Here is an 81277-nt window from a genome sequence, read left to right as displayed (position 1 = left end):
TCACCGGGCCCTCCGGGCGCTTCCCTTCGGTCTTGCGTTTCCGACTCTATCAGATCCTCGCGGTCCTGATTTCCGCCGGTGCGTTTCGGCCTTTCGGCTCCTGCGCGGTTCCAACCTTACCAGATCCGTTCGGCGTTTCCGCTTTCCGTTTCCGGCTCCCCGTTGGAGGGATTTACGCCTTTCGGCGTGATCACTACGTTAGTCGAATTCCCGGGCGACTCATAATCGGGCCGTTGGCGTCGAATTTCGGCAAGCGAAACAGGACCCCGCCCCGGGGTGATCGTTCGTAGGTAGTGGGTTCGCGTCGCTCGGCGGCCACGCGCAGACAGCGCTGCCCGTCTCAAGCGGCTCGGGCTACGTTAGGCGGTCGTCGGGGCGGAGTCAAGCAGCCCTGCTCCGGCGCTTGCGCGGCACGTGGGCGCGGTACGGGCTGACGGTGGGATCGCCGTCGATCCAGAAGCGCCACGGGTGCACGGCGCCCTCGCCGCTGATGCCCGTACGCGGCCCGTTCAGCACCTCGCCGGCGTCCGCCGGGTGCCCGTACAGCACGGTGAGCGGCTGGTCCGGGTCGGTGGAACAGATGTCCGTACCGTCCAGGGAGCGGTCGATGTCGAGGGCGGTGGCGAGCCGGGCCGGGCCCTTGGCCAGCTCGCGCGTGTTGCGCGCCTTGGGGCGGCGCGCGGCGGCCTGCTCCGTACCGGTGAGCACCTCCCCCGCCCGCAGCAGCACACCGCTGGCGGTGTCCTCCTTGTTGCAGACCAGGTTGAGGCTGAACCACATGCCGTAGATGAAGTACACGTACGCGTGACCGGGCGGGCCGAACATCGAGGCGTTGCGCGCGGTGCGGCCCCGGTAGGCGTGCGAACCCGGGTCGGACGACCCGTTGTAAGCCTCCACCTCCGTGATGCGCAGCTCGATCGGCCCCTGCGGGGTACGGCGTACGAGGGTGCGGCCGAGCAGCTCAGGCGCGACGTCCAGGACGGGACGGTCGAAGAAGTCCCGCGTGAGCGGTCGGCGGTCCGGTGCGACGATCATGCGGATCAAGGGTAACGGAGAGCGACGCGAACCATCGGGCGCGCGACTGGCCACCGGGGTGTTCCGGTCGGCAAGGTGTGGCACACGGAACCGGAGCGCGCCGACCGGCGTGGGACCGGTCGGGCCGGTTCACGGCCCATGGCACGAGCTACAGGCGTCTGCCTGGGAGGGATGAGCATGGGGTTCAAGAAGCTGCTGGCCAGTCTGGGGGCCGGCGGGGCATCGGTGGAGACGGTGCTCTTCGAGGAGAACGTCGTGCCGGGCGGGGTCGTGCAGGGCGAGGTGCGGATCGAGGGCGGTTCGGTCGCCCAGCAGATCGAGGGCCTGTCGGTGGGCCTCCAGGCGCGCGTCGAGGTGGAGGGCGGCGATCAGGAGTACAAGCGGGACGTGGAGTTCACCAAGCTGCGACTCGGCGGGGCCTTCGAGGTGCAGGCCGGTGCGGTGCACACGGTGCCGTTCGGGCTGGAGATCCCGTGGGAGACGCCGGTGACGACGTTCCTGGGGCAGCAGCTGCACGGTATGCACGTCGGGGTGACGACGGAGCTGGCGATCGCGCGTGCGGTGGACTCCGGTGACCTCGATCCGGTCCATGTCCACCCGCTGCCGGCGCAGCAGGCCATCCTGGACGCCTTCGGCCGGCTCGGGTTCCGGTTCAAGAGCGCGGACCTGGAGCAGGGGCACATCCGGGACACCCGGCAGCGGCTGCCGTTCTACCAGGAGATCGAGTTCTACGCGCCGCAGCAGTACCGGGGCCTGAACCAGGTCGAGCTGTCCTTCGTCGCGGACGACCGCGAGATGGACGTGGTGCTGGAGATGGACAAGAAGCCGGGGCTCTTCAGCGAGGGCAGCGACACCTACCGTTCGTTCGTGGTGCCGCTGGACGGCTATCAGGCCACCGACTGGGCGGCGTACCTCAACCAGTGGCTGGCCGAGGTCGGCGGCAAGCGGAACTGGTTCTGAAGGGCTGCGCCGTCCCCGGCCGGGCGCCCGGCCGGAGCTTCGGCACAGGCTCTAACCTGGCCCGACAGCTGTCCATTCGCGACTCAGGAGGTGCCCAGGTGTCCGAGCTCAAGCGCCGGCCGCTCCCGCACGATTTCCATCCGCCGGTGGCCGGGTTCACCGTGGTGAGCGACGAGCTGACCGACGGCGGCCCGCTTCCGTCGGCGCAGGTGCAGGCGGAGGGCAACACCTCGCCGCACCTGCGGTGGGAGGGCGCGCCCGAGGGGACCCGCAGTTACGCCGTCACCTGCTTCGACCCGGACGCGCCGACCGGCAGCGGCTTCTGGCACTGGTCGGTCTTCGACATCCCCGCCTCCGTCACCGAGCTGCCCGCGGGCGCCGGTACGGGTGACATGAAGGGGCTGCCGGAGGGGGCCGTCCACGTACGCAACGACGCGGGGTCGCGGGACTTCACGGGCGCGGCGCCGCCGCCCGGTGACGGCCCGCACCGCTATGTCTTCACCGTGTACGCGGTGGACCAGGAGAAGCTCGGTCCGGACGCGGACGCGACGCCGGCCGTGGTCGGCTTCAACCTCCGCTTCCACGCGATCGGGCGGGCGCAGCTGATCGGCGAGTACGAGGTGCCGGCCGGAAGCTGAGCAGGGGCCGGTGTCCGTGCGGCGGCCGTGTGCGGCCGCGCGGGCACCGGCCTAATTCCGTTGCGCCCCGGCGCCCGTGCTCGCACAGTGGTGCATGGACCGGCGAACGGCTCGCGGTACGGCCGTCGGGCAGCCGGCACCGCAGTGGCGGGGGCGGCGGGGCGCAGGTGTGTCGCCGGCCGCCTGTCGGAGTCCGTTTCGTGTCGGACGTCCGCGCCGGCTGCCATACGCTCCGGGGTCCCGGTGTACGCACGGGGGCGGGGCCCCGGGGCGTGCCGCCGGGCGCTCCCTCGCGCCGTCGAGCGCTTCTTCGCACCCTCTCGTACGCACCCGTACCTTCACCTCCCCGTCACCTCCCATCTCCCTTGTGGCGTGCGGAAATTGCGTTGTCCAGGGGATCACTGGAGCTGCACAGTGGATCCACTTCGCCGAGCGGCGAACGGGGACCGGGAGGTGGACGGGATGCGCGAGACACTTGTACTGAATGCCAGCTTCGAGCCGCTGGCAACGGTGTCGCTGCGGCGTGCGGTGGTGCTGGTGATGCAGGACAAGGCCGTGGTCGAGCAGGCGCATCCGGGGCTGCGGATCCGGGCCGCCGCGGTGGAGGTGCCGGTGCCACGGGTGATCCGGCTCAGCAGGTACGTACGGGTGCCGTTCCGAAGACAGGCGGCGTGGTCGCGGCGGGGCGTCCTCGTACGGGACCAGCACCGGTGCGCGTACTGCGGCCGGCGGGCGACGACCGTGGACCACATCGTGCCGCGCTCGCGCGGCGGCGGCGACAGCTGGCTGAACACGGTCGCGTCCTGTGCGGAGGACAATCACCGCAAGGCGGACCGGACGCCGGAGCAGGCGGGGATGCGGCTGTTGACCCGGCCGTTCGAGCCGACGCCGGCGGACGCGCTGGTGGCGGCGCTGGCCGGGACCGTACGGGAAGAGCTGCCGGACTGGCTGGGGCTGCCCGCGTAACGCTCGTACGGGTCAGTCGAGCAGCAGCTGGGTGATCGCCGCGATGCCGACGGCGACGATCACCCCGCGCAGTACGGCCGGCCGCAGCCGACGGCCGATCCTGGCGCCGATCAGGCCGCCGAGGGCCGAGCCGGTGGCGATGAGGACGACGGCGAGCCAGTCGATGGGCGCGGCGAAGAGGAAGAAGAGCGCGGCGACGCCGTTGACGAGCAGGGACAGGACGTTCTTGACGGCGTTGAGGCGTTGCAGTTCCTCGCTGAGCAGCAGGCCCATCAGGGAGAGGTAGATGACTCCCTGGGCGGCGCCGAAGTAGCCGCCGTACATGCTCGCGAAGCAGATCCCGGTCAGCAGCAGGGCACCACCGTCCGTACGGGCGGTGGTGCCGTTGCGTGCGCGGCGGGCGCGCAGCGCGGCGGCGAGCCGGGGCTGTACGACGACGAGGACGAGGGCGACGGCGATCAGGACGGGCACGATCGCGTCGAAGGCGTCGGACGGCAGCAGGAGGAGCAGGGCCGCGCCGATCAGTCCGCCGGCCAGGGCCGCGGCGCCGAAGCGGCGTATGCGGCGGCCCTGTCCGGCCAGTTCGCGGCGGTAGCCGATGGCGCCGCTGAGCGAACCGGGCACCAGGCCGAGGGTGTTGGAGACGTTGGCGGTGACCGGTGGCAGGCCGGTGGCCAGCAGGACCGGGAAGGTGATCAGGGTTCCGGAGCCGACCACGACGTTGATCGCCCCGGCGGCGCCGCCCGCGGCGAAGACGGCGAGCGCTTCCCACATGGTCATGCGATCTCCCTCGTACATGATCGGTACGGTCCGATCATGCATCAGGGCCCGCCCGCGGAACAGCGGTTCCGCCGGGAACGGGCCCTGAGGGGAGCCGGGTCAGTCGATGGGCGGCTGCTCGCGGTGCGGGGCGGACTTGGTCATGCCGGGGCCGGCGGCCGGGGCGCCGCCGCCCGCGGGGTTGAAGCTGTTGATGGCGCCGCCGAGGCCCTTGAGTGCGTCGCCGATCTCGCTGGGCACGATCCAGAGCTTGTTGGCATCGCCCTCGGCGATCTTCGGCAGCATCTGGAGGTACTGGTACGACAGCAGCTTCTGGTCCGGGTCGCCGGCGTGGATCGACTCGAAGACCACCCGGATCGCCTGGGCCTCGCCCTCGGCGCGCAGCGCGGCGGCCTTGGCCTCACCCTCGGCGCGCAGGATCGAGGACTGCTTCTCACCCTCGGCGGTGAGGATCTGGGACTGCCGGACACCTTCGGCCTGGAGGATCGCCGCGCGCTTGTCACGGTCGGCGCGCATCTGCTTCTCCATCGAGTCCTGGATGGAGGTGGGCGGCTCGATCGCCTTCAGCTCGACGCGGTTGACGCGGATGCCCCACTTGCCGGTGGCCTCGTCCAGGACGCCGCGCAGCGCCGCGTTGATCTCCTCGCGGGAGGTCAGGGTGCGCTCCAGGTCCATGCCGCCGATGATGTTGCGCAGGGTGGTGACGGTCAGCTGCTCGATGGCCTGGATGTAGCTGGCGACCTCGTAGGTCGCGGCGCGCGCATCGGTGACCTGGTAGTAGATGACGGTGTCGATGTTCACGACCAGGTTGTCCTGGGTGATCACCGGCTGCGGGGGGAACGGCACGACCTGTTCGCGCAGGTCGATGCGGTTGCGGATGGAGTCGATGAACGGCACGACGATGTTCAGGCCCGCGTTGAGGGTGCGGGTGTAGCGGCCGAAGCGCTCCACGATGGCGGCGCTGGCCTGTGGGATGACCTGGATCGTCTTGATGAGTGCGATGAACACGAGCACCACCAGGATGATCAGGACGATGATGATCGGTTCCACTGCGGCTCCCGGTACCCCTCGGTGACTGGCTGCGGCGGCCTCGGCCGGCCTTCCGCTTGATCGAGTCTTTCAGAGCGAACGGCCGTCACGCAGGCGGTTCGGCTCATCGGTGCGCTCGTACGACGACTGGCTCGGCCTCTTACATGACGACCGCGGTGGCGCCTTCGATCTCCACCACGTCCACCTTCTGGCCCGGCTCGTAGACCTGGTCGGCGTCCAGTGCGCGGGCCGACCAGACCTCGCCGCCCAGCTTGACCCGGCCGCCGGCGGCGTCGACCCGTTCCAGGACGGTCGCGGAGCGGCCCTTGAGGGCGTCGATGCCCGAGGCCAGCTGCGGGCGTTGGCTGCGGTGCCGGTTGGCGATGGGGCGGACCACCGCGATGAGCGCGACCGAGACGGCGGCGAAGACGATGAACTGCATGACCGTGCCGCCGCCGAGCCCCGCGGTCACGGCGCCGGCGACGGCGCCGACCGCGAGCATCCCGAATTCGGGCATCGCGGTCACGACGAGCGGAATGCCCAGTCCCACGGCGGCGACGAGCCACCACACCCATGGATCCACGCCTTCATGGTAGATCCGCCGGACGGCCCGGGACAGGGGCCGTCCGGTCAAGGAGTGACCCGAAAGGTCAGGAAAGCGGCAGGCCCTGGGCGGTCCAGCGGTCGCCGTTGCGCTCGACGACCAGCGAGCGGCAGGCCGAAGCAGTGCGAGAGGTTGCTGGAGGTCAGCTCCAGGTCGAGCGGCCCGGCGGTCAGGACCTTGCCCTGGCGGATCATCAGGACGTGGGTGAAGCCCGGCGGGATCTCCTCGACGTGGTGGGTGACCATGATCATGGAGGGGGCGTACGGGTCGCGGGCGAGCCGGCCGAGGCGGCGTACGAGGTCCTCGCGGCCGCCGAGGTCGAGGCCGGCCGCGGGCTCGTCCAGCAGGAGCAGCTCGGGGTCGGTCATCATCGCGCGGGCGATGAGGGTGCGCTTGCGCTCGCCCTCGGAGAGCGTGCCGAACTTCCGGTCGAGGTACTCGTTCATGCCGAGGCGGTCGAGGAAGGCGCGGGCGCGCCGCTCGTCGATGTCCTCGTACTTCTCGCGCCAGCCGGCGGTCATGCCGTATGCGGCGGTGAGCACGGTCTGCAGGACGGTCTGGCTGCGCGGCAGCTTGTCGGCGAGCGCGATGCCGGCCACGCCGATGCGCGGGCGCAGGTCGAAGACGTCGACCTTGCCGAGCGTCTCGCCGAGGATCGTGGTGGTCCCGGTGCTCGGGTAGAGGTAGCTGGAGGCGACGTTGAGCAGGGTGGTCTTGCCGGCGCCGTTGGGGCCGAGGATGACCCAGCGCTCGCCTTCCTTGACCGACCAGGAGACCTGGTCCACCAGAGCCCGTCCGTCGCGGACCACGGATACGTCCACCAGCTCCAGCACATCGCTCATGAGCGCGTTGTCTCCCATTGCATCTCGGTCGTCTCGTGCGCCTGTGGGCGCCTCCCCCCTGCAAACCTACGCCACTCGCTGTCAGTGCCTGTCCTTAGGCTGGGGAGCATGCTCGATGAACCTCGTTCGGGACGCCTGGCCGCGTGGGGAAATGCCCTTTTGGCCGGTCTTGTCTCACCTGATGAAGCCGTGCAGCACATCGCGGACGACGACGCGGTGCACCGCGTGCGCGGCCTGCCCGGGGAGCCGGGCCCGGTCGGGCTGACGCTCGCGCTGGGGCGGCTGCGGGCGCTGGGCGCGACCGGCCTGCGGGTGGCGCTGCCGGTGCCGGGGCACCCGCTGGGGCTGAGCGGCCCGCCGGAGTTCAACGCGCGGGCGATGGAGGCCGAGGAAGCGGTGCTGGCGACCGGGGCCGCGCTGGGCCTCGTCCCGGAGGTGTTCGAGTCCGGGCCGGAGGGCGCCGGGGTGCCGCGCGCCGACGTGCACATCGAGGTGGTCTGGCACTGCCTCCCCATACGGGACGCGCCGCCCGCCGACGTCCCCTCGCTCGGCGAGGCGGAGCGGGAGCTGGCGGAGGCGCTGCGGGAGGCGACGGAGGTGCTCTCCCGGCTGGACGTGGCCGGTTCGGGACCGGTCTCCCAGGCGGCCCTGGAGGCGTACCGCGCGCGGGCCGAGGCGGGCCGGCAGGTGCTGGCGCCCGGCTATCCGCCGCGGGCGGTGCGGGTGCTGGAGCTGGCGCAGCGGGTCGGCGCGCTCATCGACATCGCGCAGGGCGCGGGCCGTGACGGACAGGAGCACGGCGCCGCGGTGAGCGCCTCCGAGATGGCGGCGCGGGCCGCCGCGCTGCGCCCCGTGGAGCGCACGGCCCGGCGCGCGCAGGTCGCGGCGTACAACGCGTCCGTGGAGGAGGCCGAGCGGCGCCGGGGGTGACGGCCCGGCTTCCCCGTACGGCGAAAGCCCCGGCGTACGGAAGGGCGGCCGCATCCGCCGTACGCGGAAGGCCCCGCCGGACCGGGGGCGGTCGGGCGGGGCCTTCGCGCGGACGCGGCGTGGCCGCGGTCCGGAGCGCCGTGGCTCAGTGGTTGGCGGCGGCGTTGTGGTGGGTCGGGTTCAGCACGCCCACGACGTTGATGCTGTTGCCGGTGACGTTCACGGGCACGTCCACGGGGATCTGGACGAGGTTGCCCGACAGGACGCCGGGGGACTTGGTGGCCGCGCCGTTGGCGTGCGCGTGACCGGTCGCTGCGGCCGAGCCGGCGGCGGCGCCGGCGGCCAGTCCGGCGGTGGCGAGGATGAGAGCGGCCTTCTTGGCGGTGTTCATGTAGGTGTTCCTCACGTGTCGGTGCGGGGCCGGGATGGTGGTGGGGTGCTCGCTGCGGCCGGGCCGCCGGGCGGTGGGTGCCGGGCGGCCGGGCGCGCCGGCGGCCGTCAGGAGTTGTGGCTGCGGTTCGCGAACGCCGGGTTCAGGGCGCCGATGACGGTGACGGTGTTGCCGGTGACGTTCACCGGGACGTGCACCGGGACCTGGAGCAGATTGCCGGAGGCGACACCGGGGGAGTTGACGGCGTGGCCCTGGGCGATGCCTTGCGCGCAGGCGACGCCGGCACCGGCGAAGGCGAGCCCACCCGTGGCGATCGTGACGGCCACGGCCTTCTTGATGTTCTTCACTTCTTCTGACCTCTCCTGACGACGGCCGCGGTCGGGTCCCGCGGCACGCCATGGAGAACGGCCTCGCACAGATCGGGTTGCGCCACATGGGTGACGTCCACCCGACGGTATGAATCTCGGATGGGATGCGGGCAGAGCGGCCCGCGCCCTGATAGTCGGACCGGAATCCGGCCCGTCAGGCGCCGATGCCGTGCCGGACCGCCCAGAGGGCCGCCTGGGTCCGGTCCGCGAGATCCAGCTTCATCAGGATGTTCGACACATGGGTCTTGACGGTCTTCTCGGACAGCACCAGCGTCCGGGCGATCTCGCGGTTGGAGCGGCCGTCCGCGATCAGGGCCAGCACCTCGCGCTCCCGGTCGGTCAGCGAAGTGCCGCGCCCCTGGCCGTTGTTGCCCTCCTCCTGGGCGAGCAGCGCGCCGGCCACCTCGGGCTGGAGCAGGACGTGCCCGGCGTGTACGGAGCGGATGGCGCCGGCCAGCGCCTCCGGGTCCACGTCCTTGTAGACGTAGCCGGCCGCGCCCGCGCGGAGCGCGGGGACGACGGTGCGCTGCTCGGTGAAGCTGGTGACGACCAGCACGCGCGCCGGGTTGTCCAGTTCGCGCAGCTTGCGCAGCGCCTCGATGCCGTCCGTGCCCGGCATCTTGACGTCCATCAGGACGACGTCCGGGCGCAGTTGCTCGGCGGCGGCGATGCCCTCGTCGCCGTCGGACGCCTCCCCCACCACCTCGATGTCGTCCTGGACCTCCAGGAACGTGCGCAGGCCGCGCCGTACGACCTGGTGGTCGTCGACCAGCAGCACCCGGATCGTCCGCCCGTCGTCCGCCATCGCGCCGCCCCTGTCCTTGTCACCCACCGGGTACCTCCATCTCCACAGCGGTGCCCTTGCCGGGCTCCGATTCCACGGTGAGCCGGCCGCCGACGCCGCTCGCCCGGTCGCGCATCGACACCAGGCCCAGGTGCCGTCCGGCGCGGCGCACCGCGCGGGTGTCGAAGCCGCGGCCGTCGTCGGCGACGCGCAGCAGGGCGCCCTGGCCGCGCCGTACGAGGGTCACCTCGACCCGGCCGGCGCGGGCGTGCCGCAGGGCGTTGTGCAGGGCTTCCTGGGCGACGCGCAGCAGCGCCTCTTCCTGGGAGGCCGGCAGGGCCCGTACGCCGCGGGCCTCGAAGGTGACGCGGGCGTGGTGGGCGCGGTCCAGGACCTGGGTCTGGGAGCGCAGGGTGGCGACGAGGCCGTCCTCGTCCAGGGCGGCGGGCCGCAACTCGACGACGGCGGCGCGCAGTTCGTCGGCGGCCTCCGCGGCGAGGGCGGCGACCTGCTGCAACTCGCCCTTGGCGCGCGCCGGGTCGCGGTCGACGAGGGCGGTGGCGGCCTGCGCGGTCAGCCGCAGCGAGAAGAGTTTCTGGGCGACGGCGTCGTGCAGTTCGTGGGCGAGGCGGGCGCGCTCCCCCGCGATGGTCAGCTCGCGGCTGCGTTCGTACAGCCGGGCGTTGGTCAGGGCGATGGCGGCGTGCTGGGCGAGTATGCCGAGCAGCCGCTCGTCCTCGGCGGTGAAGCCGCAGCCGCCCGCGGGCTTGGGGCAGCGCTTGTTGGCGAGGAAGAGCGCGCCGAGGATCTCGTCGCCGTCGGCGACCGGCATGCCGATGAAGTCGGACATGTCGGGGTGGGCCGCGGGCCAGCCGCCGAAGCGCGGGTCAGCGCGGACGTCGGCGAGCCGCTCCGGGGTGGCGTTGTGCAGCATGGCCGCGAGGACGCCGTGCTGGCGGGGCAGCGGGCCGATGGCCTTCCACTGCTCCTCGCTGACGCCGTCGACGACGAACTGTGCGAAGCCGCCGTGATCGTCGGGGACGCCGAGCGCGGCGTATTCGGCGTCGAGGAGTTCGCGGGCGGAGGCGACGATCGTCTTGAGGACGTCGCGCACCTCCAGGTGCCGGCTCATGGCGAGGATCGCGCTGCTCACGGCGGGAATTCCGGCGCCCGGCCCGTCTGCGTCCCGCGGTCCGTTGGTCATGGCATCACCGTACCGGCGGGCACTGACAGCCGTATCGGACCACCGTCGCCCTCCGCTTAGGCCGTCGGGACTAGGCCGAAGTGCCCTGGCCCGGCCCGCCCGCTGCCCGAGGCGGCCCGGTCCGTCCCGTTCTTAGCGTGACGGTACGAACGCACGTCGAGGCGGAGAGGCGGGACGGGGCCATGCCGGTGGCGATCATTACGGGGGCATCGAAGGGGCTGGGGCGCGCGCTGGGCGCGGCGCTGGCCGCGCGTGGCTGGGATCTGGTGGTGGACGCCAGGTCGGCCGGACCGCTGGAGGAGGCGGCGCGGGAACTGCGCAAGGGGGGCACACGGGTGGTGGCGCTGCCCGGGGATGTGGCGGACGCCGCGCACCGGGCGGCGCTGGTGGCGGCGGCGCGGGAGCTGGGCGGGCTGGACCTGCTGGTGAACAACGCGAGCGTGCTGGGCGCCGAGCCGCTGGTGCGGCTGGAGGAGCATGCGCTCGACGGGCTGCGGGCGGCGCTGGAGGTCAACGCGGTGGCGCCGCTGGGGCTCGTACAGGAGGCGCTGCCGCTGCTGCGGGCGTCGTCGCTCTATGGGACGTCCACGCCTTCTCCCTATATAGGGGACAACGGCTATCAGATAGGGATAGAGGACCACAAGAGTACGGGCGGGGCCGTGCTGAACATCAGCTCCGACGCGGCGGCCGAGGCGTACGAGACCTGGGGCGGTTACGGGGCGGCGAAGGCGGCGCTCGACCAGCTCTCGGCGGTGCTGGCGGTCGAGGAGCCGGGTCTGCGGGTGTGGTGGGTGGACCCGGGCGACATGCGGACGGACCTGTACGCGGCGGCCGTGCCCACCGATGACGGCGCCGGCCGCCCGCTGCCCGGGACGGTCGTCCCGGCGCTGCTGCGGCTGCTGGACGCGGGCGCGGCCAGCGGGCGGTACGCGGCGCCCGGCCTGCTGGACGGTGCCCGGTGACCGCCGAGGTGCTGCGGGTGCCGCCGGAGCTGTCGGCGCGGGAGCCGGCCGAGCAGCGGGCGCCCGGCCGGGGCAGGGACGCGGTGCGCCTGCTGGTCAGCCGGGGTACGGCGGAGCCGTCGCACCACGCGTTCAAGGAGCTGCCGCGGCTGCTGTCGGCCGGGGACGTCCTGGTGGTGAACACCTCGCGGACCCTGCCGGCGGCGCTGGACGGCCGGCTCGGGGACGGGCGGGGCCGCGGCGAGCCGGTGGTGGTGCACTTCTCGACGCGCGCCGACCGGCAGCATCCGCGGCCGGAGGCGGCGGCCGGGGACTGGGCGGTGGAGCTGCGGACGCCGGACGGCTGCGGCAGCACCCGGCAGCGGGCGGGCGGCCCGGCCGGGACGGTGGTGCGGCTGCCGGGCGGGGCGCGGCTGGAGCTGCGCGCGCCGGTGGAGCGCGGGGGCGTACGGCTGTGGTGGGCGCGGGTGTCCGGGGCGCCGGTCGCGGAGCTGCTGCGCCGGTACGGGCGGCCGATCCGCTACGGCTATACGGACCGGGACCAGCCGCTGGACGCCTACCAGACGGTGTTCGCGGTGGGCTCGCCGGACGGCGGCGGCAGCGCGGAGATGCCGAGTGCGGCGCGGCCGTTCACCGCGTCCCTGGTGGCGCGGCTGGTCAGCAGGGGCGTGCAGATCGCGCCGGTGACGCTGCACACGGGGGTGGCGTCGGCGGAGGCGTACGAGCCGCCGTACCCGGAGCGCTTCGCGGTGCCGCCGTCGACGGCTTGGCAGATCAACGCGGCGAGGGCGGGCGGCGGCCGTGTTGTGGCGGTGGGGACGACGGCCGTACGGGCGCTGGAGACCGCCGCCGACGCGAACGGGCGGATTCGCGCGGCGTCCGGGTGGACGGAGCTGGTCGTCACCCCGGAGCGCGGGGTGCGGGCGGTGGACGGGCTGCTGACCGGGCTGCACGAGCCGCAGGCGTCGCACCTGCTCATGCTGGAGGCCGTCGGGCAGGTGGCGGCGGGCGCGGATTTCGGGGACGCGCTGTGCCGGGCGTACGCGGAGGCCGTCCGCCGCCGCTACCTGTGGCACGAGTTCGGGGATCTCCACCTCATCCTGCCGTCCTGAACCCCAGACTCGGAGCATGTCGACACCAACGAGGAACTGGGCACCGACCCACGGCGATCCCTACCGGTCGGTGCCGTACCACCCCGAGCGGATGCCGGCCGGCGAATCCCTGGCCCGCGCCGCCGAGCTGCGGGAGCGGATGGACCGGCGCCGCACCGTACGGCAGTTCTCCCCCGACCCGGTGCCGGAGCAGGCGGTGAAGGACGCCATCGCCTGTGCGGCCACCGCGCCCTCCGGCGCGCACCAGCAGCCCTGGACGTTCGTGCTGGTCAAGGACCCGGAGGTGCGGCGGCGCATCCGGGAGGCGGCGGAGGCGGAGGAACGTCTCTCCTACGCGGGACGGCTCGGCGAGGAGTGGCTGGCGGCGCTGCGTCCGCTGGGTACGGACGAGGTCAAGCCGCACCTGACCGAGGCGCCCCACCTGATCGTGGTCTTCCAGCAGCGGTACTGGCTGGGCGCGGACGGCACGAAGCACAAGCACTACTACGTGGACGAGTCGGTGGGCATCGCGGTCGGCATGCTGCTGTCCGCGCTGCACCTGTCGGGCCTGGCCGCCCTGGTGCACACACCGAGCCCGATGCGCTTCCTCCAGGAGGTGCTGGGGCGGCCCGCGAACGAGAAGGCGTTCGCGGTGATTCCGGTGGGATATCCGGCCGAGGACTGTCGGGTACCGGATCTGGTCCGTAAGACCCTGGACCAGGTGCTGGTGGAGATCTAATTCACTGACACAGTGTGCGAGTGCAATCACACCGGGCGACTAAACCCCTCGCCCGGTGTGACGCCGCGCATAGGACCTACGTCACTTACGAATGGCATTAGTGGCTTTGCCGGCCACGTACGACTTTTGGACGATGCGGGGCATACCTGGGGTGGACCCGGCCCGGAGGCTGGGATGAGCCGACGCTGACGCGAGATCCGCATCCCGGGTTCCACTAAGCGGGATCGTATTTCGGCTCTTTGCTCAGCTAATTTCCGGCCGCTAACAATGACTGCCGTCGCTCGGCGCCGTGGACAGAACTCGGCGTTCACCGCCTTTCCCGGCCACAGCGGCGCACCCCATTGGAAGAGGTCTGACTCCGCATGCCCAAGCACGCCATTCCCGGCTACGCCCGCCTGAACCGGACGCACAAGCTCTCGGCCGCCGGCGTCGCCGCGGCCGGTGCCGCCGCACTGGTCTTCGCCCTCGTCCCGGGTTCGGCGGACGCCGGGCAGAACGACCGGGCCGCGGGCCAGAACGTCAAGCCGGTCGCCTTCAGCACGGTCGACAACGCCGCCAAGACCCAGCGGGAGACCCTCGGCAAGCAGGCGGACGCCTCCGCCCAGCAGGCCGAGAAGGACGCCGCCGAGGCCAAGAAGAAGGCCGAGGATGAGGCCAAGGCCAAGCAGGAGGCCGACGCCAAGGCCAAGGCCGAGCAGGAGCGCAAGGACAAGGAGGCCGCGAGCCGGTCCGCCGACCGCGCCGCCGCCCCGGCCCCGGAGCCGGCCAAGTCGTACAGCAACGACCTGGACGGCTGGATCCGCGAGTCGCTGGACATCATGCAGAAGCACGGCATCCCCGGCTCCTACGACGGTCTGTACCGCAACATCATGCGCGAGTCGACCGGCAACCCGCAGGCCGTCAACGGCTACGACTCCAACGCGCAGCAGGGCACCCCGTCCAAGGGCCTGCTCCAGGTGATCGACCCGACCTTCCAGGCGTACCACGTCGAGGGCACCTCCTGGGACATCTTCGACCCGGTCGCCAACATCGTCGCCGCCTGCAACTACGCGGCCGCGACCTACGGCTCCATGGACAACGTGAACTCCGCGTACTGAGCCGGACGCGCAGACGCCGAGGGGCGGCACCCACTTCCGGGTGCCGCCCCTCGGCGTTCGTCGTGCCACGCGTTACTTGCGCATGACCTCCGGCTCGTGGCGGCGCAGCAGCCGGGCCACCGCGAAGGCCAGGGCGACGCCGAGCGCGAGCAGGATGATCAGGTCCATCGCGTAGACGCTCGCCTCGTGCTTCCACAGCGGGTCGGGGTTGCCCGCCTCCCACGGCAGCAGCGTGTTCATGTCGGCGGTCGCGCCCATCGCGGCCACCGCCCAGCGCGACGGCATCAGCCAGGCCACCTGGGCGACGCCGACCGTGTCGAAGAGCTGGAAGAGCACGCCGGTGAAGACGACCTGGACGATGGCGAACATGACCAGCAGCGGCATGGTCTTCTCGGCGGTCTTGACCAGCGACGAGATGATCAGGCCGAACATCATCGAGGTGAAGCCCAGCGCGATGATCGCCAGCGCCATCTCGACGGCGGGCAGGTCCTTGAACAGCACACCCTCGGTGGGCATCTTGCGCGGGGTGAAGCCGATCGCCGCGATGATCACGCCCTGGATGGCGGTGACCACCCCGAGCACGATCACCTTGGACATCAGGTACGCGGACCGGGACAGGCCGGTGGCCCGTTCCCGCTCGTAGATCACCCGCTCCTTGATCAGCTCACGGACCGAGTTGGCGGCGCCCGAGAAGCACATGCCGACCGCGAGGATCAGCATGATGGTGCTGGCGTCGCGGTTGGGGCCCTTGGGGCCGTAGCCCAGGCCGTGCTGGCTGGGGATGAGGATGGAGACCACGCCGAGCACGGCCGGCAGGATCAGCATCAGACCGAGGAAGCCGCGGTCGGAGGCGAGCACGGAGACATAGCGCCGCATCAGGGTCCACAGCTGCGAGCCCCAGCTCTGTGACTTCTGCATCCGGGCCGGGGGCGCCTGGACCGACACCGACTGCGGGGCGACGGCGTCGATGTCCGCGGCGTACATCTGGTAGTGCGGGGAGCCGCGCCAGCGGCCCATCCAGTCGTAGTCGCGGTAGTTCTCGAAGGCGGAGAAGACATCCGCCCAGGAGTCGTACTGGAAGAAGTTCAGCGCCTCTTCCGGCGGCCCGAAGTAGGCCACACCGCCGCCCGGCGCCATCACCAGCAGCTTGTCGCACAGGGCCAGCTCGGCGACGGAGTGGGTGACCACCAGGACCGTACGGCCGTCGTCGGCCAGGCCGCGCAGCAGCTGCATGACGTCGCGGTCCATGCCCGGGTCCAGGCCGGAGGTCGGCTCGTCCAGGAATATCAGGGACGGCTTGGTCAGCAGCTCCAGGGCGACCGAGACGCGCTTGCGCTGGCCGCCGGACAGCGAGGTGACCTTCTTGTCCTTGTGGACGTCGAGCTTGAGCTCACGCAGCACCTCGTCGATCCGCGCGGTGCGCTCGGCCTCGGCGGTGTCACCGGGGAAGCGCAGCTTGGCCGCGTACTTCAGGGCCTTCTGGACGGTCAGCTCCTTGTGGAGGATGTCGTCCTGCGGGACCAGGCCGATGCGCTGGCGCAGCTCGGCGAACTGCTTGTAGAGGTTGCGGTTGTCGTAGAGGACGTCGCCCTGGTCGGCGGGCCGGTAGCCGGTCAGCGCCTTGAGCAGGGTGGACTTGCCGGACCCGGACGGGCCGATGACCGCCACCAGGGACTTCTCCGGGACGCCGAAGGAGACGTCCTTGAGGATCTGCTTGCCGCCGTCGACCGTGACGGTCAGGTGGCGGGCCGAGAAGGAGACCTCGCCGGTGTCGACGAACTCCTCCAGCCGGTCGCCGACCAGCCGGAAGGTGGAGTGGCCGACGCCGATGATGTCGTTCGGGCCGACCGGCGCCTTGCCCGACTTCGGTACCGGCTGGCCGTTGATGTACGTGCCGTTGTGGCTGCCGAGGTCGTGGATCTCGAAGCGGCCGTCGGGCGTGGCCCGGAACTCGGCGTGGTGCCGGGAGACCTGGAGGTCGGAGACGACCAGCTCGTTCTCCAGCGCGCGGCCGATGCGCATGACGCGGCCGAGGTCGAGGCGGTGGAACGTGGTCGGGCTGCGGTCGCCGTAGACCGGCGGGGCGGCGGCGGACCGGTCGGCCGGAGGCTGCTGGGCCACGGGGGGCTGCTGCGCCACAGGGGGCCGGCCCTGGGGCGGCTGCTGCGGGGTGTACGGGGCCTGCGGCTGCTGGTTCCAGCCCTGCTGCTGCGGGACCTGGTGGGCCGGGGCCTGGTGGTGGGCGGGCGCCTGGTGGACCGGCGGCTGCTGGGCCTGCGGCGGCGCGGCCCATCCAGGCCCGGCCTGGACCTGCGGCTGGGCCATCGCGGTCTGCGCGCTGTGCACACCGGCGGCCGGGGCGGCGCGGCCCGACAGGGTCAGCCGCGGGCCGTCCGTGGCGTTGCCGAGGTGCACCGCGGAGCCGGGGCCGATCTCCAGCTGGTGGATGCGCTGCCCCTGCACGTACGTGCCGTTGGTGCTGCCCTGATCTTCGATGACCCAACTGTGCCCGCCCCAGCGCACGATGGCGTGCCGCCAGGAGACCCTGGCGTCGTCCAGCACCATGTCGCCCTGGGGATCACGCCCCAGGCTGTAGGACCGGGACGGGTCGAGCGTCCAGGTCCGTCCGTTCAATTCGAGTACGAGTTCAGGCACTCCATGCCCCATTACATAGTCCCCCGAGTGACGCCCTGTATGGGAAGTCTAGGGATGGCGAACATCGTGAGGAACTATTTCAGGCACGGTGCCCGGAGCCAAAAAACGGGTCCGGCAAGGTCATCGGCCGGGTGCGTTGACGACGGCGAAACGCCCACGGACAGTGGTAAGCGACCACGGAAGCGTACGGATCATGGCATCGTGCGCGTTCGGGGCGACTCGACCCGGATCGGGGGCTTCGATGACCGCCGGCACCACCGCACGGATCCGCTGGGGCGACGTTCTGCTGTCCGCCGTCGCCGCCGTCAGCTGGGCGTTCCTGGCGATGGCCGGGGTGGCGGCGCTGGGGCTGCATCTGCTGGGCGCCGACTCCGCGGCGTCGCTGGGGCCGCTGACCGCCGCGGCGGTGGTGCTGGCCGTGGGCGGCTCGGTGACGCCGTCGGGCGATGTGAGCGCCTTCGGGCTGGAGGGGCAGGCGGCCGAATCCGCCGTTGACATCGCGCCGTTGGGTGTGGGCCTGGTGGGTGCCCTGGTGCTGGGGTGGGTGTTCGCCCGGTCGCTGCGCCGGGTCGGCGCGACCGTCGGCTGGGGCGAACTGGCCGTCCGCGCCGGGGTGTTGGCGGGTCTGTTCGTCGCGCTGCTGGCCTTCCTGGCCTGGGCCGGACACGACTCCGTAACGATCGACGGCAAGACGCTGGCCGGGCTGGGCGGGCTCGTCGGCGGCGGGGGCTCCGGAGGCGGGGGCGGGGGCGGTGACGGCGGACTGCTGGACCGGCTGCGGGACGGCCTGGGCGGCCTCGGGATCGGGGACGGCGACGACGGCGGGCTGCCGGAGCGGATCGCCGACCTGATCGGCGCCAAGGCGTCGGTCGGATTCGCGGTGGATACGGGTGCCTCCCTGGCGGGCGGCCTGGTGTGGGTGCTCGGGGTGCTGGTGATCACGGTGCTGGCGGCCCGGTGGGCCCCGCTGCCCCGCGCGCTCACCGCGGCCCACCGCTTCGTGCGGCCCGCGGCGTCGGCGCTGGTCACGGTGGCGCTGGTGGCGGTGGCGGCGGGGCTGGCGGCGGCCGGGTACGCGGCGATCGGCGACGATCATCCGCGGCGGGTGCTGGGCGCGGCGCTGCTCGCCGCCCCGAACGGCGTGTGGCTCGGCATCCCGCTCGGCCTCTTCGTCCCCTGGCACGGCAGCGCCTCCGGTGTGCTCACCCGCTTCCTGCCCGACCCCGTGGACCGGCTGCTCGACGGCGGGAACGGGGCGCGGCTGACCATCGGGCGGCTCGCCGAGCTGGACGGGCGGGTGTGGCTGCTGCCGGTGGCCGCCGTGCTGATGATGCTGCTCGCGGGCGTGCTCACGGCCGTCCGTACGCCGCGGGAGGGCGCCCGTACGCTGCCGTTCGTGCTGCGCTGCGCGGCCGGGCTGGGCGCGCTGACGGCGCTCGCGCTGCCGCTGATGGTGCACCTGACCGGCGTCTCGGCGAACGCGAGCCTGTCCGTCTTCGGGTTCGACGCCTTCGGCGCGGGCCTGGAGCTGCGCGGGAGCGTACCCGCGGCGTTCGCGCTGGGGGCGGTGTGGGGTGTGGTGGCGGGGCTGGTGGGCGGCCTGCTGGCGTGCGCCACCGGGGCGGCCGGGCGGCGTGCCGTACGGCTGCCGGAGCGCGCGGGGCCGGAGCCGGAGGACGTACGGGGGTATGGGCAGGACGCCGACGCCCGTACTCAGAGGCAAGGCCACCGGCACGCGGCCCCCACGCAGGGGTACGGCGCCGCGGGCTACCCCGACACCGCCTACGAGCCCGGCCCGTACACGCCCTCCCCCGTGTACCGGCCCCCGAACGCCGACACGAACCCGTACATGCGCCCGCCGGAAAGCCGGGAGCCGTACCCGCGCCGGCCGGAAGGCGGCCGGACTCCCCCACCGCCCCCACCCGGGCAGCCGCCGCGCCGGCAGAGTTGGCCGTCGCCACCGGCGGGACCGCCGCCGGAGACCCAGACCTGGCCGCCGCCCCCGGAGCAGCCCCCGCACACACGCGACTGGGGCCCGCCGCCCGCCGGGCACGCGGCACCCACGGCGCGCCGCCCAGGGAGCAGGCCGCCCGAGGCTCCCCCGCCGCCGGAGTCCCACCCCACCGTGGGCGGCGGCTACCAGCCGCCCCCTCCCCCGCGTCCCCCGGTGCCGCCCAAGCCGCACGGCGCGCCCCGGAAACGCCGCGAGGACCCGCCCGACGGTCCGCCGCCGCCCGGACGGCCCGGACGAGGCCGCTGACGGCCCGCGCCCGAACTCCGGGAGAACGCCACTGAACAGCGGGGCGTCCGGACCACGGACACCTGTACGGGAGCCGGCGGTGTCCGGTTACCGTAAGAGCACCATGAGCGCATCGCAGATCCCGCCTGCCACCGCCGTACCGGGCGACGACGTACCAACCCTCCTCGTCAAGATCTTCGGGAAGGACCGGCCGGGCATCACCGCCGGACTCTTCGACACCCTCGCCGCCTACTCCGTCGACGTCGTCGACATCGAACAGGTGGTGACCCGGGGCCGCATCGTGCTGTGCGTCCTGGTCACCTCGCCCGTCCCGGCCGGCGGCTCGTCCGGCGTCACCGAGGGCGACCTGCGCGCCACCGTGCACAGCTGGGCCGAGTCGCTGAACCTCCAGGCCGAGATCATCTCCGGCACCGGCGACAACCGGCCGCGCGGCACCGGCCGCTCGCACGTCACCGTGCTCGGCCACCCGCTCACCGCCGAGTCCACCGCCGCCATCGCCGCCGCGATCACCGGCACCGGCGCCAACATCGACCGCATCTTCCGGCTCGCCAAGTACCCCGTCACCGCCGTGGAGTTCGCGGTCTCCGGCACCGCGACGGACACCCTGCGCACCACCTTGGCCATAGAGGCCGCCGCCCTCGAAGTGGACATCGCGGTGGTCTCCTCCGGCCTCCAGCGCCGCGCCCAGCGGCTGGTCGTCATGGACGTCGACTCCACCCTCATCCAGGACGAGGTCATCGAACTGTTCGCGGCCCACGCGGGCTGCGAGGAGGAGGTCGCCGCGGTCACCACGGCGGCGATGCGCGGCGAGCTGGACTTCGAGGAGTCGCTGCACGCCCGCGTCGCGCTTCTGAAGGGGCTCGACGCTTCCGTGGTGGACCTGGTGCGCAAGGAGGTACGGCTGACGCCCGGCGCCCGGACGCTGGTCCGCACCCTCAAGCACCTCGGCTACCAAGTCGGCGTCGTCTCGGGCGGATTCACCCAGGTCACCGACGCGCTCCAGGAGGAGCTGGGCCTGGACTTCGCGTCCGCCAACACGCTGGAGATCGTCGACGGCAAGCTCACCGGCAAGGTCACCGGCGAGATCGTCGACCGCGCGGGCAAGGCGCGGCTGCTGCGCCGCTTCGCTCAGGAGGCGGGCGTGCCGCTCGCGCAGACCGTGGCCATCGGCGACGGCGCGAACGACCTGGACATGCTCAACGCCGCGGGCCTGGGCGTGGCGTTCAACGCCAAGCCGCTGGTCCGGCAGGCCGCGCACACGGCGGTGAACGTACCGTTCCTGGACACCGTGCTGTACCTGCTCGGCATCACCCGCGAAGAGGTCGAGGCGGCGGACACGCACGACGACTGAGGCGTACGGAACAGCCGAGACCGTACGGCACAGTGAAGGGCTCCGACGCGCGCGGCGTCGGAGCCCTCGTCCGTCCTGCGGTGCCGGTCAGGCGTGCGGCGCCCAGAACGCGGCCAGGCGGCCGACGCCGTGCTCGACCGTCTTCCAGGAGCCGGTGAAGGTCAGCACGGCGATCGAGGAGGTGGGGAAGCCGCTGCGGTTCATCCGGGGCAGCAGGTCGCCCTCCGCCTCGCCCGCCAGCGCGTCGGCGAGCGCGTGCATGCCCGGGTTGTGGCCGACCAGCATCAGGTCGTCCACATCGTCGGAGGTCTCGTTCAGCAGCGCGATCAGTTCGCCGAGGGAGGCTTCGTACAGCCGCTCCTCGTAGACGGTCCGGGGCCGCTGCGGCAGCTCGCCCACGACGAGCTTCCAGGTCTCGCGGGTGCGCGCGGCGGTCGAGCACAGGGTCAGGTCGGGGGTGATCCCGGCTCCGGCCAGCCAGTGGCCGGCGGCCGGGGCGTCCTTGCGGCCGCGCTCCGCGAGGGGGCGCTCATGGTCGCTCTCCTGCGACCAGTCGGCCTTGGCATGGCGAAGAAGGACAATCCGGCGAGGTGTTTCGGCGCTCATGTGTCCCAGCTTCGCATGAAACCCGGCGCGGGGCGCGAGGTGTTGGAGCGCTCCCCCCGCAGGGTGAACGCGCCGTGGACGGGCACCGGCCACCGGCCCTCAGGCGCCGATGCCGACGACCCGGGCGAGGAACTCCAGCAGCGGCGCCAGGCCCTGGGACGCGCTCACCGCGTGGGCCGGGGACGGCGCGGTCATGACGATGAGCAGCGTGACGAAGGAGACGACGGCCAGCGCCACGGCCCACCACGGCAGGCCGGTGCGGGCACCCGGGCTGCGGGGGTCGGACGGCCGGCTGGACACGGCGGACATCGGTGGCCTCCGGGGACGTTGGCGGGGACGACGCGGCCGCGTGGTGCGGCCGCGCCCACCGCAGCGGCACGGTGTGCAACGAACCTACGGTCCGGCGACGGCCGTTCCCATCCGGTACGCCACCCACTTACCCCTGACCCTGGCCCCCTAGGGGACGGTGGGGTTACCCCCACCACCTCCCGGCCGGGCCGCCCGGCGCGTCAGGGTGAGGCGATGCTCGCGATGACGCCGATGACGACGGTCACCGCCAGCATCGCCCCCAGCACGATGAGCAGCTTCTTCTGTCCGCCCTGCGGATTCGGTTCGAGCACTGGCATGGCTTCAGTGTCGCACCCGGGCCTCGTCCTCCATCCGGCGGTCCCGGCCCGCCAGCATCCCGACCGCCATCTGGGGCACCATCAGCCCGGCCATCAGCGCGAGCGGCAGCCCCCAGCCGCCGCTGTGCTGGTAGAGCGTGGCCACCAGGAAGGGGCCCGGCAGGGAGATCAGATAGCCGACGCTCTGGGCGAAGGCGGACAGCCGGACGACGCCGTCGGCGGACCGCGCCCGCATTCCGATCATGGTCAGGGCCAGCGGGAAGGCGCAGTTCGAGATGCCCATCAGCAGCGTCCAGGCCCAGGCCCCGCCGGCCGGGGCCAGCCACAGGCCGGCGTAGGCGGCCAGCCCGCACAGGCCGAGGCCGGCGGCGAGCAGGCCCTGGTTGCGCATCCGGGCGGCCACCCGGGGCAGCACGAAGGACAGCGGTACGCCGATCGCCATGGTGAAGGCGAGCAGCACGCCCGCGGTACCGGCCGGGACCCCGGCGTCGCGGAAGATCTGCGCCATCCAGCCCATGGTGACGTAGGCGGCGGTGGCCTGGAGGCCGAAGTAGACGGCCAGCGCCCAGGCGGTCGGCGAGGTGGCGACCCGCAGGGCGGGCGGCACCGCGGGCTCCGCGGCGGCGGCCCCGCGCTCGGCCTTCCGGCCGCGTACGACGGTCAGCCAGGGCAGGACGGCGAGCGCGGCGATCAGCGCCCACACCGCGAGACCGGCCTGCCAGCTGCCGCTGAGCACGGCCGTGACGGGGACGGTCAGCGCCGCGGCGATGGCGCTGCCGAGCGCCAGCGCCATGGAGTACAGGCCGGTCAGCGGGCCGACGCGGTCCGGGTACCAGGTCTTGATGACGACCGGCAGCAGCACGTTGCTGACCGCGATGCCCGCGAGGGCCAGTGCGGTGGCGGCGAGGAAGCCGGCGGTGCTGCCCGTGTAGGGCCGTACGACGATGCCCGCGGCGATCGCGGCCATGCCCGCGCAGACGACCGCGCCCGGGCCGAAGCGCCGGGCCAGCCGCGGCGCCGCGATGCCGAAGACCGCGAAGCACGCGGCCGGTACGGAGGTGAGCAGGCCGGCGACGGTCGCGCTCATGCCAAGGCCGGACCGTACCTCTTCCATGAGCGGGCCGAGGCTGGTGATGGCCGGGCGGAGGTTGAGGGCGGCCAGGAACAGGCCGAGGATCATGACGATCGGCACCGCGCGGCCGGGGACCGGGGGGTGGTGGTGCGGTCCCGGTGCGGCTTCCGGCCGGGCCGGTGCGCCCGTGGGCTGTTCCGGCGACGGGCCGGAGGACCCGGCGCCGGGGCCGAGCGTCGCGAGGGAGTCGTCTGCCATGGGGCTCATCATAGAATCATGGGATGAATAGGTGTCCAGGGATTTCCGGGAGCACCCGTCGTGCGTCCGGGCGCACCCCGCAGGCGTACGGCCGGACCCCGCGGGCAACCGGCTCGCTATCCTCTCGCGGTGCCGACCGCCGGGCCCCCGGCCCCCGTCCCACTGGAGCGCTGACATGCCACTGACCTCGCCCCGGCGCTCCGCGCTGGCGGACCAGGTGATCACACAGCTGCGGGCGCAGATCACCTCCGGCGAATGGCCGGTGGGCTCCCGCATCCCGACCGAGCCGGAACTGGTCGAACAGCTCGGGGTGGCCCGCAACACCGTCCGCGAGGCCGTACGGGCGCTGGCGCACAACGGCCTGCTGGACATCCGCCAGGGCTCGGGCACGTACGTGGCGGCGACCAGCGAGCTGGCCGGGGTGATGAACCGCCGCTTCGCGGACGCCGACCCGGAGCATGTGGCCGAACTGCGCAGCGCGCTGGAGGCGGCAGCGGCCCGGCTGGCCGCGCGCCGCCGTACCGACCACGATCTGCGGCAGCTCGACACCGCACTGGAGCGGCGCGAACGGGCCTGGGAGTCCGGCGCGGCGACCGCGTTCGTGGAGGCCGACGCGACCCTGCACATGGCGGTCGTCGCCGCCTCCCACAACGAGGTACTGGCCGAGCTGTACGCCGATCTCGGTGGCGTGCTGCGGGAGTTCCTGCGCGCCGACGTGGGCGACGTGCTGCGGCCCGAGGCGCACGTGGACCACGCGCGGCTGGTGGAGGCGATCCGCGCGGGCGACGACGAGCGTGCCGCGGCGGAGGCGAGCACGCATCCGTTCGGGTGCCGGCTCGACGCGCAGAGCGCCGGCTGAGCCGCACGGCGCGCGAAGCCCGTACAACGCGCGCTGCCCGCCCCGGCGGACCGGGACGGGCAGTGGTGCGGGCGCTTACGGGGGCGTCAGGCGCCCATCATGTGCACGCCGCCGTCGACGTGGACGACCTCGCCGGTGGTCTTCGGGAAGAAGTCCGAGAGCAGACCGACGACACCGCGGCCGGCCGGCTCGGGGTCGGTGAGGTCCCAGCCGATGGGGGCGCGGTGGTTCCACACGTCCGCCAGCTCCTCGAAGCCCGGGATGGACTTCGCGGCCATCGACTTGATGGGGCCGGCCGAGACCATGTTGCAGCGGATGTTCTTCTCGCCCAGGTCACGGGCGAGGTACCGGCTGGTGGACTCCAGGGCGGCCTTGGCCACACCCATCCAGTCGTACTTCGGCCAGGCGATGGACCCGTCGAAGGTGATGCCCACGACCGAACCGCCCTGCGTCATCAGCGGCAGGCAGGCCATGGTCAGCGACTTCAGCGAGTACGCGGAGACGTGCAGCGCGGTGGACACGTCCTCCCAGCTCGCCTCCAGGAAGTCGAAGGCGCCCTGCGGGCCGAAGGCGATGGAGTGCACCACGCCGTCGAGCCGGCCGTCGTCACCGGTGTACTCGCGGATCTTGTCGGCGAGGCCGTCCAGGTGCTCCTGGTTGGTGACGTCCAGCTCGATGACCGGGGCTTCCTTGGGCAGCCGCTTGGCGATCCGCTGCACGAGCGAGAGCCGGCCGAAGCCGGTGAGGATGACCTCGGCGCCCTCGTTCTGCGCGACCTTGGCCGCATGGAAGGCGATCGAGCCGTCGGTGATGACGCCCGTGACGAGGATGCGCTTGCCTGCGAGGATTCCACTCATGCTGATCAGTGACCCATGCCCAATCCGCCGTCGACGGGAATGACGGCTCCGGTGATGTACGCGGCCTCGTCGGAGGCCAGGAAGCGGACCGAGGCGGCGATCTCCTCGGGCTGCGCGTAGCGCGCGAGCGGCACCTGCTTCACGATGCCCTCCCGCTGCTCGTCGGTGAGCGCACGGGTCATGTCGGTGTCGACGAAACCGGGCGCGACGACGTTGACGGTGATGTTACGGCTGCCCAGCTCGCGGGCGAGGGAGCGGGCGAAGCCCACCAGGCCCGCCTTGGAGGCGGCGTAGTTCGCCTGGCCCGCGGAGCCCAGCAGGCCCACGACGGACGAGATCAGCACGACGCGGCCCTTGCGCGCCCGCAGCATCCCGCGGTTGGCGCGCTTGACCACCCGGAACGTACCGGTGAGGTTGGTGTCGAGCACCGAGGCGAAGTCCTCCTCGGACATCCGCATCAGCAGCTGGTCGCGGGTGACGCCGGCGTTGGCCACCAGCACCTCGACCGCGCCCTGCTTCTCCTCGATCTCCTTGTACGCCCGCTCGACCTGCTCGGCGTCCGTGATGTCGCACTTCACGGCCAAAAATCCCTCGGGCGGCTCCCCCGAGCGGTAGGTGATGGCGACCTTGTCGCCTGCCTCGGCGAAGGCCCGGGCGATGGCGAGGCCAATGCCGCGGTTGCCTCCGGTGACCAGAACCGAGCGGCTCAAGAGATCACCCTTTCCGTGTCCTGTCCGACCTGCGTTCGCTACGAAACTATCGGTCACCGGCCTCGTACGGAGAATCGAGCCCGGACAGGCGCGCACGCCGGTCACTGTCGGGTCCCTACAGAAGACGCCGCCGTCCGGGTCCCCCACGGGGTGGGCCGCACGCCCCGGGCAGGGCATGATTCATGGCGCCGACCACGGGAGGACACCTTGCCTGCCACACCTCGTTCGATCGACGAGACGTTCCTCGCGCTGCCCCTGCGCGCGCTGGCCGACGCCGCGCTGGCACGGGCCCGCGCGCTGGGCGCCGAGCACGCGGACTTCCGCCTGGAGCGGCTGCGCAGCGCGTCCTGGCGGCTGCGGGACGCCCGCCCTTCGGAGGCTTCCGACACCACGGACCTGGGCTACGCGGTGCGCGTGGTGCACAACGGCACCTGGGGATTCGCCTCCGGCGTGGACCTCACGATGGACGCCGCGGCGCGTGTCGCCGGCCAGGCGGTGGCCATGGCGAAGCTCTCCGCCAAGGTGACCGAGGCGGCCGGCTCCACGGAACGCGTGGAACTGGCGGACGAACCGGCCTACCCCGACCGCACCTGGATCTCCTCCTACGAGATCAACCCGTTCGACGTACCGGACGCCGACAAGACCAGCCTGCTGGCCGAGTGGAGCGCGCGGCTGCTGGCCGCACCGGGCGTGGCGCACGCGGACGCCTCACTGATGACCGTCCAGGAGAACAAGTTCTACGCCGACACGGCGGGCACCAGCACCACCCAGCAACGCATACGCCTCCACCCCCAGCTGACCGCGGTCGCCGTGGACCCGACGAGCGGCGAGTTCGACTCCATGCGCACCCTCGCCCCGCCGGTGGGCCGAGGCTGGGAATACCTCACCGGCGACCACTGGGACTGGGACACGGAACTGGCGGAGATCCCGGCCCACCTCGCCGAGAAACTCCGCGCCCCCAGCGTCACCCCCGGCCGCTACGACCTGGTCGTGGACCCTTCCAACCTCTGGCTGACCATCCACGAATCGATCGGCCACGCCACCGAACTGGACCGCGCCCTGGGCTACGAAGCCGCCTACGCCGGCACCTCCTTCGCCACCTACGACCAACTCGGCAAACTCGCCTACGGCTCCGAAATCATGAACGTCACCGGCGACCGCACCGCCGAACACGGCCTGGCGACCATCGGCTGGGACGACGAGGGCGTAGCAGCCCAATCCTGGAACCTCATCCAGAACGGCACCCTGGTCGGCTACCAACTCGACCGCCGCATGGCCAAACTCACCGGCTCCCCCCGCTCCAACGGCTGCGCGTTCGCCGACTCACCCGCGCACGTGCCGGTCCAGCGGATGGCGAATGTGTCGCTGCAGCCCGCGCCGCAGGGGCCGAGTACGGAGGAGCTGATTTCCGGGGTGGAGAGGGGGGTTTATGTGGTGGGGGATCGGTCTTGGTCCATTGATATGCAGCGGTACAACTTTCAGTTCACACAGCAGAGGGCATATCTCATCCGGGACGGCCGCCTTTGCGGACAGCTCCGGGACGTTGCCTATCAGGGAAGCACCACGGAGTTCTGGGGGTCGATGGAGGCCGTCGGAGGACCGGAGACGTACGTCCTCGGAGGGGCCTTCAACTGCGGGAAAGCGCAGCCGGGGCAGATCGCTGCTGTGTCGCACGGGTGCCCGACGGCCCTGTTCCGGAGTGTGAACATCTTGAACACCTCCAGCGAGTCCGGGCGGCCGTAGCAAGATCGCTTGGGAAAGCCGAAACCAGCACCAGGTCGACACGGCTCCACGGGAAACCGCCTTCGGGAAACCGCCTGCGACCGCCTACGCGACGTCGTCCCAGTCGTCGCCCATGTCGCCCTCCTCCGGTGCCAGCCGGGGCGGCGCGATGAGCCCCTTGAAGGGGGCCAGGTTCAGCCCCAAGCGGTTGTGCATGGTCCGGGCACCTCGTTCCATCGCCCTGCGGACGAGGTGCCCGTAGACCAGCTCCGTCGTCCGCGTGGTTCGGTGCCCCACCCAGGCCGCGACCTCGAAGAGCGGGATGTCCGCGTGGATAGCCTCCGAGACGAAGAAGTGCCGAAAGCTCTTGGGCGTGTACCGGGGAGTCCCCGCAGCCCTGGCCGCCGCCTTGAACTGGTCGAGGAACCAGTCGTACGAGGGATGGCGATCGTTCAGCCGAGGCGACTCGAAGAACCATCCCCGCTCCCCTGACGTCCCGAACAGCCCTCACCACCGCCGGACACAAACTCACATGGACCAAGACCGTACGAGCCCGCATACCTCTGGCTGACGAACGCTCAGCCCTCGAACTCCCCGACGCCACCCCGGTAGCGCACCTCCTGGCCGTCACCCACGGCACCGACCTGAAGCCCCTGCTTCTCGCAGGACTCCGCACCAACGGCCGCCAGGCCCAGTTCGCCTTCCGCATCACCGCCGACAGCCCCCGCGACCTGCGCTCCGTCCCGGAATGACCCAGCAGCACAACGCGTCGAAAACTATCTTTACTTCCTCAAGGCGGCTCGCTCCGCTCCCCGCGCGCGGCCCGGCACCCGGCCGGGCCCGCGCTCGTGTCTCCGCCCCGCTGCAGCCCGGCCGGTGCCCGCCCGCGCACACAGCGACCAGCCGCCTGATCTCACAGAAAGGGCACGTCGTTGGCTGGGGCGGTCGACTCCACGGCTTTAGGCAGCCACTTTGGCGCGAGCCTCCAAGATCATGGCCTCAACGTCGTGCTTCACCGAGCAGGTCCACAGACCGCCCGACGCGCCATCAACTTACGGGGCCATGATCACTCGCCCCAAACCAGCTCCCACCCAAAGCCGCTCCACCGACCTCCAAGAACGTCCCCCGCAGCATGGGAAATGTGTCGTAAGATCCCTGTCACTCGAAGTCGCACCTTGCGCACCGGAGGCATGGCCATGCGAAGCAATTCTGCACCTCGCGTTTTCGTGTCCTATTCTCATGATTCGAACGAGCATCGACAACGCGTACTCGGGCTCATTCAAGCACTTCGTCGCAACGGGATCGACGCATGGGCTGACTTCTTTGAGGAGAGCAAGCCTCCCGCGATGTGGCCTGCGTGGATGCGCACACAGGTAGGTGAAGCTGACTACGTCCTCACCGTGATCACAGAAACGTATGCCAGGCGATACAATCAGCAAGAAGAACCTGGCATCGGAGCCGGAGTCCGCTGGGAAGCAACCCTGATCACAGCCGACATCTATTTCAGCACCAGCAAGCAAATTAAGTACATTCCCGTCGTTTTCTCTGCAGAAGACACTAGACACATCCCGCCACCTCTCAACCTCACAAACAAGTATCTAGTCGTCCCGGACGATGATTCCAGCCTGCTTCCCTTGCTGCGACATCTGCTACAGGCACCCGAGTTCGTTCCCGCTCAGCTTGGAGAAGCACCGGACCTCCCCAGCAGCGACGGCGTGCCCACTGCAGATCCGGCGATAGAACCGCGTATTGCTTCAGCCCTCCAGTTGAGCAAGCAAAACCCCACCAAGGCCATTGACACCCTAACCGCTCTTCTCGACTCTCTGCGCGGATCACAGCGAGCCGCCGCGTATTGCGCCATCGGGGAGATTAATCAGCGGATGGGATTCTGGGCTCCTGCATTGACTGCTTATCAAAGGGCCCTAGAAAGCAACCCAGACAAAACAACCGCGGAGGTCTCTGCCCGCAATCTCAGGGCCGCCCTCGCAGGCATGGAAACACACTTTCGAGATGGGGGGCCAGTCGACACCGCAAACAAGTTCGTACAGGCCGTGAAGAAGAACAAGATGGACCGCGCCTGGAACCTTCTTACACCAACGCTACGCCTGGTTTTGGCGCAGGCTTGGGTGTGGGCAAACAAGGATCACCCGAATCTGGCGCCGTACAACCGGGAGGAGCTGGCGAAGTCACTATCCACGATTAAACCGACCCACAAACTGACCAAAGACTTCATGGCAACCCAGCTGGGAGAATTCAAAAGCTCATTCTCATCTATTGATGAGACATGGGGCGCCGCCAGCAACCCTCGCCCTATCGGCATCGATTACGAACTCGTAGTGCTATCTCCAACCGGCGGCGACATAGTCATTTTTGACGAGCGCACAGGACCTATCCAAACTAGCCCTTTTCTAATGAAACAGACCATGGGGCAGTGGAGAGTGCATAGCTTCAGCCCCGCCTACCCCATCCCTGGGTGGCCTCCGTCCCGAGAAGAAATCCCAGCGGAGCTGAGTAACTACGTCATCGCCAAACCTACCGGGGCGAGAGGCGCCAAAGATGACTGAAGCAAACTCCGACGACAAAGTCAAACACCTTGAGTTCTTAAACTTAACCGTAACCCGCCTTGCCAATAATTCATTTCTGATTCGCGGCTGGGCCATAACCCTGGTGGGCGCACTGGCTGGGGTCACCATAAGCAGCGAGCGCCCGGCCCTGTCACTTATTTCCTTTATCCCAACCTTAGGGTTCTGGCTTCTCGACTTCTTCTATCTGCATCAAGAGCGTCTTTTTCGCCAACTGTACGCGGACGTCGCACGCAACAGCCCCGAGATCCCGTCTTTTTCGATGGATGTATCGCCCTATCGACATCAAGTGCCGAGGCGAAAGGTGTTGCTTTCACCCACCCTATGCCTCTTTTATTCGCCACTTTTCTTAGTAAGTTTAGCAGTGCTTATATTGGGTTGACTTCTAGCACCTGCAGGCGCCGCACCGATGGCACATAAGCTTCGGTAATAAGCCGCCAGGAACAGAGGAGTCATGGATGCTGTTCCACGAAATGGGATCTCACGGGAGTCAGCTTCCAGGCAGGTAACAGGGGCGGGGACAGCGAAACCCTGGACACCATCGCCCTCGTCGCGCCGCTCGGGTTGTACCGGGCGAAAATTGCCGCCAACCTTCGACCGAGGCGGTATTCAGAAAGCTCACGAGCTTCACCACGATACCCCGCTGTCCCGACCGGCCATCTGAAGCTAGGCCCCTCAGCTCGCCCTCCCCCACCGCAGTGCAGCCTGCAACAGCTCCTTTGTCTGCCGAGCCGTCGCCGTTGGCAGTCGCAGAGTTACCTCCCCAGAACCGTCCGGTCGAATGAGCTTGCGCCTTGAGGCTTGTCACGTCGATCCCCGCCGCCGCCAATGCCTCCACCAGGGCGGCGCCAGCGTCGCGTGCCTCGCGCCAGCCTGCCACGTAGTCCACACCTCGGACCCACACCGTCTCGTCAGGGTCGAACCCGTGGTCCGCCAGTCGCTCGCCGCTGAAGGCGTCCATCTGGCTCAAGTCCCTTCCATGCTCACCGGATCACTGATCAAGCAGGGCAACCGCACATGCGCATCACGGCAACCCCACCCGGGCCGCCCCGGATGCTGTCCAGGCGAGGGGTGGTCCGGTCTTGCATCTTGGGTTGTCGATCGCGGTCCGACCCTGAAGGGGAGCCGACAGAGCCGAACCGCCGCCCCCAGTGACGCGACCGTTCGCGTCCACGACCCTGCGGAGCGGACAGAGTCGGAAGTCGTACGGCCTGTGATCACCAAGGGAGTTCGGGGAGAGGCGCTGGCCGGGATCGGCCAGCAGCCCCCAGCACGGTTACGTCAACGGCCAGCCCCGCTCCTTCTTGGCTAGGACCGTCCCTGGGGCCGGGCACTGCTGCGCGCAGCGACGGCAACCGCGTGGGCTCCTTGCGGTCAGCCGGGCGCGCTCTCGGTCGAAGAGGCGGAAGAGCGTCCGGTCGGTCACGTGTCGCCACCACTGCTCTTGCGCTCGGAGGGCCACTTCGTCAACCATCCCCGCGGCCCATCGGAGCCCCCGGCGCGCGTTCCTCCAGCCCCGGCGCATCACCGGGTCTTCCCTACCGCCGTCGCTCGGAAGTACGAGAGGTTCACGGCCTGGAAGAGGGTGTGACCCTCGCGGCCCGCGTGCTTGAGTGCCCAGTTCTGCGCCGGCGCCGGGTCCTCGAAGGCACCGGAGACCGCGTCACACTTCATGCACTTCATTTCGAAGATCGGCGGGCTGCCCGACGTGTCGAGCTGCAACACCCAGTCCACGAACCGGTAAATCGCCTTGACCACCATCAGCGCGACCTCTTCCGGTCGCGGCCCCAGAGCCAGGTGTCGGCGGTGAAGCGCTCTGAGGGGTGCCCCTTGAAGACCAAGACCACCGTGGGGCGCCTGGACGATGCCCGGTCGGGGCGGACCGCCTTCACCTCCTGCAACCGGCCCCGCAGCCGTACTTGGTCTCCCCGCCGTACCTGAGAGGCCATCAGTCGGTCATCCATCACGCTCAGCTTTCCTCAGGGGCCGTCACCACGGCCCATACGGACTTCCCGGCCCCGTCGCGTTCGTCCACGCCCCAGCGGGCGGACAGTTCGCCGACGAGGCACAGGCCCCAACCGCCCGTATCGCTCGATACGCGGATCACCGGGCGTTCGTCCGCCCAGTCGCGCACCTCGATCCGGACGCCATCCGGTTCACGGAGATACCGCGTTTCGATCTCGCGCTCGGCAGTCGCGCGCCCATGCCTGACCGCATTGGTGACCAACTCGGAGAGCACCAGCAGCGCTTCGTCAACCACCGTGCTCAGGTCCCATTTGATCAACAGGTCACTCAACTCGGCGCGAGCCAGGCCGACGCTGCGAGCGCTGTGGGGCCATCGGCTCACTGCCGAGTCCCCATTGCTCACCGCCGCATCGGACTTCATACGCAGCAGGATCAGGGCCAGTTGTTCCGGAATCGACACCAGCGTGATTACCCACGGTGGGTAACATCGCGAGGGAAGCGTCACAGCGATCCAGGCTGAGTCCATCGGAGCATCGCTCATGCCCAAGTCCGAACCGCCGCAAGATCTCCCCGCGCGCATCTTGAACGACGCCGAAATGATCAAAGCGTGCTACGAACGCGACTTCTCTCGTATTTTTAAGATCGTTAAGCGGGCAGGTCTCTACCCCGCTCTCATCGCGCGGCGCTGTGACCTGACACCGAGCCGGGTCGGCGAGGTCATCCAGGGGCAGCGGATCATCAAGGACATGGCCGTTGTCGAGCGTGTGGCCGATGGGCTCCGCATCCCCGGACACATGCTTGGCCTCATGCGCCGGGACTGGGAGGAGGGCGCGGAGGTGCCGACGGGGGCCGTTCTGCTGACGCCGCTCGAGCCAGCCATGGGCTCCGAGCCGCCTGATGATCTGTGGGTTGCGACGTCCGGCGAGGAGCTGGCCGATCCGGAATTCACTGCGGCTCTCATCGAGAGTCAGCTACCCCAGCGCTACAAGAGTGCGAATTACTTCGGGGCGAGACAACCGCTGGCCACGGTCAATCATGACGCAAAGACCATCGCCCGTCTTCTGGACACTGCCAATGGTCCGGAGCGGCGCAGGCTGTTGCATGTGGGCAGTCAGACCGCCGAATTCCTCGGGTGGCTGTATCAAGATCTGGGTGACTTCACGGCAGCGGCGTACTGGTCTGACCGTTCGATGGAATGGGCGCAGGAAGCCGCCGACCATCACATGCAGTCGTACCTGCTGTTCCGCAAGAGCCACCAGGCCGCCGCGCAGGGCAGCCCGGCGCGTGCCGTCGGCCTGGCCCAGGCAGCACAGTACGTACCGGACAGGACGCCTCAGCTATCCGCGCTCGCGGCGCTGCAAGAGGCCGCTGGCCATGCGCTTCAAGGAGATCCGCGCGCCGCACTGTCCAAGTTCGACGAGGCTCACGAACTGGCGTCACGGACGTGCGAAGCCGATCCTGAGGCCATCCTCGATACGTCCTACTGCACTCCGACCTATGTGGAGATCCAGCGCGCCAACTGTTGGATCGATCTCGGTGATCCCTCACGTGCCATTCGGCTCTTCGAGGAGGAGATCGCCGCCCTCCCCCAGGTCTTCCGGAACGACCGCAGCGTCTACCTCGCGCGCCTCGCCCGTGCCTATGCCAAGGCCGGTGAGCCGGAGCCATGCGCGGAGGCCGCCGGCAAGGCTCTGGCGATCGTTGCGCAGACCGGTTCGGCCCGGACCCTCGCGGAGCTGACGGCCGTGGCCCGCGCCGTCCCGCCACGTCAAAAGGTTCCTGCCATAGCTGCCTTCACCGAGCGCCTTCAGATCGTTCGCGACCGACTTACGACCTAGTTCGGCCGGAAACCATGAGGGATGCTAAGGACATGGACGATCTGATCACCCAGGCCACGTCCGAGGACGAGCGCCGCAAGGGTCCGACCATCGCCGTACTGCCTGTGGGGAGCTTCGAGCAGCATGGCGCCCACCTGCCCCTGACGACGGACACCGCCATTGCGTGCATGATCGCCAAGCGGATCGCGGACGATCACGGTCTCTTCCTCCTGCCGCCCATCACCGTCTCCTGCTCCCACGAGCACGCAGGCGTGGCGGGCATGGCGGGCACCGTGAGCATCAGCGCGGCGACCCTGTACGCCGTCGTCAACGACATCTGGCGCTCGCTGAAGGCGTCGGGCGTGCCAGGGTTGCTGATCGTCAACGGTCATGGCGGCAACTACGTGCTGTCCAACGTCGCCCAGGAGGCCAACGTAGACGGCCCCCGCGTAGCCCTCTTCCCCGTCAGCGAGGACCGGGCCCGCGCCCGCCAGGAAGCCGGTCTGGAAAGCAGCAGTCCCGGCGACATGCACGGCGGAGAGTTCGAAGTCTCGCTGCTCCTGCACGGCGCCCCGCACCTCGTACGCGACGGCATCGAGCAGGATGATCATTCAGCTCCCCGCCGTCCACATCTGCTGACACTGGGCATGGCCGGGTACACCACCAACGGCATCATCGGGCAGCCTTCCCTCGCTACAGCAGCCAAGGGGAAGGCTCTGCTGGACAGCCTCTCCCAGTCCGCTCGTGCTCATCTCGCCGTTCTGGCCGGGGACCACCCTGCCCCGTAGGCCCGGCGTCTACGATCAGCATCGAAGATCCGCAGCACCCCGCCAAAAGTCGGCACCAAGCCGTCACCACACCCCGTACAGTCCGGTTTCAACCGGTATCAACACGGATCGAGGGTGGACCGTGAAACAACGTCTGACCTGCACAGACGCTGATCGGAGAGGTATGCCCTCCGCTCCCCCGGTGAACTTTCAGTTCACCGCCCAACGCTTCTTCCGAATCGAGAACGGCCGACTCGCCGGACAACTCCGCGACGTCGCCTACCAAGCCACCACCACCGACTTCTGGGGATCGATGGCCGCGGTCGGCGGGCCGGATACGTACGTCCTGGGCGGGGCCTTCAATTGTGGGAAGGCGCAGCCGGGGCAGATCGCGGCCGTTTCGCACGGGTGTCCGGCGGCGCTGTTCACCGATGTCAGCATTCTGAATACGGCACAGGAGGCGGGTCGATGAGCCGTTCCGCGCGGGTGGGTGCGCCCCACGAGATGGTCGAGCGGGCCCTTGAATTGTCCCGGGCCGACGGGTGTGTGGTCATCGCGAGTGAGCGGTCCAGTGCCAATCTGCGGTGGGCCGGTAATGCGCTGACCACCAATGGGGTCACTCGCGGGCGGTCGCTGACGGTGATCGCGACGGTGGACGGTGCGCAGGGCACGGCGTCGGGTGTGGTGTCCCGGTCGGCGGTGACCGTGGCCGATCTGGAGCCGCTGGTGCGGGAGGCGGAGGCAGCCGCGCGGGCGGCGGGGCCCGCCGAGGATGCCGGGCCGCTGGTTTCCGGGGCCGCGCCGTCGCCGGACTTTGCCGATGCCCCGGCCGAGACCTCTTCGGCGGTGTTCGACTCCTTCGCGCCCGCGCTGGGCGAATCGTTCAAGCGGGCCAGGGACGGGGGCCGTGAGCTGTATGGGTTCGCGTTTCACGAGGTGGTCTCGTCCTACCTCGGCTCTTCCACGGGGCTGCGGCTGCGGCACGACCAGCCCACCGGGACGCTGGAGCTGAACGCCAAGTCCCCGGACCGCACCCGGTCCGCGTGGGCGGGGCTGTCCACCCGGGACTTCCGGGACGCGGACCCGCTGGCCATGGACGCGGAGCTGGCCACCCGGCTCGGCTGGGCGGAGCGGCGCGTCGAGCTGCCGGCCGGGCGGTACGAGACGCTGCTGCCGCCGACGGCCGTCGCCGACCTGCTCGTGTACCAGCAGTGGTCGGCGGTGGCCCGGGACGCCGCCGAGGGCCGTACGGTCTTCTCCCGGCCCGGTGGCGGCACCCTCGTCGGGAGCAAGATCGCCGGGCTGCCGCTGACGCTGCGCAGCGATCCGGGCGCCCCCGGTCTGGAGTGCGCGCCGTTCGTCCTGGCCCATGCTTCCGGCGACGATGCCTCCGTGTTCGACAACGGGCTGCCGCTGGAGCCGACCGACTGGATACGCGACGGCGAGCTGCGGCGGCTGGTGACCACCCGGTACGGCGCCGGGCTGACCGGGCTGCCGGTGGCGCCGGGCATCGACAACCTGATCCTGGACGGCGGTGGCTCCCGGTCGCTGGAGGAGATGGTGGCGGGCACCGAGCGGGGGCTGCTGCTGACCTGCCTGTGGTACATCCGCGAGGTGGACCCGGCGACGCTGCTGCTCACGGGGCTGACCAGGGACGGCGTCTATCTGGTCGAGAACGGCGAGGTGACCGGCGAGGTGAACAACTTCCGGTTCAACGAGTCGCCGGTGGACCTGCTGGCGCGGGCCGCGGAGGCGGGCCGTACGGAGCGCACGCTGCCGCGGGAATGGAGCGACTACTTCACCCGGGCCGCGATGCCGCCCCTGCGGATTCCGGACTTCAACATGAGTTCGGTGAGCCCCGGGGTGTGACCTCGACGGATATCCGGCCGGGCCCGGGCGGGCGTGCGCCCGGGCCCGGCCACCGCCTCTAATAGACTCTCCCTTCGTCCTCCCGTACGGGAAAACCGACCGATCAGGAACGCCATGACACGCCTCGGCGAATCCGTCGCCCGCGCCAGCTCGCTGCTCTCCGCAGATCTCTCCGCCGACTCCACCGTCGCGGAGCTGCTCCAGGAGACGGGTGCGCGGCGCTATCTGGACCTGACGGACCTGCCCGCCAAGGAGCAGGCCGAGCTGATCGCCTCCCGTACCGTCGAGGTGCTGCCGGGCGTGGACCGGCTGGCCGAGCGGATCGAGGAGCGCCGGGCGGCGGGCAAGGGCCTGCACATCAAGCTGGGCATCGACCCGACCGCCACCGATGTCCACCTCGGGCACGCGGTGCCGCTGATCATCCTGAGCCGGTTCCAGCGGCTCGGGCACGATGTGACGCTGATCATCGGCGACTTCACCGCCAAGATCGGCGACCCGTCGGGCCGTACGGCCGAGCGCCCGCCGCTGACCGACGAGGACATCGCCGCCAACCTGGCCAGCTACCGCGACCAGGTCCGGCCGTTCTTCGACTTCGAGAAGGTCAGCTTCCGCCAGAACAGCGAGTGGCTGGCCCCGTACACCTTCCCCGAGCTGCTGGGGCTGCTCTCCCAGGTGCCGGTCTCGCAGCTGCTCCAGCGCGAGGACTTCCGCAACCGGCTCGCCGCGGGCTCCGGCCTGACGATGACCGAGCTGCTGTACCCGATCGCGCAGGGCCTGGACTCGGTGGCGCTGGAGTGCGACGTGGAGCTGGGCGGCGCCGACCAGCTGCTCAACCTCCAGATGGGCCGCAAGCTGATGGAGCTGCGCGGGCAGCGGCCGCAGCTGGTCGTCACCATGCCGCTGATCGAGGGCACGGACGGCACCGGCGCCAAGATGTCCAAGTCCAAGGGCAACTACGTGGGGCTGAGCGCACCCGCCGACGATGTCTTCGGCAAGATCATGTCGGTGCCGGACCGGCTGATGGAGCCGTACCTGAAGGCATGGACGGAGTGGACCGACGAGGAGATCGCGGTCGTCCTGGCCCGGGTCGCGGACAAGAGCCTGCACCCGATGGACCTGAAGAAGGTCCTGGCGGGCGAGGTCGTGACGGCGCTGTACGGCCTGGAGGCGGCGATGGCCGCGCGCGCCGGGTTCGTGGCGCAGTTCTCCAAGAAGTCGTTCGCCGATGTGAGCACGCTGCCGGTGGTGGACGTCGCCGAGCACGGCGCGGAGACGGTGGCAACCGTCCTGACCAAGGTCCTGGAGTTCACGCCGAGCGCCTCGGCGGCCCGGCGGCTGGCCAAGCAGAACGCGCTGCGCCTGGTCGTGGAGGCCCCGGAGGGGCAGCAGGCGCTGGTGCTGGCCGAGGCCGAGGCGATCCGGCCGCTGGGCGAGGTGCTGGCCGAGAAGCTGGCCGGGGTGTCCGGTACGGCGTACCTGAAGGCGGGCCGCAAGCTGGCTCAGCTCGACGGCCGCTGAGGCCGCCGGGGCCGTCGCAGGCAGGACCGGCCGGTGCGCGTCGTTCGCGCACCGGCCGGTGTGTCTTCGTCGTGCTTGTCGTTCTCAGGTCGTTTCTCTGTGCCGGCCGCGTACGGCCGCCCAGAGCCGGTCACCGACAGCGACCACGATGACCGCGCCGACCAGCTGCAGCACGTGCCGTGTCCAGTCGACGCCCTTGGTGTCGTTGACCCCGATACCGGTGGCGAGCCAGTTGCCCAGGACGCTGCCGAGCATGCCGCAGATCACGGTCAGCCAGAGCGGGATCGCCTGCTTGCCGGGAAGAATCGCCTTGGCGATCAGGCCCAGGACCAGGCCCACGATGATTGCCCACAACCAAGTCATGTCGCCTCCTCAAGCGGCGCGCGCACGCAATCGTGCACCGTCAGTTTCCCTCCGGACGGGCTACGCCGCACGTCGGAGCGGTCCGTACGCGCGGGAGCGGTACGGACCCGGCCCGCCCGTATCGCGCCCCGGTCTCGAAGGCTGCGCAGGCGCGGCGTAACGTGGAACCGGTGCGGAACCGGGGAGAATCCGGCACGACAAGCAGGTGGTGGAACGTGATGCGGAAGCAGACCGGCGCCCAGCCCTTCCGGATCACGGGAGCGCGACGGGGCCTGACCGAGGATGTGCGGGGCCGGCAGCGCCGGTATGTGATCTCGATGTCGGTGCGGACCGTGGCCGTGGTGCTCACGGCCGTGCTCTGGAACATCGAGCGTCACGTGGCCATCGCCACCCTGGTGCTGGGAGTGGTCCTGCCGTACGTCGCGGTGGTCGTCGCCAACGCCGGGCGGGAGAACGTACGTTCACTGCCGTCCACCTTCATACCGGCGCCCACCCGGCCGATGCTGGGCCCCGGGGGCACCGACGGCCCGGCGGAACCCGTCCCGGAAGCGGCCGGGCCGGATGCGGACGGCCCGCGGCGGGAGCGGAGTTGACCCGTCCGCGATGTGCAAAGCTCAGAAAAAGCTCAGATCAATCATGCGGTTCCGGTGCACCGGGCCCACTCTCGCGTGACATACTGCGTACGCGCTCCGCATCCCCCGTCGGAGCGACGGACCGACGCCGGGCGGCTCCCCCCGTGGCTGCCCGGCGTCGCCATGTCCGCCTCCTGGGCGACGTAGGGTTGAGGCCGTGAACTCCCCTGACGCCCCGCTCCCCGACCCCTCCGGCTCCGCCGGAAATCCCGCATCGCCGCAGGTCCCGGGCCTGCCAGGGCTGCCGGGCCTGCCCGGCCCGGCTCCACGGCCGGCCGCGGAGACGCCCGTCTGCTCGGCCAAGGGCTGCCGCGCCGACGCCGTGTGGGTCCTCGCCTGGAACAACCCGAAGCTGCATACGCCGGAGCGCCGCAAGACCTGGCTCGCGTGCGACGAGCACCGCGAACACCTGTCCAACTTCCTTAACTTGCGCGGGTTCTTGAAGGACGTCGTGACGCTGGCGGAGTGGGAGAAGGGCGCGGCCGACCGCCCGGCCGACGACCGCCCGGCAAGCGGCTGACCTCACCGGGGATCGCCGCACACCGGCCTCACCAGCGCCCGGCCCGCCATCGGCCGCCCGCCGCCATTGGTCCGGCCACTGAAGGCGGGACGACCGGTCGGTCGCGGCCCCGCCCTAGCCGCCGATCGCCGACATCGGCCGCTCCGGCTGGAGGAACGACGGGTCGTCCAGACCCGACCCGGCCTTCTTGCCCCACATCGCCTGCTTCCAGATGCGGGCTATCTCCGCGTCCGGCGCGGTGGAGCGCAGCGCGGCGCGCAAGTCCGTTTCCTCGGTGGCGAACAGGCACGTACGGACCTGGCCGTCGGCGGTCAGACGCGTACGGTCGCAGGCGCGGCAGAAGGGGCGGGTGACCGAGGCGATGACGCCGACGCGGTGCGGGCCGCCGTCGACGAGCCAGCGCTCGGCCGGCGCGGAGCCGCGCTCCTCCCGGCCCTCGGGGGTGAGGGTGAAGCGGGTGCGCAGCGAAGCCAGGATGTCACCGGCGGTGATCATGCCCTCGCGCTTCCAGCCGTGCTGGGCGTCGAGCGGCATCTGCTCGATGAACCGCAGCTCGTAGTCGTGGGCCATGGCCCAGGCCAGCAGGTCGGGGGCCTCGTCGTCGTTGAGCCCCGGCATCAGGACGCTGTTGACCTTGACCGGGGTGAGGCCGGCGGCGCGGGCCGCCTCCAGGCCGCGCAGCACGTCCTCGTGGCGCTTGCGGCGGGTCAGGGCGCGGAAGACGTCCGGGCGCAGCGTGTCGAGGGAGACGTTGACGCGGTCCAGGCCGGCGGCGCGCAGGGCGGTGGCGGTGCGCTCCAGGCCGATGCCGTTGGTGGTCAGGGACATCTGCGGGCGGGGCTCCAGGGCGGCGACGCGCTCGACGATGCCGACCAGGCCGGGCCGCAGCAGGGGCTCCCCGCCGGTGAAGCGGACCTCCTCGATGCCGAGGCCGGTGACCGCGATGCGGATCAGGCGGACGATCTCGTCGTCGGTGAGCAGGTCCGGTTTGGCGAGCCACTGCAGGCCCTCCTCGGGCATGCAGTAGGTGCAGCGCAGGTTGCACCGGTCGGTCAGCGAGACGCGCAGGTCGGTGGCCACGCGACCGTATGTGTCGATGAGCACTGCTGCCCCCTGCCCGAGAGCACTTTTGCCCCCATGCCCGAGTCCGATCAGTTCGTCTTCGAGCCTACGCGATGGGAGGGGGGGGGGGGGGGGGGTGGGCTCCTGCGGTCCCCCCGCCCCCCCCCCCCCCGCCGGTGTGCGGCCCTGCGGCGGTTCCGGGTCAGTGCGCCCCGGTGCCGGTCAGCGAGCGGACCTCCAGTTCGGCGTACTTCTTCACGTCCGGCTCCTCCTTGGACAGCAGCGAGCCCAGCCAGCCCAGCAGGAAGCCCAGCGGGATGGAGATCAGGCCCGGGTTCTCCAGCGGGAAGAAGTGGAAGTCCACGCCGGGGAACATCGAGGTCGGCTTGCCGGAGACGACCGGTGAGAAGAGCACGAGCAGGACGGAGGAGGCCAGGCCGCCGTAGATGGACCACAGCGCGCCCTGGGTGGTGAACCGCTTCCAGAACAGGCTGTAGAGGATCGTCGGCAGGTTGGCGGAGGCGGCGACGGCGAAGGCGAGGGCGACCAGGCCCGCGACGTTCAGGCCGCGGGCGAAGACGCCGAGGACGATGGCGACGGCGCCGATGCCCACGGTCGCCCAGCGGGCCGCGGCCACCTCCTCCTTCTCGGTGGCCCTGCCCTTGCGGAAGACGTTCACGTACAGGTCGTGCGCGAAGGACGAGGACGAGGCGAGGGTGAGCCCGGCGACGACCGCGAGGATGGTCGCGAAGGCCACCGCGGAGATCACCGCGAGCAGGATCGCGCCGCCGGCGGAATCGGCGCCGCCGCCGATCTCCTGGGCGAGCAGCGGTGCCGCGGTGTTGCCCGCCTTGTTGGACGCGATGATCGTGGCGGGCTTTATCAGGGCGGCGGCGCCGAAGCCGAGCGCGATGGTCATCAGGTAGAAGACGCCGATGATGCCGATCGCCCAGTTCACGGACTTCCGGGCGGCCTTGGCCGTGGGCACGGTGTAGAAGCGGATGAGGATGTGCGGCAGACCCGCGGTGCCCAGGACCAGCGCGATGCCCAGCGAGATGAAGTCGATCTTCGAGGTGGCGGTCACGCCGTACTTCAGACCGGGCTCCAGGAAGGCCGCGCCCTTGCCGCTCTGTTCGGCGGCCCTGCCCAGCAGGGTGGAGATGTTGAAGTTGAACTTGAGCATCACCAGGAACGTGATCAGCAGGGTGCCCGCGATCAGCAGCACGGCCTTGACCATCTGGACCCAGGTGGTGCCCTTCATGCCGCCGATGGACACGTAGAGGATCATCACGATGCCGACCAGGACGACGACCAGGATCTTGCCGGCCTCGCTGGTGATGCCGAGCAGCAGCGTGACCAGGGCACCCGCGCCCGCCATCTGGGCGAGCAGATAGAAGATCGAGACGATGATCGTGGAGACGCCGGCGGCGGTGCGCACCGGGCGCTGGCGCATCCGGTACGCGAGCACGTCGCCCATGGTGAACCGCCCGGAGTTGCGCAGCGGTTCGGCCACCAGCAGGAGGGCCACGAGCCAGGCGACGAGGAAGCCGATGGAGTACAGGAAGCCGTCGTACCCGAAGAGGGCGATGGCGCCGGCGATGCCCAGGAAGGACGCGGCGGACATGTAGTCGCCGGAGATCGCCAGGCCGTTCTGGAAGCCGCTGAACTGGCGGCCGCCCGCGTAGAAGTCCTCCGCGCCCCGGGTCTGCCGGCCGGCCCAGACGGTGATGCCCAGGGTCGCGGCGACGAAGACCGCGAACAGCGTGATGATCAGGGCCCGGTGCTCGCCGGCGTCGCTCGCGGCGAGCTGTCCGGCGCCGTCGGCGAGCTGCCGCGCGCCGGCGGTGATCCGTTCGGTCGGGCTCATGCGTCACCCTCCAGGCGGGTCTTGATCGACTCGGCCTTCGGGTCGAGCTTGGCGGCGGCGTGCCGGGAGTACCACCAGGCGATGAGGAAGGTGGTCACGAACTGCGCGATACCGAGGACGAAGGCGACGTTGACGTTGCCGAAGACCTTGGTGCCCATGAAGCCGCCCGCATAGCTGGAGAGCAGCACGTACAGCAGGTACCAGAGGATGAAGGCGACGGTGAGCGGAAAGGCGAACGAGCGGTACGAGCGGCGCAGTTCGCCGAATTCCGGGCCTGCCTGGACCGCGGTGAAGTCCGGCGGCCGGGGCGGCCCCGGGTCGGTGGGCGGCGGTGCGGTGCTCACGGCACCTCCTGGGTGCGTAGGGGCGAACGACAAAACCCGGCGATAAAGCGTGCGTAAGTGATCCGGATCACGCATCGTAGAGGTGCGGCATGCGTTGCGACAGAGGCTGGTTGGTTGAATTCGGCAGGAAGCGGGAACACCGGCCGCCACCGCGGCGGGACCCGTTCGTTGGGCCGGGTGTGATGTCCACACCGCACACCGGGCCCGCGGGGCCGGGCCGCCGTCCGTACGGGACCGTGCGGCTGGCAGCCCCGGTCGTGGCCGCGCCGCCCTCGCGGCGGCCCGTGCGGGTGGCGCCGGGGCGCTGGTACGGCCCCCGCCCCCCGCTGCCGCCGCTGAGCCTGGCGGCGCTGCGGCGGGAGCCCTGAGGCCGCGTCCCGGCCCGGCCGTGACGCTTCCGTGACCGTGGCGGCGCCTGACGGCACGTCAATCCGCGGCTTGTGGCAGGTTTTCTCCGTGATCCATTGATGTTCCGTGGTCGACACGGATAACTTCTCGGGGACTTGCCGCGCACGGGGGCCGTTCCCCCGTTCGGCGGTATCCACCTGCCCGTACGCGACCCGTGTACGGGCGGTCTCACGGATGATGTGGAGTACCCATGGCGCATCCCCGATCCAGACGGGTGCGGGCGCTGGCCGTACCGCTCGGACTGGCCCTGACGGCATCCCTCGGCTTCCTGCCGGGCGCGGCCACCGCCGCCCCGCAGGCCACGGCCCCCGCGGCCGCCGTCAAGACCGACGGCCCGCTGCTGTCGTACGTCGTGAACGCCACCCCGGGCCATGCCTCGGTCAAGCGCGTCACGAAGGCGATATCCGAGGCCGGCGGGAAGGTGATCATCGCCCACGAGAAGATAGGCGTGATCGTCGTCCACTCGGCCAACCCCCAGTTCGCCGCGACCATACGCAAGACGCCCGGCGTGCAGTCCGCCGGCGCCACCCGTACGGCTCCGCTGAAGGCGTCCGGCACCACGGATGTCGGCAAGCCCCAGAAGGTCGAGCGGCTGACCGCCGACAAGGCCGCCAAGGCGGCCCGCGCGGCCAACGCGGCGGGCGACGACAAGGAGCCGCTGGAGCCGCTCCAGTGGGACATCCCCGCGATCAAGGCCGACAAGGCCGCGAAGATCGACGAGGGCAGCAAGAAGGTCACCGTCGCCGTCATCGACACCGGTGTGGACGACACCCACCCGGACCTGAAGGCCAACTTCGCCCCGAAGCAGTCGGCGAACTGCGTGGGCGGCGTGGCGGACACCTCCCCCGGCGCCTGGCGTCCGTACGACCCGGCCGAGGACTACCACGGCACGCACGTCGCGGGCACCATCGCCGCCGCGCGCAACGGTGTCGGCGTGGCCGGTGTGGCCCCGGGCGTGAAGCTCTCCGCCATCAAGGTCAGCGAGCCGAAGACCAGCCTGTTCTACGCCGAGAGCGTGGTGTGCGCGTTCGTCTTCGCCGCCGACCACGGCGCGAAGGTCACGAACAACAGCTACTACGTCGACCCGTGGATGTTCAACTGCAAGGACGACCTGGACCAGGGCGCCATCGTGGACGCCGTCGGCCGGGCCGCCAAGTACGCCGAGGGCAAGGGCGTGGTGAACGTCGCCGCGGCCGGCAACTCCAACATGGACCTGGCGGCGGCGCAGCTGACCGACACCTCCAGCCCGAACGACTCCACGCCGGTGACGCGCACCATCGACCCGAAGAAGTGCTGGGACGTCCCGACCCAGCTGCCGGGCACCGTCACGGTGGCCTCGACGGGCGTGAAGGGCCTGAAGTCGTACTTCTCGAACTACGGCAACGGCGTGATCGACGTGGCGGCGCCGGGCGGCGACTCCCGCCAGGTCCCGGAGCTGCCCGCCAAGAACGGCGGCATCCTGTCGACCATGCCCGGCGGTGACTACGGCTACCTCCAGGGCACCTCGATGGCCAGCCCGCACGTCGCCGGTGTCGTGGCGCTCCTGAAGAGCACCCACCCGAAGTCCAGCCCGCAGGAGATCCAGTGGCTCCTGAAGATGCAGGCGGACAACCCGGGCTGCCCGACCGCCGACAAGACGTGCACCGGTACTCAGCACGTCAACGGCCACTACGGCTACGGCATCGTGGACGCGCTGGACGCGGTCCAGGACTGATGCCGCCGAGGGACCGGTGACGGTTCCGAGGCAGGGGCCGGGCGGCCTGCCGCCCGGCCCCACCGCCGTTTCACCTGCCTGCCCGAGCAGGCGGCCGGTTCACCTGCCCAGGTAGGCGGCCAGCCGGTCCGCTCCCCCAGCCGCCGCCGGCGCGGTCCGCTCCGGCGCGAAGGAGCCGCCCTCGGTGCGCGGCGCGGCCCCGTAGATGCCGCGCGCCGCTTCCAGTACCTCGTCGGCGACCTCAGGCGCCAGGTCCGTGCTCGTACCGAGCGCGCGGGCCAGGTCCCAGCCGTGCGCGAGGAGTTCGACGGCGGCCTGCTGCGCGAACAGGGCACCAGGGGCCCCGTACGGGCCGTACGTGCGCTCCAGCAGCCCGGTGCCGGTGAACGCCGCGAGCAGGCCGTCCACCGATGCCCGGAAGGCGGCCGCGTGGTCGTCGCCCAGGTGGTCGGCGTCCGGGTCGGTGCGCGGCGCGTCCCGGGCGATCGAGGTGATCATGAGGTTTTCCCACGTCATGTGGTCGATGAGCTGCCGTACGGTCCAGTCGTCGCACGGCGTGGGCCGCTCCAGGGCTTCCCCCGGTACGGCATCGACCAGCGCGGCGACATGCGCGGCCACCCGCTCATACACGTACAGCGCGCGCTGCGCGTCCGGCGCGGGCGGCAGGACGAGACCGGGGCCGGGCTCCGGGTGAGCGCGCAGCGCGCTGGCGGTCCAGGTGCCCGCCACGCTCCAACTGGGCGGCTGCGGGCGGCCGGTGGCGGTACACATCAGCTGCCAGTAGCGCTCGATGTGCGGTTCGGCGGCGGCCTCCAGCTGTTCCAGCAGCCTGGCGCGCGCGTGGGCGTCGTCCCGCTGGGGCGGGTCGGCCGTACCCACCTGAGTGGGCAGCCAGGCGGCGACCAGTTCCGCCACGACGGGCTCCGCCGCCGGGGAGTCGGCGGCGACACCGGCCGCGAGGGCCGTCTCCGCGCGCTCACGCATCAGGCCGGCGACCCGCGCCGCGTCCTCGGCGGCCGTCGCGGACGGTTCGGCGGGGGTGGTGCGGGCGCTGTACTCGGCCAGGCGGCGCAGTGCGGCCCGTACTTCGGGGCGCTGTACGTGGTCGGCCAGGTCGAGCCAGGCGGCGAGCTGGTCGGGCGCGGGGTCCTCGGGCAGGTCCGGGGCGGCGGCCAGCAGTCCGGCGCGGTAGGCGGGGGCGGCCACGCCGTCCAGGGCGTCCGCGATGAACTCCTCGATGATGCGGCGTCGTTCGGCGGCGGTCAGGCGGGCGAGTCGGTGCACGTCCGGTAGCTCCTCGGCTGCGGTGCCCCGCGCGGCCACCGCCCGCAGCACGGCGCGCCGCAGCCGCAGCGTGCGGATCTGCGCGTCCAGGGCGTCCGCCCAGCACCCGGCCGTGTCGGCGACGGTGCGCTCGCTGCGCAGTACGGCCCGGATGTCCGCGACGCCGATGCCGAGGTCGCGCAGCGAGCGCACGATCTCCAGGCGGGCGGGCGCTTCCGGGCCGTACAGGCGGTAGCCCGCGGGGGTGCGGGCGGCGGGCGGCAGCAGGCCCTCGTCCGACCAGCGCCGTACCGTCTTCACCGGCACTCCGGTGCGCCGGGCCAGCGCGCCGATCGTCAGCAGGCCGCCGCCGTCCTCGTTCATGCCGTCCACTGTCGGGTCTCCCCCGGCGGGAGACTCAAGCCCGCGGCCGTGTTCGCCGGTCAGGGCTTGACCAGCACCTTCAGCGCGGTGCGCGCGTCCATGGCGCGGTAGCCGTCCGGGACGCCGTCGAGGTCCACGGTCAGGTCGAAGACCGGCGACGGGTCGAGAGTGCCGTCCAGGACGTCGGGCAGCAGTTCGGGGATGTACGTACGGACGGGGGCGACGCCGCCGCGTACCGCGATGTTGTTCTGGAACAGCGTCTCCATGTGCAGGCCGTTGCCGCTGCCGTGCGGGACGCCGACCCAGCCGACGGCGCCGCCGGGGCGGGCGATGCCGACGGCGGTGGCCATGGACTGCTGGGTGCCGACGGCCTCGATGACGGCGTGCGCGCCCTGGCCGCCGGTCAGCTCGCGTACCGCCGTCACGGCCGCTTCGCCGCGCTCGGCGACCACGTCCGTGGCGCCGAAGGTGCGGGCGAGGTCCGTACGGGCGGTGTGCCGGCCGAGCGCGATGATCCGCTCGGCGCCCAGCCGCCGGGCGGCGAGCACCCCGCACAGCCCGACCGCGCCGTCACCGACGACCGCGACCGTCGCGCCGGGCCGCACGCCCGCGCCGACCGCCGCGTGGTGGCCGGTGCCGAGCACGTCGGAGAGGGTAAGCAGCGCGGTCAGCAGCCGGTCGTCGCCGGCCGCGTCGGCGGGCAGCGTGACCAGGGTGCCGTCGGCGTACGGGACGCGGACGGCCTCGGCCTGGCCGCCGTCCGAGCCGGGCGTACCGCCCCAGAACCCGCCGTGCGCGCAGGAGGTCGTCAGGCCCTCGGCGCAGAACTCGCACACGCCGTCGGACCAGGTGAAGGGCGCGACGACGAGGTCGCCGGGCCGGACGCCGGACACCTCGGAGCCGGTCTCCTCGACCACGCCGAGGAACTCGTGGCCGATCCGCTGCCCGCGCTCGCGCGGGATCTCGCCCCGGTAGGCCCACAGGTCGCTGCCGCATATACAGGCCCGCAGCACCCGCACCACCGCGTCCCCCGGTTCCCGGACGGCGGCGTCCGGGACCTCTTCGACGCGGATGTCGCGGGGTGCGTGGAGGGTGGTGGCGCGCATGACGTACGTTCCTTGCGGTCAGACAGTTGTACTACGCACCTCACCGTACGCCCGGGTGGTCCCGGCGCCCCGGGTCCGTTCGCGCCCCGCGTACGCCCTCCGTACGCCGTCGGCCAGCGCGAACTGGGCCGCCGTATACGTCAGCATCACCCAGAACTGGGCGGCGGGCGGCTGCTGCCAGTGGGCGAGACCAGTGGCGAGCAGCGAGTCGGACAGCAGGAAGAGCAGGCCGCCGAGCGCCGCCCACGGGCCGGGCCGCAGAGCGGCGAACGCCGTCGCGGTGAGCAGCAGGCTGTACGCGGCGACCGGCAGCCGCAGGTCTGCGTCCAGATCCGGCCACAGCAGCGCGACGAAGCCGAGCCAGGCGGCCGCGTACACCGCCGCGAGCGGACCGGAGCGCCGCAGCCCTCCCGGGAAGGCGCCGCGCCGGGCGAAGAGGACCAGGTAGCAGGCGTGTCCGGCGGCGAAGGAGCCCATGCCGACCAGGAACAGCGCGTCGTCGCCGGTCTGGAGGAGGGTGTCGCCGCCGCAGCCGAAGAGCAGCGCGACGGCGAGCAGCCGGGGCGCGCCGGCGGCCAGCACGTACGCGGCCAGCACCGGCATCAGCGCGGGCTTGGTCAGGTGCGCGACGGTGGTCGTACCGGTGAGCAGGGCGGCGAGGTGGACGAGCGTCAGTACGGCGAAGGCACCGAGCAGGACCCGCACCGTGCGCGCGGCGGTCGTCACGCGACGCGCTCCTTGGCGGGGTCGGGGGTCTTGGGCCGCTCGGAGGCCGCGGGCTTCCCCACCGCCTTCTGCCCGGCCGACCGCGCCGGCTGCCACCCCGGCCCCCGGAACACCCGCCCCGCCCGCTCGCTCCAGCTCTGCGCCGCCCGTACGTCGCGGGCGATGGCCGCGTACTCGTGGGTGGCGACGCGCAGCGGGTTGAAGGTGTTGATGTTCTTGGTGAGCCCGTAGACCGGCCGCGCCGTCTCCGGGACGAACGAGCCGAACATCCGGTCCCAAATGATGAGGATGCCGCCGAAGTTGCGGTCCAGGTAGCCGCCCTGCGAGGCGTGGTGCACCCGGTGGTGCGAGGGCGTGTTCAGTACGAACTCGAAGGGCCTGGGGAGCTTGCCGACCCGCTCGGTGTGCACCCAGAACTGGTACACGAGGTTGGCCGACGAGCAGAACGCGACCGCGGCCGGGTGCACGCCGAGGGCGATCATCGGCACATAGAACGGCCAGACGGTCCAGGTGGTCCACGGCTGGCGCAGCGCGGTGGTGAAGTTGAACTTCTGGCTGGAGTGGTGCACCACGTGGCACGCCCACAAGATGCGGATGACGTGGTGGCCGCGGTGGGACCAGTAGTAGAAGAAGTCCTGCGCGAGCAGCATCAGCGGCAGCGTCCACCACAGGACGGGCACCCGCAGGGGCGTGAGCGTGTAGACCGCCGAGTAGATCGCCACGATCGGGATCTTCCACAGCGCGTCGAAGACCAGGCTGCCCAGCCCCATCCCCACGCTCGTCGCCGCGTCCTTGGCCTCGTACCCGGCGGCGTCCTCGTCGGGATGGAGGCGGTAGCTCACCATCTCCACGACGGTGAGCACGACGAAAGCGGGCACGGACCACAGCACGACATCGGGCAGGTGCGGCATGTCGGCACCATAAAGGCGCCGATGGGCGCCCCGCTAGGGGTTGTTACCGAGAAGTATGTAAGACGGGGTGTCAGCGGTGTGCGGGATACGGCGCGTCCCCATCGGTCACTATTCGGACGTTCGTTACGTAACGCCGCGGCCGGGTCCGGGGCGCGCACCCGACACGGGAGGGGGCCGGACACCGCCGCGTGACCCCGTCCCCCGATCGTGGCCCAACGGACGGCCGGCCGCGCTCCGTTCGCGCACGTCCGCGCCGGGCGGTGCGCCCGCGGGCCGGGCCGGGCCGCCGGCGGGTACGGGGAGGGCGGTGGCGCTGTCAGTGGCGGCCCGTATCCTCAGTGACCATGCTCGAAGACCGCATGGCAGCAGCCCACCCGATCACCCCGGCGATCGGGCGGCAGCCGTCCCCTCCGGAGGCGGCAGCCCCCTGGCCGGCCGCGTATCCGAAGGGGTACGCGGTCGTCGACGTGGAGACCACCGGCCTGGCCCGCGACGACCGCATAGTGTCCGCGGCCGTCTACCGCCTGGACACCCACGGCGAGGTCGAGGACCACTGGTACACCCTCGTCAACCCGCAGCGGGACCCGGGCCCGGTGTGGATCCACGGTCTGACGAGCGACATGCTGTCCACCGCGCCGCTCTTCCCCGAGATCGTCCCCGAGCTGTCCCGGCGGCTGGAGGGGCGCGTCCTGGTCGCGCACAACGCGATGTTCGACTGGTCGATGATCGCCCGGGAGTACGCCCGCGCCGAGGCCGAGGCGCCCGTACGGCAGCGGCTGTGCACGATCGCGCTCTCCAAGGAGCTGCGCCTGCCGCTGCCCAACCACAAGCTGGAGTCCCTCGCCGCGCACTACGGCGTCAAGCAGGAGCACGCCCACCACGCCCTCGACGACGCCCGGGTGCTCGCGGAGGCGTTCCGCCCCAGCCTGCGGCTGGCCGCGCAGGCCAATCTGCGCCTGCCACTGCTGGCCTGCCAGCCGCTGACGGAGTGGGCGGACGGCCCGGCGGCGCCCCGGCAGCGCCAGTCCTCGTCCGCGTACCGCCCCACCAGCTGGCGCCCGTCGCGCAAGCGGCCCGCCTGCCCGTATCCGAACCCCGGCCGGTACGAGCCGGGCGGCCGCCTGGTGCAGGGCATGCGGGTGGCGTTCTCCGGTGACACCTCCGTCGACCGCGAGCTGCTGGAGGACCGCGCGACCGAGGCCGGGCTGCACGTCGCCTCCAGCGTCTCCCGGCTGACGAGCCTGCTGGTCACCAACGATCCCGACTCGCGTACGTCCAAGACCGCCAAGGCCACCGCGTACGGCACCCCGGTCATCGACGAGGCCGCCTTCATGCAGCTCCTCCAGGACGTGGCCCCGGCGACTGCGTCCGGGTGAAGCCCCACAACACGCCTGGGGCAGGCTCGCCCCACCGCCCGCCCCACCCGCACCCTGTGGCGCATGGCACGTTGTGAGGTCTGCGGAAACGAATACGGCATGACGTTCGAAGTGCACGCGCAAGGCGCGGTGCATGTCTTCGACTGCTTCTCCTGCGCCATCCACCGCATGGCGCCGATCTGCGAGCACTGCCGGTGCCAGATCATCGGCCAGGGCGTGGAGGCCGGCGGCCGGTGGTTCTGCGGCGCCCACTGCGCCCGCGCGGAGGGCCAGGTGGGCATCGTCGACCGGGTCTGACGCCGACCCCGCCGCCGGGGCGCCGGATGCCCTGGTTGTACCTTCGTGGGGTGTACCGCTTCCTGTTGTCCCGGCAGTGGGTGATCCTCACCCTCGTGGGTCTCGTCCTGATCCCAGTGATGATCAAGCTGGGTTTCTGGCAGCTCCACCGCCATGAACACCGGGTGGCGCAGAACCAGCTCATCTCGGACAACCTCGACGCCGACCCGGTACCGGTCACCGACCTGACCGCCCCCGGCCGGACGCTGCCCCGCGACGACATGTGGCGCCGGGTGACCGCCACCGGCACGTACGACACCGGGCACGAGGTCGTGGTCCGCCAGCGCACCGCCGCCGACGAGCAGACCATCGGCTACTACGTGCTGACCCCGCTGGTCCTGGACCAGGGGCCGCGCAAGGGCACCACCGTCCTGGTCAACCGCGGCTGGATCGCCTCCGGCAACGACCTCACCCGCTTCCCCGACGTGCCCGCCGCGCCGAAGGGCAAGGTCACCGTCACCGGGCGGATGATGGCGGACGAGACCACCGAGAACAGCGGCATCAAGGACAAGCCGGGCCTGCCCGAGCGCCAGGTCATGCTGATCAACAGCGAGCAGCAGGCCAAGGCGCTGGGCCGCCCGGTCCTCGGCGGCTACATCGAGCAGACCGCGCCGAAGCCCCCCGGCGGCAAGCCGGAGCCGGTGCCCGCGCCGGACCACGACAGCATCGGCCCGCACATGGCCTACGCGGTCCAGTGGTGGCTGTTCGCCGCCGGGGTACCGGTGGGCTGGTTCATCCTGGTCCGCCGGGAACGCCGGGACCGGTCAGCCGCCGCCGCGAGCCCCGCGGACAGCTCGGCCGAGGCCGCGAGCGGAGCCGCGGCCCCCGCGGCGGACACCACCGCCGCCGAATCCGCCCCCGCCGAGCCCCTGCCCCGTACAGTCGCCGGAAGCGAATAGCCGCTGACGGAAGGGGCACCGCGTGCACGCACCCATCGAGGACCACGCGCTCATCGGTGACCTGCAGACCGCCGCCCTGATCGGCCGGGACGGCTCGGTCGACTGGCTGTGCCTGCCGCACTTCGACTCCGCCGCCTGCTTCGCGGCCCTGCTCGGCGACCGGGAGAACGGGCACTGGCTGCTGGCCCCGGCCGACTCCGACGCCCGGTCCGAGCGCTCCTACCGCGGCGACACCCTCGTCCTGGACACCGTCTGGCACACCGGCACGGGCTCGGTGAAGGTCACCGACTTCATGCCGCAGCGCGACCGCGCGCCCGACCTCGTACGCCTCGTGGAGGGCCTGGAGGGCGAGGTCGCCATGCAGGGGGTGCTGCGGCTGCGCTTCGATTACGGCCTGGTCGTCCCCTGGGTGCGGCACGTCGGCCGGTGCCGGGTCGCGGTGGCCGGGCCCGACTCCGCGTGGCTGCGCACCGAGCCCGACGTCGAGACGTACGGGCAGGGGTTCAGCACCCGCTCGGACTTCACCGTCGCGCCCGGCGAGCGGGTGGCGTTCGTCCTGACCTGGCACCCCTCGCACGAGCCGCGCCCTGCCGAGATCGACCCGTACGAGGCGCTGGAACACACCCTGGAGGACTGGCGGGCGTGGGCGGCGCACTGCCGCTACGACGGGCCGTACCGCGCCGAGGTGCTGCGCTCGCTGATCACCCTCAAGGCGCTGACCTTCGCGCCCACCGGCGGCATCGTCGCCGCGCCCACCACCTCGCTGCCCGAGGAGCTGGGCGGCGTACGCAACTGGGACTACCGCTTCTGCTGGCTGCGCGACTCCACCCTCACCCTGAACTCGCTGATCACCGCCGGGTACACCGAAGAGGCGGCGGCCTGGCGGGACTGGCTGCTGCGCGCTGTGGCGGGCAACCCGGCCGACCTCCAGATCATGTACGGCCTGGGCGGCGAGCGGCGGCTGCCGGAGACGGAGCTGCCCTGGCTCGGCGGCTACGCCGGCTCCAACCCCGTACGCATCGGGAACGCGGCCGTCGAACAGCGGCAGCTCGACGTCTACGGCGGGGTGCTGGACTCCTTCCACATCGCGCGCGTCGCGGGCCTGCCGTCCAAGCCGCACGCCTGGAACATCCAGCGCTCGCTGCTGGACTTCCTGGAGTCCCACTGGCGCGAGCCGGACGAGGGGCTGTGGGAGGTGCGCGGGCCGCGCCGGCACTTCGTGCACTCCAAGATCATGGCGTGGGTCGCCGCGGACCGCGCCCTCAAGGCGGTGGAGATCCACCCGGACCTGGAGGGGGACGTGGAGCGCTGGCGCGCCATGCGCGACGCGGTGCACCGCGAGGTGTGCGAGAAGGGTTTCGACCCCGGACGCAACACCTTCACCCAGTCCTACGGCTCCGACCAGCTGGACGCCGCGACACTGCTGATCCCCCGCCTCGGCTTCCTGCCCGCCGACGACCCGCGGGTCATCGGCACGGTCGACGCGGTCCGCAAAGAACTGACGCACGAGGGCCTGATACGGCGCTACAGCACCGACGGCCGCGCCGTGGACGGGCTGCCCGGCAGCGAGGGCACCTTCCTGGTCTGCTCGTTCTGGCTCGCCGAGGCGCTGCATCTGACCGGGCGGCGGGAGGAAGCGCGGAAGCTGTTCGACCGGCTGCTGCGGCTGCCCAACGACCTGGGGCTGCTGGCCGAGGAGTACGACCCGGACAGCGGCCGCCAGCTGGGCAACTTCCCCCAGGCGTTCAGCCACGTCGGCCTCATCGGTACCGCCTTCACCATGTTCGGGTGCGACGGGGCAGACTGACCCCCATGGATCTAGGACTCACCGACCGGACCTACATCGTCACCGGCGCCACCCGCGGCCTGGGCTTCGCCACCGCGCGGGAACTGGTCGCCGACGGGGCGAACGTCGTGATCAGCGGACGCGACGCGGACAGCGCGCGGGCCGCAGCGGCCTCCCTCGGCGAGCGGGCACACGGCGTCGCCGCCGACAACGCCGACCCGGACGCCGCCGCGCGCCTGGTCGACACGGCCCGTGAACTCTTCGGCCGCCTCGACGGCATTCTCGTGAGCGTCGGCGGCCCGCCGCCCGGCCGCCCCACCGACAACACCGACGAGCAGTGGCAGGCCGCGTTCGAGTCGGTCTTCCTCGGCGCGGTCCGGCTCGCCCGCACGGCATCCGCCGCGCTCGGCGACGGCGGCGCGATCGGCTTCGTCCTGTCCGGTTCCGTCCACCAGCCGATCGACGGACTGGCCATCTCCAACGGCCTGCGCCCCGGCCTCGCGGGCTACGCCAAGGCACTCGCCGACGAACTGGGCCCACGCGGCATCCGGGTCTTCGGCGTCCTGCCCGGCCGCATCGCCACGGACCGGATGACCCAACTCGACGCCCTCTCCGGAAACCCCGAGGAGTCCCGCACCCGCAACAGCGCCACCATCCCCCTGCGCCGCTACGGCGAACCGGAGGAATTCGGCCGCACCGCCGCGTTTCTGCTGTCGCCGGCGGCGTCTTATGTCACCGGGGTGATGGTGCCGGTGGATGGTGGGGCTCGGCGGGGGTTCTGATCCTGGCGTACGGGGAGCCGGGCGTACGGGCGGGGCCTGGCGCTCGGTCCCGGCGTACGGGCGGGGCCTGGCATACGGACAGGGCCGGACGTACGAAAGCCCCTGACGCCTCCCGCACGCCGCCCTCAACTCACCCGCTCCGCCCGATGCTTCACCGCCCGCAGCCGTACCTCGGCGGGCAGCTTCTCCAGACCGGCCGAGGTACGCGCATGGGCGATCGTCTCCGACGAGAGACGGGCGACCACCGCGCAGGGGTTCGCGTGCGGAGCGAGGGCCAGGCCCGCCCGCAGCCGTGGCTCCGTACGCCGTCCGGTCAGCCTCACCCGGGCCCGGTCCACCCCGTCCAGCGTCTCGGTCTCGGCGGTCAGGACGTTTTCCATTGCGCGGCCGCGTAGTTGGGCGCCTTCGCCGTCGCCGCTGTCCACGAGGACCTCGCTCAGGCGGTGGCGCCGGAACTGGGACAGCAGCCACCACAGCGCCAGCAGGACCAGCACTGCCAGTACCGCGATGACCACCGGCCACCACCAGCCGCTGTCCGCCCAGCGCGTGCGGTCGTCGTCGCGCAGCAGCACGTCGTCGGGCCGGGTCCAGCGCCAGCCGGAGGGCATGCCGAAGCCCCACTTGCGCGGCAGGTCGAGGCCGCCGAGCAGCACCGTGCCGCCGACGCCGATCAGGATCAGGCCGGTCAGGCCCAGCAGCACCCGGTTGACCGTGCGTGAGACCTTGCGCATCGCCGTATTCACCTCTTAGCGGACCGGCGCACCCGTACGGACAGTGCGAGCCGCCGGGCGAGCCCCAGCTGCCGCAGTCCGTCGCCGAGGGCCGTGTCCAGGTCGCCCCGTACCTCGTCCAGTTCGCGGAAGTGCGATACCGCGCGCGCCTTGGCCTTGCGGCGGCCGACGGCGACCCGTACGGACTGCACGCCCGGCACTTCCATGGCCCGGTCGCGCAGGACCAGCGCCGCCGCCGCGCGGTCCAGGCCGCTGCGTACGTCCGGTGCGGACCGCCGCATCGGCAGCACGGCGCGCAGGCCGGGCGTCAGCGCGAGCAGCAGCAGCCACAGGCCGAGGGCCACGGCCACGGCGGCGCCCGCGAGAACCCACACATCGTCCAGGTGACGCGTCGCCAGCTCCTCGGCGAGGCGCTTGCGCCAGGCCATCGCGGGCCGGTCGGCGCGTACCGCGGCCACGTCGTACAGCAGCAGGCCCGCGGCGCCCAGCACCACGAGCGCGACCAGCGCGGCCGGCACCCGGCGGGCCGCCCAGAAGCGCCGGGCCCGGCCTCCGCCGTCGGTTTCCTCGCGCTCCTCGCGCGGGGGGCGTTCGGCATCGGACGGCCCGGCCGTGGCGCCCGCCGACTTGTCGAGGGTGGGCAGCCGTCGGGTCTGCCGCAGGTCGGGATCGTCGTCGTTCATCGCACCCTCCCCCGGCCGCTGCGCTCCAGCTGGGGCGCGTGCAGCCGCTCGACCTGCACCGCGACCTCGGGCACCGACATCCCGGCCAGCTCGCGCACCCGCTGCGTCACCTGACGGCGCACCGCGCCGCACTGGGCGCCGATGTCGGACGGATAGCCCAGTTCCACGGCCACCCGCACCCGCGCCTCGCCGAAGTCCCGGCGCCCTTCGCGGCGGCGTACCGACACCGAGGCGTGCGCGTCGCTGCGGACGGTGGAGGCGTCGCGCAGGGCCTCGCGCGCGGCCTGCGCGGCGATCTTGGCCACGACCCGGTCCGCGACCCGCGTGGCGCCCCGTTCACCGGCCGGTACGTCGACCGGGTGGGCGGCGCCGGGTGCCGCGGCCGTGGGGGACACGGTCGCCACCGGGCGTCACCTCCGCCGGTCGTCGCGGTCGCCCGTACGCGTACGGAAGAACTCTCCCGGTTCCAGATCGCCGTCCACGAACCTCCCGACGATGAACCCGATGGCGCCCAGCGCCGCCACCAGGACGAAGGCCCCGAAGCCGCCGAAGTATCCGGCGAAGCCCAGCGCCATTCCGGCCAACAGACCGGCCACGGCCATGCTCATCTACGCGCTTCCCTTCGCTACCACCCCGGCCGGGCCCTGCGGAGCGAAGCCCCGGCGCACCTGTCTGAAAACAGCCCCGCTTACTGGAGCCGCGGCTCCTCGTCGCCCTCGTCCTCCTCGTCGTCGGGCAGTTTCACATCGCTCACCGCGATGTTGACCTCGACGACCTCCAGGCCCGTCATCCGCTCGACGGCGGAGATGACGTTCTCCCGTACGGCCCTGGCGAGGTCCGCGATGGAGACGCCGTACTCGACGACGATCTCCAGGTCGAGCGCGGTCTGCACCTCGCCGACCTCGGCCTTGACGCCGCGGGTCACCGACTTGCTGCCGCCTGGCACCCGGTCGCGCACCGCGCCGAGGGTGCGGGCGAAGCCGCTGCCCATGGCGTGTACGCCCACCACGTCCCGGGCGGCCATTCCGGCGATCTTCTCCACGACGCCGTCCGCGATGGTGGTGCGCCCGCGGGTCGCGGGGTCACCGCCGCCCCGCTTGGCTCCCAGCGTCTTGCCCTGCGAGTCTCCGGTCCGCGGCTCGGGCCGGTTACCTTGTGCGCTCTCGGTCATCGCCGATCGTCCCTTTCCGGAGGGGCGGAGCTCTGAGCCGCTCCGTTTCTTACAGTAAGTCCGTTTCCCCGCGGCTGCTCCGGGGATGCGGCAGGCGGGTGCAACGGATGCGGCCATTCGCGTACGCGGTCCTGCCGCACCGGCCGGTGTGCGGCAAGGTGGAGGCACGGTTCGGGAAAGAGGTGACGGCCGGTGGCCGGTGACCAGTTGGTGACGGCGGTACGGCAGCAGGTCGGGCTGGGGCGGCTGCTGCCGCTCGGCGGTCCGGCGGACGGCGCGTGGATCGCCGAGCGGCCCGCCGCCGGTGTGCTGCGGGAGGCCGGTGACGCGCTGCCCGGACTCCGCGTCGGTACGGTACGGCTGTCCTTGGCGGAGCCCGACGCCGCGCCGGATTCGCCGGTTCCGGCGCCGCCGAGCGCACTGCCGCCGGGACCGCTGCGGATCGAGGCGGACTTCGCGGCCACGGCGGGCCGCCCGGTCCCGGCCTCCGCCGGCCTGCTGCGGGAGGCGCTGCTGACGTGCTGCGCCGAGCGGCTGGGGCTGGAGGTGTCGGCCGTCGACCTGCGGGCCACCGATCTTCTCGATGAGGATGAAGGCGGGGACGGCGCGGCCGGCGGGGGCGGCGGGCCGGAGTCCGCCCGTACGGCACCGGGCCAGGCCGGAGCCACGGCCGAGAGCGCCGATCCCTTGGAGACGGCCGTGCTACGCGTGCCGGGCGTCGTCCGGCTCGTACCGGCGCTGGGCGCGCTGTCCCGGCCGGTGCGGCACGAGGACGGGCATGTACTGGTCCAGCTGGCCGTCGCGGCGGACCGGCGGGCGCTGGACGTGGCGCGGGCGGTGCGCGGCGCGGTCGGTACGGCGGCGGGCGGGGAGCGGCCCACCGTCGCGGTGCTCGTCGCCGCCCTCGAACCGCCCGCCGCCTCCTGAGCGTCGCTGTACGGGGTTAACGCGGTTACTCGCCCAGGCCCGCCAGGTCCCGCAGCCGGCGTGCCTGCGCGGCCCGTTCGGCGGCGCGCTGCTCCTCATACGTACGGGAAACGGCGCCCGCCAGCAGGGCCTTGGTCTCGATGACGGCGTCCCGGGGCGCGGCGACGAGGGCCGCCGCCAGATCCGCGACGGCGCCCTCCAGGTCGGCGCCGGGCACGACGAGGTTGGCCAGGCCGATGCGCTCGGCCTCGTCGGCATGCACGTAGCGGCCCGTGGCGCAGATCTCCAGCGCGCGGGCGTAGCCGACGAGCGAGACCAGGGGGTGGGTGCCGGTCAGGTCCGGCACCAGCCCCAGGCTGGTCTCGCGCATCGCGAACTGCGCGTCGTCCGCGCACACCCGCAGGTCGCAGGCGAGCGCGAGCTGGAAGCCCGCACCGATCGCGTGGCCCTGGACAGCGGCTATCGACACCAGGTCGGTACGCCGCCACCAGGTGAACGCTTCCTGGTACTCGGCGATCGTGGCGTCCAGTTCGCTGTCCGTACCGCGCGCCAAGTCCAGGAACGACGGCTCGCCGTCGAAGCCTTCGGGCGTGAACGCCTGCCGGTCCAGTCCGGCGGAGAAGGACTTGCCCTCACCGCGCAGCACCACGATCCGGACGGTGCCCGGCAGCAGTGATCCGGCCTCGGCCAGCGCCCGCCACATGGCGGGCGACTGTGCGTTGCGCTTGGCCGGTCCGGCGAGGGTCACCGTGGCGATCATGTCGTCCACGGTGAGCCGCACACCGTCCTTGTCGAGCAGAGTCATGGGGCGCCTCCGAGTCAGCCGACCGCACTTGCGTGCCTAAGTGACTGAACAGTAACCACCCGGTCGCCTGCTCGACCGACCGGGTGGCACCGTGGCTCCCGGAGTGACCGCCTCGGTCAGGCCGAGGCGGCCTTCTTGCCCCTGGTGGCTCCGCCACGACCACGCAGGGTCACACCGGATTCGCTGAGCATCCGGTGCACGAACCCGTAGGAGCGGCCGGTCTCTTCGGCCAGCGCCCGGATGCTCGCTCCGGAGTCGTACTTCTTCTTCAGGTCTGCCGCGAGCTTCTCGCGCGCGGCGCCGGTCACCCGGCTGCCCTTCTTCAGAGTCTCGGCCACCCGTGCCTCCTCGTGGGAAGTGCGCTCTGGACTCTCATGATCACCCCTCCCGGCCTTCCTGGCCACCCATTCAGCAAGGTCCGCTGCACATCGTTTGGCGTTTGAGGCGCCGTATTGACCTTTGGAACAAGGGGTTCCGCTCGGAATTCAAGCGGTCGGACAGCCGAATTTCCGGCGAAGGAGCAGGTCAGAGGGGGCTGGTACGACATGATGACGGCCGGGCCCAGCGGGCCCGGCCGTCACAGGGAGGCTCGCCGATGTACGAGCCGTTCTCACTCAGATGATGGATCACCCGTCGGCCGAATGATCCAGACGTCCTTGATCCCGCTCCCGCCGGCCGCCGCCGGGCCCGGGACCACCGCCGGCTCAGGCCAGCGCGACCAGGTCCGCGTAGTCCTGGCCCCACAGGTCCTCGACGCCGTCCGGGAGCAGGATGATGCGCTCCGGCTGGAGGGCGTCCACCGCGCCCTCGTCGTGGGAGACCAGCACCACCGCGCCGGTGAAGGTGTGCAGCGCGCCGAGGATCTCCTCGCGGCTGGCCGGGTCGAGGTTGTTCGTCGGCTCGTCCAGGAGCAGCACGTTGGCGGAGGAGACGACCAGGGTGGCCAGCGCCAGCCGGGTCTTCTCGCCGCCGGAGAGCACACCCGCGGGCTTGTCGACGTCGTCGCCGGAGAAGAGGAACGAGCCGAGCGTCTTGCGGATGTCGACCAGGTCCATGTCCGGCGCGGCCGAGCGCATGTTCTCCAGGACCGTGCGGTCCGGGTCCAGCGTCTCGTGCTCCTGCGCGTAGTAGCCCAGCTTCAGGCCGTGCCCGGGGCGCACCTCGCCGGTGTCCGGCTTCTCCACGCCCGCCAGCAGCCGCAGCAGCGTCGTCTTGCCCGCGCCGTTCAGGCCGAGGATGACGACCCGGGAGCCCTTGTCGATGGCCAGATCGACATCGGTGAAGATCTCCAGCGAGCCGTACGACTTGGACAGGCCCTCGGCCATCAGCGGGGTCTTGCCGCACGGCGCGGGGTCCGGGAAGCGCAGCTTGGCGACCTTGTCGGAGGCGCGCACCTCCTCCAGGCCGGCCAGCAGCTTGTCCGCGCGCCGGGCCATGTTCTGCGCGGCGACGGTCTTGGTGGCCTTCGCGCGCATCTTGTCGGCCTGCGAGTGCAGCGCGGCGGCCTTCTTCTCGGCGTTGGCGCGCTCGCGCTTGCGGCGCTTCTCGTCGGCCTCGCGCTGCTGCTGGTACAGCTTCCAGCCCATGTTGTAGATGTCGATCTGCGACCGGTTGGCGTCCAGGTAGAAGACCTTGTTGACCACGGTCTCGACCAGGTCGACATCGTGGGAGATCACGATGAAGCCGCCGCGGTACGTCTTCAGGTAGTCGCGCAGCCAGGCGATCGAGTCGGCGTCGAGGTGGTTGGTGGGCTCGTCCAGGAGCAGCGTGTCGGCGTCCGAGAAGAGGATGCGGGCCAGCTCGACGCGGCGCCGCTGACCGCCGGAGAGCGTGTGCAGGGGCTGGCCGAGGATGCGGTCCGGCAGGCCCAGGCTGGCGGCGATGGTCGCGGCCTCCGCCTCGGCCGCGTACCCGCCCTTGGTCAGGAACTCCGTCTCCAGGCGCTCGTACTTCTTCATCGCCTTCTCGCGGGTGGCGCCCTTGCCGTTGGACATCCGGTCCTCGTTCTCGCGCATCTTGCGCAGGACGGTGTCCAGGCCGCGCGCGGAGAGGATGCGGTCGCGGGCGAGCACGTCCAGGTCGCCGGTGCGCGGGTCCTGCGGCAGGTAGCCGACGTCGCCGGAGCGGGTGACCGTGCCGGCCGCGGGCATGCCCTCGCCCGCCAGGACCTTGGTGAGGGTCGTCTTGCCCGCGCCGTTGCGGCCGACCAGACCGATCCGGTCGCCCTTGGCGATACGGAACGAAGCGGACTCGATCAGGACACGGGCGCCGGCGCGCAGCTCCAGGCCGGAGGCGGTGATCACGGGGAAGACTCCTGGGCAGGTAAGGACAGCGGAAGGGACGGGGATGATCACAGCCGCGCGGCGGCGCGCGCCCCGCACGGCAGGGCCGGTGCGGAAGGGCGGCCTGGACGGCGTGCCGACGCCGTCTAATGCGCGAGGAGAATTGCCATACGGACCAGTCTAACGGTGACGTGCAACCAGTTTTTCCGGGCCGTCGGCGCGGCGGGGTGAGGGGGGATCGCGCGCGTCCGCTCGCGTCCTCCCTGCCCTCCCTGTCCTCCGTCGTTCTCCTTCCTTCCCGCTCGCCCGTTCGGCCGTCCGGGGTCGCGGTCGGCGGGTGGGCGCGGCTGGATGGGGCACGGACGGTGTGATCCCCACGGAGACGAGCCGGTACGGGGCCGAGCGGCGGAGGGCGGTACGGCCATGCAGTTCGACGACGACGCCGGGCTGGACACCTCGCAGGTCCAGGACCGGCGCGGCAGCCGGCTGCCCGGCGGGCGGGCCACCCTCGGCGGCGGGCTGGCGGGCCTGATCGCGCTGGTGGCCGGGCTGTTCTTCGGCATCGGGCCGAACGAGCTGGGCCTGACGGACACCGATCAGTCGCCGGAGCCCAATGCCTCGCCTGCCGAGCGGGTCCAGGAGCGGTGCCGGACCGGGCAGGACGCCAACAGCCGCGAGGACTGCCGGACCGTGGCCGTCGTCAACAGTGCGCAGTCCTTCTGGCAGCAGGAGTTCCGGCGGCGCGGCGCCGCGTACGAGCGGGCGCCGACGGTCCTGTTCACCGGCCGCGCGGACACCGCGTGCGGGTCCGCGACCTCGGCGGTCGGGCCGTTCTACTGCCCCGGCGACCGCAAGGTCTATCTGGACCTGGACTTCTTCCGGGAGCTGCGCACGAAGTTCGGCTCCAGCGGCGGGCCGTTCGCGCAGGCGTACGTCGTGGCGCACGAATACGGCCACCACGTCCAGAACCTGACGGGCACGCTGGGCCGCTCACAGGGCGGCCGCCCGGGCGCGGACAGCGGCTCGGTCAAGGTCGAGCTCCAGGCCGACTGCTACGCGGGGGTGTGGGCCCGGCACGCGACCGACACACCGCAGGAGGCCACCGGCCGGCCGCTGATCACCAGCCTCACCGAGGCGGACGTACGCGACGGCCTCGACGCGGCGGCCGCGGTCGGCGACGACCGGATCCAGGAGCGCTTCCAGGGCCGGGTCACGCCGGAGAGCTGGACGCACGGGTCCTCGGCGCAGCGGCAGCAGTGGTTCTCGACCGGGTTCCGTACGGGGAACATGGCGCGCTGCGACACGTTCCGCTGAGCCGCCGCACGCGTCCGCTCCGCTGGTCGTGGTGCCGGTCATCCTGCTCGTCGTCGCTGGTCGGAGGGTGTTCGAGGGGCGTTGTCAGACCCTGGTGCCAGACTGTGATGTGGGTCTCAAAACGAGGTCCGCGGAGTCTGATCACAGGCAGGGAAGGTGATCGTCATGACCGAGGTGGCGGCGGGGACGCCCACATTCTGTCCGGCACTGCGCTACCGCGACGCGAAGGCGGCGATCAAGCAGCTCACGGAAGCCTTCGGCTTCCGGCAGACCGCGCTGTACGAGAGCGAGGACGGCACGGTGCTGCACGCCGAGCTGGCCTTCGGGAACGGCGTGGTGATGCTGGGCTCGAAGGGCAGTGGCGGGCCGTACGAAGAAGCGCTGGGGGACAGCGGCCCGATCGGCGTGTACACGACCGTCACGGACCCGGACGCGCATCACCGGCGGGCCGAGCGGGCCGGGGCGGAGATAGTCCTGCCGCTCACGGACCAGGACTACGGCTCCCGTGAGTACACGGCCCGCGATCTGGAGGGCAACCTCTGGACCTTCGGGACGTACGCGCCGGCGCTGCCGCAGAGCTGAGGGACGGGCGCCGGACTCCGCGATCGGGTCCGGCCGCCCGCCCCGGGAGCGTCAGGCGCCGCCCGTGTGGACCTGGAAGGCGGCTCGCCGTACGGCCTTGGCGAGGGCCGGGTCGGGGTGGGCGGCGGCCAGCGCGACCAGGACCTGCACGGTGCGTGGATGGCCGACCGCCCGTACCTCCTCCAGCAGGCGCGGGACCGAGCCCTGGACGGCCGATTCGAGGTGGCGGACCAGCAGCTGGCTCTCGCCGTGGTCGGCGACGGCCGCGGCGGTGTCCACCCACAGCCAGGTGGACTCCTCGCGGGTGAGCACGTCCGGCGCGGTCTCCGGGTCGCCGCCCTCGTGCTCGACCAGCCAGAGCAGGGCGTACGGCCGCAGGCCCGGCTCGTCGGCGGCGGCGCGCACGGCCGGCTCCGCCGGGGCGCCGACGGCGCGCAGCGCCTCGAAGGCGAGGCCGCGCAGCAGCGCGTCCTCGCCGCGGGCCACGTCGAGCAGTTCCTCGACCGCGCTGCCCGCGGACCGGGCGGCCAGCCAGGCGCGGTATTCGGCGCGTGCCGGGCCGGGGGTCAGCCGGGCGCAGCCGCGCAGCATCGCCTCGGCGGACTGCTCGATGTTGCCCGCCGGGCTCTGCGCGGCGACGCAGATCTGTTCCAGCTTGACCCAGACCGACCAGTTGCCGAGGGGGGTGAGCAGCGCTTCGCGTTCGGCGGGCACGCCGGTCTTCGCACCGTCGCGCACGACGAGCGCGCCGACGGCGGCGAGGCCGTCCAGCGACCAGTCCAGGAGCACCGCGAGTGACACCCCCGCGGCGTCACTCACCGCCTCGGCGGCGTCCGGGGCGGCGGGCTGCCTGCCGGTGGGAGCGGTCGGCCGGCCGGCCCCCGGCTCCGCGCCCCGGTCGGGCCCGTACGGCACCTCGCAGCGCTCGGTGCGGAGTTCCGCGACCCGTTGTTCCAGCATGTCCAGCAGGACCGGGAGCCGGACCGGGCCGGCCGACAGGTGCAGCAGGGAGAGGAGCTGCGGCACGGCCTCGACGACCTCGGCGACGGCGGTCGGGCCGGCGCCGGGCGGGGCGGGGCGCGCCAGCGACCAGGCGTCGAAGAGCGCGACCCAGCCGCGCAGCGCGGCGGTGTCGTCGCGCTCCCAGGCGCGCAGCCGCCAGCCGGGGCGGGCCACGCCGCCGTGCAGTTCGACGAGTCCGGCCAGCCGGGCCAGGTCCCAGTCCGTACGGACCTGGTGCACGGTCAGCCGCAGATCGTGCGCGGCCTGTTCGGTGACCTCCGCGGGCAGCGCGCCGTCCGCGCCGGCCCGCAGCCCGGCGCCCGCGCCGTACTCGCCGTCGGCCCAGCGGGCGAGCCGTACGGCACCGGCCAGACAGGCGCGGGCCTGCCGCGCCAGTTCGGCGGGCGGTGGCGTGCCCTGCGGCGGCCGGGGCGCAGGCCGGGCGGCCCGGGTGCTCACCGCTCGGCGGGCGGCGGCAATCGGTTGACGGGGGACGAGTCGGAGCCGGGAGTCGCGCGGAGTACGGGACGTCACAGGGGCAGTCTTCCCGTTGACGGCCCGAAAGCCCAATCGGAACGGTCGGTACGTTCCGGGAGAGCGTCGCACGAGGGGCGCACGAGGGCGTCATCACGGGCCCGTGTGCCGGTCGCCATGGGTTCACGGGCCGGTCACCAGGGACATCCGCGGCCGGACGGCCGGGCCCACGATCCCCGCACTCCCGGTCGTCCAGGCCCGCGCTCCCCGCACTCCCGGCCGTCCGGGCCCTGCACCCCGCCCTCCCCTCCGTCGCCCCCTCCCCCGGAACCCTCCCCGCCGCCCGCTCACATCAGCGGCGTGAGAAACCGCCGCAACGTTTCCTCATACCTGGCCGGATCCACGTTCCACATGGCCGCGTGGGGCGCGTGCGGCACCGGATGAAGGGTGATCAGGTCGGGGCGGCGGGCGGCGAGTTCCCGGGAGGCGGACCACGGGGCGAGGGTGTCGTCGGGGCCGTGGATCAGCAGGGTCGGCACCGTGAGCAGCTCCGGGACCCAGGCGTCGGCCAGCCGGTCGGCGTGCAGGCCGGTGCTGCCCTCGGCGGCGCGTACCGCCAGCGGCAGCAGCGGGCGCGGGGTACGGCGGGCGGCGGCCAGAGCGCGGACGGTGGCCTGCCAGTCCAGCACCGGCGAGTCCAGGACGAGGCCGGCGATGCGGTCGCGCAGTCCGGAGTTGGCGGCGGCGCGCAGGGCCATGGAGGCGCCGGTGGACCAGCCGTGCAGGACGACGCGCTCCGCGCCGTACCGGATCGCGTAGCGGATCGCGGCGTCCAGATCGCGCCATTCGGAGTCGCCGAGGTGGCTGATGCCGTCGGCGGTGGGCGGGGCGCCCGGGTCGTTGCGGTAGGCCGGGTCGAGGACGGGCAGCCGCTGGTCGCTGAGGAACGGCATGAGGACCATGGGGTGCTCGCGGGTGGTGCCCAGGCCGTGCACGGTGATCACCCAGGTCTCCCGGGCCCCCGGCACGAACCAGGCGGGCAGGGCCCCCAGTTCGCCGGGAATGTCGACATCGGCGCAGTCGAGGCCCAGCGCGTCGCGCGGGTTGCCGATGTGCACCTGAGGGGTGAGCCGCATCCGGGCGCCCGGCTCCAGGGTGCCGTGGGTGACCCGCTCCAGACGGCGGACGACCGTGTCGGCCGGATGCGGTACGTCGTCCACGACCGGGCCGACGACCGCGTGGGCGCCCGCGCCGGTCAGGCCGTACGTACCAGGGCGCAGCGAGGCGAGGCTGCGGGTGAGCGTGATCCGCCCGGGGCCGGTGGAGTGCACCGTGAGCCGGGGGTCGCCCGGCAACGGCCGGTCGGGCGCGGGTTTGAGGACCATGTCGCTGGCGTACCGGCCGGCCGCCACCGCGGCCGCGCCGGCACCGATCACCGTGGTGGCGGCCGCTGCCGCCGCAGTACCCAGACGCATCCTCCCCAGTGTGGACAAGTCCGGCGGTCGCGGCCAGTGGGCGGGAGCGGCCGGGTGACGGCGGGCGCGGCGGCGCGCGGCCGGGCCGGGACGCAGCGGGCGGGGCGGCCGTGGCGGGCGGCGGGCGTCAGCCGGGCTGCCCGTAGCCGCGCAGCCGGTCGCCGGCCGCGGCGACCTGTTCCGGCGTCAGCAGGGCGGGTTCGCGGCCGGGCAGCGAGCTGGCGGCGAGCCAGACGCGGCACATCCACTCCAGCTGGGCGGTGCGGTCGTACGCCTCGTCAAGGGTGCCGCCGTACACGATGGTGCCGTGGTTCCGCAGGAGGCAGCCGGTGCGGTCGCGCAGGGCGGCGAGCATGTTCTCGGCCAACTCCTCGGTGCCGTACAGGGCGTACGGCGCGACGCGGACGGGGCCGCCGAGGGCCGCGGTCATGTAGTGCACGGGCGGGAGTTCGGTGACGAGGGTGGAGACGGCGGTGGCGTGCGCGGCGTGGGTGTGCACGACGGCGCGGGCGCCGGTGGCGCGGTAGACGGCCAGGTGCATGGGCAGCTCGCTGGTCGGCCGGAGCGTGCCGCGGGCGGGGCGCCCGTCGAGGCCGACCGCGGTGAGGTCGCCGGGCCCGAGCCGGTCGTAGGGGACGCCGCTGGGCGTGACCAGGACGAGGTCGCCGACGCGTACCGAGACGTTGCCGGAGGTGCCGACGACCAGCCCGTCGGCGACCGTGCGGCGGGCGGTGGCGACCAGCTCGTCCCAGGCGCGGTCGATGGCTTCCCGGTCCGTCATGCGTGGGCCCTCCGGTGTGCTGTGCGGGCGCGTTCCCGCCGGGGCGCGCGGGGGTGGTGCGCGGGTGGCTGCGGACACCGTACGGGCCGGGGGCGTGGCCGTGGGGCGGACCCCCGCCTTCCGGTAGCCCCATGTCGGACCGGTGACACCTCGGCGGGGATTGACCGAGCATCGACCGCCTTGTACGGATCACTCGGTACTCTTCCGGAGATTTGTCATGCACGTAGCCATGCCCGTACGTCATGCCACCCGCACGCCATGACGCCCGTACGCCGTCATGGCGTACGCACCGCGCCCGCACGTAGCCATGCCCGCACGCAGCAGTTCCCGTACGTCGTCGTCCTGGGGAGATTCCGGGAGGGAACCATGGCCCGTGACCACGAGCACCAGCCCGACCCGCGGCACGCGGCGGGCGCCCCACGGCACCCGCGCCCGCCGCGCGCCAGACGCCGCCTCACCGCCGCCACACTCGCCCTCGGCGCGCTGACCGCGGTCCTGTACACCGCCGTGCCCGCGCCGCCCGCCGCCGAGGCCGCGGGCAAGCCGCTCGGCCACGACATCTCCTCCCACCAGGGCGCCGTCGACTGGCGGGACGTACGGGCGAAGGGCGGCCGGTTCGTCTACGTCAAGGCCACGGAGTCGGACTGGTATCGCAGCCCGCACTTCTCGCGGCAGTACCGCGGCGCGCGCAAGGCCGGTCTGCTGCGCGGCGCCTACCATTTCGGCGTGCCGAACGCGTCCTCCGGCGCCGCGCAGGCCCGGCACTTCCTGCGCCACAGCGGCGGGTGGAGGCCGGACGGCCGGACGCTGCCGCCGGCTCTCGACATCGAGCACAATCCGTACAACCCGGATCGGGCGTGCTTCGGGATGAGCCGCGCGGCGCTGGTCCGGTGGATCCGGGGGTTCAGCAACGAGGTGCTGCGGCAGACCGGGCGGCGGCCGGTGATCTATACGACGGCGCGGTGGTGGAACGGCTGCACCGGCGGCAGCCGGGCGTTCGCCGCCACCCACCCGCTGTGGCTGGCGAACTGGCACAGCACGCCCGGGAAGCTGCCGGCCGGCTGGGCGTACCCGAGCTTCTGGCAGTACGCGAACCACGGCACGCTGCCGGGCGACCAGAACAAGTGGAACGGCACGGCCGCCCAGCTCCGGCGCTTCGCCCGGGGCTGAGCCGGGAGACCGGGCGCGGGACGTCATGGGGCCTGGGCATATGCCGCACGGCGTCCGGTACGCCCGGGACACGCGGGGCTCCCGTGCTGATACGTACGGGGCCCGCGTGACGTCCCGGGCGCCTCCGCGCTACCCCTGCGGGGGCGTCACCGCGGCGCCCGGCCCAGTTCACCTTCCGTTCACCCGTCGTCCGTACGGTCCCGAGCGTTACTGACCATCGAACTGATTGCCTGGGTGAATGGAACACATCACGCTTCTCATCGGGATCGTGATCGTCACGGCCTTGGTGTTCGACTTTACGAACGGCTTCCACGACACGGCCAACGCCATGGCCACCACCATTTCCACCGGGGCGCTCAAGCCCAAGGCAGCGGTGGCGATGTCGGCGGCCCTCAACCTGCTCGGCGCGTTCCTGTCCGTGGAGGTCGCCAAGACCATCTCCGGCGGCATCATCGACGAGACCGCCGGCATCAGACCAGAAGTGATCTTCGCCGGACTGGTCGGCGCCATCGTCTGGAACCTCGTCACCTGGCTCGCCGGGCTCCCCTCCAGCTCCTCGCACGCCCTCTTCGGCGGTCTGATCGGCGCGACCCTGGTGTCCGTCGGCGCGAGCGGCGTGCACGGCGGCGCCGTGGTCATGAAGGTCCTCATCCCGGCCGTCGCCGCGCCGATCGTGGCCGGCCTGGCCTCGATGGCCGCGACCCGGCTGACGTACCGGCTGGCCCGCGACCGCGCCGAGGAGGACACCGCCAAGGGCTACCGCGCCGGGCAGATCGCCTCCGCCGCCCTGGTCTCCCTCGCCCACGGCACCAACGACGCCCAGAAGACGATGGGCGTGATCACCCTCGCGCTGATCACCGGCGGCGTCGTGGCGCCGCACGCCGACCCGCCGCTGTGGGTCATCGCCTCGGCCGGCCTGGCCATCGCGCTCGGCACCTACCTGGGCGGCTGGCGGATCATCCGCACCATGGGCAAGGGCATCACCGACATCCAGCCGCCGCAGGGCTTCGCCGCCCAGACCGGCGCCGCGGCCACCATCCTGGCCTCCTCCCACCTCGGCTTCGCGCTCTCCACCACCCAGGTCTGCTCCGGCTCCGTCATGGGCTCCGGGCTGGGCCGCAAGGGCGGCGTGGTGCGCTGGTCCACGGCGGGCCGGATGGTCGTCGCCTGGGGCCTGACGCTGCCGGCCGCCGGCCTGGTCGCGGCGGGCGCCGCGCTGCTGGCGGACCAGGGCGACTGGGGCATCGCGGCCGTCGCGGTCCTCGCGCTCGCCGTCTGCGGCGCGATCTGGGCGGCCTCCCGGCGCAAGCCGGTGGACCACACCAACGTCAACGAGGGTCCGGCCGCGGAGCCCGCGGGCGTCGTCACCGCCGCCCTGCAGGCCGTCTCGCCGCCGCCCGCCGGCCCGGTCGGGTCCGTCCCCGCGGCGGCCGAGGCTGTCGAGGCCACGGTCCCGGCGCCCGCGATGGCCGACGCGCCGCTCGCCGACCCGGTCGGCGCGGCCCCGGTGATCGCCGACCCGGTGACCGCCGATCCGGTGGCCGCCCACCCGCACGAGACGCACGGGACCAAGCGCCGCGCCAAGGCCGGCTCGGCCGCCGGCTGACCCCGACGTACGCCTCCCCCGGCTTCCACGAAGGAACGAGAACGCAATGAGCATCGACTGGGCAGCGCTCGGCCAGGTCTTCGGCGTCACGCTGGTCGTGACGGTCGGCATCGTGGGCCTGTTCACCCTCGGCATCGTCGGTACGTCCCGCAAGCCGCGCCAGGAGGGCGAGGCGGTGGCCGCCGACGGTCCCGGCGGGGCGGCGCGGACCGGTGCGTACGCCTGCTTCGCGCTGTGCGCGGCGGCCGTGGCGTACGGCATCTACCTGATCGTCGCCGCCTGACCGGCACCGGCACGGCGCCCCGGGGCGTCCGGTGACCGCGGCGGGTGCCGCGGTCACCGGACGCCCCGTCGCCGTATGCCGGGCACCGGGCCCTGTGGCCTTGGACACAGCCGTGAGCGGGGCCCCGCGCCGCAGGTCAAGCGCGAGTTGACGGGCTTCGCGGAGCGTGGTGGACTGCCGGAGCCAATCGGCGACAGATGAGGAAGTCCGGTGAGAATCCGGCGCGGTCCCGCCACTGTCACCGGGGAGCGCTCCTCCATCAAGGGCCACGGTCCGCGTCCGGGACGCGGGTTCCGTACGGACTGGAAGGCCGGGGGAAGCGCCGATCCGGGGAGCCAGGAGACTCTCGTCGCCGTACCCGTCGAACCAGGGCGCGGACCCTGAGTGAGGACCTACCGCCATGCCCGGCCGCAGTTCGAGACCTGCTGGACGTACCCCGCTGCCCCTCCGAGGCGCGACGGCGGTCTGATCCGATGCGTGCCGAACACGCCGGCTACGCGTGCGGCGCGGCCCTGGGTTTCCTCGGCGACCTGGTCGTGGGCGATCCCCGGCGCGGCCACCCGGTGGCCGCCTTCGGGCGGGCCGCGGCGGCCGTGGAGCGCCGCCTGTGGCGCGACGACCGCGGACGCGGGGCCCTGCACACCGCACTGTGCGCGGGCGGAACCGCCGCCGGTGCCGCGCTCCTCACCCGTGCCGTACGCCGCTCCCCCGCCGTCTCCGTAGCACTGACCGCCGCCGCCACCTGGGCCGTCCTGGGCGGCACCTCGCTGGGCCGCGAGGCGCGGGCCGTCGGCGGTGCGCTCGCCGTGGGCGACCTCGATGTGGCGCGCGAGCGCCTGCCGCACCTGTGCGGGCGCGACCCGCAGGCCCTGGACGGGCAGCAGATGGCGCGCGCGGTGGTCGAGTCCGTCGCCGAGAACACCTCGGACGCGGTGGTCGGCGCCCTGGTGTGGGGCGCGGTCGCGGGCGTGCCGGGGCTGCTGGCGTTCCGTGCCGTCAACACGCTGGACGCGATGGTGGGCCACAAATCACCGCGCTACCGCCGCTTCGGGTGGGCCTCGGCCCGCCTCGACGACGTGGCCGGCTTCCCCGGCTCGCGGCTGACCGCCGCGCTGGCGGTCCTGTCCGGCCCGGACCGGCGGGGCGCGTGGCGCGCCTGGCAGCAGGACGGCGCGTCGCACCCGAGCCCCAACGCGGGCCCGGTGGAGGCCGCTTTCGCGGGCGCGCTGGGCGTACGGCTGGGCGGCACCCTGGCGTACGGCGGCCGGGTCGAGCACCGGCCGGTGCTCAACGGCGGCACCGGGCGGCCCGTCGCGGTGGCGGACATCGACCGGGCCGTACGGCTGTCGCGCCGGGTGAGCGCGCTGGCGCTGGCGGCCACGGTCACGGGCCGTCTGGCGGCCGGTGCGGTACGCCGGTCCCGTACGGCCAGGAGGTCCAAGTGAGCAGCAGCAACGTACGGACGGCGAGGAGTGCCAGGTGAACGGTTCGGGTGGGGCGCCGCTGGGCGGCGGGCTGCTGGTGGCCGGCACCACGTCCGACGCGGGCAAGAGCGTGGTGACGGCGGGTATCTGCCGCTGGCTGGCCCGCAAGGGCGTCAAGGTGGCGCCCTTCAAGGCGCAGAACATGTCGCTGAACTCGTTCGTGACGCGCGAGGGCGCGGAGATCGGGCGGGCGCAGGCCATGCAGGCCGCGGCGGCGCGCGTCGAGCCGAGCGCGCTGATGAACCCCGTACTGCTCAAGCCGGGCAGTGACCGCAGCAGCCAGGTCGTGCTGATGGGTAAGCCGGTGGGCGAGCTGAGCGCGCGCGGCTACCACGCGGGGCGCCAGGAGCGGCTGCTCGGTACGGTCACGGACTGCCTCCAGGAGCTGCGCCGTACGCATGACGCGGTGATCTGCGAGGGCGCCGGCAGCCCCGCGGAGATCAACCTGCGGCGCACCGACATCGTGAACATGGGCATCGCGCGCGCTGCCCAGATCCCGGTCGTGGTGGTCGGCGACATCGACCGGGGCGGCGTGTTCGCCTCGTTCTTCGGCACCACGGCGCTGCTGTCCCGGGAGGACCAGGCGCTGGTCGCGGGCTATCTCGTCAACAAGTTCCGCGGCGATGTGACGCTGCTGGAACCCGGCCTGGAGATGCTGAAGGGGCTGAGCGGACGGCCCACCCTCGGGGTGCTGCCGTTCGCGCACGGCCTCGGCATCGACGAGGAGGACGGCCTGAGGGTGTCGCTGCGCGGCGCGGTCCGCGAGAGCGTCGTCGCGCCGCCGCACGGCGCGGATGTGCTGCGCGTCGCGGTGGCCGCCGTACCGCTGATGTCGAACTTCACGGACGTGGACGCGCTGGCCGCCGAACCGGGCGTCGTGGTGCGCTTCGTGGACCGCCCCGAGGAGCTGGCCGACGCCGACCTCGTGGTGCTGCCCGGCACCCGCGGCACCGTCCGCGCCCTCCAGTGGCTGCGCGAGCGCGGCATCGCGGACGCGGTGCGGCGGCGGGCCGCGGAGGGCCGCCCGGTGCTCGGCATCTGCGGCGGCTTCCAGATGCTGGGCGAGCGCATCGAGGACGAGGTCGAGTCGAAGGCCGGGACCGTGGACGGGCTGGGGCTGCTGCCCGTACGCGTACGGTTCGCGGCTGAGAAGACGCTGGCCCGGCCGGCCGGCGAGGCGCTGGGCGAGCCGGTCGAGGGGTACGAGATCCACCACGGCGTGGCGGAGGTCGACGGCGGCGAGCCGTTCCTGGAAGGCTGCCGGTCCGGGGCCGTCTGGGGCACCCACTGGCACGGCTCCCTGGAGAGCGACGGTTTCCGGCGGGCGTTCCTGCGGCGGGTGGCCGCCGACGCGGGCCGCGCGTTCGTCCCGGCGCCGGACACCAGCTTCGCCGCGCTGCGCGAGGAGCAGCTCGACAAGCTGGGCGACCTGATCGAGGAGCACGCGGACACGGACGCGCTGCTGCGGCTCATCGAGGACGGCGTCCCGGCCGGGCTGCCGTTCGTGCCGCCGGGGGCGCCGCCGATACCGCCGCCGCCCCCCGCCCCGGCCGCCCCCGGCGCGGCCGCCCCCGGCGCGGCCGCCGCACCGCCCGCACACCGCACGTCCCTCGAAGGGGGTACTCCTTAATGGCATCGGTCCCTTACCCGTTCACCGCGGTCGTCGGCATGTCCGACATGCGGCTGAGCCTGCTGCTCAACGCCATCTCGCCGGCCATCGGCGGGGTGCTGGTCCGCGGCGAGAAGGGCACCGCGAAGTCCACGATCGTGCGTGGCCTGACGGCGCTGATGCCGGACGTCCCGGTCGTCACCGGCTGCCGGTTCTCCTGCCACCCCGCCGCGCCGGACCCCGCGTGCCCGGACGGCCCCCACGAGGCGGGCGGCTCCGAGGAGCGCCCGGCCCGCATGGTGGAGCTGCCGGTCGGCGCGTCCGAGGACCGCCTCGTCGGCGCGCTGGACATCGAACGGGCCCTGTCGGAGGGCGTGAAGGCGTTCGAGCCGGGCCTGCTGGCGGACGCGCACCGCGGCATCCTGTACGTGGACGAGGTCAACCTGCTCCACGACCACCTCGTGGACCTTCTGTTGGACGCCGCCGCCATGGGCGCCTCGTACGTGGAGCGCGAAGGCGTCTCCGTACGGCACGCCGCGCGCTTCCTGCTCGTCGGCACCATGAACCCCGAAGAGGGCGAACTGCGCCCGCAGTTGCTGGACCGCTTCGGTCTGACCGTGGAGGTCGCCGCGTCCCGCGAGCCGGACCAGCGGGTCGAGGTCGTACGGCGCCGCCTGGCCTACGACGCGGACCCGGAGGGCTTCGCCGCGCGCTGGGCCGCCGAGGAGGGTGAGCTGCGGGAGCGGATCGCCGCCGCGCGGGCGCTGCTGCCGGATGTCGTCCTGGGGGACGCGGTGCTGCGGCAAATCGCCGCTGTCTGCGCCGCGTTCGAGGTGGACGGTATGCGCGCGGACATCGTGATGGCGCGCACCGCCAGTGCGCTGGCGGCCTGGGCGGGCCGTACGGAGGTCCGCGAGGAGGACGTACGGCAGGCCGCCCTGCTGGCGCTCCCCCACCGGCGCCGCCGCAACCCGTTCGACGCCCCGGGCCTGGACGAGGACAAACTCGACCAGGTCCTGGAGGAGTTCGGCGCGGACGACGACCCGGAGCCCGACCCGGAACCGGACGGCGGCCCCGAGGACGGCCCCGACGGGCCCGGCGGCGGGCAGCCCCCGGAGGACGGCGACGGTGACGGCGGCACGGACGGCCCGCAGGGCCAGGACGCGCAGGCACCGCACGACCAGACCCCGCACGACCAGCCGCAGCTGCCCGAACAGCCCCAGGCCCCGGAACCGGCCCCCGCCGACCCGAAGGCCCAGTCCCGGAACGCGGAAGAGCAAGCATCCGGAGGCGGCGAAAAGGCCGCCGTCGCGGCGGGCGACCCGTTCCGTACCCGGCGCCTGGACGTCCCGGGCCTCGGCGAGGGCGCGGACGGCCGCCGCTCCCGCGCCCGTACGGCGCACGGCCGGACCACCGGCGCCCGCCGCCCGCAGGGCACCCTGACCAGGCTGCACCTCGCCGCGACCGTGCAGGCCGCAGCGCCGCACCAGGTGGCGCGCGGGCGCAGCGGCCCCGGGCTGGTCGTCCGCCGGGACGATCTGCGCGAGGCGGTGCGCGAGGGCCGCGAGGGCAACCTCGTGCTGTTCGTGGTGGACGCGTCCGGTTCGATGGCGGCGCGCAAGCGGATGAGCGCGGTCAAGGGCGCGGTGCTGTCGCTGCTGCTCGACGCGTACCAGCGGCGCGACAAGATCGGCATGATCACCTTCCGCGGCTCCGAGGCCGAACTGGCGCTGCCGCCCACCTCGTCGGTCGAAGCGGGCGCGGCCCGGCTGGAGTCGCTGCCCACCGGCGGCCGGACCCCGCTCGCCGCGGGCCTGCTCAAGGCCCATGAGGTGCTGCGCGTCGAGCGGCTGCGGGACGCCTCGCGCCGGCCGCTGCTGGTGGTCGTCACCGACGGGCGGTCCACCGGCGGCCCCGACCCGCTGATGCGCACCTCGCGCGCGGCGCGGCTGCTGGGCGCCGAGGGCGTCGCCTCGGTGGTCGTGGACTGCGAGGCGGGCCCCGTACGGCTGGGACTGGCCCGCGAGCTGGCCCGGGACCTCCAGGGCACCGCCGTCACCCTCGACGAACTGCGCGCGGACAGTGTTTCCGCGCTCGTCCGCGACGTCCGCGGACAGGGCACCAACCACACCACCCGGAGGGCCGCGTAATGCCACAGGGAAAGCCGTCCGTCATCCCGGAAGACGGGCTCACCACCCGCCAGCGCCGCAACCGCCCGCTGGTCCTCGTCCACACCGGCCCCGGCAAGGGCAAGTCCACCGCCGCCTTCGGGCTGGCGCTGCGGGCCTGGAACCAGGGCTGGCCGGTCGGGGTGTTCCAGTTCGTGAAGTCGGCGAAGTGGAAGGTGGGCGAGGAGCGCGCGCTGCGGGTGCTGGGCGGCACCGGCGAGGGCGGCACGGTCGCCTGGCACAAGATGGGCGAGGGCTGGTCGTGGGTGCAGCGCGACTCCCAGTTCAGCAACGAGGAGGCGGCCCGCGAGGGCTGGGAGCAGGTCAAGCGGGACCTGGCCGCCGAGACGTACAAGCTCTACGTGCTGGACGAGTTCGCGTATCCGATGCACTGGGGATGGGTGGACCCCGCCGAGGTGGTCTCCGTCCTGCGCGACCGCCCCGGCACCCAGCACGTCGTCATCACGGGCCGCAACGCGCCGCAGGAGCTGTGCGACTTCGCGGACCTGGTGACCGAGATGACCAAGGTCAAGCACCCGATGGACGCGGGCCAGAAGGGCCAGCGGGGCATCGAGTGGTGATTCGGGCACCCCGCACGGCACCGGCGCCGGGCACCGCAGCACCAGGAGCAGCCGAGCAGTGAGCACCATCCCCCGGCTCGTCATCGCCGCGCCCGCCTCGGGCACCGGCAAGACGACCGTCGCCACCGGCCTGATGGCGGCCTTCACCGAGGCCGGGCTGACGGTCTCCGCGCACAAGGTGGGCCCCGACTACATCGACCCGGGCTACCACGCGCTGGCGACCGGCCGCCCCGGCCGCAACCTGGACGCGTACCTGTGCGGCCCCGACCAGGTGGCACCGCTGTTCCTGCACGGTTCGGCCGGTGCCGACCTGGCGGTGGTCGAGGGCGTGATGGGCCTGTACGACGGCGCCTCCGGGTACGGCGAACTGGCCTCCACCGCGCAGGTCGCCAAGCTGCTGCGGGCGCCGGTGGTGCTGGTCGTGGACGCCTCGGCGCAGTCCCGGTCGGTGGCGGCGCTGGTGCACGGCTTCGCGTCCTGGGACCCGGGGGTGCGGCTGGCCGGGGTGATCCTGAACAAGGTCGGCTCGGACCGGCACGAGGAACTGCTGCGCGCGGCGCTGGACGAGGCGGGCGTGCCGGTGCTGGGCGCGCTGCGCCGGGCGCCGCAGGTGCAGACGCCGTCGCGGCACCTGGGCCTGGTCCCGGTCGCCGAGCGGCAGGCCGAGGCGGTGGATTCCGTACGGGCGCAGGCCGCGCAGGTACGGGAGGGCTGCGACCTCAAGGCGCTGCTGGCGCTGGCGCACAGCGCCCCGGAACTGCCGGGCACGGCCTGGGACCCGGCGCGGGCCGTGGCCCAGGGCGGCGCGGACAGCGTGACCGGCAAGCCGGTGGTGGCCGTCGCGGGCGGCGCCGCGTTCACGTTCTCCTACGCCGAGCACGCCGAGCTGCTGACGGCCGCCGGCGCGGAGGTGGCCGTGTTCGACCCGCTGCGGGACGAGCGGCTGCCCTCCGGGACCCGGGCGCTGGTGATCGGCGGCGGCTTCCCCGAGATGTACGCGGCCGAACTGTCGGCGAACGAGCCGCTGCGCCGGTCCGTGGTGGCCCTGGCGGCCTCCGGCGCACCGGTCGTCGCCGAGTGCGCGGGGCTGCTGTACCTGTCACGCTCCCTGGACGGCGAGCCGATGTGCGGAGTCCTGCCCGCCGACGCGCGGATGTCGCAGCGGCTCACACTGGGCTACCGGGAGGCGGTGGCGCTGAGCGACAACGCCCTTGCCGCGGCGGGTACGCGGGTGCGCGGCCACGAATTCCACCGTACGGTGCTGGAACCGGGCGCGGGCACGTCCCCCGCCTGGGGCATGACCCACCCCGCACGCCGGGTGGAGGGCCACGTCCAGGACGGGGTGCATGCCTCGTACCTGCACGTCCACTGGGCGGCCGAGCCGTCGCTGGCCCGCCGCCTGGCGGCGGGCGCCGCTGCCCGCCCGCCGTTGGAGGCCCCCCGTGGCTGACGCCGTACTGGACCACCTGGTCCTCGCCACCCCCGATCTGGAGAGCACCGCCGCCGAGGTCGCCGCGCTGACCGGCGTCCGGCCGGTGCCGGGCGGCGGGCACCCCGGCCGGGGCACCCGCAACGCCCTGCTGGGGCTGGGCGACGGCGCCTACCTGGAGATCATCGGGCCGGACCCCGCGCAGCCCGCCCCCGAGGCGCCGCGCTGGTTCGGCATCGACTCCCTGGCCGGGCCCCGGCTGGCCCACTGGGCGGTCCGGGTACACGGCATAGCCGGACACATCGCGCGGGCCCGCGCGCTGGGCTACGACCCGGGCGAGCCGGTGACGATGAGCCGCCGGACCCCGGACGGCGCCACCCTGTCGTGGACCCTGACACCGCCGCGCGCGGGCGGGCTGGTGCCGTTCCTGCTGGACTGGGGCGACGCGCCGCACCCGGCCGCCGGGGAGGCCCTGCCCGTCGTACGGCTGCAGGCGTTCTCCGGCACGCACCCCGACCCGGCGACGATCCGCGCCGAACTGGCCGCGCTGGGGACCGCGCTCGCCGTCGAAGCGGGCGACGAGCCCGGACTGACGGCCGTACTGGAAGGGCGCAACGGCCCGGTCTCCATAGGCGCGGGAGCCGGCACGCCATGACCACCCTGCCCGGTGCCGCTCCGGCCCGGCACCCTCTCCCGTGTCACGCCGCGATACCGACCACCAGCCAGATGAACCCCACCCCCGCCACAGTGCACAGCAGCGTGGACAGCGCGGGATGGTCGTGATGCGCCTCCGGGAGGATGTCGGAGGTCGCCAGGTAGAGCAGCACACCGCCGAAGAAGCCCAGGTACACCCCGAGCCATTGCTCCGGAAGAGTGAACGCCAGGGTGGCGGCGGCACCGGCCAGCGGGGCCAGCGCGTCCGCGCCGAGCATCAGCAGCGCCCGGTTGCGGGCGTTCCCGTACAGGCTGGTGATCGTGTACGTGTTGAAGCCGTCCGCGAAGTCATGGGCGATGACGGCGAGCGCCACCGCCACCGCCATCTCCCGGCCCACCTGGTACGCCAGGCCGATCGCGAAGCCGTCCATGAAGCTGTGCACCACCATGGCGGTGGCGGCCGTCAGACCGACCTGCGGCACCCGCTCCTCCGGGTCCATGCCGTGGGCGGCCTTGCGGACCGCCAGCAGCCGTTCGACCGCGTGCGTGGCGAGGAAGCCCAGCACGAAGCACAGCAGGGCGGCCGGCACCCCGAACACCTCGCCGCCCGCCGCCTCCAGCGCCTCCGGCAGCAGGTCGAGGCCGACCACGCCCAGCATCAGGCCCCCGGCCAGGCCCAGGACCAGGTGCCTGCGGTCGGTGACGCGGTGTGCGATCCAGCCGCCGAGCAGCGTCATCAGGAACGCGCCCAGCGCGATGGCCACCGGCACGGTCTCACCCCTTCCCCGGGGTTCCGGCACCCCTCACTCCTGCTTACCGACCGGGCGCGCGTCGCGCATGTCCGGCGCCCGGGGCGGTCGCGGTGAACGCGGCACCGGTCGTCGTCGGCGTCGGCGCCCGCCGGGGCGTCCCGGCCGCCGAGGTACTGACGCTCATCGCCGACAGCCTCGCCTCGGTGAGCCTCACACCGGACGCGGTCACCGCCCTCGCGACCGTGGACACCAAGGCGGCGGAGCCGGGGCTGGCCGAGGCGGCGCGGCGGCTCGGCGTGCCGCTGCTGACGTACCCGGCCGCGGTCCTGGCCGCCGTATCCGTACCACATCCGTCCCGCGCGCCGCTGGCCGCCGCCGGCACGCCGAGCGTCGCGGAGGCCGCCGCGCTGACCGCGGCCGGCGGCGGCCCCGGCCCCGCCGAACTCGTCGTCGCCAAGCGCAAGTCGCTGCCCGGGGCCCGGGCCACCTGCGCCGTGGCCAGGGCCCGCACCACACCCCACCGCACCGAGGAGAGACCGTGACCACCCCGCCGTCCGCCGCGCCCGCCGGCATACCCGGTTCCCGCCCGTACGAGCCGGATCTGCGCCACCACGGCGACGCCGAGGTACGGGGCGCGGACGCCGCCCTGACCGACCTCGCGGTCAACGTACGCACCGGTACGCCGCCGGCCTGGCTCAAGGCGCGGATCGCCGCCTCGCTGGACGGGCTGGCCGCCTACCCGGACGGCGGCCCCGCGCGCGCGGCGGTGGCGGCACGGCACGGGCTCCCTCCGGAGCGGGTGCTGCTGACGGCGGGCGCGGCAGAGGCGTTCGTCCTGATCGCCCGAGCGGTACGAGCGCGGCGCCCAGCCGTCGTACACCCCCAGTTCACCGAACCCGAGGCCGCACTGCGCGACGCGGGCCACCAGGTGGAACGGGTCCTCCTCACCGAACGGAACGGCTTTCGCCTGACCGCCTCCGACGTCCCCGAAACCGCCGACCTCCTCATCATCGGCAACCCCACCAACCCCACCTCCGTCCTGCACCCCGCCGCGGAGATCGCACGGCTGGCCCGCCCCGGCCGCACCCTGGTCGTGGACGAGGCGTTCATGGACGCGGTCCCCGGCGAACACGCGTCCCTGGCATCCCGTACGGACCTGCCGGGACTCGTCGTCCTGCGCAGCCTGACCAAGACCTGGGGCCTGGCGGGCCTGCGCATCGGCTACGTCCTGGCCGCCCCGGAAACCATCGCGGACCTGGAACGGGCCCAGCCCCTGTGGCCGGTGTCGGCGCCCGCGCTCGCCGCGGCCGAAGCGTGCTCCGAACCCGCGGCGCTGGCCGAAGCGGCGGAAGCGGCCCGGCAGATCGCGGCGGACCGCGACCACCTGCTGGCCAGCCTGGCGGAGATCCGCACCCCCGACGGCCGAAAGATCCATGTGACCACCCCGGCCGAGGGCCCCTTCGTCCTGATCCGGCTGCCGGACGCCGCGGCCGTCCGCACCCGGCTGCGCACGCTGGGCTTCGCGGTACGGCGCGGCGACACGTTTCCGGGTCTGGGCCCGGAGTGGCTACGGCTGGCCGTACGGGACCGCGCGACCACCGACCGCTTCACCGAGGCGCTGGCGAAAGCCTTCACCGACTGACCTCCCGTCCACCATCCGAAACCCCCTGCCCCCTACACCCACCCCGGCGTTAGGGTTCCGCCGTGCCGACCGAACAGCTCAGCCAGCGCCCCGCCCCCGCCGGCGACCTGCCCGCCTCCGACCGGGCGGCGCGGCGGGCCGTCACCGTCTTCCCGCTCCTGGTGATCGCGGCCGGCGCGGCCGGGCTGCTGTGGCCCGCGCCGTTCACCGGCTGGGCTCCGGCCGTCCCGTGGCTGCTCGGCGTCGTGATGTTCGCGATGGGCCTGACCCTGACCCCGCCGGACTTCACGGCGGTCGCCAAACGCCCCTGGGCGGTGGGCCTGGGCCTGGTCGCCCACTACGTGATCATGCCCGGCCTGGGCTGGCTGATCGCCACCACCCTCCATCTCCCCCCGCAGCTCGCGGCCGGCGTCATCCTGGTCGGCTGCGCCCCCAGCGGCACCGCCTCCAACGTCGTGACGTACCTGGCACGCGGCGACGTGGCACTCTCGGTCTCGGTGGCGACGGTCTCCACCGTCCTGGCCCCCCTGATCACCCCGCCCCTGACCCTCCTGCTCGCCGGCCAGTTCCTGGACGTGGACGCCGGCGTCATGGTGACCGACATCCTCAAGACGGTGCTGCTGCCGGTACTGGGCGGCCTCCTGGTCCGCCTCACACTCGGCCGCTGGGTCGACCGGGCACTCCCCACCCTGCCGTGGCTGTCCGCCCTGACCATCGCGGTCATCGTGCTGATCGTCGTATCCGGCAGCGCCGCCCGCATCAAGGACGCGGCGGCCCTGGTGATCCTCGCGGTGATCCTCCACAACGGCCTCGGCCTGACCCTCGGCTACGCAGCCGGCCGCCTGGCCCGCCTGGGCAAACCGGCCGGCCGGGCCATGGCCTTCGAGGTAGGCATGCAAAACTCCGGCCTGGCAGCCTCCCTGGCCACCGCCCACTTCAGCCCCACAGCGGCACTCCCGGCAGCGGTGTTCTCCGTATGGCACAACATCTCCGGCGCCCTGGTGGCCGCCTGGATGGCCCGCCACGAACGCTGACCGCCGCCCCGCACCCGTGCACGGGACCGGGCTTCCAGACTTCGTCCTCCAGCCCGCCCCCTCCCGCCGTAGGGCGTCCGACGGCCGGTGGGGGCAGGCGTCCCCCCACCCACGCCGCGATAGCCGAACACGTACGGGAGGGTGCGGGACCGGAGGACGAAGTCTGGAGGGCCCGGACCCGCGCCCCCAGACCGGAAACCCGACCCGCAAGCGGGTCATCCCACCACCCGCCCCCTCAACACCAC

At 72.3% G+C, this 81277-nt stretch carries 79 protein-coding genes, 2 pseudogenes and 1 riboswitch; of the genes and pseudogenes, 43 read left to right on the top strand and 38 right to left on the bottom strand.

Annotated elements, in window-relative coordinates:
• Positions 1–381 precede the first annotated feature (381 nt).
• Positions 382–1035 carry a DNA-3-methyladenine glycosylase gene (locus tag ADK86_RS36535; RefSeq protein WP_030596825.1) on the bottom strand — a complete coding sequence of 218 codons (654 nt, stop codon included), beginning with the start codon at positions 1033–1035 and terminating at the stop codon, positions 382–384.
• 177 nt (positions 1036–1212) lie between these two features.
• Between ADK86_RS36535 and ADK86_RS36530 the strand changes: the two genes are divergently transcribed.
• The 3 genes from ADK86_RS36530 (at position 1213) to ADK86_RS36520 (ending at position 3599) form a co-directional block, all read left to right on the top strand.
• Positions 1213–1995, top strand: a complete 783-nt coding sequence (locus ADK86_RS36530) for a sporulation protein (protein ID WP_030596823.1) — start codon at positions 1213–1215, stop codon at positions 1993–1995.
• 98 nt (positions 1996–2093) lie between these two features.
• A complete protein-coding gene (locus tag ADK86_RS36525; RefSeq protein ID WP_053700486.1) occupies positions 2094–2633 on the top strand; it encodes a YbhB/YbcL family Raf kinase inhibitor-like protein in 540 nt (179 codons plus the stop codon).
• A gap of 462 nt (positions 2634–3095) precedes the next feature.
• Complete coding sequence (locus tag ADK86_RS36520; RefSeq protein ID WP_003986947.1) at positions 3096–3599, top strand: HNH endonuclease; 504 nt, start codon at positions 3096–3098, stop codon at positions 3597–3599.
• A 12-nt stretch (positions 3600–3611) separates the two neighbouring features.
• Here the strand turns inward: ADK86_RS36520 and ADK86_RS36515 are convergent, their stop codons facing one another.
• The 4 genes and pseudogenes from ADK86_RS36515 to ADK86_RS36500 all read right to left on the bottom strand — a co-directional run bounded on the left by ADK86_RS36515 (position 3612) and on the right by ADK86_RS36500 (position 6854).
• Positions 3612–4379, bottom strand: a complete 768-nt coding sequence (locus ADK86_RS36515; protein ID WP_030596816.1) for a sulfite exporter TauE/SafE family protein — start codon at positions 4377–4379, stop codon at positions 3612–3614.
• Between the two features lie 99 nt (positions 4380–4478).
• Positions 4479–5429: an SPFH domain-containing protein gene (locus tag ADK86_RS36510; RefSeq protein WP_030372182.1), complete on the bottom strand. Its 951-nt coding sequence runs from the start codon at positions 5427–5429 to the stop codon at positions 4479–4481.
• A gap of 139 nt (positions 5430–5568) precedes the next feature.
• Complete coding sequence (locus tag ADK86_RS36505) at positions 5569–5979, bottom strand: NfeD family protein (RefSeq protein WP_003986944.1); 411 nt, start codon at positions 5977–5979, stop codon at positions 5569–5571.
• Between the two features lie 79 nt (positions 5980–6058).
• Positions 6059–6854 (bottom strand): annotated as a pseudogene (locus ADK86_RS36500) (ABC transporter ATP-binding protein).
• 108 nt (positions 6855–6962) lie between these two features.
• Between ADK86_RS36500 and ADK86_RS36495 the strand changes: the two are divergent.
• Positions 6963–7784: a hypothetical protein gene (locus ADK86_RS36495; RefSeq protein ID WP_053700485.1), complete on the top strand. Its 822-nt coding sequence runs from the start codon at positions 6963–6965 to the stop codon at positions 7782–7784.
• Between the two features lie 145 nt (positions 7785–7929).
• Here ADK86_RS36495 and ADK86_RS36490 read toward each other — a convergent pair whose 3' ends face one another.
• The 4 genes from ADK86_RS36490 to ADK86_RS36475 form a co-directional block, all read right to left on the bottom strand.
• Positions 7930–8175: a chaplin gene (locus ADK86_RS36490; RefSeq protein WP_053700484.1), complete on the bottom strand. Its 246-nt coding sequence runs from the start codon at positions 8173–8175 to the stop codon at positions 7930–7932.
• Positions 8176–8282: 107 nt separating this feature from the next.
• Positions 8283–8522, bottom strand: coding sequence for a chaplin (locus tag ADK86_RS36485; protein WP_053700483.1), 240 nt, complete (start codon positions 8520–8522; stop codon positions 8283–8285).
• Positions 8523–8697: 175 nt separating this feature from the next.
• The gene (locus ADK86_RS36480; protein WP_003986410.1) at positions 8698–9348 is read right to left on the bottom strand and encodes a response regulator; all 651 of its coding nucleotides are present in this window, start codon (positions 9346–9348) and stop codon (positions 8698–8700) included.
• Positions 9349–9367: 19 nt separating this feature from the next.
• Positions 9368–10531 (bottom strand): GAF domain-containing sensor histidine kinase, encoded by a 1164-nt coding sequence (locus ADK86_RS36475; protein ID WP_053700482.1) that lies wholly within the window; start codon positions 10529–10531, stop codon positions 9368–9370.
• A gap of 182 nt (positions 10532–10713) precedes the next feature.
• Between ADK86_RS36475 and ADK86_RS36470 the strand changes: the two genes are divergently transcribed.
• From ADK86_RS36470 to ADK86_RS36455, 4 genes are all read left to right on the top strand, one after another.
• Positions 10714–11493, top strand: coding sequence for an SDR family NAD(P)-dependent oxidoreductase (locus ADK86_RS36470; protein WP_053700481.1), 780 nt, complete (start codon positions 10714–10716; stop codon positions 11491–11493).
• The gene (locus tag ADK86_RS36465; protein ID WP_053700480.1) at positions 11490–12605 is read left to right on the top strand and encodes an S-adenosylmethionine:tRNA ribosyltransferase-isomerase; all 1116 of its coding nucleotides are present in this window, start codon (positions 11490–11492) and stop codon (positions 12603–12605) included. The genes ADK86_RS36470 and ADK86_RS36465 overlap by 4 nt, the downstream gene beginning before the upstream one ends.
• Positions 12606–12621: 16 nt before the next feature.
• Positions 12622–13323: a nitroreductase family protein gene (locus tag ADK86_RS36460; RefSeq protein ID WP_199834540.1), complete on the top strand. Its 702-nt coding sequence runs from the start codon at positions 12622–12624 to the stop codon at positions 13321–13323.
• 362 nt (positions 13324–13685) lie between these two features.
• Positions 13686–14420, top strand: a complete 735-nt coding sequence (locus tag ADK86_RS36455; protein ID WP_053700478.1) for a transglycosylase SLT domain-containing protein — start codon at positions 13686–13688, stop codon at positions 14418–14420.
• 72 nt (positions 14421–14492) lie between these two features.
• On the opposite strand, the gene ADK86_RS36450 is transcribed toward ADK86_RS36455, so the two are convergent.
• Positions 14493–17087, bottom strand: coding sequence for an FHA domain-containing protein (locus ADK86_RS36450; RefSeq protein WP_053700477.1), 2595 nt, complete (start codon positions 17085–17087; stop codon positions 14493–14495).
• Between the two features lie 229 nt (positions 17088–17316).
• Between ADK86_RS36450 and ADK86_RS36445 the strand changes: the two genes are divergently transcribed.
• Together ADK86_RS36445 and serB are read left to right on the top strand one after the other, a co-directional pair.
• Positions 17317–19335 (top strand): streptophobe family protein, encoded by a 2019-nt coding sequence (locus tag ADK86_RS36445; RefSeq protein ID WP_078952501.1) that lies wholly within the window; start codon positions 17317–17319, stop codon positions 19333–19335.
• Between the two features lie 103 nt (positions 19336–19438).
• Positions 19439–20686, top strand: coding sequence for a phosphoserine phosphatase SerB (gene serB / locus ADK86_RS36440; RefSeq protein ID WP_053700492.1), 1248 nt, complete (start codon positions 19439–19441; stop codon positions 20684–20686).
• An 87-nt stretch (positions 20687–20773) separates the two neighbouring features.
• Here the strand turns inward: serB and ADK86_RS36435 are convergent, their stop codons facing one another.
• From ADK86_RS36435 to ADK86_RS36425, 4 genes are all read right to left on the bottom strand, one after another.
• A complete protein-coding gene (locus ADK86_RS36435) occupies positions 20774–21292 on the bottom strand; it encodes a SixA phosphatase family protein (RefSeq protein ID WP_053700476.1) in 519 nt (172 codons plus the stop codon).
• Positions 21293–21391: 99 nt separating this feature from the next.
• Positions 21392–21601 carry a hypothetical protein gene (locus ADK86_RS36430; RefSeq protein ID WP_053700475.1) on the bottom strand — a complete coding sequence of 70 codons (210 nt, stop codon included), beginning with the start codon at positions 21599–21601 and terminating at the stop codon, positions 21392–21394.
• Between the two features lie 200 nt (positions 21602–21801).
• On the bottom strand, positions 21802–21918 hold the full coding sequence (locus tag ADK86_RS45340; protein ID WP_254379843.1) for an SGM_5486 family transporter-associated protein: 117 nt from the start codon (positions 21916–21918) through the stop codon (positions 21802–21804).
• Positions 21919–21922: 4 nt separating this feature from the next.
• Positions 21923–23248 (bottom strand): CynX/NimT family MFS transporter, encoded by a 1326-nt coding sequence (locus ADK86_RS36425; RefSeq protein WP_053700474.1) that lies wholly within the window; start codon positions 23246–23248, stop codon positions 21923–21925.
• 175 nt (positions 23249–23423) lie between these two features.
• Between ADK86_RS36425 and ADK86_RS36420 the strand changes: the two genes are divergently transcribed.
• Positions 23424–24107, top strand: coding sequence for a FadR/GntR family transcriptional regulator (locus ADK86_RS36420; protein ID WP_053700473.1), 684 nt, complete (start codon positions 23424–23426; stop codon positions 24105–24107).
• 86 nt (positions 24108–24193) lie between these two features.
• Here the strand turns inward: ADK86_RS36420 and fabI are convergent, their stop codons facing one another.
• Positions 24194–24964 carry an enoyl-ACP reductase FabI gene (gene fabI / locus ADK86_RS36415; RefSeq protein WP_053700472.1) on the bottom strand — a complete coding sequence of 257 codons (771 nt, stop codon included), beginning with the start codon at positions 24962–24964 and terminating at the stop codon, positions 24194–24196.
• Positions 24965–24969: 5 nt separating this feature from the next.
• Positions 24970–25674: a 3-oxoacyl-[acyl-carrier-protein] reductase gene (gene fabG, locus ADK86_RS36410; protein WP_053700471.1), complete on the bottom strand. Its 705-nt coding sequence runs from the start codon at positions 25672–25674 to the stop codon at positions 24970–24972.
• A 207-nt stretch (positions 25675–25881) separates the two neighbouring features.
• Between fabG and ADK86_RS36405 the strand changes: the two genes are divergently transcribed.
• The 3 genes from ADK86_RS36405 to ADK86_RS43550 all read left to right on the top strand — a co-directional run bounded on the left by ADK86_RS36405 (position 25882) and on the right by ADK86_RS43550 (position 30360).
• Positions 25882–27417 carry a TldD/PmbA family protein gene (locus tag ADK86_RS36405; protein WP_053700470.1) on the top strand — a complete coding sequence of 512 codons (1536 nt, stop codon included), beginning with the start codon at positions 25882–25884 and terminating at the stop codon, positions 27415–27417.
• A gap of 1175 nt (positions 27418–28592) precedes the next feature.
• The gene (locus ADK86_RS41855) at positions 28593–29960 is read left to right on the top strand and encodes a toll/interleukin-1 receptor domain-containing protein (protein WP_159394046.1); all 1368 of its coding nucleotides are present in this window, start codon (positions 28593–28595) and stop codon (positions 29958–29960) included.
• Positions 29953–30360: a hypothetical protein gene (locus ADK86_RS43550; protein WP_159394045.1), complete on the top strand. Its 408-nt coding sequence runs from the start codon at positions 29953–29955 to the stop codon at positions 30358–30360. Before ADK86_RS41855 ends, ADK86_RS43550 begins: the two co-directional genes overlap by 8 nt.
• Positions 30361–31502: 1142 nt before the next feature.
• On the opposite strand, the gene ADK86_RS36400 is transcribed toward ADK86_RS43550, so the two are convergent.
• Both ADK86_RS36400 and ADK86_RS36390 read right to left on the bottom strand, forming a co-directional pair.
• Complete coding sequence (locus tag ADK86_RS36400; protein WP_053700469.1) at positions 31503–31739, bottom strand: hypothetical protein; 237 nt, start codon at positions 31737–31739, stop codon at positions 31503–31505.
• Between the two features lie 208 nt (positions 31740–31947).
• Positions 31948–32403, bottom strand: a complete 456-nt coding sequence (locus ADK86_RS36390) for an ATP-binding protein (RefSeq protein ID WP_234346280.1) — start codon at positions 32401–32403, stop codon at positions 31948–31950.
• Between the two features lie 79 nt (positions 32404–32482).
• On the opposite strand from ADK86_RS36390, the gene ADK86_RS36385 reads away from it, so the two are divergent.
• The 5 genes and pseudogenes from ADK86_RS36385 to tyrS all read left to right on the top strand — a co-directional run bounded on the left by ADK86_RS36385 (position 32483) and on the right by tyrS (position 37914).
• Positions 32483–33781, top strand: coding sequence for a hypothetical protein (locus ADK86_RS36385; RefSeq protein ID WP_053700467.1), 1299 nt, complete (start codon positions 32483–32485; stop codon positions 33779–33781).
• A gap of 32 nt (positions 33782–33813) precedes the next feature.
• Positions 33814–34548 (top strand): creatininase family protein, encoded by a 735-nt coding sequence (locus ADK86_RS36380; protein ID WP_053700466.1) that lies wholly within the window; start codon positions 33814–33816, stop codon positions 34546–34548.
• A gap of 184 nt (positions 34549–34732) precedes the next feature.
• Positions 34733–34999: pseudogene (locus ADK86_RS36375) on the top strand (metallopeptidase TldD-related protein); the annotation flags it as partial.
• A complete protein-coding gene (locus ADK86_RS36370; protein WP_053700465.1) occupies positions 34996–36396 on the top strand; it encodes a metallopeptidase TldD-related protein in 1401 nt (466 codons plus the stop codon). The pseudogene ADK86_RS36375 and the gene ADK86_RS36370, both read left to right, overlap by 4 nt.
• 114 nt (positions 36397–36510) lie before the next feature.
• Positions 36511–37914, top strand: a complete 1404-nt coding sequence (tyrS, locus tag ADK86_RS36365) for a tyrosine--tRNA ligase (protein ID WP_053700464.1) — start codon at positions 36511–36513, stop codon at positions 37912–37914.
• Positions 37915–37998: 84 nt separating this feature from the next.
• Here tyrS and ADK86_RS36360 read toward each other — a convergent pair whose 3' ends face one another.
• Complete coding sequence (locus ADK86_RS36360; RefSeq protein ID WP_030596753.1) at positions 37999–38277, bottom strand: GlsB/YeaQ/YmgE family stress response membrane protein; 279 nt, start codon at positions 38275–38277, stop codon at positions 37999–38001.
• A 218-nt stretch (positions 38278–38495) separates the two neighbouring features.
• On the opposite strand from ADK86_RS36360, the gene ADK86_RS36355 reads away from it, so the two are divergent.
• Both ADK86_RS36355 and ADK86_RS36350 read left to right on the top strand, forming a co-directional pair.
• Positions 38496–38870 carry a DUF3099 domain-containing protein gene (locus tag ADK86_RS36355; RefSeq protein ID WP_030596752.1) on the top strand — a complete coding sequence of 125 codons (375 nt, stop codon included), beginning with the start codon at positions 38496–38498 and terminating at the stop codon, positions 38868–38870.
• 289 nt (positions 38871–39159) lie between these two features.
• The gene (locus ADK86_RS36350) at positions 39160–39429 is read left to right on the top strand and encodes a hypothetical protein (protein ID WP_053700490.1); all 270 of its coding nucleotides are present in this window, start codon (positions 39160–39162) and stop codon (positions 39427–39429) included.
• Between the two features lie 114 nt (positions 39430–39543).
• Here ADK86_RS36350 and moaA read toward each other — a convergent pair whose 3' ends face one another.
• The 3 genes from moaA to ADK86_RS36335 form a co-directional block, all read right to left on the bottom strand.
• On the bottom strand, positions 39544–40533 hold the full coding sequence (moaA, locus tag ADK86_RS36345) for a GTP 3',8-cyclase MoaA (protein WP_053700463.1): 990 nt from the start codon (positions 40531–40533) through the stop codon (positions 39544–39546).
• Positions 40534–40693: 160 nt separating this feature from the next.
• Positions 40694–42358: a cation acetate symporter gene (locus tag ADK86_RS36340; RefSeq protein WP_053700462.1), complete on the bottom strand. Its 1665-nt coding sequence runs from the start codon at positions 42356–42358 to the stop codon at positions 40694–40696.
• Entirely contained in the window at positions 42355–42702 is a 348-nt protein-coding gene (locus tag ADK86_RS36335; protein ID WP_030596743.1) for a DUF485 domain-containing protein, read from the bottom strand. Before ADK86_RS36335 ends, ADK86_RS36340 begins: the two co-directional genes overlap by 4 nt.
• Before the next feature lie 182 nt (positions 42703–42884).
• Between ADK86_RS36335 and ADK86_RS36330 the strand changes: the two genes are divergently transcribed.
• The gene (locus ADK86_RS36330) at positions 42885–43070 is read left to right on the top strand and encodes a hypothetical protein (protein WP_053700461.1); all 186 of its coding nucleotides are present in this window, start codon (positions 42885–42887) and stop codon (positions 43068–43070) included.
• Positions 43071–43300: 230 nt separating this feature from the next.
• Positions 43301–44824 (top strand): S8 family peptidase, encoded by a 1524-nt coding sequence (locus ADK86_RS36325; protein WP_053700460.1) that lies wholly within the window; start codon positions 43301–43303, stop codon positions 44822–44824.
• 99 nt (positions 44825–44923) lie between these two features.
• Here the strand turns inward: ADK86_RS36325 and ADK86_RS36320 are convergent, their stop codons facing one another.
• From ADK86_RS36320 to ADK86_RS36305, 4 genes are read right to left on the bottom strand one after another with little or no spacing between them, the layout of a single operon-like run.
• Positions 44924–46471: a TIGR03086 family metal-binding protein gene (locus ADK86_RS36320; RefSeq protein WP_053700489.1), complete on the bottom strand. Its 1548-nt coding sequence runs from the start codon at positions 46469–46471 to the stop codon at positions 44924–44926.
• Positions 46472–46530: 59 nt separating this feature from the next.
• Positions 46531–47577 carry a zinc-dependent alcohol dehydrogenase family protein gene (locus ADK86_RS36315; protein ID WP_053700459.1) on the bottom strand — a complete coding sequence of 349 codons (1047 nt, stop codon included), beginning with the start codon at positions 47575–47577 and terminating at the stop codon, positions 46531–46533.
• An 18-nt stretch (positions 47578–47595) separates the two neighbouring features.
• A complete protein-coding gene (locus ADK86_RS36310; protein WP_053700458.1) occupies positions 47596–48303 on the bottom strand; it encodes a lysoplasmalogenase in 708 nt (235 codons plus the stop codon).
• Positions 48300–49214: a sterol desaturase family protein gene (locus ADK86_RS36305; protein ID WP_053700457.1), complete on the bottom strand. Its 915-nt coding sequence runs from the start codon at positions 49212–49214 to the stop codon at positions 48300–48302. Before ADK86_RS36305 ends, ADK86_RS36310 begins: the two co-directional genes overlap by 4 nt.
• A 344-nt stretch (positions 49215–49558) precedes the next feature.
• Here ADK86_RS36305 and ADK86_RS36300 point away from each other — a divergent pair, with 344 nt between their 5' ends.
• The 5 genes from ADK86_RS36300 (at position 49559) to ADK86_RS36280 (ending at position 54393) form a co-directional block, all read left to right on the top strand.
• Entirely contained in the window at positions 49559–50590 is a 1032-nt protein-coding gene (locus ADK86_RS36300) for a DEDDh family exonuclease (protein ID WP_063789176.1), read from the top strand.
• Between the two features lie 63 nt (positions 50591–50653).
• The gene (locus tag ADK86_RS36295; protein WP_003984909.1) at positions 50654–50887 is read left to right on the top strand and encodes a hypothetical protein; all 234 of its coding nucleotides are present in this window, start codon (positions 50654–50656) and stop codon (positions 50885–50887) included.
• Positions 50888–50937: 50 nt separating this feature from the next.
• A complete protein-coding gene (locus ADK86_RS36290; protein ID WP_053700456.1) occupies positions 50938–51825 on the top strand; it encodes an SURF1 family protein in 888 nt (295 codons plus the stop codon).
• A 22-nt stretch (positions 51826–51847) separates the two neighbouring features.
• Complete coding sequence (locus tag ADK86_RS36285) at positions 51848–53632, top strand: glycoside hydrolase family 15 protein (protein ID WP_053700455.1); 1785 nt, start codon at positions 51848–51850, stop codon at positions 53630–53632.
• Positions 53633–53637: 5 nt separating this feature from the next.
• Positions 53638–54393 carry an SDR family oxidoreductase gene (locus ADK86_RS36280; RefSeq protein WP_053700454.1) on the top strand — a complete coding sequence of 252 codons (756 nt, stop codon included), beginning with the start codon at positions 53638–53640 and terminating at the stop codon, positions 54391–54393.
• A gap of 125 nt (positions 54394–54518) precedes the next feature.
• Here ADK86_RS36280 and amaP read toward each other — a convergent pair whose 3' ends face one another.
• The 5 genes from amaP to ADK86_RS36255 form a co-directional block, all read right to left on the bottom strand.
• Positions 54519–55124, bottom strand: a complete 606-nt coding sequence (gene amaP, locus ADK86_RS36275; RefSeq protein WP_053700453.1) for an alkaline shock response membrane anchor protein AmaP — start codon at positions 55122–55124, stop codon at positions 54519–54521.
• Positions 55125–55132: 8 nt separating this feature from the next.
• Positions 55133–55807 carry a DUF6286 domain-containing protein gene (locus ADK86_RS36270; protein ID WP_053700452.1) on the bottom strand — a complete coding sequence of 225 codons (675 nt, stop codon included), beginning with the start codon at positions 55805–55807 and terminating at the stop codon, positions 55133–55135.
• Positions 55804–56211: an Asp23/Gls24 family envelope stress response protein gene (locus ADK86_RS36265; protein WP_030596719.1), complete on the bottom strand. Its 408-nt coding sequence runs from the start codon at positions 56209–56211 to the stop codon at positions 55804–55806. The genes ADK86_RS36270 and ADK86_RS36265 overlap by 4 nt, the downstream gene beginning before the upstream one ends.
• Before the next feature lie 6 nt (positions 56212–56217).
• Positions 56218–56415, bottom strand: a complete 198-nt coding sequence (locus ADK86_RS36260; protein ID WP_030596717.1) for a hypothetical protein — start codon at positions 56413–56415, stop codon at positions 56218–56220.
• Positions 56416–56495: 80 nt separating this feature from the next.
• Positions 56496–56978 carry an Asp23/Gls24 family envelope stress response protein gene (locus ADK86_RS36255; protein ID WP_053700451.1) on the bottom strand — a complete coding sequence of 161 codons (483 nt, stop codon included), beginning with the start codon at positions 56976–56978 and terminating at the stop codon, positions 56496–56498.
• 192 nt (positions 56979–57170) lie between these two features.
• On the opposite strand from ADK86_RS36255, the gene ADK86_RS36250 reads away from it, so the two are divergent.
• Positions 57171–57905 (top strand): hypothetical protein, encoded by a 735-nt coding sequence (locus ADK86_RS36250; protein WP_053700450.1) that lies wholly within the window; start codon positions 57171–57173, stop codon positions 57903–57905.
• A 25-nt stretch (positions 57906–57930) separates the two neighbouring features.
• Here the strand turns inward: ADK86_RS36250 and ADK86_RS36245 are convergent, their stop codons facing one another.
• The 3 genes from ADK86_RS36245 to ADK86_RS36235 all read right to left on the bottom strand — a co-directional run bounded on the left by ADK86_RS36245 (position 57931) and on the right by ADK86_RS36235 (position 61013).
• Positions 57931–58710, bottom strand: coding sequence for an enoyl-CoA hydratase/isomerase family protein (locus ADK86_RS36245; protein ID WP_053700449.1), 780 nt, complete (start codon positions 58708–58710; stop codon positions 57931–57933).
• 116 nt (positions 58711–58826) lie between these two features.
• Complete coding sequence (locus ADK86_RS36240) at positions 58827–59048, bottom strand: helix-turn-helix domain-containing protein (protein WP_030021347.1); 222 nt, start codon at positions 59046–59048, stop codon at positions 58827–58829.
• Positions 59049–59414: 366 nt separating this feature from the next.
• Entirely contained in the window at positions 59415–61013 is a 1599-nt protein-coding gene (locus ADK86_RS36235; RefSeq protein ID WP_003984923.1) for an ABC-F family ATP-binding cassette domain-containing protein, read from the bottom strand.
• A gap of 402 nt (positions 61014–61415) precedes the next feature.
• Here ADK86_RS36235 and ADK86_RS36230 point away from each other — a divergent pair, with 402 nt between their 5' ends.
• Positions 61416–62306 carry a neutral zinc metallopeptidase gene (locus ADK86_RS36230; protein ID WP_053700448.1) on the top strand — a complete coding sequence of 297 codons (891 nt, stop codon included), beginning with the start codon at positions 61416–61418 and terminating at the stop codon, positions 62304–62306.
• 165 nt (positions 62307–62471) lie between these two features.
• Positions 62472–62888, top strand: coding sequence for a VOC family protein (locus ADK86_RS36225; RefSeq protein ID WP_053700447.1), 417 nt, complete (start codon positions 62472–62474; stop codon positions 62886–62888).
• A gap of 51 nt (positions 62889–62939) precedes the next feature.
• Here ADK86_RS36225 and ADK86_RS36220 read toward each other — a convergent pair whose 3' ends face one another.
• The 3 genes from ADK86_RS36220 to ADK86_RS36210 all read right to left on the bottom strand — a co-directional run bounded on the left by ADK86_RS36220 (position 62940) and on the right by ADK86_RS36210 (position 66620).
• On the bottom strand, positions 62940–64424 hold the full coding sequence (locus tag ADK86_RS36220) for a hypothetical protein (protein ID WP_078952498.1): 1485 nt from the start codon (positions 64422–64424) through the stop codon (positions 62940–62942).
• A gap of 287 nt (positions 64425–64711) precedes the next feature.
• Positions 64712–65839 (bottom strand): alpha/beta hydrolase, encoded by a 1128-nt coding sequence (locus ADK86_RS36215; RefSeq protein ID WP_053700445.1) that lies wholly within the window; start codon positions 65837–65839, stop codon positions 64712–64714.
• Positions 65840–65966: 127 nt separating this feature from the next.
• Positions 65967–66620 carry a class II aldolase/adducin family protein gene (locus ADK86_RS36210; protein WP_030180520.1) on the bottom strand — a complete coding sequence of 218 codons (654 nt, stop codon included), beginning with the start codon at positions 66618–66620 and terminating at the stop codon, positions 65967–65969.
• 366 nt (positions 66621–66986) lie between these two features.
• Here ADK86_RS36210 and ADK86_RS36205 point away from each other — a divergent pair, with 366 nt between their 5' ends.
• The 9 genes from ADK86_RS36205 (at position 66987) to ADK86_RS36165 (ending at position 77605) form a co-directional block, all read left to right on the top strand.
• Positions 66987–67790 carry a lysozyme gene (locus tag ADK86_RS36205; RefSeq protein WP_053700444.1) on the top strand — a complete coding sequence of 268 codons (804 nt, stop codon included), beginning with the start codon at positions 66987–66989 and terminating at the stop codon, positions 67788–67790.
• A gap of 238 nt (positions 67791–68028) precedes the next feature.
• Positions 68029–69396 carry an inorganic phosphate transporter gene (locus tag ADK86_RS36200; RefSeq protein WP_078952497.1) on the top strand — a complete coding sequence of 456 codons (1368 nt, stop codon included), beginning with the start codon at positions 68029–68031 and terminating at the stop codon, positions 69394–69396.
• 46 nt (positions 69397–69442) lie between these two features.
• A complete protein-coding gene (locus tag ADK86_RS36195; protein ID WP_030372220.1) occupies positions 69443–69679 on the top strand; it encodes a hypothetical protein in 237 nt (78 codons plus the stop codon).
• Positions 69680–69876: 197 nt separating this feature from the next.
• A riboswitch (cobalamin riboswitch) is annotated at positions 69877–70025 on the top strand.
• A gap of 127 nt (positions 70026–70152) precedes the next feature.
• Complete coding sequence (locus ADK86_RS36190) at positions 70153–71124, top strand: cobalamin biosynthesis protein (RefSeq protein ID WP_053700443.1); 972 nt, start codon at positions 70153–70155, stop codon at positions 71122–71124.
• A 58-nt stretch (positions 71125–71182) separates the two neighbouring features.
• The gene (locus tag ADK86_RS36185) at positions 71183–72793 is read left to right on the top strand and encodes a cobyric acid synthase (protein ID WP_078952503.1); all 1611 of its coding nucleotides are present in this window, start codon (positions 71183–71185) and stop codon (positions 72791–72793) included.
• Positions 72793–74922 (top strand): putative cobaltochelatase, encoded by a 2130-nt coding sequence (locus ADK86_RS36180; protein WP_053700441.1) that lies wholly within the window; start codon positions 72793–72795, stop codon positions 74920–74922. Before ADK86_RS36185 ends, ADK86_RS36180 begins: the two co-directional genes overlap by 1 nt.
• Positions 74922–75521, top strand: a complete 600-nt coding sequence (gene cobO / locus ADK86_RS36175; protein ID WP_030596696.1) for a cob(I)yrinic acid a,c-diamide adenosyltransferase — start codon at positions 74922–74924, stop codon at positions 75519–75521. The genes ADK86_RS36180 and cobO overlap by 1 nt, the downstream gene beginning before the upstream one ends.
• A gap of 58 nt (positions 75522–75579) precedes the next feature.
• Positions 75580–76971 (top strand): cobyrinate a,c-diamide synthase, encoded by a 1392-nt coding sequence (locus ADK86_RS36170; protein WP_053700440.1) that lies wholly within the window; start codon positions 75580–75582, stop codon positions 76969–76971.
• Entirely contained in the window at positions 76964–77605 is a 642-nt protein-coding gene (locus tag ADK86_RS36165) for a VOC family protein (protein WP_053700439.1), read from the top strand. Before ADK86_RS36170 ends, ADK86_RS36165 begins: the two co-directional genes overlap by 8 nt.
• A gap of 43 nt (positions 77606–77648) precedes the next feature.
• Here ADK86_RS36165 and ADK86_RS36160 read toward each other — a convergent pair whose 3' ends face one another.
• On the bottom strand, positions 77649–78374 hold the full coding sequence (locus ADK86_RS36160; RefSeq protein WP_053700487.1) for a ZIP family metal transporter: 726 nt from the start codon (positions 78372–78374) through the stop codon (positions 77649–77651).
• 92 nt (positions 78375–78466) lie between these two features.
• Here ADK86_RS36160 and ADK86_RS36155 point away from each other — a divergent pair, with 92 nt between their 5' ends.
• The 3 genes from ADK86_RS36155 (at position 78467) to ADK86_RS36145 (ending at position 81032) form a co-directional block, all read left to right on the top strand.
• Positions 78467–78898, top strand: a complete 432-nt coding sequence (locus tag ADK86_RS36155; protein WP_053700438.1) for a cobalamin biosynthesis protein — start codon at positions 78467–78469, stop codon at positions 78896–78898.
• On the top strand, positions 78895–79998 hold the full coding sequence (cobC, locus tag ADK86_RS36150) for an Rv2231c family pyridoxal phosphate-dependent protein CobC (RefSeq protein ID WP_053700437.1): 1104 nt from the start codon (positions 78895–78897) through the stop codon (positions 79996–79998). The genes ADK86_RS36155 and cobC overlap by 4 nt, the downstream gene beginning before the upstream one ends.
• Before the next feature lie 62 nt (positions 79999–80060).
• The gene (locus ADK86_RS36145; RefSeq protein ID WP_053700436.1) at positions 80061–81032 is read left to right on the top strand and encodes a bile acid:sodium symporter family protein; all 972 of its coding nucleotides are present in this window, start codon (positions 80061–80063) and stop codon (positions 81030–81032) included.
• Positions 81033–81277: the final 245 nt, after the last annotated feature.

Origin of the sequence: Streptomyces sp. NRRL F-5755, assembly GCF_001279365.1 — a bacterium.
GTDB lineage: Bacteria > Actinomycetota > Actinomycetes > Streptomycetales > Streptomycetaceae > Streptomyces > Streptomyces rimosus.
The sequence above is the reverse complement of the archived record's forward strand: the minus strand, read 5'-3'. Positions and strand labels throughout refer to the sequence as shown.

Excerpts from the sequence above, each read along its gene's own strand:
- ADK86_RS36515 (WP_030596816.1), bottom strand. The coding sequence starts at position 4,379 with ATGACCATGTGGGAAGCGCTCGCCGTCTTCGCCGCGGGCGGCGCCGCC.
- ADK86_RS36450 (WP_053700477.1), bottom strand. The coding sequence starts at position 17,087 with ATGGGGCATGGAGTGCCTGAACTCGTACTCGAATTGAACGGACGGACC.
- ADK86_RS36435 (WP_053700476.1), bottom strand. The coding sequence starts at position 21,292 with ATGAGCGCCGAAACACCTCGCCGGATTGTCCTTCTTCGCCATGCCAAG.
- ADK86_RS36315 (WP_053700459.1), bottom strand. The coding sequence starts at position 47,577 with ATGCGCGCCACCACCCTCCACGCACCCCGCGACATCCGCGTCGAAGAG.
- ADK86_RS36320 (WP_053700489.1), bottom strand. The coding sequence starts at position 46,471 with ATGAACGAGGACGGCGGCGGCCTGCTGACGATCGGCGCGCTGGCCCGG.
- ADK86_RS36205 (WP_053700444.1), top strand. The coding sequence starts at position 66,987 with ATGGCCCGTGACCACGAGCACCAGCCCGACCCGCGGCACGCGGCGGGC.
- tyrS (WP_053700464.1), top strand. The coding sequence starts at position 36,511 with ATGACACGCCTCGGCGAATCCGTCGCCCGCGCCAGCTCGCTGCTCTCC.
- ADK86_RS36385 (WP_053700467.1), top strand. The coding sequence starts at position 32,483 with ATGCCCAAGTCCGAACCGCCGCAAGATCTCCCCGCGCGCATCTTGAAC.
- serB (WP_053700492.1), top strand. The coding sequence starts at position 19,439 with ATGAGCGCATCGCAGATCCCGCCTGCCACCGCCGTACCGGGCGACGAC.
- amaP (WP_053700453.1), bottom strand. The coding sequence starts at position 55,124 with ATGCGCAAGGTCTCACGCACGGTCAACCGGGTGCTGCTGGGCCTGACC.
- ADK86_RS36325 (WP_053700460.1), top strand. The coding sequence starts at position 43,301 with ATGGCGCATCCCCGATCCAGACGGGTGCGGGCGCTGGCCGTACCGCTC.
- ADK86_RS36200 (WP_078952497.1), top strand. The coding sequence starts at position 68,029 with ATGGAACACATCACGCTTCTCATCGGGATCGTGATCGTCACGGCCTTG.
- ADK86_RS36330 (WP_053700461.1), top strand. The coding sequence starts at position 42,885 with ATGTCCACACCGCACACCGGGCCCGCGGGGCCGGGCCGCCGTCCGTAC.
- ADK86_RS43550 (WP_159394045.1), top strand. The coding sequence starts at position 29,953 with ATGACTGAAGCAAACTCCGACGACAAAGTCAAACACCTTGAGTTCTTA.
- ADK86_RS36360 (WP_030596753.1), bottom strand. The coding sequence starts at position 38,277 with ATGACTTGGTTGTGGGCAATCATCGTGGGCCTGGTCCTGGGCCTGATC.
- ADK86_RS36215 (WP_053700445.1), bottom strand. The coding sequence starts at position 65,839 with ATGCGTCTGGGTACTGCGGCGGCAGCGGCCGCCACCACGGTGATCGGT.
- fabI (WP_053700472.1), bottom strand. The coding sequence starts at position 24,964 with ATGAGTGGAATCCTCGCAGGCAAGCGCATCCTCGTCACGGGCGTCATC.
- ADK86_RS36490 (WP_053700484.1), bottom strand. The coding sequence starts at position 8,175 with ATGAACACCGCCAAGAAGGCCGCTCTCATCCTCGCCACCGCCGGACTG.
- ADK86_RS36225 (WP_053700447.1), top strand. The coding sequence starts at position 62,472 with ATGACCGAGGTGGCGGCGGGGACGCCCACATTCTGTCCGGCACTGCGC.
- ADK86_RS36535 (WP_030596825.1), bottom strand. The coding sequence starts at position 1,035 with ATGATCGTCGCACCGGACCGCCGACCGCTCACGCGGGACTTCTTCGAC.
- ADK86_RS36530 (WP_030596823.1), top strand. The coding sequence starts at position 1,213 with ATGGGGTTCAAGAAGCTGCTGGCCAGTCTGGGGGCCGGCGGGGCATCG.
- ADK86_RS36495 (WP_053700485.1), top strand. The coding sequence starts at position 6,963 with ATGCTCGATGAACCTCGTTCGGGACGCCTGGCCGCGTGGGGAAATGCC.
- ADK86_RS36190 (WP_053700443.1), top strand. The coding sequence starts at position 70,153 with ATGCGTGCCGAACACGCCGGCTACGCGTGCGGCGCGGCCCTGGGTTTC.
- ADK86_RS36380 (WP_053700466.1), top strand. The coding sequence starts at position 33,814 with ATGGACGATCTGATCACCCAGGCCACGTCCGAGGACGAGCGCCGCAAG.
- ADK86_RS36445 (WP_078952501.1), top strand. The coding sequence starts at position 17,317 with ATGACCGCCGGCACCACCGCACGGATCCGCTGGGGCGACGTTCTGCTG.
- ADK86_RS36195 (WP_030372220.1), top strand. The coding sequence starts at position 69,443 with ATGAGCATCGACTGGGCAGCGCTCGGCCAGGTCTTCGGCGTCACGCTG.
- ADK86_RS36455 (WP_053700478.1), top strand. The coding sequence starts at position 13,686 with ATGCCCAAGCACGCCATTCCCGGCTACGCCCGCCTGAACCGGACGCAC.
- ADK86_RS36370 (WP_053700465.1), top strand. The coding sequence starts at position 34,996 with ATGAGCCGTTCCGCGCGGGTGGGTGCGCCCCACGAGATGGTCGAGCGG.
- ADK86_RS36230 (WP_053700448.1), top strand. The coding sequence starts at position 61,416 with ATGCAGTTCGACGACGACGCCGGGCTGGACACCTCGCAGGTCCAGGAC.
- ADK86_RS36430 (WP_053700475.1), bottom strand. The coding sequence starts at position 21,601 with ATGTCCGCCGTGTCCAGCCGGCCGTCCGACCCCCGCAGCCCGGGTGCC.
- ADK86_RS36260 (WP_030596717.1), bottom strand. The coding sequence starts at position 56,415 with ATGAGCATGGCCGTGGCCGGTCTGTTGGCCGGAATGGCGCTGGGCTTC.
- ADK86_RS36460 (WP_199834540.1), top strand. The coding sequence starts at position 12,622 with ATGTCGACACCAACGAGGAACTGGGCACCGACCCACGGCGATCCCTAC.
- ADK86_RS36400 (WP_053700469.1), bottom strand. The coding sequence starts at position 31,739 with ATGGTGGTCAAGGCGATTTACCGGTTCGTGGACTGGGTGTTGCAGCTC.
- ADK86_RS36340 (WP_053700462.1), bottom strand. The coding sequence starts at position 42,358 with ATGAGCCCGACCGAACGGATCACCGCCGGCGCGCGGCAGCTCGCCGAC.
- ADK86_RS36270 (WP_053700452.1), bottom strand. The coding sequence starts at position 55,807 with ATGAACGACGACGATCCCGACCTGCGGCAGACCCGACGGCTGCCCACC.
- ADK86_RS36305 (WP_053700457.1), bottom strand. The coding sequence starts at position 49,214 with ATGCCGCACCTGCCCGATGTCGTGCTGTGGTCCGTGCCCGCTTTCGTC.
- ADK86_RS36300 (WP_063789176.1), top strand. The coding sequence starts at position 49,559 with ATGCTCGAAGACCGCATGGCAGCAGCCCACCCGATCACCCCGGCGATC.
- ADK86_RS36475 (WP_053700482.1), bottom strand. The coding sequence starts at position 10,531 with ATGACCAACGGACCGCGGGACGCAGACGGGCCGGGCGCCGGAATTCCC.
- ADK86_RS36470 (WP_053700481.1), top strand. The coding sequence starts at position 10,714 with ATGCCGGTGGCGATCATTACGGGGGCATCGAAGGGGCTGGGGCGCGCG.
- ADK86_RS41855 (WP_159394046.1), top strand. The coding sequence starts at position 28,593 with ATGCGAAGCAATTCTGCACCTCGCGTTTTCGTGTCCTATTCTCATGAT.
- ADK86_RS36280 (WP_053700454.1), top strand. The coding sequence starts at position 53,638 with ATGGATCTAGGACTCACCGACCGGACCTACATCGTCACCGGCGCCACC.
- ADK86_RS36480 (WP_003986410.1), bottom strand. The coding sequence starts at position 9,348 with ATGGCGGACGACGGGCGGACGATCCGGGTGCTGCTGGTCGACGACCAC.
- ADK86_RS36425 (WP_053700474.1), bottom strand. The coding sequence starts at position 23,248 with ATGGCAGACGACTCCCTCGCGACGCTCGGCCCCGGCGCCGGGTCCTCC.
- ADK86_RS36180 (WP_053700441.1), top strand. The coding sequence starts at position 72,793 with ATGGCATCGGTCCCTTACCCGTTCACCGCGGTCGTCGGCATGTCCGAC.
- ADK86_RS36420 (WP_053700473.1), top strand. The coding sequence starts at position 23,424 with ATGCCACTGACCTCGCCCCGGCGCTCCGCGCTGGCGGACCAGGTGATC.
- ADK86_RS36355 (WP_030596752.1), top strand. The coding sequence starts at position 38,496 with ATGCGGAAGCAGACCGGCGCCCAGCCCTTCCGGATCACGGGAGCGCGA.
- ADK86_RS36210 (WP_030180520.1), bottom strand. The coding sequence starts at position 66,620 with ATGACGGACCGGGAAGCCATCGACCGCGCCTGGGACGAGCTGGTCGCC.
- ADK86_RS36245 (WP_053700449.1), bottom strand. The coding sequence starts at position 58,710 with ATGACTCTGCTCGACAAGGACGGTGTGCGGCTCACCGTGGACGACATG.
- ADK86_RS36255 (WP_053700451.1), bottom strand. The coding sequence starts at position 56,978 with ATGACCGAGAGCGCACAAGGTAACCGGCCCGAGCCGCGGACCGGAGAC.
- ADK86_RS45340 (WP_254379843.1), bottom strand. The coding sequence starts at position 21,918 with ATGCCAGTGCTCGAACCGAATCCGCAGGGCGGACAGAAGAAGCTGCTC.
- cobO (WP_030596696.1), top strand. The coding sequence starts at position 74,922 with ATGCCACAGGGAAAGCCGTCCGTCATCCCGGAAGACGGGCTCACCACC.
- ADK86_RS36520 (WP_003986947.1), top strand. The coding sequence starts at position 3,096 with ATGCGCGAGACACTTGTACTGAATGCCAGCTTCGAGCCGCTGGCAACG.
- ADK86_RS36295 (WP_003984909.1), top strand. The coding sequence starts at position 50,654 with ATGGCACGTTGTGAGGTCTGCGGAAACGAATACGGCATGACGTTCGAA.